The sequence below is a fragment of the Ruegeria sp. HKCCA0235A genome (assembly GCF_013033235.1).
Lineage (GTDB): Bacteria > Pseudomonadota > Alphaproteobacteria > Rhodobacterales > Rhodobacteraceae > Ruegeria.
Window position 1 is genome coordinate 1 of sequence record NZ_WQDQ01000011.1, and the last position, 113,278, is coordinate 113,278.

Annotated in this window: 107 protein-coding genes, 1 pseudogene and 1 riboswitch (1 of these 109 cut by a window edge); of the genes and pseudogenes, 52 read left to right on the plus strand and 56 right to left on the minus strand. The window is 58.7% G+C overall.

All coding sequences use genetic code 11. The features are described from left to right. Positions 1–163: 163 nt before the first annotated feature. Both GOW56_RS17245 and GOW56_RS17250 read right to left on the minus strand, forming a co-directional pair. Positions 164–2,107: a DUF3604 domain-containing protein gene (locus GOW56_RS17245; protein WP_171206644.1), complete on the minus strand. Its 1,944-nt coding sequence runs from the start codon at positions 2,105–2,107 to the stop codon at positions 164–166. A 350-nt stretch (positions 2,108–2,457) separates the two neighbouring features. Beyond that, positions 2,458–4,308, minus strand: coding sequence for a bifunctional 2',3'-cyclic-nucleotide 2'-phosphodiesterase/3'-nucleotidase (locus GOW56_RS17250; protein ID WP_254447251.1), 1,851 nt, complete (start codon positions 4,306–4,308; stop codon positions 2,458–2,460). A 19-nt stretch (positions 4,309–4,327) separates the two neighbouring features. Here GOW56_RS17250 and GOW56_RS21875 point away from each other — a divergent pair, with 19 nt between their 5' ends. Further along, positions 4,328–4,486, plus strand: coding sequence for a hypothetical protein (locus GOW56_RS21875; RefSeq protein WP_254447252.1), 159 nt, complete (start codon positions 4,328–4,330; stop codon positions 4,484–4,486). 465 nt (positions 4,487–4,951) lie between these two features. On the opposite strand, the gene GOW56_RS17255 is transcribed toward GOW56_RS21875, so the two are convergent. Together GOW56_RS17255 and GOW56_RS17260 are read right to left on the minus strand one after the other, a co-directional pair. After that, complete coding sequence (locus tag GOW56_RS17255; RefSeq protein WP_171206646.1) at positions 4,952–5,443, minus strand: ATP-binding protein; 492 nt, start codon at positions 5,441–5,443, stop codon at positions 4,952–4,954. Between the two features lie 16 nt (positions 5,444–5,459). Next, positions 5,460–6,359 carry a LysR family transcriptional regulator gene (locus GOW56_RS17260; protein WP_171206647.1) on the minus strand — a complete coding sequence of 300 codons (900 nt, stop codon included), beginning with the start codon at positions 6,357–6,359 and terminating at the stop codon, positions 5,460–5,462. Between the two features lie 96 nt (positions 6,360–6,455). On the opposite strand from GOW56_RS17260, the gene GOW56_RS17265 reads away from it, so the two are divergent. Next, entirely contained in the window at positions 6,456–7,103 is a 648-nt protein-coding gene (locus GOW56_RS17265; protein WP_171206752.1) for a class I SAM-dependent methyltransferase, read from the plus strand. 447 nt (positions 7,104–7,550) lie between these two features. Further along, on the plus strand, positions 7,551–9,098 hold the full coding sequence (locus GOW56_RS17270) for an arylsulfatase (RefSeq protein ID WP_171120885.1): 1,548 nt from the start codon (positions 7,551–7,553) through the stop codon (positions 9,096–9,098). Positions 9,099–9,281: 183 nt separating this feature from the next. Here the strand turns inward: GOW56_RS17270 and GOW56_RS17275 are convergent, their stop codons facing one another. The 10 genes from GOW56_RS17275 to GOW56_RS17320 form a co-directional block, all read right to left on the minus strand. After that, the gene (locus GOW56_RS17275; RefSeq protein WP_171206648.1) at positions 9,282–10,031 is read right to left on the minus strand and encodes a proteasome-type protease; all 750 of its coding nucleotides are present in this window, start codon (positions 10,029–10,031) and stop codon (positions 9,282–9,284) included. A gap of 11 nt (positions 10,032–10,042) precedes the next feature. Further along, the gene (locus GOW56_RS17280) at positions 10,043–10,840 is read right to left on the minus strand and encodes a transglutaminase family protein (RefSeq protein WP_171206649.1); all 798 of its coding nucleotides are present in this window, start codon (positions 10,838–10,840) and stop codon (positions 10,043–10,045) included. Between the two features lie 3 nt (positions 10,841–10,843). Continuing rightward, positions 10,844–11,785, minus strand: a complete 942-nt coding sequence (locus GOW56_RS17285; RefSeq protein WP_152459498.1) for an alpha-E domain-containing protein — start codon at positions 11,783–11,785, stop codon at positions 10,844–10,846. Between the two features lie 2 nt (positions 11,786–11,787). Then, positions 11,788–13,206: a circularly permuted type 2 ATP-grasp protein gene (locus GOW56_RS17290; protein WP_171172167.1), complete on the minus strand. Its 1,419-nt coding sequence runs from the start codon at positions 13,204–13,206 to the stop codon at positions 11,788–11,790. Between the two features lie 280 nt (positions 13,207–13,486). Then, the gene (locus tag GOW56_RS17295; protein WP_171206650.1) at positions 13,487–14,173 is read right to left on the minus strand and encodes a D-lyxose/D-mannose family sugar isomerase; all 687 of its coding nucleotides are present in this window, start codon (positions 14,171–14,173) and stop codon (positions 13,487–13,489) included. After that, the gene (locus tag GOW56_RS17300; RefSeq protein ID WP_171206651.1) at positions 14,170–15,447 is read right to left on the minus strand and encodes an amylo-alpha-1,6-glucosidase; all 1,278 of its coding nucleotides are present in this window, start codon (positions 15,445–15,447) and stop codon (positions 14,170–14,172) included. Before GOW56_RS17300 ends, GOW56_RS17295 begins: the two co-directional genes overlap by 4 nt. Positions 15,448–15,459: 12 nt before the next feature. Beyond that, positions 15,460–16,500 carry an ABC transporter ATP-binding protein gene (locus tag GOW56_RS17305; protein WP_171116994.1) on the minus strand — a complete coding sequence of 347 codons (1,041 nt, stop codon included), beginning with the start codon at positions 16,498–16,500 and terminating at the stop codon, positions 15,460–15,462. Between the two features lie 23 nt (positions 16,501–16,523). Next, the gene (locus tag GOW56_RS17310; protein ID WP_171206652.1) at positions 16,524–17,360 is read right to left on the minus strand and encodes a carbohydrate ABC transporter permease; all 837 of its coding nucleotides are present in this window, start codon (positions 17,358–17,360) and stop codon (positions 16,524–16,526) included. Next, the gene (locus GOW56_RS17315) at positions 17,357–18,202 is read right to left on the minus strand and encodes a carbohydrate ABC transporter permease (protein WP_152459492.1); all 846 of its coding nucleotides are present in this window, start codon (positions 18,200–18,202) and stop codon (positions 17,357–17,359) included. The genes GOW56_RS17310 and GOW56_RS17315 overlap by 4 nt, the downstream gene beginning before the upstream one ends. A gap of 75 nt (positions 18,203–18,277) precedes the next feature. Continuing rightward, complete coding sequence (locus GOW56_RS17320; protein ID WP_152459491.1) at positions 18,278–19,546, minus strand: ABC transporter substrate-binding protein; 1,269 nt, start codon at positions 19,544–19,546, stop codon at positions 18,278–18,280. 212 nt (positions 19,547–19,758) lie between these two features. On the opposite strand from GOW56_RS17320, the gene GOW56_RS17325 reads away from it, so the two are divergent. Beyond that, entirely contained in the window at positions 19,759–20,769 is a 1,011-nt protein-coding gene (locus GOW56_RS17325) for a LacI family DNA-binding transcriptional regulator (protein ID WP_152459490.1), read from the plus strand. A 37-nt stretch (positions 20,770–20,806) separates the two neighbouring features. On the opposite strand, the pseudogene GOW56_RS21880 reads toward GOW56_RS17325, so the two are convergent. From GOW56_RS21880 to GOW56_RS17335, 3 genes and pseudogenes are all read right to left on the minus strand, one after another. Then, positions 20,807–20,938, minus strand: a pseudogene (locus GOW56_RS21880) (integrase); the annotation flags it as partial. Positions 20,939–21,447: 509 nt separating this feature from the next. Next, on the minus strand, positions 21,448–22,530 hold the full coding sequence (locus tag GOW56_RS17330; protein WP_171206653.1) for a hybrid-cluster NAD(P)-dependent oxidoreductase: 1,083 nt from the start codon (positions 22,528–22,530) through the stop codon (positions 21,448–21,450). Positions 22,531–22,535: 5 nt separating this feature from the next. Next, positions 22,536–23,789 carry an aromatic ring-hydroxylating dioxygenase subunit alpha gene (locus GOW56_RS17335; RefSeq protein WP_171206654.1) on the minus strand — a complete coding sequence of 418 codons (1,254 nt, stop codon included), beginning with the start codon at positions 23,787–23,789 and terminating at the stop codon, positions 22,536–22,538. Between the two features lie 81 nt (positions 23,790–23,870). Next, a riboswitch (cobalamin riboswitch) is annotated at positions 23,871–24,075 on the minus strand. Between the two features lie 526 nt (positions 24,076–24,601). Here GOW56_RS17335 and GOW56_RS17345 point away from each other — a divergent pair. Continuing rightward, the gene (locus GOW56_RS17345; protein ID WP_171206656.1) at positions 24,602–24,826 is read left to right on the plus strand and encodes a hypothetical protein; all 225 of its coding nucleotides are present in this window, start codon (positions 24,602–24,604) and stop codon (positions 24,824–24,826) included. Positions 24,827–24,855: 29 nt separating this feature from the next. Here GOW56_RS17345 and GOW56_RS17350 read toward each other — a convergent pair whose 3' ends face one another. From GOW56_RS17350 to GOW56_RS17370, 5 genes are read right to left on the minus strand one after another with little or no spacing between them, the layout of a single operon-like run. Continuing rightward, positions 24,856–25,398 carry a DUF3833 family protein gene (locus GOW56_RS17350; protein WP_171206657.1) on the minus strand — a complete coding sequence of 181 codons (543 nt, stop codon included), beginning with the start codon at positions 25,396–25,398 and terminating at the stop codon, positions 24,856–24,858. Then, on the minus strand, positions 25,395–26,012 hold the full coding sequence (locus tag GOW56_RS17355) for a DUF3833 domain-containing protein (RefSeq protein WP_171206658.1): 618 nt from the start codon (positions 26,010–26,012) through the stop codon (positions 25,395–25,397). The genes GOW56_RS17350 and GOW56_RS17355 overlap by 4 nt, the downstream gene beginning before the upstream one ends. Next, complete coding sequence (locus GOW56_RS17360) at positions 26,009–27,232, minus strand: MFS transporter (protein WP_171206659.1); 1,224 nt, start codon at positions 27,230–27,232, stop codon at positions 26,009–26,011. The genes GOW56_RS17355 and GOW56_RS17360 overlap by 4 nt, the downstream gene beginning before the upstream one ends. After that, on the minus strand, positions 27,232–27,777 hold the full coding sequence (locus tag GOW56_RS17365; RefSeq protein ID WP_253282525.1) for a hypothetical protein: 546 nt from the start codon (positions 27,775–27,777) through the stop codon (positions 27,232–27,234). Before GOW56_RS17365 ends, GOW56_RS17360 begins: the two co-directional genes overlap by 1 nt. Continuing rightward, positions 27,731–29,062, minus strand: a complete 1,332-nt coding sequence (locus GOW56_RS17370; RefSeq protein WP_171206660.1) for an NAD(P)/FAD-dependent oxidoreductase — start codon at positions 29,060–29,062, stop codon at positions 27,731–27,733. The genes GOW56_RS17365 and GOW56_RS17370 overlap by 47 nt, the downstream gene beginning before the upstream one ends. Before the next feature lie 193 nt (positions 29,063–29,255). Between GOW56_RS17370 and GOW56_RS17375 the strand changes: the two genes are divergently transcribed. Continuing rightward, on the plus strand, positions 29,256–29,981 hold the full coding sequence (locus GOW56_RS17375; protein ID WP_171206661.1) for an SDR family oxidoreductase: 726 nt from the start codon (positions 29,256–29,258) through the stop codon (positions 29,979–29,981). A 3-nt stretch (positions 29,982–29,984) separates the two neighbouring features. On the opposite strand, the gene GOW56_RS17380 is transcribed toward GOW56_RS17375, so the two are convergent. Then, positions 29,985–31,637 carry a DNA polymerase Y family protein gene (locus GOW56_RS17380; RefSeq protein WP_171206662.1) on the minus strand — a complete coding sequence of 551 codons (1,653 nt, stop codon included), beginning with the start codon at positions 31,635–31,637 and terminating at the stop codon, positions 29,985–29,987. 62 nt (positions 31,638–31,699) lie between these two features. Next, positions 31,700–31,987 (minus strand): I78 family peptidase inhibitor, encoded by a 288-nt coding sequence (locus GOW56_RS17385; protein WP_152459479.1) that lies wholly within the window; start codon positions 31,985–31,987, stop codon positions 31,700–31,702. 130 nt (positions 31,988–32,117) lie between these two features. On the opposite strand from GOW56_RS17385, the gene GOW56_RS17390 reads away from it, so the two are divergent. After that, entirely contained in the window at positions 32,118–33,230 is a 1,113-nt protein-coding gene (locus GOW56_RS17390; RefSeq protein WP_171206663.1) for an S-(hydroxymethyl)glutathione dehydrogenase/class III alcohol dehydrogenase, read from the plus strand. Between the two features lie 53 nt (positions 33,231–33,283). On the opposite strand, the gene GOW56_RS17395 is transcribed toward GOW56_RS17390, so the two are convergent. The 3 genes from GOW56_RS17395 to GOW56_RS17405 form a co-directional block, all read right to left on the minus strand. Further along, entirely contained in the window at positions 33,284–34,222 is a 939-nt protein-coding gene (locus tag GOW56_RS17395) for a DMT family transporter (RefSeq protein WP_171206664.1), read from the minus strand. Between the two features lie 135 nt (positions 34,223–34,357). After that, positions 34,358–34,771: a group III truncated hemoglobin gene (locus tag GOW56_RS17400; RefSeq protein ID WP_171206665.1), complete on the minus strand. Its 414-nt coding sequence runs from the start codon at positions 34,769–34,771 to the stop codon at positions 34,358–34,360. 48 nt (positions 34,772–34,819) lie between these two features. Beyond that, positions 34,820–37,738 carry an error-prone DNA polymerase gene (locus tag GOW56_RS17405; protein WP_171206666.1) on the minus strand — a complete coding sequence of 973 codons (2,919 nt, stop codon included), beginning with the start codon at positions 37,736–37,738 and terminating at the stop codon, positions 34,820–34,822. Between the two features lie 110 nt (positions 37,739–37,848). Here GOW56_RS17405 and GOW56_RS17410 point away from each other — a divergent pair, with 110 nt between their 5' ends. Beyond that, positions 37,849–38,313, plus strand: coding sequence for a DUF1203 domain-containing protein (locus GOW56_RS17410; RefSeq protein WP_171206667.1), 465 nt, complete (start codon positions 37,849–37,851; stop codon positions 38,311–38,313). Here GOW56_RS17410 and GOW56_RS17415 read toward each other — a convergent pair. Next, complete coding sequence (locus GOW56_RS17415; RefSeq protein ID WP_171206754.1) at positions 38,310–39,302, minus strand: ABC transporter ATP-binding protein; 993 nt, start codon at positions 39,300–39,302, stop codon at positions 38,310–38,312. The genes GOW56_RS17410 and GOW56_RS17415 overlap by 4 nt on opposite strands. Positions 39,303–39,389: 87 nt before the next feature. Here GOW56_RS17415 and GOW56_RS17420 point away from each other — a divergent pair, with 87 nt between their 5' ends. From GOW56_RS17420 to polA, 3 genes are all read left to right on the plus strand, one after another. After that, a complete protein-coding gene (locus GOW56_RS17420; RefSeq protein ID WP_171206668.1) occupies positions 39,390–39,566 on the plus strand; it encodes a zinc-finger domain-containing protein in 177 nt (58 codons plus the stop codon). Between the two features lie 82 nt (positions 39,567–39,648). Beyond that, complete coding sequence (locus tag GOW56_RS17425) at positions 39,649–40,119, plus strand: hypothetical protein (RefSeq protein WP_217358831.1); 471 nt, start codon at positions 39,649–39,651, stop codon at positions 40,117–40,119. Positions 40,120–40,189: 70 nt separating this feature from the next. Beyond that, positions 40,190–42,988 (plus strand): DNA polymerase I, encoded by a 2,799-nt coding sequence (gene polA / locus GOW56_RS17430; protein WP_171206670.1) that lies wholly within the window; start codon positions 40,190–40,192, stop codon positions 42,986–42,988. 20 nt (positions 42,989–43,008) lie between these two features. On the opposite strand, the gene GOW56_RS17435 is transcribed toward polA, so the two are convergent. Next, a complete protein-coding gene (locus GOW56_RS17435; protein WP_171117031.1) occupies positions 43,009–43,239 on the minus strand; it encodes a DUF2798 domain-containing protein in 231 nt (76 codons plus the stop codon). Positions 43,240–43,313: 74 nt separating this feature from the next. Further along, on the minus strand, positions 43,314–44,069 hold the full coding sequence (locus tag GOW56_RS17440) for a hydroxypyruvate isomerase family protein (protein ID WP_171206671.1): 756 nt from the start codon (positions 44,067–44,069) through the stop codon (positions 43,314–43,316). A 158-nt stretch (positions 44,070–44,227) separates the two neighbouring features. Here GOW56_RS17440 and GOW56_RS17450 point away from each other — a divergent pair, with 158 nt between their 5' ends. Beyond that, entirely contained in the window at positions 44,228–45,196 is a 969-nt protein-coding gene (locus GOW56_RS17450) for a DMT family transporter (protein ID WP_171117036.1), read from the plus strand. Here the strand turns inward: GOW56_RS17450 and GOW56_RS17455 are convergent. Further along, positions 45,179–45,754 carry a DUF1285 domain-containing protein gene (locus tag GOW56_RS17455; protein ID WP_171206673.1) on the minus strand — a complete coding sequence of 192 codons (576 nt, stop codon included), beginning with the start codon at positions 45,752–45,754 and terminating at the stop codon, positions 45,179–45,181. The genes GOW56_RS17450 and GOW56_RS17455 overlap by 18 nt on opposite strands. A gap of 64 nt (positions 45,755–45,818) precedes the next feature. Here GOW56_RS17455 and GOW56_RS17460 point away from each other — a divergent pair, with 64 nt between their 5' ends. From GOW56_RS17460 to GOW56_RS17475, 4 genes are read left to right on the plus strand one after another with little or no spacing between them, the layout of a single operon-like run. Continuing rightward, positions 45,819–46,826, plus strand: coding sequence for a MoxR family ATPase (locus GOW56_RS17460; RefSeq protein WP_171206674.1), 1,008 nt, complete (start codon positions 45,819–45,821; stop codon positions 46,824–46,826). Beyond that, positions 46,823–47,698 (plus strand): DUF58 domain-containing protein, encoded by an 876-nt coding sequence (locus GOW56_RS17465; RefSeq protein ID WP_170346772.1) that lies wholly within the window; start codon positions 46,823–46,825, stop codon positions 47,696–47,698. The genes GOW56_RS17460 and GOW56_RS17465 overlap by 4 nt, the downstream gene beginning before the upstream one ends. Then, positions 47,695–50,457: a DUF4159 domain-containing protein gene (locus tag GOW56_RS17470; protein WP_171206675.1), complete on the plus strand. Its 2,763-nt coding sequence runs from the start codon at positions 47,695–47,697 to the stop codon at positions 50,455–50,457. The genes GOW56_RS17465 and GOW56_RS17470 overlap by 4 nt, the downstream gene beginning before the upstream one ends. Further along, positions 50,454–52,496 (plus strand): hypothetical protein, encoded by a 2,043-nt coding sequence (locus GOW56_RS17475; RefSeq protein ID WP_171206676.1) that lies wholly within the window; start codon positions 50,454–50,456, stop codon positions 52,494–52,496. Before GOW56_RS17470 ends, GOW56_RS17475 begins: the two co-directional genes overlap by 4 nt. Here GOW56_RS17475 and pbpC read toward each other — a convergent pair. Continuing rightward, positions 52,493–54,529 carry a penicillin-binding protein 1C gene (pbpC, locus tag GOW56_RS17480; RefSeq protein WP_171206677.1) on the minus strand — a complete coding sequence of 679 codons (2,037 nt, stop codon included), beginning with the start codon at positions 54,527–54,529 and terminating at the stop codon, positions 52,493–52,495. The genes GOW56_RS17475 and pbpC overlap by 4 nt on opposite strands. Positions 54,530–54,565: 36 nt before the next feature. After that, on the minus strand, positions 54,566–59,992 hold the full coding sequence (locus GOW56_RS17485; RefSeq protein ID WP_171206678.1) for an alpha-2-macroglobulin family protein: 5,427 nt from the start codon (positions 59,990–59,992) through the stop codon (positions 54,566–54,568). Between the two features lie 116 nt (positions 59,993–60,108). Between GOW56_RS17485 and GOW56_RS17490 the strand changes: the two genes are divergently transcribed. Further along, on the plus strand, positions 60,109–62,367 hold the full coding sequence (locus GOW56_RS17490; RefSeq protein ID WP_171206679.1) for a response regulator: 2,259 nt from the start codon (positions 60,109–60,111) through the stop codon (positions 62,365–62,367). Between the two features lie 90 nt (positions 62,368–62,457). On the opposite strand, the gene yaaA is transcribed toward GOW56_RS17490, so the two are convergent. From yaaA to GOW56_RS17505, 3 genes are all read right to left on the minus strand, one after another. After that, the gene (gene yaaA / locus GOW56_RS17495; protein WP_171117049.1) at positions 62,458–63,228 is read right to left on the minus strand and encodes a peroxide stress protein YaaA; all 771 of its coding nucleotides are present in this window, start codon (positions 63,226–63,228) and stop codon (positions 62,458–62,460) included. A gap of 33 nt (positions 63,229–63,261) precedes the next feature. Continuing rightward, entirely contained in the window at positions 63,262–65,301 is a 2,040-nt protein-coding gene (gene recQ / locus GOW56_RS17500; RefSeq protein WP_171206680.1) for a DNA helicase RecQ, read from the minus strand. Between the two features lie 76 nt (positions 65,302–65,377). Then, positions 65,378–65,665, minus strand: coding sequence for a YggT family protein (locus tag GOW56_RS17505; RefSeq protein WP_005980077.1), 288 nt, complete (start codon positions 65,663–65,665; stop codon positions 65,378–65,380). Between the two features lie 128 nt (positions 65,666–65,793). Between GOW56_RS17505 and GOW56_RS17510 the strand changes: the two genes are divergently transcribed. The 10 genes from GOW56_RS17510 to smpB all read left to right on the plus strand — a co-directional run bounded on the left by GOW56_RS17510 (position 65,794) and on the right by smpB (position 74,009). Further along, positions 65,794–67,161, plus strand: coding sequence for an MFS transporter (locus GOW56_RS17510; RefSeq protein WP_171117052.1), 1,368 nt, complete (start codon positions 65,794–65,796; stop codon positions 67,159–67,161). Next, on the plus strand, positions 67,158–68,021 hold the full coding sequence (gene mepA / locus GOW56_RS17515; protein WP_171117055.1) for a penicillin-insensitive murein endopeptidase: 864 nt from the start codon (positions 67,158–67,160) through the stop codon (positions 68,019–68,021). Before GOW56_RS17510 ends, mepA begins: the two co-directional genes overlap by 4 nt. Further along, positions 67,994–68,878, plus strand: coding sequence for an esterase-like activity of phytase family protein (locus tag GOW56_RS17520; RefSeq protein ID WP_171117057.1), 885 nt, complete (start codon positions 67,994–67,996; stop codon positions 68,876–68,878). Before mepA ends, GOW56_RS17520 begins: the two co-directional genes overlap by 28 nt. A gap of 91 nt (positions 68,879–68,969) precedes the next feature. Next, the gene (locus GOW56_RS17525) at positions 68,970–69,614 is read left to right on the plus strand and encodes a queuosine precursor transporter (protein WP_171117059.1); all 645 of its coding nucleotides are present in this window, start codon (positions 68,970–68,972) and stop codon (positions 69,612–69,614) included. A 263-nt stretch (positions 69,615–69,877) separates the two neighbouring features. Beyond that, on the plus strand, positions 69,878–70,297 hold the full coding sequence (gene arfB / locus GOW56_RS17530) for an alternative ribosome rescue aminoacyl-tRNA hydrolase ArfB (protein WP_152459452.1): 420 nt from the start codon (positions 69,878–69,880) through the stop codon (positions 70,295–70,297). Between the two features lie 60 nt (positions 70,298–70,357). Then, on the plus strand, positions 70,358–71,104 hold the full coding sequence (locus tag GOW56_RS17535; protein WP_171117063.1) for an SDR family oxidoreductase: 747 nt from the start codon (positions 70,358–70,360) through the stop codon (positions 71,102–71,104). Positions 71,105–71,186: 82 nt separating this feature from the next. Continuing rightward, positions 71,187–72,203, plus strand: coding sequence for a P1 family peptidase (locus tag GOW56_RS17540; protein WP_171206681.1), 1,017 nt, complete (start codon positions 71,187–71,189; stop codon positions 72,201–72,203). 113 nt (positions 72,204–72,316) lie between these two features. Next, entirely contained in the window at positions 72,317–72,730 is a 414-nt protein-coding gene (locus GOW56_RS17545; protein ID WP_171172089.1) for a cytochrome c family protein, read from the plus strand. A 201-nt stretch (positions 72,731–72,931) separates the two neighbouring features. Beyond that, positions 72,932–73,474, plus strand: coding sequence for an isopentenyl-diphosphate Delta-isomerase (idi, locus tag GOW56_RS17550; RefSeq protein WP_171172087.1), 543 nt, complete (start codon positions 72,932–72,934; stop codon positions 73,472–73,474). A 58-nt stretch (positions 73,475–73,532) separates the two neighbouring features. Further along, entirely contained in the window at positions 73,533–74,009 is a 477-nt protein-coding gene (gene smpB / locus GOW56_RS17555; RefSeq protein WP_152459447.1) for an SsrA-binding protein SmpB, read from the plus strand. On the opposite strand, the gene glpK is transcribed toward smpB, so the two are convergent. From glpK to panB, 3 genes are all read right to left on the minus strand, one after another. Then, positions 74,006–75,484, minus strand: a complete 1,479-nt coding sequence (glpK, locus tag GOW56_RS17560; protein WP_171206682.1) for a glycerol kinase GlpK — start codon at positions 75,482–75,484, stop codon at positions 74,006–74,008. The two genes, smpB and glpK, sit on opposite strands and share 4 nt — an antisense overlap. 69 nt (positions 75,485–75,553) lie before the next feature. Beyond that, entirely contained in the window at positions 75,554–76,405 is an 852-nt protein-coding gene (panC, locus tag GOW56_RS17565) for a pantoate--beta-alanine ligase (RefSeq protein WP_171206683.1), read from the minus strand. Next, the gene (gene panB, locus GOW56_RS17570) at positions 76,402–77,241 is read right to left on the minus strand and encodes a 3-methyl-2-oxobutanoate hydroxymethyltransferase (protein WP_171206684.1); all 840 of its coding nucleotides are present in this window, start codon (positions 77,239–77,241) and stop codon (positions 76,402–76,404) included. Before panB ends, panC begins: the two co-directional genes overlap by 4 nt. A 169-nt stretch (positions 77,242–77,410) precedes the next feature. On the opposite strand from panB, the gene GOW56_RS17575 reads away from it, so the two are divergent. The 6 genes from GOW56_RS17575 to GOW56_RS17600 all read left to right on the plus strand — a co-directional run bounded on the left by GOW56_RS17575 (position 77,411) and on the right by GOW56_RS17600 (position 84,912). After that, positions 77,411–78,898, plus strand: coding sequence for an ABC transporter substrate-binding protein (locus tag GOW56_RS17575; RefSeq protein WP_171206685.1), 1,488 nt, complete (start codon positions 77,411–77,413; stop codon positions 78,896–78,898). 161 nt (positions 78,899–79,059) lie between these two features. Continuing rightward, positions 79,060–80,031 carry a hypothetical protein gene (locus GOW56_RS17580; protein ID WP_254447253.1) on the plus strand — a complete coding sequence of 324 codons (972 nt, stop codon included), beginning with the start codon at positions 79,060–79,062 and terminating at the stop codon, positions 80,029–80,031. 40 nt (positions 80,032–80,071) lie between these two features. Then, positions 80,072–81,019: an ABC transporter permease gene (locus GOW56_RS17585; RefSeq protein ID WP_171206686.1), complete on the plus strand. Its 948-nt coding sequence runs from the start codon at positions 80,072–80,074 to the stop codon at positions 81,017–81,019. Beyond that, entirely contained in the window at positions 81,016–81,831 is an 816-nt protein-coding gene (locus GOW56_RS17590; RefSeq protein WP_171206687.1) for an ABC transporter permease, read from the plus strand. Before GOW56_RS17585 ends, GOW56_RS17590 begins: the two co-directional genes overlap by 4 nt. Then, positions 81,828–83,426, plus strand: coding sequence for an ABC transporter ATP-binding protein (locus GOW56_RS17595; protein WP_171206688.1), 1,599 nt, complete (start codon positions 81,828–81,830; stop codon positions 83,424–83,426). The genes GOW56_RS17590 and GOW56_RS17595 overlap by 4 nt, the downstream gene beginning before the upstream one ends. 34 nt (positions 83,427–83,460) lie before the next feature. Beyond that, complete coding sequence (locus GOW56_RS17600) at positions 83,461–84,912, plus strand: aldehyde dehydrogenase family protein (protein ID WP_171206689.1); 1,452 nt, start codon at positions 83,461–83,463, stop codon at positions 84,910–84,912. Between the two features lie 15 nt (positions 84,913–84,927). Here the strand turns inward: GOW56_RS17600 and GOW56_RS17605 are convergent, their stop codons facing one another. Together GOW56_RS17605 and pncB are read right to left on the minus strand one after the other, a co-directional pair. Beyond that, complete coding sequence (locus GOW56_RS17605) at positions 84,928–86,088, minus strand: hypothetical protein (RefSeq protein WP_171206690.1); 1,161 nt, start codon at positions 86,086–86,088, stop codon at positions 84,928–84,930. 87 nt (positions 86,089–86,175) lie between these two features. Then, on the minus strand, positions 86,176–87,468 hold the full coding sequence (gene pncB / locus GOW56_RS17610; RefSeq protein WP_152459437.1) for a nicotinate phosphoribosyltransferase: 1,293 nt from the start codon (positions 87,466–87,468) through the stop codon (positions 86,176–86,178). A gap of 164 nt (positions 87,469–87,632) precedes the next feature. Between pncB and GOW56_RS17615 the strand changes: the two genes are divergently transcribed. Beyond that, positions 87,633–88,163, plus strand: a complete 531-nt coding sequence (locus GOW56_RS17615; protein ID WP_171206691.1) for a hypothetical protein — start codon at positions 87,633–87,635, stop codon at positions 88,161–88,163. Here the strand turns inward: GOW56_RS17615 and pncA are convergent. After that, on the minus strand, positions 88,160–88,753 hold the full coding sequence (gene pncA / locus GOW56_RS17620; RefSeq protein WP_171206692.1) for a bifunctional nicotinamidase/pyrazinamidase: 594 nt from the start codon (positions 88,751–88,753) through the stop codon (positions 88,160–88,162). The two genes, GOW56_RS17615 and pncA, sit on opposite strands and share 4 nt — an antisense overlap. 96 nt (positions 88,754–88,849) lie before the next feature. On the opposite strand from pncA, the gene GOW56_RS17625 reads away from it, so the two are divergent. Both GOW56_RS17625 and GOW56_RS17630 read left to right on the plus strand, forming a co-directional pair. After that, positions 88,850–89,755, plus strand: a complete 906-nt coding sequence (locus GOW56_RS17625; RefSeq protein ID WP_171206693.1) for a rhodanese-related sulfurtransferase — start codon at positions 88,850–88,852, stop codon at positions 89,753–89,755. Between the two features lie 65 nt (positions 89,756–89,820). Continuing rightward, a complete protein-coding gene (locus GOW56_RS17630) occupies positions 89,821–90,330 on the plus strand; it encodes a potassium channel family protein (protein WP_171172063.1) in 510 nt (169 codons plus the stop codon). A 7-nt stretch (positions 90,331–90,337) separates the two neighbouring features. Here the strand turns inward: GOW56_RS17630 and GOW56_RS17635 are convergent, their stop codons facing one another. After that, positions 90,338–90,667, minus strand: a complete 330-nt coding sequence (locus GOW56_RS17635; protein WP_171206694.1) for a hypothetical protein — start codon at positions 90,665–90,667, stop codon at positions 90,338–90,340. 187 nt (positions 90,668–90,854) lie between these two features. On the opposite strand from GOW56_RS17635, the gene betB reads away from it, so the two are divergent. Continuing rightward, on the plus strand, positions 90,855–92,309 hold the full coding sequence (gene betB / locus GOW56_RS17640) for a betaine-aldehyde dehydrogenase (RefSeq protein WP_171206695.1): 1,455 nt from the start codon (positions 90,855–90,857) through the stop codon (positions 92,307–92,309). A gap of 589 nt (positions 92,310–92,898) precedes the next feature. Here the strand turns inward: betB and GOW56_RS17645 are convergent. Genes GOW56_RS17645 through fliL form a run of 5 tightly spaced genes read right to left on the minus strand, consistent with a single transcriptional unit; the run spans position 92,899 to position 97,512 of the window. Then, the gene (locus tag GOW56_RS17645) at positions 92,899–95,034 is read right to left on the minus strand and encodes a hypothetical protein (protein WP_171206696.1); all 2,136 of its coding nucleotides are present in this window, start codon (positions 95,032–95,034) and stop codon (positions 92,899–92,901) included. After that, positions 95,031–95,900, minus strand: coding sequence for a flagellar motor stator protein MotA (gene motA, locus GOW56_RS17650; protein ID WP_152459429.1), 870 nt, complete (start codon positions 95,898–95,900; stop codon positions 95,031–95,033). The genes GOW56_RS17645 and motA overlap by 4 nt, the downstream gene beginning before the upstream one ends. A gap of 47 nt (positions 95,901–95,947) precedes the next feature. Continuing rightward, positions 95,948–96,532: a MotE family protein gene (locus GOW56_RS17655; RefSeq protein WP_171172053.1), complete on the minus strand. Its 585-nt coding sequence runs from the start codon at positions 96,530–96,532 to the stop codon at positions 95,948–95,950. Beyond that, positions 96,529–97,005 carry a hypothetical protein gene (locus GOW56_RS17660; protein WP_171117105.1) on the minus strand — a complete coding sequence of 159 codons (477 nt, stop codon included), beginning with the start codon at positions 97,003–97,005 and terminating at the stop codon, positions 96,529–96,531. Before GOW56_RS17660 ends, GOW56_RS17655 begins: the two co-directional genes overlap by 4 nt. A gap of 9 nt (positions 97,006–97,014) precedes the next feature. Then, positions 97,015–97,512, minus strand: coding sequence for a flagellar basal body-associated protein FliL (gene fliL, locus GOW56_RS17665; protein WP_171206697.1), 498 nt, complete (start codon positions 97,510–97,512; stop codon positions 97,015–97,017). Between the two features lie 119 nt (positions 97,513–97,631). Between fliL and fliF the strand changes: the two genes are divergently transcribed. The 4 genes from fliF to fliP are packed head-to-tail and all read left to right on the plus strand — an operon-like array spanning position 97,632 to position 100,819. Next, on the plus strand, positions 97,632–99,215 hold the full coding sequence (fliF, locus tag GOW56_RS17670; protein ID WP_171206698.1) for a flagellar basal-body MS-ring/collar protein FliF: 1,584 nt from the start codon (positions 97,632–97,634) through the stop codon (positions 99,213–99,215). Next, entirely contained in the window at positions 99,215–99,811 is a 597-nt protein-coding gene (locus GOW56_RS17675) for an ABC transporter ATP-binding protein (protein WP_171206699.1), read from the plus strand. Before fliF ends, GOW56_RS17675 begins: the two co-directional genes overlap by 1 nt. Continuing rightward, positions 99,804–100,091, plus strand: a complete 288-nt coding sequence (locus GOW56_RS17680) for a FliM/FliN family flagellar motor C-terminal domain-containing protein (RefSeq protein ID WP_152459423.1) — start codon at positions 99,804–99,806, stop codon at positions 100,089–100,091. The genes GOW56_RS17675 and GOW56_RS17680 overlap by 8 nt, the downstream gene beginning before the upstream one ends. Continuing rightward, the gene (gene fliP, locus GOW56_RS17685) at positions 100,091–100,819 is read left to right on the plus strand and encodes a flagellar type III secretion system pore protein FliP (RefSeq protein WP_171117115.1); all 729 of its coding nucleotides are present in this window, start codon (positions 100,091–100,093) and stop codon (positions 100,817–100,819) included. Before GOW56_RS17680 ends, fliP begins: the two co-directional genes overlap by 1 nt. A gap of 103 nt (positions 100,820–100,922) precedes the next feature. Here fliP and GOW56_RS17690 read toward each other — a convergent pair whose 3' ends face one another. Next, positions 100,923–101,522 carry a phospholipid-binding protein MlaC gene (locus tag GOW56_RS17690; protein ID WP_171117117.1) on the minus strand — a complete coding sequence of 200 codons (600 nt, stop codon included), beginning with the start codon at positions 101,520–101,522 and terminating at the stop codon, positions 100,923–100,925. Next, on the minus strand, positions 101,512–102,282 hold the full coding sequence (locus GOW56_RS17695) for a VacJ family lipoprotein (protein WP_171117280.1): 771 nt from the start codon (positions 102,280–102,282) through the stop codon (positions 101,512–101,514). The genes GOW56_RS17690 and GOW56_RS17695 overlap by 11 nt, the downstream gene beginning before the upstream one ends. Before the next feature lie 345 nt (positions 102,283–102,627). Here GOW56_RS17695 and GOW56_RS17700 point away from each other — a divergent pair, with 345 nt between their 5' ends. Genes GOW56_RS17700 through GOW56_RS17715 form a run of 4 tightly spaced genes read left to right on the plus strand, consistent with a single transcriptional unit; the run spans position 102,628 to position 105,370 of the window. Beyond that, entirely contained in the window at positions 102,628–103,083 is a 456-nt protein-coding gene (locus GOW56_RS17700; protein ID WP_171172046.1) for a RidA family protein, read from the plus strand. Next, positions 103,080–103,847: a glycerophosphodiester phosphodiesterase family protein gene (locus tag GOW56_RS17705; protein ID WP_171206700.1), complete on the plus strand. Its 768-nt coding sequence runs from the start codon at positions 103,080–103,082 to the stop codon at positions 103,845–103,847. Before GOW56_RS17700 ends, GOW56_RS17705 begins: the two co-directional genes overlap by 4 nt. Positions 103,848–103,892: 45 nt before the next feature. Then, positions 103,893–105,080, plus strand: coding sequence for a GNAT family N-acetyltransferase (locus tag GOW56_RS17710; protein WP_171117122.1), 1,188 nt, complete (start codon positions 103,893–103,895; stop codon positions 105,078–105,080). Continuing rightward, positions 105,077–105,370, plus strand: a complete 294-nt coding sequence (locus GOW56_RS17715) for a 4a-hydroxytetrahydrobiopterin dehydratase (RefSeq protein WP_152459417.1) — start codon at positions 105,077–105,079, stop codon at positions 105,368–105,370. The genes GOW56_RS17710 and GOW56_RS17715 overlap by 4 nt, the downstream gene beginning before the upstream one ends. On the opposite strand, the gene GOW56_RS17720 is transcribed toward GOW56_RS17715, so the two are convergent. The 4 genes from GOW56_RS17720 to GOW56_RS17735 form a co-directional block, all read right to left on the minus strand. After that, positions 105,367–105,675, minus strand: coding sequence for a hypothetical protein (locus GOW56_RS17720; protein WP_171172040.1), 309 nt, complete (start codon positions 105,673–105,675; stop codon positions 105,367–105,369). The genes GOW56_RS17715 and GOW56_RS17720 overlap by 4 nt on opposite strands. 21 nt (positions 105,676–105,696) lie before the next feature. Next, complete coding sequence (locus GOW56_RS17725) at positions 105,697–106,044, minus strand: hypothetical protein (RefSeq protein WP_171206701.1); 348 nt, start codon at positions 106,042–106,044, stop codon at positions 105,697–105,699. Positions 106,045–106,055: 11 nt separating this feature from the next. Continuing rightward, positions 106,056–106,301: a glycine zipper 2TM domain-containing protein gene (locus GOW56_RS17730; protein WP_152459414.1), complete on the minus strand. Its 246-nt coding sequence runs from the start codon at positions 106,299–106,301 to the stop codon at positions 106,056–106,058. A 102-nt stretch (positions 106,302–106,403) separates the two neighbouring features. Continuing rightward, positions 106,404–106,889, minus strand: a complete 486-nt coding sequence (locus tag GOW56_RS17735) for a peroxiredoxin (RefSeq protein WP_152459413.1) — start codon at positions 106,887–106,889, stop codon at positions 106,404–106,406. 99 nt (positions 106,890–106,988) lie between these two features. Between GOW56_RS17735 and GOW56_RS17740 the strand changes: the two genes are divergently transcribed. From GOW56_RS17740 to GOW56_RS17755, 4 genes are all read left to right on the plus strand, one after another. Beyond that, a complete protein-coding gene (locus GOW56_RS17740; protein ID WP_171206702.1) occupies positions 106,989–108,200 on the plus strand; it encodes an NAD(P)/FAD-dependent oxidoreductase in 1,212 nt (403 codons plus the stop codon). After that, a complete protein-coding gene (rsmD, locus tag GOW56_RS17745) occupies positions 108,197–108,754 on the plus strand; it encodes a 16S rRNA (guanine(966)-N(2))-methyltransferase RsmD (RefSeq protein ID WP_171206703.1) in 558 nt (185 codons plus the stop codon). The genes GOW56_RS17740 and rsmD overlap by 4 nt, the downstream gene beginning before the upstream one ends. An 89-nt stretch (positions 108,755–108,843) precedes the next feature. After that, a complete protein-coding gene (locus GOW56_RS17750; protein ID WP_171117131.1) occupies positions 108,844–109,479 on the plus strand; it encodes an HAD family phosphatase in 636 nt (211 codons plus the stop codon). A gap of 25 nt (positions 109,480–109,504) precedes the next feature. Beyond that, positions 109,505–109,684 (plus strand): hypothetical protein, encoded by a 180-nt coding sequence (locus GOW56_RS17755; RefSeq protein WP_171206704.1) that lies wholly within the window; start codon positions 109,505–109,507, stop codon positions 109,682–109,684. Here the strand turns inward: GOW56_RS17755 and map are convergent. Further along, the gene (gene map, locus GOW56_RS17760; protein WP_171206705.1) at positions 109,672–110,484 is read right to left on the minus strand and encodes a type I methionyl aminopeptidase; all 813 of its coding nucleotides are present in this window, start codon (positions 110,482–110,484) and stop codon (positions 109,672–109,674) included. The genes GOW56_RS17755 and map overlap by 13 nt on opposite strands. Before the next feature lie 269 nt (positions 110,485–110,753). Here map and GOW56_RS17765 point away from each other — a divergent pair, with 269 nt between their 5' ends. Then, positions 110,754–111,149, plus strand: coding sequence for a RidA family protein (locus GOW56_RS17765; protein ID WP_253283520.1), 396 nt, complete (start codon positions 110,754–110,756; stop codon positions 111,147–111,149). A gap of 1 nt (position 111,150) precedes the next feature. Here GOW56_RS17765 and sfsA read toward each other — a convergent pair whose 3' ends face one another. Next, on the minus strand, positions 111,151–111,858 hold the full coding sequence (sfsA, locus tag GOW56_RS17770) for a DNA/RNA nuclease SfsA (protein ID WP_171206706.1): 708 nt from the start codon (positions 111,856–111,858) through the stop codon (positions 111,151–111,153). A 50-nt stretch (positions 111,859–111,908) separates the two neighbouring features. On the opposite strand from sfsA, the gene GOW56_RS17775 reads away from it, so the two are divergent. Next, a complete protein-coding gene (locus GOW56_RS17775; RefSeq protein ID WP_171206707.1) occupies positions 111,909–112,631 on the plus strand; it encodes a molybdopterin-binding protein in 723 nt (240 codons plus the stop codon). Continuing rightward, on the plus strand, positions 112,628–113,278 hold the 5' portion of the coding sequence (locus GOW56_RS17780) for a GNAT family N-acetyltransferase (protein ID WP_171206708.1). Its footprint extends 60 nt past the window's final position; 651 of the gene's 711 nt are visible here — the first part of the coding sequence; its start codon is at positions 112,628–112,630; the stop codon falls past the right edge of the window. Before GOW56_RS17775 ends, GOW56_RS17780 begins: the two co-directional genes overlap by 4 nt.

Sequence of the window (113,278 nt, forward strand, 5' to 3'; positions counted from 1 at the left end):
TCAAATTTAGGAATCACACACGCCGACCATCGTTGTTGGGCCTTTACAAACGGACCCAGCGGACGTCCGCTTTGTCCGAATAGCGATCGCTCGCGATATTCGGGCGAACGACTACAACGAACCCATATTAGCCATGAAACATGAGCGCGTTTTTGGTGAAGTGCTATCCCTCCGGAGTGTACCAAATGGGCGAAGTATAAGCCCGTTCTTGTGTGGATGTCGGTACTTCTTCAGGTAGTTCGTCACCGAACCGAATAGCTTCGTAAACCGTCCATCGCGGCGTGGGGATTTCCAGCACGCGCGCGTAGTAAAAAGCCTTTTGTTCCGGATCAAATTCGGGATCAGACCAGACGGTTATCAATTCTGGCGATCCGATTGAGTTCGTGAACGTACCGGTTTCGACGTTCACGGTATTGCCGACAGGCGGCAGCTTGCCTTCCGCGCCGAGATCCCGATCGCCGGACCAGACGACATCAAAAACCTTTTCTTGTGTCTCACCGTCTTCTGTTACCCAGCCCTTGACTATCTGAATACGATCCAGATTACCCGAGTACGGATCCTTGAGTGCAGCGACGAGAAAATTTGGCGCTAAGGCATCACCGGGCGCTTCCGGTAGATCTGCCCCCATGGGTACGCCTTTGTCATAACCAATCTTCGCAGGAAGCCGCGATTGAGCGTCGTTTTCTTCGAAATCCCATCCCCCGAAGAAACGTACCGTGATCCGACTGCCTGTTGTCCCATATACTTCCTTACGTTCCATCGCGTCGAAAATAGATGCTCGTGTATTTTCCTCGGCCCAAACCGCCGCATAACCAGAGGCAGCCATCTGCCAGCCCAGAATTTTGGTCGCTTCAAACTCGCCGACAACATGCTGCCAACGCCCAGGCTCAGGTTCCACGCCCGAGTGCTTACCAAAAAAGTTATCTTCCTGGGCTGTCGCCAAAGCCGTGTGACTGTCTGTGGATCCCACGACGCCGAACTTGTAAGGGTTGGTCCCAAGTTGCGCCTCAAGCTTCAGGCCATTTTTTAAAGCCTCGCGAGCATACTCGTACTGCAACATCCAGTCTTCTTTTGGGACAGGGCCAAGGTTTGCGACGTCCCATGTTTCGTAATCTGCAAACTCGTCATTTGGGCTCAGAAACGGGTGGGCCTCGCCGTCGCCTTTGATTTGAGTGATCTCATAAAGTGGCTCCCATTTGGCGCGTCTTTCCGCGTAATCTCCTGTGAGCGGTTCGCCGGTATCGGGGTTTGTCTCGACAGGAAACATCAAACCATTAGAAACATTTCCGTTGTGCGCCAATGCAAGGACGCGCCCGCCTGTCGTTTCTTCGTATCTTTCCATCCAATCCCACAGATCTTCCGGATTGAATGTCTCGGCAGTCGTAAACGGCAACATTTGCCGCGCCCGAATCCTGTCGTCCCTATAGATGACATTGCGGTGCAAGTTGTTGCCACCTTGCGTCGAGGTCCATTCGTAGCCGATAAACGCGGTAAACGATCCCGGTTGATCATAAGCATCTGCAGTTTCCGTAAAGTCATCCCAAACTGACTGTACGAAACGACGGTCAGCAATCGCCTCCGGCAAAGCTTCACCGGTAATTCCAGCGAAAGTCTCGATAACCTCCATTGTCGCTCCAAGGGCAACATTCCCTCCTTGGTTCAACCTGTCGTTCCAGTCACGTAACGTTGGGTCGCCCATCAAAGTTGCGTTCCCCGCGACGATCTCGTTCATCGCGCCCATCGCGTCTGAATGGTCTGAAACAACGAGCCAATCCAGCGGGCGAGACAGCTTCGCCCGTAGGCCGTGAGAAGTAGTTACTTCTTCTCCACGCGCAAACCGAAACGCGTCTGAAGGCGAAAGAAGTACACCAAACGCACGCGCGTCGAGTGAGAGCGATGTATGCAAGTGGGTGTCGCCCCAAAGAGGTCTAGTTGGAAAGTCGCGTCCTGCATAAGGCGAAAACGCATCTGATGCAGGGGCATGCATGTCGGCCCCCGAGATGGTCATTTCACCAACTTGTCCACCCTCGGCGGTTTCCTGTGCCCAAGCATAGGTCGAGGACAAACAGAGACAAAAGAATAAGGTCGCACTGAAAGGAACATTCATGGCTATATTCCCAGCTAATCAGATTATAACTCATGCGACCATTCTCATATGCTTGCTGTCAACCTCGTTTTTGTTTCCGCGAAGAGCGTCTGTACTTGGTTGAATTGGTGTGTAACTACCCAAATCCCTCGCCGCGTCTTAGTCTCGTTTACGGCGGAACCAAACAGCGGCTTTGTCCGCAGAGCATTCACTGATGCACTGCGCAACGAGGACTGCTCCGAGCCCAGATCAAACGTTCATTTCTAACCGCTTATAGCCTTTGAAAGTCGCATGCGGGCGTTCAGCGTAAGCCTGATGGTAGCTGCTTTCGTTGACTTCCGACTTCCTCAAAGTACGCACATGCGATTGCACTAGAGCTTGATGCGGAATGCCGCGAAGCCATCTGCACCATCTCCGGCATCTTCGATTAAAACGCCTTTGACATCGGCGATGTAGTCTCGGGCCTTTGGGCCGGTCTCGAATAGCACGGTTGTGTTCTCTAAAGGAGCAAATGACCAGTTGCCATCCGCTTTTGGGTTGATCGTTCCCTGTTCGACAATATAGCGCACGATGACGTCGCGATTAGTGTCCGGGGCTTCGAACACGATTGTATCACCCAATGCGCCGGGGAATGAACCGCCACCCGATGCACGATAATTGTTTGTGGCGATGATGAACTCCATGTCATCGGTGACCGGTTCGCCTTGGAAGGACAAGTTCACAATTCGAGCCGCATCGGGATTCACCTCTTCCCCCTTTGGCCCAAAGCGCGACGGCTGCGACAGGTCGATCTGGTATATTACGCCATCCATCACATCGAAATTGTAGGATGGAAACTCTGGATTCAGAAGAACCGCATCCTCTGAGCCTCGCTCGATCTGGTTGAACATACCGGCCGAACGCTCCAGCCAACCACGCAGTTGAACACCGTTCACTCGCACCGCGCGCACTGTGTTGGGATAGAGATACAGATCAGCCACATTTTTTATAGCAACATCCCCGACCGGGACGTCGGTGTAATAGTCCGGGCCCCCGCGACCACCCGCCTTGAACGGCGCCGCCGCTGACAGGATCGGCAATCCTTCGTGCTCGGTGCCTTTCAGCATTTCTTCGACATACCATTTCTGTGCGATCGAAACGATCTGTACAGACGGATCATCAGCAACCAATGCAAAATAGCTGTGCAACGGGGCAGATGTTTTGCCAACGGCTCGACGGACATAGGCGAGCGTTTCGTCGTGATCCTTCGCAACCGAGTCGAGAACCTTCTGATCGTCTCCGACCAAAGCGGTGATTGAGCGGTCTTCATTGCGTTTGGAAATCGCGCGGGCCTCGGACGTGGTGGTAACCACGCGCCACTCATTTCCTTCCCGTTCCAGCAGCAGGTCCAACAACCCAAGATGTGAGCCCCAGAAGCCGCCCATAACAGCAGGTTTACCCATCAGGGTGCCCTTTTCGACGTCAATGCCGGGTCGGTCCGCAAATGTCGGCGAGGGAAAGACAAGGTGATTGTGCCCCGTGACCAGAGCGTCGATTCCGTCAACACCCGCCAAAACGACTGAGGCGTTTTCCATACCGTCCACATGATTGGCGTCGCCGATCCCAGAATGTGAAAGGGCGATGATTAGGTCACATCCTTGTTCCTTCATCTCTGGCACGTATGCCCGCGCGGTTTCGACGATATCGCGGGCCTGAACATTGCCTTCCAGATGCTTTCGGTCCCAGTTCATGATCTGCGGCGGCGTAAAACCTATGACACCGATTTTGATTGAGTGCTTGGTCCTATCACCCATTTCGATTTCACGGTCGATGATTGTGTAAGGTTTTATCAGCGTTTTGTCGTCACGCGGAGTTGCGCCTTGTGTCTTTGAAACATTGGCCAAAACGACCGGGAACTCTGCGCCCGCGAGTGATTTTTCCAGGAAATCCAGCCCGTAGTTGAATTCGTGATTGCCCAGAGTTGCAGCATCATAGCCAACAGTGTTGAACGCGGTGATGATGGGGTGCGCATCCCCTTCTTTCATGCCACGCTCATAGGCGATGTAGTCGCCCATTGGGTTCCCTTGAAGAAAGTCACCGTTGTCGACCAAGATCGAATTTGTCGCCTCAGCGCGAATTTCGTTGATGATTGAGGCCGTACGGGACAAGCCCACTGTGTCACGGGGTTTGTCGGCATAGTAGTCATAGGGGAACACATGAACATGGATGTCCGTTGTTTCCATGATGCGCAGATGCGCTTGATTGTTGGATGCCAAAATTGAAAAAGGATGCAAGGTGATGGCCGCTGCACCAGCTGTTGTTGCAAGAAATTGGCGACGCGAAATTGACGAGCGGTTGGAAAAAGACATGGGTCACCTTTCGAGTTGGCTGGCAATGAGAATAGTTGCCGGTATTGCATAACGATCTTATGACAGTGTCTTCTAACACATTTTACAGACTTATTTCAGGGGATATGGACGATCCCATGCACCAGATCCATGAAGTCGCTAAATGATTGGATCAGGTGAAACCAAGCCGGGACTGGTTTGACAACGTATGTGAAGAATAATCAGTGCCTTTTCCCATCACCCGTGCTGTATTGTCGGCGCAAAACTATTCTGGAGATGGTTGTTGGAGCCGGCATTTGCCGATGTGTTGCCCATGCCTGCCAGCGACGTACACTACCGATAATCGACGTGAACGACGCTGCCCGCGTTGCCGTTGCCATGACTTAAGAAGGACGCACCGGGATACATCTTTTGTTGTCACGCAATCTCCGTACCTGAGGCCCAGTGAAAGCTGACTGTAAACATTTGGCCAATCGTCGACTCAGAGCAGGCGGCCGAAAAACATTTAGCTCCGCCGCGACATTTCGAAAGTCTGGTGCTACTGACGGTGAGTTATGATGCTAAAACCCTCTTCGGGTGATGGTGGCACGAAATACCGCGCAATACGCCGATATTGATCTTCCGTCGCTGCAAATGCATGCGCGCCTTCTCTGTTGCGCTTGTGCAGCCGGTGCAGACAAACCTCATCTGACGCATCCAAAAAGTGAAGGTGGTGCTTCGCAGCAGTGTCTTCCAGCAGGTCGCGCATCCAGGCCCTGTTTTCAATTGTGTTCGCTGGAAAATCGAGAACGACCGAAACGCCAGCCTTCAGCAGAGCAGCCACGTGAGGACCCATGACCAGTCGCAGTTTCAAAGCGCAGTCTACATAATCCTGCAAGGACTTCATTTGATCCCCAAACAGCGCGCTAAGCCATTCATCTTCTGAAATGAGCACGGCCCCGTCACTTTTCGCAAGTCTCGCTGCCAGAGTTGATTTTCCTGAAGCAATTTTGCCGCATAACAAGTGGAGCGTTGGAATAGCCTGTAACATAGAGCGAACTCCCGGATTACCTGATGGTCCCTGCGCTAAGTTGGTCCGCCAGTTGATCAAACACCAACCTGATCCTTCGTGCGGTATGTAGCTCGGAGTGCGTCGCCAGCCAAATCGGGAACTTAAACGGCTCACGGTCGGGGAGCACGCGCTCGACGCCGGGTGTTAGGGCAGCCACGTCATCCGACATTACACATATGCCAAACCCTTGGCGCACCAACTCCCAGGATACAATCCCGCTTTGTGAGCCGACCCGGAAGCTTTTTCGGGTGACCTTAATGCCCGCCGGATCAAGAAAACCGATCATCGTGTCAATGTCACCAAATCCGACAAAGTCCAACTTAGCGAGTTCGCCTTCATTTTTTGGCCGTCCAACCTGATCAAGGTACGAAGGTGCCGCGTAGAAATGTGCCGTGGCCTCGGCGACAAGCTTTGCCGTCAGATCCGGCTGCGTCGGACGTACATGTCGGATGGCGATATCAGCCTCACGTCGCTGTATGTCTCGTATGTCATTTGCAGCAACGATGTCTATCTCCAGTCGCGGTGCTGCAAGTCGGATCTTTTTCAGTATAGGCGGTAGCTGATAGGCAGACATCACATCGGACGCAGTGATCCTGACTTGACCTTCAACAGCTTGCGACTGACTTGTCGCAGTAAGTGAAATCCTGTTCGCCACATCCGCCATTTCTCTGACATGCAACAAAAGCTCGGCGCCAGCAGTCGTCAAATTAAGCGACTTGCCGACTCTTTCGAACAGGGTGATGCCAAGTGCCATTTCCAGCGCGGCAACTTGCCGGCCGACAGTGGGTTGAGTTTGCTCAAGAACGCGCGCCGCTGCGGAAAACGAGCCCTCTTCGGCTGTCGCGAGAAAGGACCGCACCTGATTCCAGTCGAAATTAATGGCTTTCCAGTTCATGCATTTATGCATAACACTTCTGCGAATTGGGGCAATTCCATAAATGAATGTTTGGTATTACAGGATACGGCGACAACCTTGTTAGAGAGTATTGAAATGGCTGCTTTGTCTAAGGATGCCGCGTTCTGGAGCAAAATCTCGCGAAAATATGCGGCAGACCCAATCCGCAACATGGAAGGGTACCTGAAAACACTGGAACGTACCAAGTCGTACCTGAAAGCGGAGGACAGCGTACTCGAAATCGGGTGCGGGACAGGTTCAACTGCGCTGCTGCTTGCGCCGCATGTCGCCCATGTCACTGCCACGGATCTCGCTCCGGGCATGATCGAAATTGCCGATGAGAAGCTTGATAAAGAAGGGCTGGAGAATGTCACTTTCAAGGTGGCCGACGTTCTTGAGCACAGTCTTGACGAAGGCTCTTACGATGCCGTCTTGGCGCATAACTTGCTTCATCTTCTGCCCGATTTGGACCAAGCGCTCGAGCACATTGCTGCGCTGACAAAACCGGGTGGGCTTTTCATATCCAAAACCGTCTGCGCGCCTGAGAGCGGTGGTTTCCAGTTTGCGATGATCAGTCGGATCGCAATCCCAATCATGCAGGCTTTTGGGAAAGCCCCATTTGTGAACTTCGTGTCTGGATCGGCACTTGAGAGGAAAATTGCGTCCGCAGGCTTTGAAGTTCTTTATACTTCTGATCAAGCCTCGATGCTCCAGAGTCGTTATATTGTCGCGCAAAAAACATGAAGCTCCAGTTCGTACAGCTTCGTCCTTTGAAATGATCTTTGCATCACAGTGTTTTATATAAACTGTTCACAAGTGATCGGATGTTACAAAGGTCTGTTTCCGATTTAATAATGCGACTGCGAGTGGCAGCATTAGTCCGCATAGCGATCGCTCGCGATATTCAGGCGAATGTCAGCATCGATTCCGAAGCAGAAGAAAAAGTGCTCCAGCAAACGCTTTGGCGTGGTTCCGAAATGCGGCGAATTCAGTCGTGACCAATTACGTGTTTGAAGCGCTGGAAAAAGGTATCGGTCAGTTCGTTTAGTAAAGCCATTTAAGTCGACAGGATTTTTTTAATTAACTTGCGCATTTCCGCCTGAAATCCTGGAAACCACAAGGGTCCCAACAAAAAACTTCGAATTTGTGGTAGGTTATTCGGTGTTAACAAGAAATTTTGGGAGGACGAATATGAAGTACAAAACAAAATCCACCATAGTAGCGGCATTATTTGCCGCAACCGCTACGGCCGTTTACGCACAAGATGAACCTCCTATGAACTTCCTGATTATTTGGGGAGATGACATTGGGTTTTGGAATATTAGTGCCTACAACCATGGCATGATGGGTTATCAGACACCCAACATCGACCGTATAGCCAAAGAAGGCGCGCTATTTACTGACTGGTACGGAGAGCAGTCCTGTACTGCAGGACGAGCGGCTTTCATAACTGGACAATCTCCCATTCGTACGGGTTTGACGAAGGTCGGCCTTCCTGGCGCACCTGAGGGCATGCCCGTGGAAGACCCCACCATCGCTGGACTACTCAAAAACCACGGGTATATGACAGGCCAGTTTGGCAAAAACCATTTGGGTGACCGTGACGAGCACCTCCCCACCAATCACGGTTTCGATGAATTTTTCGGGAACCTCTACCACCTCAACGCAGAAGAAGAGCCTGAAAATCCAGATTATCCCAAGGATGAAACCTTTAGGGAGAATTTCGGCCCGCGCGGGGTGATCAAATCGACCGCAGATGGCTCGATCGAGGACACCGGGCCGCTTACGAAAAAACGCATGGAAACCGTTGACGAAGAAGTCACGGCAAGTGCGTTGGACTTCATGGATAGAGCTGTTGAACAGGACAAGCCTTTCTTCCTTTGGTGGAATTCCACTCGCATGCACATTTTTACGCATCTTAAGGAAGACTCCGACGGAGTGACGGGACTTGGTGTTTATCCTGACGGCATGGTCGAGCATGATGGGCACGTCGGTGTACTACTTGATAAACTTGAGGAGCTTGGGATCGCCGAAAACACTGTCGTAATGTATTCAACAGACAACGGAGCCGAGACCTTCACGTGGCCGGACGGTGGTACTACACCTTTCCGCGGCGAGAAAAACACGCAATGGGAAGGTGGCTATCGTGTCCCGACGGTCATCAAGTGGCCGGGCGTCATCGAGCCGGGATCGAAGATCAATGGCGTAGCTTCACATGCGGACATGTTGCCAACCATTATGGCTTCTGTCGGCGAGCCAGACATCAAAGAAAGGCTACTTGATGGTGGCGTTGAAGCGATCGGTCGCCAATACAAGGCACATCTGGACGGCTACAATCTACTTCCGTCGCTCTCAGGTGAAACTGATGATTGGCCACGCAGTGAATTCATTTATTGGACTGACGATGGCAGCGTAGCCGCCTTGCGCTATGAACAGTACAAGGTGACATTCCTAAAACAGAACGCACATGGACTTGATGTTTGGCTCTCACCTTTCGAGGTGTTGCGCGCACCGATGCTTTCAAACTTACGGAGTGATCCGTTCGAGAGAGCCGAGGAAGAGAACGCTATGGGATACCAGCGCTGGTTCCTCGAGCATATGTTCGCGATAGCTCCGGCCTCCGCCTACGTTGGGCAATGGCTTCAAAGCTTCGAGGAATTTCCGCCAAGGCAAAAACCCGGCAGCTTTAACCTCGACAACGTTATGGAGGAACTCACCAGCCGTGCCGGCAATCAATAGCTCTGACGAAAGCCAGTGATCTTGAATTTAAAGACAACGTTCTGTCGAATTTAAACGCGCAAATCATCCCCTTGGACTGAAAATTGGCGCAGTCCAAGGGAGAGAATGAACGGCGGCTTTGTCCGCAATTCGGACATCGGTCGATTTTCTCCAAATAACCGCTCTGCGGATTAAAGCGGACGCTCAATCGCTTGGCTTTCGCTCTGGTTTGTATTCTGGAAGCTTGGACAAGGCCGATTTCAACGCGTCGCCCCACACCTCGGAAATGGTGCGAAAGTACTGATCGTCGGGTTCGAATCTGGACCGTGTGCCGCCTTCAAGACTGTCTTCATCGTAAAGAAGAAGGTCAAGCGGAGCTCCGACAGAAAGATTGGCCTTGATCGTGGAGTCGAAGCTGACAAGCAGGAGTTTCACAGTTTCCGCAAAGCTCATCTCCGGATCATAGGCGCGCACCAGAATTGGACGACCGTATTTCGTCTCTCCAATCTGAAAGAACGGAGTATCAGCGCCAGCCTCGATAAAGTTGCCTTCGGGGTAGATCAGAAACAGGCGAGACGGGCCGCCTTTGATCTGGCCACCTAAAATGAGTGTCGCATGAAAGGCGCTGTCGGCTTGCTGACCGGATTGGGAATGCTCCTGTATGACGTCATTCAACGTAGCCGCGACCAGTTGCGCGACTTGGAACATTGTCGGTGCTTCCAGTATGGACGGCGAGCGATCTTCTGGCGCTTTGGTCCGCTCTTCCAGAAGGCTTATGGTGGCCTGAGTAGTCGCAAGGTTTCCTGCCGTTAGGATAGTGATCGACCGATCGCCATCAACTGTCCAATTGAACATCTTGTTGAAGGTCGAAACATTATCGACGCCTGCATTCGTGCGGGTGTCGGACATGAACACCAACCCGCGCTTCAGCCGCATACCCACAGCATAGGTCATCAAATTCTCCGTTATTGCTGTGCGACCTGCAACTGCACTGTCAATTGCTCACCCGCTGCCCCAATTCTGTTCCCTATTACTGGGGCAGCTTGGGAATAGTCCAGACCGGTCGCGACGCGTACGTATCGATCGTCAGGTGAAATCCCGTTTGAAACGTCGAACCCAACCCACCCAAGCCCGTCCAAGTGCACCTCGGCCCAGGCATGGGTCGCGTCCTGTAGTTCCGTTTCGTTCATCATCAGGTAACCCGATACATAGCGTGCAGGAACTCCAATCTGTCGCGCGCAGGCAATGAAAATATGCGCGTGGTCCTGACACACGCCGCACCCGGATTCGAGCGCGTCTTCTGCGCTCCAGCTCGGGTGCGAACTTCCAATCTCGTACGCGACCTGAGTGCGAATGCTTTCGGAAAGGGCATGCATCTTTTCCAGCGGTTCGCCTTTGGGCAACGCGCCTATTACTTCGGCAACCCCTTTCCCCGGCGTTGTCTGAGGGGTGCTCCTTTTGAATAGCCACAATGGAGTCGACCCTTCGTGACGCCCGAGGACGCCATGTGTGTCTTCCACTTCTACAACGCCTTCTGAAATCAACGAGATGCTTTGGGTGTTTACGTCGAAACTGATCAATTCCACGGTGTTGCGGTGGTAGTCTTCAAAAGTCAGTTCTTTGCGCCCGCCAGTGATTTGGGTGCTCCAACTTACAATGTTCTGATTGCGGAATGACTTTGGTGTCTTTCTCAGCTGTTGCAGCCCGAAGGGAACGGGTGCATCGAAATCGTATCGTGTCTCGTGTCGAATGTGCAGTTTCATTGGCTACTCGTAGAACCTGTAATCAACCTCGATCTGTCGACTTAAGCTGCCGAGATCTGTCAGAAAATCCTGAATGTACTCATGCAGACCGATTTCGAAGATATCAGAGATTTTTTGATCCAGGTATTTCTCGTAGAGGCCATTCGAGGCCTCGCAGGAAGGCCCGGCAAAGCCATAGTCTTTCTTTAGGTAAGAAAGGTTTTCTTGAATTTTTCTGCAGCAAAAGTGAAGGCTGCGCGGCATTCGCTGATCCAAGATCAAAAACTGTGCGATATCAGACGGTTGGGTTTTCTCACCGTGGGTCATTCGATATCCTCCGCCAGCGCCGACGGAACGGAGAATGCTTTCCCATTGGATGTTGTCCAGTGATGAGCCAACTGAGAAAGCTGTGGGCAGAAGAACGTAGTATTTCACATCCAGAATGCGCCCGGTATTGTCGGCTCGTTCGACGAAGGTACCAATGCGGGTGAAGTCGAAAATGTCATTGCGTAGCATCGTGCCCAATGTAGCGCCACGAACCAGGGCCGCCTGTTGGCGAATAAGCTCCAGCGTCGCAGGCAGGTCCCGCTCATTCACGCGGCGCTTCATGACATCATCAATCTGCATCCAGGTAGAGTTTACTGCGCTCCAAACATCGTGTGTCAGTGCGGTTCGGACAAGGCGCGCATTGTCTCTTGCCTGCTTGATGACTGACTTGATCGAGGATGGATTATCCGCATCACGCAGCATCCAATCCACCGCGTTGTCTTTCGAAACATCATCGTATTTGGCGTGGTACCCATCCAGAACGCCGGCCGTTTTCAGAACTGAACCCCATTCTTCGGTCGAATTCTTGGTGCGGGTCAACGCCATCCGCTGACCTGTTTCAAGCAGCCTGGCCGTGTTTTCCGCTCGTTCCAGGTAGCGGGACATCCAGAACAACCCACCAGCAGTTTTTCCCAGCATGGTCAGTCCTCCAGAACCCAGGTGTCTTTGGTTCCACCGCCCTGGCTCGAGTTGACGACCAATGACCCCTTTTTAAGTGCCACGCGGGTCAGGCCGCCGGGAGTGATCTTGATCCCCTCGGGCGACACTAAAACGAAAGGCCGCAGATCGACATGCCTGGGGGCCAGCCCCGAACGCGCGAAGATCGGAACGGTTGAAAGCGACAGTGTCGGCTGAGCAATATAGTTCGCTGGCCGCGCTTTGAGCTTGTCGCGGAAAGCTGAAATCTCTTTCTTGCTGGCGGTCGGGCCGATCAACATCCCGTAGCCGCCAGAACCGTGCACTTCTTTCACAACAAGGTCGGACAGATTGTCCAGTACGTAGGACAGAGATTCAGGATCGCTGCAACGCCACGTGGGAACATTTTGAAGCAGGGGCTTTTCACCCGTGTAGAATTCAACGATTTCAGGCATGTATGAATAGATCGCCTTGTCATCGGCTATGCCTGTTCCCGGGGCGTTCGCAATCGTGATACCGCCAGCGCGATAAACGTCCAGAATACCCGGCACGCCTAATGCGCTGTCGGGGTTGAAATTCAACGGGTCCAGAAAGTCGTCATCCACTCTGCGATAGAGAACGTCGATGGGTTTATAACCTCTGGTGGTGCGCATGCAGACACGCCCGTTTACAACCCGCAAGTCGTGACCTTCGACCAATTCCACGGCCATCTGATCTGCCAAGAAGGCGTGCTCGTAGTAGGCTGAATTGTAGATGCCAGGCGTCAACACGGCGACAGTGGGTTCTCCCTCGGCGCAAGCTGGCGCGCATGCAGCCAGGGACCGTCTTAAACTACGCGGGTAATCGGAAACATTCCGGACATTTGTGGCGCTAAACAGTTCCGGGAACATTTTGAGCATGGTTTCCCGGTTCTCGAGCATATAGCTCACACCGGACGGCGTACGCGCATTGTCTTCCAGCACAAAAAACTCGTCCGGCCCGGTTCGCACCAAATCAACGCCGACTATGTGCGTATAGACCTTACCAGGTGGCGTGATGCCCAACATCTGCGGCAGGAACGCTTCGTTTGCGGCGATCATCTCAGCTGGCACACGGCCAGCGCGAACAATTTCCTGACGGTGGTATATGTCATGAAGAAACGCGTTGATTGCCCGAACTCGCTGTTCGATACCTCGTTCCAGCCGCTGCCACTCTCGTGCCGAAATGACACGCGGCACGATATCAAACGGTATCAGTCGTTCTTCTGCCTCTGCTTTGCCGTAAACATTAAAGGTGATGCCCGTCAGCCTAAAAACTTCTTCGGCTTCACGCTGTTTCGCCCTCAGCCGTGATACGTCTTCAGCATTGAACCAGCGGCCGATCTCTTCATATGGACCTCTGAGTGATCCATCGCCGTTGAACATTTCATCAAAATACTCACTCATGTGTTAAGTTTCACGCTCAAATCAGAATTTTCAAGTCGTTCAGGCTCGATTTGATACTGTCGTCGTAAGTAACGTCTAATTTTCAGGCGAATTGAATATCGTGGTGATCCTAAAACCGTGGCGTTGTTCGCGTTTCCAGCTGTTGAAGCACAACGCAGCGAACGGGCAAATGAAGCCTATAGATATTGCCAATTTTCTGTGAAGGATGACCGCCCAAACTCGGATAGAGAGCGTTAAGTTCGCGCCAAGACGCCACGAACTCCTCCAATGGCTTCATCAATCAGCCTAGCCATTTTGAGTAGTCGCTGACCAGAAGATGTGTCGGCGCGACGTCCTCCTGAACCTCGGCAAATCGGCCAATTGGGTCGCGAAAAACATTGTCGGTCTCGTCGTCATTGACGGTCGAGACCTCGCCGATCAGCACATCGCCACCTTCGCCCCAAAACGCGTGCCAATCACCAGGGCGAAGGGTGACGCTTTCACCGGGGGCCAGGCGCAGTTTCTCGCCCGGGCCGTAATCGCGGCGGATACCATCCAGCCAGACTACGCCGCCGCGATCCTCTGCAAAACCTCCGGCATCATCCGAGCCGAAAAGCTCGACCACTAGGGTCGCGCCACCACGGTTGATGATATCTTCTGCCTTCAGAACATGCGTGTGCATCGGCGAAAGCTGATCCTGCCGTGAAATCAACAGCTTCTCAGCGTAACACATGCCACCGCCTTTCGCTAAGTCGTTCTGCAGACCGTTGCGCAGGGTGAAAAGAAACAGGCCCATCCGATCAAAATCACCGTCGCCGTAATCAGTGATATCCCAACCGCAACGCGCGTCAATCACGTGACGGGCATCGCTTTCACGAGCCTTAAATTCTTCTGGCGTCCAATAGGCAAACGGCGGCAATGTGAAACCGTGAGAGCGAATTAGCTCATTTGCTTGCGCCATAATCTCGTTGATGCGCGAACGTTTCATGCGGGCACTTTTTGAATCTTGATAATTTCAATCACCATTGCAGCTGTCCAAGTGAAATCTCCACCCCCACACGGTTCACCGCTGATGGGATCATAGTATTCCGCAAAGCCGCTTTTCTCAATGAGGCGCAAGCTACCAGCAAGGATACGTTGTGCCATTGCTTCCTGTCCTGATTGGATCAGCCCTTCGGCAATCATATAGTTCACGACCAGCCATGTCGGTCCACGCCAATAGCGTTTACTGTCAAAGGCGTCATCCGCCGGGTCGTGGCTTGGCACCAGATAATCGCATCGCTCGGACAGCAAGGCGATCCTTCGCACCAGGGCTTGGGCGCGCTCGGGAGGCACCTGAGCAATTGCCGCAAGTAACCCGCCGACCGTTGGCGTGTCTTGCAGAATCCCGGCGGCGCGGTTGTAACACGTGTATTGTCCAAGATTTGCATTCCATAAGCTTTCCAACGCTTCACGGCCCTTGGTGGCCATTTCGCGCGCTTCAGAGGCCATGGCAGGAATACCCAAAATCTCCGCTAATTCCGCAACATCGTCACAAGACCGAATAAGGATGGCATTGAACCCCGGGTCAACCAATCGGAAAGGCGAGGCGTCATGTAGTTTTGTGTTGTCCCATCGCAATCCGCGGAAGTGTTCCACCAACCAGATATACCTTTGGTACTGATCATCTGTCGGGCGATGATCGGGATTGGCATGTGTTGTATCGCGTCGCGTGAACGGTGCTATGCCCTCAGTCGGTACAGCATCCAGCCCTTCGTCCCAGTCCACCGAGTTGTCTCGCCCGGATTCCCACGGGTGAATGATTGCCACCAGCCCGGTGTTTTCTGGATCGCGGTTGCGGTAGAACCACTGATGCCATGCGTGGACCTTGGGCAGAAGTTCAGCAAGCCGCGTCCGGGTGGCGGCTTTGTCTTCGGCCCGATTATAGAGTTTGCGCAGGGCAAGTCCCGCAACCGCCGGCTGGGTGATACCGGTCGTCGGTACAGATTGGCCGGTTTGCCAGACGTCAGGACCGGGGAAATAGCCGTCATCGGGTTCGTGAAAAACGATATGGGGCACCATACCGTCTTCCCACTGATGGGCCATTAGGGTCTCGACCTCGACCCAAGCCCTGTCCATGTCAAAATGCGAAAAGCCTAGCGCAGACAATGCGCTATCCCAGTTCCACTGAAAGGGATAGAGACCGTGGGTAGGCACGGTATAACTGCCACGGTCGTTGCCTTCCATTACTTTGCAGGCCTGATCGATCAGCGCTTGGCTCATCGTGGTTCTCCTTTACGCAACGGCCAGAGTTGTTTTGGGGTCAAACCAGCGTCCGCGACCCTCTTGCGGCGCCAAGGTGAGTACGTCACCTGGTTTCACGTCGAGCTCACTATCCAGCACAGCGCGGAATTGGTGTCCGTCCACATCGCAAGTCACCAGCAAATGCGCGCCCAGAGGCTCCACAACTTTGGCCCGCGCTCCGAAACCCTGATCTGCAATGCGCAGATCTTCCGGTCGAATCGCCCATTTCAGCTCTTTGCCGTTTGCCGGCCCGTCAAGGTTTTGCCCTGCCACATTCCAGCGCCCGGAACCCGCTGCTTCGGCAGGAAGGAAGTTCATTGGCGGATTGCCGATAAAGCTGGCCACAAACTCGGCCGCGGGATCCCGGTACACCTCGATAGGCGAGGCGGCCTGAACTATTTTGCCCTGATGCATGACGCTGATCCGGTCAGCCATGGACATAGCTTCGACCTGATCGTGGGTCACGTAGATTGCTGTGGTTTTACTTTCAGCCAGAACACCCTTCAGCTCGGCCCGCATCTCCATCCGCAACAATGCGTCAAGGTTAGACAGCGGCTCGTCCATCAGGATCACATCCGGTTCCATCGCCAATGCACGGGCAACGGCGACCCGTTGGCGCTGACCACCCGACAGCTCGCCCGAATAGCGCTTCAGAAGCTGCTCGATATGCATCAATCCAGCGGTGCGTTCGACCCGACGTTTGACTTCCGCATCGGGCAGTTTCTGCATCCGCAGACCAAAGCCGATATTTTCGAACACCGTCAGATGCGGGAACACCGCGTAATTCTGGAACACCATCGAGATACCGCGATCCTTTGGCGACAGGTGATCCACCCGGCGACCACCGATCCAGACCTCGCCGGTGGTCGCTGTCTCGAGCCCGGCAATGATACGCAAAAGCGTGGACTTGCCGCAGCCCGAAGCACCTAAAAGCACCATGAATTCCTGATCCGAGATGGTCAGGTTGATGTCGTGCAGAGCCTGGTAGGACCCAAAGTTCTTGGCGATGTTTTTGATCTGTATTTCAGCCATAACAGTTTCCTTTCAGCCACCGCTCAGCGGTTGGCAATACCCCACATGGCAAAGAGATATTTGCGCACGGCGAAGATGAAAATCAGTGCAGGCACCACGAGAATGAACCCGCCTGCAAATTTCAGATGCAGCGGTGCTTCGCCCAGGGTCTGCAACAGGAACGCGGGAAGCGTCCGGTTTTCGATGGTCAGAACGGCGGCTGCGAAAACCTCGTTCCACGAGATCACGAAGGCAAAGATAGCCGAGGCCGTGATCCCCGGGAGGACCAACGGCAGGATCACCTTGGTAAAGGCGGTCAGCCGCGTGCAGCCCAATGTCCAGGCCGCTTCTTCCAGCTCAAGCGGAATGCCTGAGAATAGCGAAAAGGTTATGAGCACCGCAAAGGGGATTGCCAGTGTGGTGTGGACAAGGGCCAGACCGAAGGCTGTGTCATCCAGACCCGTGCGGATAAAGAGAACCGCCAGAGGCAACGCCAGCAGTGGCAGTGGGAAAGCCCGTGTCAGCAGGATCAAAAGGCGGAACAGTTCCTTCCCCCGGAAGTCGAACCGTGACAGGGCGTACCCAGCCGGGGCTCCGATCGCGATGGACATCACCATCGTCATCAATGCAACCACAACTGAATTCCACAGTGCCGTCAGCATTCCCTGGAACCCCGCAAAGAATTCCAAGGATCCCATGTCAAATTCCGGGAGGAAGCTCTTGGGGAAGCTGTTCACAGTATCCGGTGAGGACATCGTGTTCACAAACAATAGGTAGAGCGGGACGATCACCCAGGCGCACAGCAGGATAACCCCGGCCCGGTAAAGCCCCTTCCCCGCCTTACGTGCGTCGGGGGCAACTACGTCTGCAACAGCCGTCATATCGTGGCTCCTTTCGGGACGCGCAAGGCGCGCATAATGATCAGAGTGAAGACGATCGAGATAATCAGAACGATGATCGCGAGTGCTGCTGCCGCACCGCCATTTTGCAGATCAAACTGATAGGCGTAGATCTCGCCCATAAGCACTGGGAAAATCGTGCCCCCAAGGGCTGCGACCACAGCAAAAACCTCAAAGGCAAGGATGACGCGCAGGACCAGTGCCGTTTGCAGGGACGGGCGCAAAAGGGGCAGGGTGATCCGCGTGAATTGCTTCCAGCGCGAGGCTCCAAACACGTCTGCGGCCTCGTAGTACTCCTTGGGTATCAAGCCGATGCCTGCGACAAGGATCACAAGCATAATCGCGGTTGCGCGCCAAATCTCGGCCAGCATAATCGCAAGGAATACAATCCAGGGGGTCTGATAGCTCAGCAAACTCACAGGTTGGTCAGTGACACCCAATCCCACCATCATCGAATTCAGGAAGCCTGACTGCTCGAAGATAGCCAACCAGATGATACCAGCTGCAAGGTCCGAAATGCCCAGCGGGATGGTCCAAATGTACAGAACCAGATCGCGTCCCCTTTGCATCTTCGTGACCATTGTGGCCATCAGAAGCGAAAGGGCCAACTGGATCGGCACCACAGCCGCTGCCAGAAGAAAAGTGTTCTTCATTGAAATCGGGAACTTCCAGTAGTTCACAACCTCGCGAAAATTATCCAGTGAGAAACCGCTCTCGGTTCCAAAAGCCTGCTGCGCCACCAACGCAAACGGGTAAAGAAAGAACAGGCAGAGAAACAGAGTCACCGGGAGGATCAGAAGGTATGGCAATAGCCGCGCTTCCATCGGACCGCTCCTTCAAGTTGGGAAAATGCTGGGGAGCCGGGCCGCTATTTCAGCGGCCCGACCGTTGGAAAGGTCTTACTCAACCGGGCACGCGCCTTCCGAAGGCGCATCAGGTGCCCAGCAGGGCGCGCCGGTTTCAGTCATGATTTTTTCAAGCTGTTTCTTCTGATCATCCAGTACCTGCTCGATGGGCTGGCCAGCCAGAACAATGCGTTCAAATGTATCTACGTAGACACGATTGAAATCACCGCCCATGCTGCCCAGACCTGCGGGCAACAATCCAGGATTGGCATCTGCCGAACCGCTCATCTTGGCAACGGCTTCACCGGCAGCTTTTACCGAAGGCGGCAAATCGTCTGGCAACTCGACGTCAACTACAGGGAAGAAGTTAGTGGCTCTCAGAGTTGCGATCTGCGTCTCTGGCTGCATCAGATAAGTTACCAGAGCTTTGGCACCTTCTGCATCCGGCGCGGTGCGCGGAATGGCTACACCTGCCAGAACAGGCATGAAGCCACGGCCGGTCGGACCTGCGGGTGCCGGGAAGGCGACGAAATCATCGGGGCGTTCATTGAATGCCTGCGCCAGGCGCGAGGTGTGATCGAAGACGATCCACGCATCTCCGTTCAATAGCTGTTCCTGCATAAACGAGAAGTTGGTTGATGCAGGGTTTGTATGGCTCCAAAGCTCTTTGAACTTCTCCCATGCGGTCACAGCCTCGGGCGAAGCAAACGTTCGCACGACACCGTTAGTGTAGGACGGGTAAAGATAGCCTTGGAAAAAACGGTGTTTCAGCCCTTTGGGCCCAGCCGGAAAACCGAATTTCTTCTGACCAGTCGCTTGTTCGACATTGGCTGTCCATGCGATCAACTGGTCATAGGTCAGCGCGTTAACGTCTGCACCTTCTGGCAGGTATTGCAGCGCTTCCTTGTTGGCGGCCATGATATAGCTCGCTTGCATCCACGGCATGTATTGCAGGCTGTCCGTTCCCAGCTTAGCCAGATCGTTGAAAGTGTCCGACGCCGACATCACACCCAGATCGCTGAGATCCATCAGATCATCGGGGTTCATTGCCGAGAAGTTGCCGTGCAAAGAGCCCAGCAGATCAATACTACCCGAGCCCGCCTGCAACTCGGCTTGGAGCCGGGTCAACCAAGGGCCATCTTCGTTTGGCTGGTAATCAACTTCGCCATCAAATCCACCAAGCACCTCGGCCCGCATGGCTTGCGCCTCTTCAGCAGGACGGGCTTGGGTCGACCAGAACAGAGTTTCGGCCTGTACGGCAGCTGCGCCAACAAGAATAGCCAAACCTGATACGGCACCCGCAAGTTTCGATTGAATGGACATGTTTTCCTCCGTTTGTCTGGGGCTGGCCAAAATCTGGCAACCTCCCTCCCTCGCCGACAATCTTGGATCAGTCTATGGCGAATGTTGGCACTATGATATATCGTTTTATCATGAGTCAAGTCGGATAGCCCGTTCATGTTTCCATATTTTACTTGAAGTATTCGATTTCGACTGCAAAATAGACAAAACGTTATACCTACAAAAACTCATCCATGGCGAAGAAACCCACCCTTTCCAGCGTTGCCAAAGAAGCTGGCGTGTCAGTACCAACTGTTAGTCAGGTCTTGCGCGACACAGGTCGAATTTCAGAAAAAACGCGTCAAAAAGTTTTGAGCGCGGCTAAGCGGCTTCGATACGTCCCAAATCACGCTGCGGCCACAATGCGATCGGGCGACAATCGCGAAATCGGCTTTATCCTTAACAAGTTGGCAAACCCGTTCAACGCAGAGGTCGTTAGCGGCGCTGTTAACCTGCTGGAGGCCGAGGGCTTTATGGTTTCGGTCCTCGATGCTCAAGGAGACCTTCAGCGCCAGGACCGCCTTCTGGAAGCCTGCATCAGATTTGGTCGACGTGGTCTGATCTGGGTTCCGGCACTCAACACCAGCGGGGACGCCATGGGGCTTCTGGATGCTCACGGTGTTCCTGCTGTCACATTCATGCGAAAGGTGTCTCAGTCTCTGGATCACGTTGGTGTTCTAAACAAAGAGGCCCTCGTGCAGGCCACACAACACTTGATTGATTTGGGGCACAGGCACATCGCCTACTTAGGCGGAACCGAACAAACGTCTGTGCGCGAAGAGCGCATCGCCGGTTATCTGAGTGCCTTGGAGAAATTGGGCGGCGTGCATCCGGTTATCTGGCCATGCGAAGAAACAAAACGCTCTGGTGTTGAAGCAATCACCGCACTTCGTCAGCGACACCCTGAGGTAACAGGCGTTGTTTGCAATGGCGATGTTGTTGCACTTGGGGCATGCTTTGGCTTGATCCAATCCAATTTGAAACCCGGGCGTGACTTTTCAGTAGTAGGCTTCGACGACATCGAAGATGCCGCCGTCTCGACGCCTGGCCTCACAACAATGGCGATCAACCCAAAAAAATTGGGTACGCGATTGGCCGAGATCCTTCTGGACCGCATGCGAACACCTGAAATGCCAGTTCGCCATTTCGAGTATTCTGCAACCCTGACAATTCGAGGAACATCAGGGGCAGCCTCTGACCAATAAAATGAACGTCTTGGCTGCTGTTGCGCGTCCATTCCGGGTAACGCACTGTACTGTCCGTCTTGCTATGGCCAAGCAACAGTTGGACAACACGCAAAGTACCCGTTTTCTGATAGATCAACTGAACCAACGCCGCTTTGGTGCGTCTGGGTGAATGGGTTCTCTGGCCTGATGACACTCATCCAATCGCTTACACCTACTCTCGGACAAGCTTAGCGTATTGGCTCCGGGCCCAAGCTTCGACACTGCGCCGACGAACACATTATCCACTGCCATGATTGATCAACCGGTCTGCGGACGATGAAGTCGTCAGCTTGAGCTGATTGCCGCAAGGGGTCGTCTGCGAGGCGCGTGCCTGTGATCATGTTTTCGTTGGTTTTCCAGATGTGCGGTCATTTGACTGACCGCCAGAACCTCTTCAAACCATTGTAAGGGTGCTCAGGATCGGCCGCAGGGAACAGCCAAGGGCATTGTGGGGCTCTCTCTTCTCGCGTTTTCTACAATAGCGTGATGGCCGGCGAAGACAAAGGCAGATGCTTGCGCCGCGTCTGTGAGATGGCGGGAAAGCGCCGGACGTCCGGCGACCCAATCCGGCCCGTGTTCTGCAACGGGCAGAAAAACCGCGCCGAAAACCGCAGCGGGTGTCAGCCACGCTGCGGCTTTGATCGTGATGCGAAGCGCCTAAACCTCGACTTCGACCTTGCCGATCGGGTTCGAGCAGCAGGCCAGAATGTACCCCGCGTCGATGTCGTCTTCCGAGATCCCTCCGTTGTGGACCATATGGACCTCTCCGGCAGTTTTCTTGACCTTGCAGGTACCGCACACGCCGAAGGTACAGCCTGACGGTATGTTCAGGCCAACCGAGCGGGCGGCGGCAAGCACCGTGTCGGTCTCGGCAACCTTGGCCGTCACGCCCGAGGTCGCGAACAGGATCTCGGCACTGCTGTCGTCGTCCAGAACAACGTCATCCAACTCGGGCTGATCCGCCTCGGTTTCCACAGGCGCGCCGAAGCTTTCCTGATGGTAGTTGTTCATATCAAAACAAAGACCGGCCAGCGCGTCGCGCACCGCTTGCATGAAGGGCTCAGGACCGCAGCAATAGACTTCGCGCTCAAGGTAATCCGGCGCCATCAGGCCCAGCATCAATTGGTTGAACTGACCCTGATATCCCGTCCATGGGCTGTAGCGGTCCGGCTCTTCCACCACGAATTTCAGGTCCAAACCATCCGTGCGGCTGGCCATCTGTTCCAAGCGCTGGCGGAAGATGATCTCGGATGGCCTTTTGGCGCAGTTGATGAAGACAACGTCCAGATCGCGGCCTTCGTCCCACATGCAGGTGGTCATCGACATCATCGGCGTGATGCCCGAGCCAGCCGAGATAAACAGGAACTTGCGCGCATCGCTCAATGCGTTGGTGAACAGGCCCGCAGGCCCAATGGCCTTGATCCGCATGCCGGGTTGAAGATTGTCCAGCATCCAGCGCGTGCCGATACTGTCGGGTTGCGCTTTGGCGGTGATGGTGATCGACCGCGGCCGCGACGGCGACGATGAGATCGTGTAGGTGCGATGCACAACGCCTCCGGGCTGGCCGGGCGCCGGAATCTCGAGCGTCAGGAACTGACCGGGGTGATAGGCGAACTGCGCCTCCGAGGGGGCACGGAACGAAAAGCTGGCAGTGTTCGGCATCTCGGGCACGACCGAGACACATTCCAGCATCTCTCCATCCTGCCAGACGGCTGATGAAAGCGTGTTCAGGTCTTTCATCAGACTTACTCCGCCGCCATGGAGTCAGGGGCCAGGCGGGCCGACACTGTGTTGCAATACCAATCCACGAATTGCAGCACACCGGATTCCTGAATGGCTGAATATGGGCCGGGCACATAGGCCGGGCTGTTGATGCCCTGCTGGTTGTCCTCGACCACCTGTCGATCTTCGTCATTCGTGGCGACCCAGACTTCGGTCAGGCGTTTCACGTCATAGTCAACGCCTTCAACCGCATCCTTGTTGACCAGCCATTTGGTCGTGACCTCGGTCTCTGTCGGGCTGATCGGCGTGACGCGGAAAACAATCGAGTGATCGGCAAGAAAGTGGTTCCACGTGGTCGGATAGTGGAACTTCAAAAGCGATCCCGCATCCGCAAAGGGCGACCGGCCCAACCAGCTGCGCACGGCGGATTTCCCGTCCATCGTATAGCTCTCGGCGCCTTCTTTCAGCGGCATCCGCGCCAGACGGTATTGGCCGTCCTCGTGCAGATAGAACTGCGATGGCATGCCGGCAGCCTGGCACCTGTCGAAATGGGCTTGCATATAGGCTGGGGCTTCACCGCCTTCGATCCCCGTCACGCCCGGATCATCAGGGAAGGTCCGGCACAGCGCAGGGTGGTTGCCGCCGCAGTGATAGCACTCGCGATTGTTTTCCCAGACCAGCTTCCAGTTGCCGTTCTCGATGATCGTGCTTTCGAAGGCGACCTTGGCATTCGCAAGATCATGCGGCTCAAGATACGGGCGCGCGATATTGGCGAACGTGTCAAAATCCGGGGCGACATCCGCCAGACAGATGTAAACCAACCCGGCAAGCTCGCGGCAATGAACCGTCTTCAAACCATGCTGTCTGGGATCAAACTCCGGCCCCATGTCGCGGGCCCACAGCAATGAGCCGTCAAGTTCGTAGGTCCATTGATGATACGGGCAAACCAGCTTCGGCGCGTTGCCTTTTGCCGCCTTGCATATGATCGAGCCGCGATGGCGGCAGGTGTTGTGAAACGCCCGGATCTGGTTGTCGGCGCCGCGCACGATGATCACGCGATAGGCACCCACGTTGTATGTTACATAGTCGCCGGCTTTCACCAGTTCGCAGGCAGGAATGGCAAAGAGCCATTCGCGATAGTGGATGGTTTCCAGGTCGGTCTGAAAGATCTCGGGGTCGGTGTAAAAGGCCCGTTCCAGAGCATAGCCCGGGATTCGACGCGCCAACAGGTTTTGGACATTGTTCACTTCTGGCTCTCCTGCCGCGCCCCGCGGCATTGCTTGGGCAGATGACAGGGAGGAACCGTCCGGAGGCGCGCGAGGACCACGTCCGAAACCCGTGCCCCCACCGCCACCCGCGGTTTGACATATCTGCAAGGTTGGTTTCCGGACTTGAAAGGGGCTTGCACCCGGTTGCGACACCTTCCCGGGAACCTCGTCCCAGTGGTTGATTGTCGAACCTGACCTTCCTTACCGTTGCGGGGGCAGTGCCGGAATTCCACCGGCTTCCCAATTCTCCGCTGTCTGAGAATCAAGCAGCGGCACCTCACGATGGCAGCCTACTTTTTACCCGCTTGGGCGCTGAAATGCTTGCGACATTTCCGGTTTCAAAACAGACATGGAAATTTTCCGGCAGCGTGGACGGCGCCGGGATCACAGTCCTTGGCACAGGGGCGTGGCAGGCCCGCCAGCATGGCGTTTTGCGGTGGCCGATGGCCTTGCGATGGATGCGGCCACGTCTGACATCGGCGCCGCCTAATTGTCCCCCAACCGCGACGGCGAAGGCCCGGCTGCTCGGATCAGAAACGAAACGCTGCACGTCGCCTGAGCATGGCTGGAAAAGAGAGTGTCAGGCCAAATGAAGGAGGTTTGCAGCAAACCCTTTTAGGTGAAGTTGATCCGTTCGGGATAGTGCTGGCTTTCAATGGGGCAGGTGAAAAAGGCCAATATCCGTCATGCGAGAGTTGTCAGTCCATCCTATCAACGGCTGGTAGAAAACCTCGTTTTGTCCATAAAAAATTGTCTTTTTCGGGAAAAACCATTACGTTTTCCGAAAATGGTGGAAAACACCGGAGGCAGTAAGAGAGCAGATGCCAAAACCGAAAACAGGTGTTTTGCGGACAACAGTTCCTTCGCGCCTCATAGGAAAACGGGATGGCCTGTTTTTCCTCTGGGGGCAGATAGAACGCGCGCGCTTGAAGGTCGACGGCGGCGAACGCGCCGAGGGTGCAGCCCCGGACGGGCCAAGGGCGAACACGGCTGGTGAGGTCAAGGGATCGACGACAGCATTGGTGGACGAGTTTATTTTCTACTGACTTTTGTGATGAAACCGGGCCTGGCGGCCCTATTTCTTCTCGAAGAATAGGATGACTTCACCCAGACGGACGCCATAGCGTGAGACATACGCGCGGTTCAGCAGACGGTCGTCATCCAGCAGCCACATCCAGTCGTCGAATTTGACACGCATGGTCCCGTCCTTGATCGGCAGGTCGATCTTGTATTTCCAGTTGAACGTATCCCCGCGTTCAATCCCGCTGGCGGTGCCCAGCACGCCAGGAGCCGTACCGGTCCACGTATCCTCTCCGGTTTTGGTCAATGTCCAAATGCGCTGTTCCGTCGCGCCATCGTCGTACACGAAGTCTTCGACCAGTGTCAGGGTTTCGCCGTCCCATGTCCCGTCGATATCAACTGTGAATCTGCGGGGGATATTTCCCAAAACATCCTGAAACTGACCGTAGGCCACTGTTTTGCCTTCGAAAAATTCCTCGAGGTTCAACTGTCGGTCCGACAGAAACGTTTTTGGTACCTTCGGTTTGCTGGAGCAGGCCGCCAAAATTGCAAGGCTTGCGATGGCAATGCAGGCGATGAAAGAGCGAAAGGTGATCATTGCAACGGCTTCCCTTCCGAAGTCGCGTCATACCCGTTTGACCCACTTGGATGAATCGGTTTCGAACTGGGGCTTGGACGCATTGTGGCGATCAGTTCCGCGACCTTGACGCCAAACTTGCGCATTTCGGACCGGTTCATGATGACGCCGGTTTCTGTCAGATACATCCAATCGGTGACATCCAGCGTATGTCCACCAGCGTCATCTGGCAGAATGATGCGATAGTTCAGTTTTACCGTGGACCCCGAGATGATGCCCCGACCTTCGCCCACGATATCATCCGCCATTGCCGTGAACGTGTTGCCGGTTCCCAGCGTCAGGTACCATTTGCGCGTCATCTGTTTTCCGTTGGAATAGGTGAAGTATTCGGTCAGAGTGCCCGAGTTGCCTTGCCATTCGCCGAACATGCGCGCGACAAAACTGTTCGACATTTTGCCATTGGGGCCATAGATCAGGCCCTCGGACAAGATCTCTCCGTTCAGGTGTTTTTTCAGCGAAAAATTTGGCCCGGTGCCACTGTAATCGGACGGCGATTGCGCGCGAAAGCTCAGCAGCCTTGCGCGGATGAAGACAGCGGTCAGAAGGACCAGAAGGATGATGGTGAAAGCGTTCATTTGCTTGTGACCTCGGTGGGCAGGGTCAACACCATCCCGAACGCTCCGACTTTCAGGATACAGGGCAGCACCGCATAGGCAAGATTGAGTGTATCCAGCGCCTGTGCGGAATTGGTTTGACCGGGGGTGAAACCGCTGCGTTCCAGCAGCGGCAGAGTGAAAAAGGCAGCCAGGGCGAGGCCCAGTTTGCCAGCGAAGGACCAGACGCCAAACGCGGCTGATGCGTTCAGCCCGGCCCGGGTAAGGACGATCGAGAACATGGCCGGCAACACGACCATATCTGCGCCCAGCGCCGCGCCCGAGGCGAGACAGATCATTGCAAAACCCGCAAGATTTCCTGCACTCAGTGTGGCAGCGCCGATAAAGCCGGCAATCGAGAGCGGCATGGCGATGATCAGAGTCTGTTTCGGGCCAATTCTGTTGCTGAGCTTTGCCCAGAGCGGGACGCTCGCGCCTGCGCTCAGGAAAAACAGGATCAACAAAGGACCCGCCTTGCCCGGCAGTTGCAGCCGGTCTTCCACAAAAAACAGAAACAGGGTGGAGGTTATGGCAACCGGGAGGCTGTTGACCAAAGCCAGCGCAAGAAGGCGCAAGCCACCGGCCTGACCCAGACCTGCAAAGGACAGGCCTGATCCGGTGATCGGTCTGCGTCGCCAGATCGGGATCGTCAGTATCAAGGTCAGAACGGACAGCAGCCCCAGAAACGCTCCGAATGCGGGGTAGCCTTGGGAGTGTGCCCCGAAAGCGACCAACAGGGCCGGAGCGCTGGCTGCGATGACCACCCCGGTCAACTGCCCGCCTTCACGATAGGCGGCCAGTGTCATCAGCTCTTGCGGATCGGTTCGCTTCGCCAGAGTTGCGCTGCGACCATACAGAAGAATGGTTCCCAGGCTGTACGCCGAGAACAGCAAGATCAGGATCGCGACCAGTTCCGGCACGCTGGCACCCTGCGGCAGATTGAAAAGCAGGGGAAACCCGATTGCCAGCCCCAAAGCCGCCATCGCCGCAAATGCAAGCTGGCCGCCGGGCCATCGGTCGATTGCCCAACCGATCAGCGGATCCTGCACCAGATCCACCAAACGGATCACCAGCAGCACCGTACCAATGACCCCAAGGCCAATACCCAGGTTCACGGCTGCAAAGCGCGGCAAGTGGATATAAAGCGGGATACCCGCCGCAGCGAGCATCAACGCATAGAGACTGACCCGGGGATAGAGCATCACCGCCCCTGTAGCCTGCGCGTGAAGGACGCGGACCGCGTGTTGTCTCCCAGGAACACGGACATGAAACTGCGCTTGATGCCCGGATACGCCATGGTGCAGGTCTTTTGCCCGTTCAGCCAGAAACTGACCTTGTCGGGACCATCAGAAACCGCCAGATAGCTGTCCCCTTTTGCCACGGCATTGAAACACCGGTTCAGTTGGTCGCGAACGGGTGCTGACCGGCCGATGCGGTCCATCTCGTCCAGGGTCGAGTTGACCAGCGCTTTCTTCTTGATGTTCTTGCGATAGGTCAGTTGCAGGGCGATATCTTCGCTCCAACTGAACGGCGCACCTTTGGGCGTATAGAGTTTGGCGTCATAGATCGGCAAACCCAGATACCGGAACGTCGCGGTTCCGCGCAGTTGGGCATCGTTCAGTTCTTCCGTGACCGGCGACGCGACCAGCCCATTGGGGATCAGCAAGGAAAGTGCAAGAAACGCTGTGCGCCATATCGCCTTATTCAGCGGCAACAGATAGGGCCGGGTCTTTCCCAGGAATGCCATTGTCAGCTCCGATGGTTTGCGGGGCGCCATTTATTCGAGCAACGACATGCATCGCGCTGGCTATCCCGTCTTCGTGAAATCCGTGCCGGTTGTAAGCACCGGCAAACCAAGTTCGGTTCTGTCCCTGCATCTCGCGGATTTGCCCTTGCGCCTTCAGGGCGGCCTTGTCGAAGACCGGATGGGCAAATTCAACCTGGTCATAGATCTTTTCCGCGGGAATTTCTGATGAAGCGTTCAGCGTTACAAACAGCGGGTCACTGTCCGGAATGTTCTGAAGCCGGTTCATCCAGTAGGTTACCCCCACATCTCCGGCTTGCGAACGATAGGTCCAGCTTGACCAGCAGGCGCGCCGCTTTGGCATCTGACCTGGGTCACAATGCAATGTGGCCGTATTGGGCTGGTAGCGGATTGCGCCCAATGCAGCGGCTTCCGCGGGGGTCGCGCCATCACCCAAAATGGCAAGCGACTGGTCCGAATGGGTGGCCAGGATGATTTCATCGAACTGATCCACGGCGCCCTGGCTGTGGATGGTGACGCCCATCTCGTCACGGGATACATTCTGAACAGGGCTGGCCAGACGTATTTCTGCCCCCCGCGCACGAAGGGCCGCGTCGATCCGGCGGACATACTCTATGCTGCCGCCTTTGACCGTGTACCATTGATGCTGGTTTGCGCGACCACTTGCCAGCAAAGCGTGATTGCGGAAAAACTGCACCAAAGAGCGTGCGGGGAACTGATCCACGAACTCGACCGGCGTAGACCAGATGGCACCGCACATCGGCATCAGATAATTGTGCCGGAACCAGTGACCCAGCCGCAGCTGGTCCACCAATTCGCCAATCGTGGTGTCATCGTCCTTGGCGGCTTCTGGGGCTTCTTTGCCAAACCGCAGAATATCAGCGATCATCTTATAGTAAGCCGGACGCGCCAGATTGCGCTTTTGAGCGGTCAGTGTGCGCAGATTGTTCAACCCGTATTCAATGCGGCCATTGTCGATTGTCGCGCCAAAGCTCATCTCGCTTTCGATCACGGGCACGCCCAGCTCATCAAACAGCCGGGTCAGGTAGGGATATGTCGCATAGTTGAAGACGATGAAGCCCGTATCGACCGGTTGATCCCCGTTCTTTCCGGCCATCACCGTGCGGGCATGGCCACCAAGCCGAGGTTCGGCCTCATAGACTGTCACGTCGTTGTTTTCTGAAAGATAGTAAGCGGCGGAAAGTCCCGAAATACCTGCACCTACAATCGCGATTTTCTTCCGTACACCCCGGGGTTCGTCGAACATTCCAGCCTCTTTATGTGACAGTTTACAAAAAGATACGCAGGGTAGGCACAAGTGGATCAATCCGATTAGAAGTTTTTAACAGATGCACTACCTTTTGGCTTCTGGTTTGAGCTTCCGTGACCTGCGCTACCGTTTTGATCCGAAGCGGATGCGAGGCCGTATTATGGTGAAACACAACTGAATCGGCCCACACATGAGCAGCTTTGACGGCAAAACCATTTGGATCATCGGCGCAAGCGAAGGGCTGGGTCGCGCTTTGGCGCATGCGCTTGGCCAACAGGGTGCTTCCCTGATCCTGTCTGCGCGCAATCTTGAGCGGTTGTCCGAACTGTGTTCTGAACTGCCGGATGCGCGCGCGATCCGGTGCGATGTGACCGAGTTAGACTCTGTTCGTTCGGCTGTTGCCGAGGCGGGGCATGTCGACGGGCTGGTTTACAATGCAGGTGCGTATGACCCCATGCGTTCGGCCGAATGGGACACCGAGGCGTCGCTCAGGATGAGCGATGTGAACTATCTGGGTGCGCTACGGGTTCTGGGTGAAACCGTTCCGGGTTTTGTCCGGGCAGGCCAGGGAGAGGTTACTTTGATCGGGTCACTGGCCGGGTATCACGGGCTGCCCGCCGCAATCGGGTACGGAGCCAGCAAGGCCGCGCTGATTTCTCTGGCCGAGACGATGCGACACGACCTGGCGGGTACGGGCGTGACGGTGCGTATCGTCAATCCGGGCTTCATCAAAACCCGCCTGACCGAAAAGAACGGTTTCAAGATGCCGATGTTGATGACGCCCGAGGATGCGGCGGATCGCGTGGTCAAGGCAATGTCTCGCCGCCGTTTCCGTACGGATTTTCCGGCACCGTTTTCCTGGTTCATTCGTCTGATTGACTACCTGCCGGACCTGCTGGTTTATCGTGGGAAATAGACTCTAACAAAACTGTCCCTGACAGAACCAGCCGGCGGACATCGTGCCTCCGTGCCCATAGAACAACCACAGGCGCTCCCCTTGTTCTGTCACCACCACCCAGTAATCGCGTACACCGCTGCGCCAGTTGGGGTCATCCAGCCACCATTCCGGCGCGATGCGTTCCGGGCCGGTGGCCTGTGCCAGTTGCCAGTCTCGTCCACGCCAGCGAAAGGTGCAGGGCACATTCGGGGTTTCCGGGGCCATCACGGGTTCGGGCTGCCACATCAGCAAGGGGCGGGGGCGCGGCGGGGCAGGCCAGTCGCGCGCGGGTTCCGACCAGGCCGCCGCCAGCGTTTGCGCCGTTTTCTCGGGGATATGAGAGGCCGCAGGATGCCGCCGGGTGATCGCGTCCAGCCCGACCCGCGCGCCCAGCTTGGCCGTAAGGTCATCCACGGCTGTATTGCCCTCAAGCCGGTTGCAGGCCACGCGGCGCGCTTCGGCATGACCGGCGATGGTGCGGGCGTGGATGGGTTCTGTCTGGATCGCTTCAAGCCGCAGCAAGTCGATGCCATAGCCTGCGTCGATCTTGTCAACTTTCATCTCTAACAAAGGGCGAATGCGGTTTTTGTCATAGGTCGGACGGGCCAGGCCGATCTCGATGATTTCAGCGGCCTGATCCGCACGGTGGGCTTCCAGCCGCAGCGTGCGGGCCCCGCGCCCCTTCTCTTCCAGTTTGGTGCAGAGCGTTGGCAGAATCCGATCGACAGCGGCCATCACGTCTTCGACCAGGCCAATCGGGTTGGGCAGAGTCATCCGCACCGCAAAGTGATGTGGCGGACGGGCGGGCGAGACCGGCTCGGGCGCGCTGCCCATGGCCTGATCCAGACGCAACACCAGCCCGCGGCCGAACCGCCGTGCCAAACTGGCACGCGGCTGGCCCAGCAGATCACCGATCCGGCGCAGGCCCAGGCGGTTCAGTTGCGCCACGGTCTGATCGTCCAGCCGCAGCGCCGCGATGGGCAGGGGGCTGAGCGCGCCATAGGCCTGCCCCGGCGCGGCAATCCGCGCGCCACCGCCCAGCGCCATCACCTGTGGCGCGGCCCCGCCCCTGGTCCAGTGCCGCCGCTTGCTTGCCCGGGCGCGGGTGGCGCGGGCCTCTTGGTTGATGGCGTCGCCGTTGCGGTCAGACGTGGCCTCTTGCCCGGCATAGCGGGCCAGCGCCCAGGCCGCGCCCAGCGTGTCGGCGATACCCATCTGCACGCTCAGGCCCATGTCGGCGCAGTCGGTCTCAAGCACGCTCAGCAAGGTCTCTTCACCGCCGAACAGATGGGCACAGCCTGACAGGTCAACGATCAGGCCATCGGGGGCCTCTTCGGCCACCCATGGGCTGAACTTGCCCGCCCAGCGGCGCAGCGCGGTCAGAAACGCAGCCTCGGCCGGGGCGTTGCGAGGGCGGGTGATCAAGCTGGCGCACATGGCATGGGCATCGCGTACCGGCTGACCCACGCGCAATCCGGCGGCCTGTGCCTCGGCATTCAACGACGTGACGATCTGCATGTTCGACTGTTCGGCCACAACGGCCAAAGGCCCGGCATGCAGGCCCCGCGCGGCGCGGACCAGCCGTTCGGCCCCCAGACGGGGAAACCACAGCGAAAGAATTCGGCGTTTGGGCATCGGCAGGCATCATTGATGTTCTTATTTTGTTCTTAATTCAGAATCACCTGCCGAGTCCACGCTTACCCGCAGGTCAGACGCTGAATAACACCGGTGTCGTTCACATAGACGTTCAGCCTGTCGATACGGTAATCCTGTGTGGCGATGTCATCCGGGCCCAAAACACGAGACCGTTCGGGAAGATCGGCCTGAATCGTCGACACGGGCTGACCGACCGTTTCGGCAAAGGGCTCGCCCTTGCAAAATGCCAGATCAACAGGCGCGTCTTCTGAGGTGGTGGCGACATCCTGCGGAACGCTTGTGTCTGCGCAGGCCGCCAGAAAGATAAAGATCGGTAAAAAACGGTGCATTGGCGTTCCTCATTCTGGCAATGTCGTTTCTGCAATATCAAACAATTAGCCAACCTGCCAAGAAAGCACAGTTGAAAACACCCTGTATTTGACGCAGGGTCGGGGCAAAAGTGACAGGGAGATAAGTACCATGCGTACCCGTGCTGCCGTCGCCGTACAGGCGGGCAAACCTTTGGAAGTGATGGATGTGAACCTTGAAGGCCCAAAGGCGGGCGAGGTTCTGGTTGAAATCAAGGCCACTGGCATCTGTCATACGGATGAATTCACCCTGTCGGGCGCCGACCCCGAAGGCCTGTTCCCGGCCATTCTGGGGCACGAGGGCGCCGGCGTGGTGGTCGAGGTCGGACCGGGTGTGACCAGCCTGAAGCCAGGCGATCACGTGATCCCGCTCTACACCCCCGAATGTCGCGAGTGCGAATACTGTCTGCATCCCAAGACCAACCTGTGCCAGGCCATCCGCGAGACGCAGGGCCAGGGGCTGATGCCCGACGGCACCTCGCGCTTTTCGACGCTGGATGGCGATCCGATCCTGCATTACATGGGCTGCTCGACCTTCTCGAACCATACGGTCCTGCCGGAAATCGCGCTGGCCAAGGTGCGCGAGGACGCGCCGTTCGACAAGATCTGCTATATCGGCTGCGGCGTGACCACGGGCATCGGCGCGGTGATCAACACTGCCAAAGTTGAAATCGGCAGCCGCGCCATCGTGTTCGGTCTGGGCGGGATCGGTCTGAACGTGATTCAGGGCCTGCGTCTGGCCGGGGCCGATCAGATCGTCGGCGTCGACCTGAACCCCGCCAAGGTCGAGATGGCCACCAAGTTCGGCATGACCGATTTCGTCAACCCGTCCGAGGTCGAGGGCGATCTGGTGCCCTATCTGGTGAACCTGACCAAGGGCGGCGCGGATTACACCTTTGATGCAACAGGCAATGTCGGCGTGATGCGCGCGGCGCTGGAATCGGCGCATAAAGGCTGGGGTGAGTCGATCATCATCGGCGTGGCGCCCGCGGGGGCCGAAATCTCGACCCGTCCGTTCCAGCTGGTCACCGGCCGGTCGTGGCGCGGTACAGCTTTCGGCGGCGCACGTGGGCGCACGGACGTGCCCAAGATCGTCGACTGGTACATGGAAGGGAAGATCGAGATCGACCCGATGATCACCCACACCATGGGTCTGGACGACATCAACAAGGGATTTGACCTGATGCACAAGGGCGAAAGCATCCGGTCGGTGGTGATTTACTAAGGGTCTAAACAGGGTATTTTTTTGGAATGGCGCACTGAATGTTGTGCCGTTTTTCATTCCCCAGGCCGCGACGCCCCCGTATCCGAACGCGGTGAGCGCACCCGCAAAACCGGGGTGTTGGTTGAGGTGGTGTTCGACCGGCTCTCGCGCCAGACAACGAACACACCGGACGCGATGATGATGCTGGCCCCGACTGCGACCCACATGTCGGGCGTTTCGCCAAAGAACATCATGCCGAATATCGTGGCCCAGATGATCTGGCTGTACTGGCTGGGCGCGACCACGCCGGCGGGTGCAGCGCGATAGGCCAGGATGATCAGGTGCTGGGCGATCACGGAAAACACGCCGACCAGCGCCATCATGGCCAGATGCAACAGGGACGGCGGCTGATAAACGGCCGGTTGGGCCAGGCTCATGACCACGATCGCCAGCAGCATCGGATACAGGATCAGTACGGCCGAGCGTTCCTCGTTTCCGATCTTGCGCACCAGCACCGATGCGAAGGCGCTGCAGAATGCGGCCATCAGGGCGGCCAGATGGCCGAGCGTGATATCCGTTGCGCCGGGGCGCAGAACGATCAGCACCCCGATCAGACCCACGCCAACCGCAGCCCAGCGCTGGGCCCGGACGACTTCGCCCAGTATCGGAATCGACAGGACCGTGACGATCAGCGGGAAAGAAAACAGCAACGAATAGACCTCGGCCAGGGGCAGGACCGAAAAGGCATAGAACGCGCAGGACATGGCTGTGACCATCAGACCTGAGCGCAGCAACACCAACCAGGGGTGATGCGGCCGAAAGTTGCCCGTGGTCCGGTCCGTCAAGATCGTCACGGCCATCGGGACAAAGGAAAACAGCGTGGCAAAAAAGATGATCTGCATCACCGAGTAGGTCCCGCCCAGCGTCTTGATCAGCGCGTCATGGGTGGCAAAGACCGCAAAGCCCGCGAATGCATAGCCAAGACCCCGGAGGGTGGTGTTCTGAGTGCTCATGGGTCGGCCTCGGGTGATGTGTCGATGTGAAGGGGCAGCGCAAAAGGGGCTGTCTTGTCTCTGACTAACCCTATTTCCTCGACCCGCATAGCCCCTATTTTACCGCTAACATCGCAAGGCAGCCATGACGTGGGCTCAACGCAGGATCGGTGGCGCGTCCTTGGGCTGGCGGGCCGATTGCACCCCGGCCTTCATCCCAACACCGATGCGGCGCGCCAGAGCGACCCATGGTGTGGCGGTTTCCGGGGGCAGGGTCTGGGTGGCGACCTCTTCGAACAGGTCCAGCCAATGGGCGAACATCTCGGGCTTTACGTCCGGTCGTTCGATATGCACCCGCTGCGGGTTGCCGTCATAGCTGCGCTCGAACAGGATGGCGTTGCGCCAGAAGGATGCGATCTTTTCCTCATGCGCGGGCCAGTCGGTGACATGGTTGGCGAATACCGGGCCAAGTACCGCGTCCTGCCGCACTCGGGCGTAAAAGGCGCGAACCTGTGCGTTGATCTGCTCGGGCGTCGCGGGAAAGCGCGGCGGAAGGGTTGGTCTGGTCATGGTGGCCTGTTTTCGCCTCTGTTTTTTGGCAGATAGGCGGTTCCGGCGTTATGTGACAGAGGTGGTATTGTCGCGCTGCCCTGGCGTCAGCAGGTGCCGCAGCAGAGCCACGGGATGCGCCCGCAGGCTCAGGCGGGTGGCGACGTAATCCTCGACCACCTGTTCGCCCAGCGACATCCGGGGCAGATGGGCGGCGGGCTCGTCCAGCGCCTCGCCTTCCAGATCCTGCGCGAACAGCGGCAGGGGCCTGGCGGTGGCGATCGCCTTGGCCTGCCACAGCGCCTCGCGCCGGGTCAGGCCGCAGGCGGCAAAGGCATCGGCCTCGGCCAGACGCTCGATCACCGAGGGGCCAAGGCCCGCACGGCGCCAGACGTCGTCAATCTGATGATAGCCATTGCCGCGCGCGGCGGTCAGCCAGCTGGCGTCCTCCTCGCTCAGGCCTTTGATCTGGCGAAAGCCCAGCCGCAGGGCCAGCCCGCCATGGCCGTCGGGCTCCATCACGTTATCCCAGAAGCTGGCATTGATGCAGACCGGGCGCACCTGCACGCCATGTTCGCGCGCATCGCGCACGATCTGGGCGGGGGCGTAGAAGCCCATCGGCTGCGAATTCAGCAGCGCACAGGCGAAAATCCCCGGGTGGTGGCACTTGATCCAGGCGCTGGCATAGACCAGCAGCGCAAAGCTGGCCGCGTGGCTTTCGGGGAATCCGTAGGAGCCGAACCCCTCGATCTGCGAAAAACACCGCTCGGCAAATTCGGCGTCATAGCCGTTGCGCTGCATCCCGCGCAGGAACAGGGTGCGGAATTCGCTGACATTGCCATGCTTCTTGAAGGTCGCCAGCGACCGCCGCAGCCGGTCGGCCTGTTCCGGCGTGAAGCCCGCGCCGACGATGGCAATCTGCATCGCCTGTTCCTGAAACAGCGGCACGCCCAGCGTCTTGCCCAGCACCTCGCCCAGTGCGTCCGAGGGGAAGCTGACCTCCTCCTCTCCGTTCCGGCGGCGGATATAGGGATGCACCATGTCGCCCTGGATGGGGCCGGGGCGGATGATGGCGACCTCGATCACCAGATCATAGAAATTGCGCGGCCGCATCCGGGGGAGGAAGTTCATCTGCGCACGTGATTCCACCTGGAACACGCCCACCGAGTCTGCCTTGCACAGCATGTCATAGACCGCCGGGTCCTCGGGCGGCAGGGTGGCGAGCGTATAGCTGGTCTGATGATGCTGGCCGATCAGGTCGAAGGCCTTGCGGATGCAGGTCAGCATCCCCAGGCTCAGAACATCGACCTTGAGGATGCCCAAGGAATCGATGTCATCCTTGTCCCAGCAGATGACGGTGCGGTCCTCCATGGTGGCGTTCTCGATGGGCACCAGCTCGTCCAGACGGCCCTCGGTGATGATGAACCCGCCCACATGCTGGGATAGGTGGCGAGGGAACCCGTTGATCTGATGCACCAATGTTAGAGTCTGTTTCAGGCGGTGATCCTCGGGGTCGAGGCCGATTTCGCGCATCCGCTCGGCCTCGAGCCCCGAGGCCGAGAAGAACCCCCACAGCTGCGAGGACAGGGCGGAAATCGTGTCCTCGGTCAGGCCCATGGCGCGGCCCACCTCGCGGATGGCGCGCTTGCCGCGATAGTGGATCACCGTGGCGCACAGCCCCGCGCGGTGGCGGCCATAGCGTTCATAGATGTGCTGGATCACCTCTTCGCGGCGTTCATGTTCGAAATCCACGTCGATGTCGGGCGGCTCGTCCCGCGCCTCGGAGACGAAACGTTCGAACACCATGGTGCCCATCTCGGGGCTGACCTCGGTGATGCCGAGACAGAAACAGACGACAGAGTTCGCCGCCGAGCCGCGCCCCTGGCACAGGATCCCGCGGCCGCGGGCGAAATGGACGATGTCGCGGACGGTCAGGAAATAGGGTTCGTATTTCAGCTTGCCGATCAGCGTCAGTTCATGCGCCAGCATCTTTTGGGCTTTCTCGGACGCCCCGGCGGGATAGCGCCATTTCAACCCTTCATGCGCCAGCCGATGCAGGCGCTGGGTCGGGGTTTCCTTGTCGCTGCCCTCGCTGGGATATTCATAGCGCAGCTCGTCCAGCGAGAATGTGAGTTCCTGGCTGAGCGCATAAGCGCGGGCCACGGCGTCCTCAAAGCCCTTGAAGATGCGCAGCATCTCGGGTTCCGAGCGCAGGCGCTGTTCGCCATTGGCCAGCGCGTGGCGGCCCAGATCGTCCACCTTGCGGCGCAGGCGGATCGCGGTCAGCACATCACCCAGCTTGCGGCGCGACCCGTGATGCATCATCGGTGCGGCGCTGGCGATTGTGGGCAGGCCCAGATGATATGATTCAGTCTCTAACAAATGGAAAAATGCCGCATCCGCCCCGTCATAGCGGGGATGCATCAGCAGATGCATGCGCCCGGCAAAGCGGCGCGTCAGCTGTTGCGTCTGTGTTCGCCACCCGCTCGCGCCGCCGCTCGGACGGCCCGCCTGTGGCCAGAGTAGCAGGTGCAGACCGTCGGAAAATTCCAGCAGGTCGGACAGGTGCAGGATGCACTCGCCCTTGGCCGCGCGCAGCCGTCCGGTGGACAGGAGGCGGCACAGGCTGGCCCAGCCCTGCCGGTTGATGGGCAGGGCGGTGACGGGCGGGGCATCGGTAAAAATCAGCCGCGCCGCCGGGATCAGGCGCGGCACTGCATGCACCGGGAACGAGGGTGGTTTCGGGATGTGATCGGGGCAGGGCGGGCCGATGGGCGTGTTCTGCTCCTCCCACGCGCGGCGCTCGCGCACCTTGCGGGCGATCTCGCGCGCCTGGGTATGGGCGCGGACGATGCCGGCCACCGAGTTGTCATCGGCGATGGCGATGGCGGGCAGGCCCAGGGTGACGGCGCGCTCCATGTACTCCTCGGGGTGCGAAGCCCCGGTGAGGAAGGTGAAGTTCGACGTGATCGATAGCTCGGCATACATGGCGATTCCACATTATATTCACGTTTTGTTCTTTTTCGAGTCCTTTGCGCAGGAAACGGGTCGCCTGGACCAGGCCAGGCGCGCATGGTTGCAGAAAAAGGAGACCTGATATGTTCAAGATCACCGCTCTGCCCACTGACGAAGTCCGCGCCCTTCAGGCAGGTCAACCTGATGCATATGGCGCCGCGCCCGAGCGCGCCGTTTCGTCGGGGGCTGGCAATCCCTGTCGCCACTGCCTGAAGAACATTCCCGAAGGCGCAAAGATGCTGATATTGGCGCATCGCCCTTTTTTAGAGCCACATCCATACGCTGAAACAGGGCCGATCTTTCTGTGCGCAACGCCTTGCGAGCGCTATGAAGGCGACGCCCTGCCCGAGATCTTGACCACTGCACCCGACTATCTGATCAAGGGGTATGGACCAGATGACCGGATCGTCTATGGCACCGGGGCAATCACGCCCAAAGATCAGATCGGCGCAAAAGTCAGCGATATTTTTGCCCGCCTGGATGTGGCCTATATCCACGTCAGATCGGCGCGGAACAACTGCTACCAAGCACGGATCGACCGGGTTTAGAGCTTGACCCGGTGCAGGCCCCGGCGCGGCTGGTCCTGATCGTCGGCCGGAGCATCGTCGGTGCGCGAGGAGGTCAGGGCCAGGAACACATCCTCGAGATCGGCCTCTTCGGTACGCACGTCGCGGATGCGGATGCCCGCCGCCCGGACGGATTCCAGAACCTGCTCGGCGCTGGTCCGGGCGCTGCGATATTGCAGTATAAGGCTGCCGTCTTCACGTAAGCTGGCCTCGACGCCTTCGGTCACCGGCAGGTCGACCACCGGGGTGTCCGGCACAATGACCATGGTCCGGCTGTCCATGCGGCCCAGCAGGTTGGCGGTACTGTCCTGAGCGATCTTTTCACCGTGGTTGATGATGGCGATTTCGTCGCACATCTCCTGCGCTTCTTCCAGATAGTGGGTGGTCAGGATGATGGTCACGCCCTGCTGGTTCAGCTTGCGCACATTGGCCCACAGCATCTGGCGCAGTTCGATATCGACGCCCGCCGTGGGTTCGTCCAACACTAGGATTTTCGGGTGATGCACCAGCGCCTTGGCCAGCAGCAGCCGCCGCCGCATCCCGCCCGACAGCGTGCGGGCATAGGCCTCGGCCTTGTCGCTGAGGCCGACCAGTTCAAGGATTTCATCGCTGCGACGTTCGGATTTCGGTACGCCGTACAGGCCTGCCTGTACTTCCAAGGCGCCCCGCGGGGTGAAAAACGGGTCAAGGTTCAGTTCTTGCGGCATCACACCAATCGCGGCGCGGGACTGCCGCGGATTCTGATTCTGATCGAAACCCCAGATCGACACACGGCCCGAGGACTTCACCACCAACCCGGCCAGAATATTGATCAGGGTCGATTTCCCGGCGCCGTTCGGGCCCAGCAGCCCGAAAACCGAGCCCCTGGGAACAGTCAAATCAATGCCTTTCAACGCGTGTTTCTCAGGCTGACCCTTGCCGCCACGATAGGTCTTGCGCAGACCTTCGATCCTGATTGCCGCATCGCTCATGTGGCTCTTGCCCCCGGATTGCTCATCGCTCATAAACGCACCTAATACATGCCCGCGAGGCCGACAACCGAAGAAGGATCGCCAGCCGTGACCATCGAAGCGCCGGAAACCAAGATCGTCGAAACCGCCCGTGTCGCCTGTGACGGCGGCGAAGGCGCATTGGGCCATCCGCGCGTCTGGCTGCAAATCCCCGAGGATACAGGCTGGGTCGAATGCCCGTATTGCGACTGCAAATATATGCTGAAGGGCCGTGAACAGGGCTGATTGCCCGACCAGCCGGGTTTTGCCCAAATCTTGCCTCGGTTTTCATGTTAGTGCTTTGGCGCAACCAAAGCAGGGATACGTGATGACCGGAATTTCGGCCACTGACAATGTTAACCCGGTTTTCGGCTGGGTTGGGTTCTGCATCGCGTCTTTGGCGTTGTTTGTTGCGTTGTTCGTATTCTGGGCGGGGCCCTTTGCACCTCAGCAGACTGCGGGTGTGTCGCTGGGCGAACTGGCGGCCGAGATCGGCAAATCGACCCTGAGGGCCGCCGCGGGGATGGAACAGCCTGAGCCCGTTGCCCGCGCCCGCGATCTGGATGATTTCCTGCGGATCGGTGTCGCCATGCTTGGCGGGCTTGCGATCGTCATCTCGGCCGTTGGCATCCTGCGTCACGAAAAGCGGCGCCCTGCCATCGCCGGAATGGTTATCGGTACGGGGGCAATCCTGTTCCAGTTCTTTGCCTTTGCGTTTTTTGCGTTGCTGGGGGTGTTGGTGATCATGGCTTTGCTGAACAGTTTCTCTGACGTCTTCTCGGGATTGTTTGGCGGTTAGGCTGCGTTCTTGGCTGGTCACCCGCGTGACCCTGTGGCAGAACCATCCCTGACCGACAGGGAGCGCGCGCATGAGCAATTTCGGAAAAGGATGTCACCTGCATCTGATCGACGGATCGGCCTTTATTTTCAGGGCCTATCACGCGCTGCCTCCGCTGACGCGCAAGTCGGATGGTCTGCCGATTGGGGCGGTGTCCGGGTTCTGCAACATGCTTCAGAAATATGTCGAAGGGAACACCGGGCCGGATGCGCCAACCCATGTGGCGGTGATTTTCGACAAGGGGTCGCACACATTCCGGAATGATCTGTACGACCTGTACAAGGCCAATCGCGAAGCGATGCCCGAGGACCTGCGCCCGCAAATTCCACTGACCCGCGAGGCGACAAAGGCGTTCAATATCGCCTGCAAGGAACTCGAAGGGTATGAGGCCGACGACATCATCGCCACCCTGACCGTGCAGGCGCGCGAGGCTGGGGGCCACGTCACAATCGTAAGTTCCGACAAGGATCTGATGCAGTTGGTCGGTGACGGTGTCGAGATGCTGGATGCGATGAAGAACAAGCGTATCGACCGGGACGGGGTGATCGAGAAGTTTGGAGTTGGCCCCGAGCGCGTAGTGGATGTTCAGGCACTGGCCGGGGATTCCGTTGACAATGTGCCGGGCGCTCCGGGAATCGGGGTCAAGACGGCGGCGCTGTTGATCAACGAATACGGTGATCTGGAAACACTGCTGGACCGGGCCGAGGAAATCAAACAGCCCAAGCGCCGGCAGACTCTGATCGAAAAGCGCGATCAGATCGAACTGTCGAAGAAACTGGTGCAGCTGGACGAGAACACACCGCTGGATTTCACGCTGGATGACCTTGAAGTGAGAGAGCCCGATGCAGAGACCCTGCTGGGTTTTCTGGCGGATATGGAATTCCGCACACTGACCAAACGGATCGCCGACAAGCTGGGGGCCGAAGCACCGGCCATCGCCGACGCTCCGACGCCTGCGGCCAAGGAAGTTGAGGCCGAGACGATCCCGTTTGACGCGGCAAAGTATGAATGTGTCCGTGATGCAGCGGCTTTGCAAAAGTGGATCGACCAGGCCCAAGAGCGAGGCTGGATCGCTGTTGATACCGAAACCACCGGTCTGAATGAAATGATCGCCGATCTGGTCGGTATTTCGCTGTGTGTCGAGGCCGGCGAAGCCTGTTACATCCCGCTGACCCACCGTGATGGTGCGGCGGATGATCTGTTCGGGTCGGACGCGCTGGCTGAAGGTCAAATGCCTCTGGATGAGGCGCTGACGCTGCTGAAGCCGGTGCTTGAGGACCCCTCGATCATCAAAATCGGGCAGAACATGAAATACGATGCCAAGATTTTCCGGCGTCACGGTATCGATGTGGCACCGATCGATGATACGATGCTGATGTCCTATGCCATGCATGGCGGTGAGCACGGGCACGGTATGGATACGCTCTCGGAACGGTATCTCAGCCACACGCCGATCCCGATAAAGCCGCTGCTGGGGTCAGGCAAGTCTGCGATCACCTTCGACAAGGTGCCGATCGACGAGGCCACCGCCTATGCCGCCGAGGATGCGGATATAACGCTGCGCCTGTGGCAACTGTTCAAACCGCAGCTCCACCGGGTGCAGGTGACGACTGTCTACGAGACGCTCGAACGACCACTTGTGCCGGTTCTGGCCGAGATGGAGATGCATGGCATCAAGGTCGACCGCGACGTGCTGAGCCGCATGTCGAACGCCTTTGCCCAGAAAATGGCCGGTTTAGAGGCTGAAATCCACGAGCTGGCGGGTGAGAATTTCAATGTCGGCTCACCCGCGCAGTTGGGTGAGATCCTGTTCGACAAGATGGGCCTGGAAGGCGGCAAGAAGGGCAAGACCGGCAAGTACTCGACCGGGGCCGATATTTTGGAAGATCTGGCGACCGAGCATGAACTGCCGCGCAGGGTGCTGGATTGGCGCCAGTTGTCCAAGCTGAAATCAACCTATACCGACGCGCTTCAGACCCATATCAACCCCGACACGGGCCGGGTGCACACGTCTTATGCCATTACCGGGGCGAATACTGGGCGTCTGGCCTCGACCGACCCCAATTTGCAGAATATCCCCGTGCGCACCGAGGAGGGCCGCCGCATCCGCGAGGCTTTTGTTGCCGAGGCGGGCAATGTTCTGGTCAGCCTCGACTACAGCCAGATCGAGCTGCGCATCCTGGCGCATATCGCCGACATTCCGACCCTGAAACAGGCGTTTGCCGATGGGCTGGACATTCACGCGATGACGGCATCCGAGATGTTCGACGTGCCGCTGGATGAGATGACGCCGGATATCCGTCGTCAGGCCAAGGCGATCAACTTTGGCGTGATCTATGGCATCTCGGGCTTCGGCCTGGCGCGCAACCTGCGCATCCCGCGGGCCGAGGCACAGGGTTTCATTGACCGCTATTTCGAACGCTTTCCGGGCATTCGCCAGTACATGGATGACACGGTGGCATTTGCCAAAGAGCACGGCTATGTCCAAACTCTGTTCGGGCGCAAGATCCACACGCCCGAGATCAACGCCAAGGGGCCGCATGCAGGATTCTCGCGCCGGGCGGCGATCAACGCGCCGATTCAGGGCACTGCGGCGGATGTGATCCGACGCGCGATGGTGCGGATGCCGGGTGCGATCAACGGGCTGCCCGCCAAGATGCTGTTGCAGGTCCATGACGAATTGTTGTTCGAAGTCGCCGAGGATTCCGTGGATCCGCTGATCGACGTGGCGCGCGAGGTGATGGAGGGTGCCTCGGACCCGGCGGTGAAACTGGATGTGAAGCTGAGCGTGGATGCTGGCCAGGGTGCGAACTGGGCCGAGGCGCACTAGCACCAGGTCAGCCTTCCGGGTCAGCCCTGTGGCCTGACCCACCCTTCGACCATACGTTTCACCGAAGGTCCTAGGACCAGGATCACCGTGAACGCGATGGGCCAGCAAAAGGCCCAGGACGCCATCCAGTCGCCCAGCGTTTCAGGATGGAACCCCACTGCCTTGACCGTAGCGATCCCGGTGACGATGCACGACATCAGCCCTGACATGATCAGTCCAAAGATGGCATGGGCAAAGCGGGCAGGAATCATATCGGGCATCCTCGAAAACGGCTTGCCCGATATGTGCGCCTTTCGGGCAGCGAATTCCAGACCAATGAACGTCGTTAACGTCGCATCCAAGCCAGGGTCGCATCCGTTCGAGCCGTCGAAGGCGCGTATTCGGCGCCGACCCAACCGCTGTAACCAGCATCATCCATTGCCGCGAAAAGCTGCGCGAAATCCGTAGGCCCGCGTCCCGGTTCAGAACGTTCGGGGGCGGCCCCAATCTGGGCGTGGACAACACTGGGGTGAAAACGCTCCCAGACGGCCAGCGCGTCGCCGTGGATCATATGTGCGTGAAAACTGTCATATTGCAGACCGACATTCGGGCGATCCACGCGGCCCAGTACCTCGGTCGCCAGATTATAGTCGTTCAGGAAATAGCCGGGTTGGGACATCGGATTGAGGGGTTCGATCGTAAATGTCTGCTGCGGTGCGAAATCGGCGGCCCACTGCAAGTTTTGCACGAAGCAGTCCAACGCATCCGTCCCGGCTGCGTATCCGGACATGATATGAATGAAGCCCGGCCGCAGCACCTGAGCGTAGCGCAGAACGCGGCGGATATCAGACTGAAACCGGGACGCACCGCCGGGGATGGCGGCATAACCCGGTACGCCACCGGTATAATTCGGTGGGGGCGCGTTGATCAGAACCAGTTCGAGCCCGTTGGCCAGCAAGGCACGCCGGGTTTCTTTTGCAGCAAGTTCGTACGGAAACAGGATCTCGACCGCCTGGAACCCGGCATCTGCCGCTGCCTGAAACCGATCCAGATACGGAAGTTCGGCAAAGAGCAATGAGATATTCGCGGCGAATTTTGGCATAGGCGGCCCATGGATTTCTGGTGGCCCGACCTTATCCGCGCGTTGATTTCTGTGAAAGTGACAGAAAACGACAGTTTGTCGAAATTCGACCAGATCGACCCGATGAAATCGGAAACGCTTCCTGCATTGCGGCGAATCAATTCTCTGACGCCGTGCCAATGGAAGGTTTGAAAACGATGGCGATGAGCCCAGACCCCGTCCGCGGGAACAGCCTTTCTGCGCCGGCGGGACAGCATTCTGCCTTGTCGGGTAACGGGTTAGCCGTGGCTTCGATGCTGACATGGGCGGCGGGGTTTCCGGCGGCCGAGGTGCTGTTGCAAACATGGCCGCCCGTCGCCCTGTTGGCCGCGCGACTGGCGCTGGCCGTGTTGGTGATGGTGCCGGTCTGGGTGATTCTGGACGGGCCGCGCCGGGTTGTTTCAGCCCGCTGGGGTCATGCAATGACCGTCGGCGGCCTTGGAATCGGGTTGGGAATGTTCCTGTTGATCTTGGCGCAAAAGCTAACCGACCCGGTAACGGTGGCAATCATCGTCTCTTGCGCACCTTTGGTGGCCACATTGCTTGAATTGGCTGCTGGCACACGCCGGCTGAAGTGGAATTTTGCGCTGGGCGTGGCTGTATCGATTGTCGGCGGGTTGATCGCCACCAGCGCCTTGGCCCCGGCCCAGTTGGGTCTGGGCGCGGCCTGTGCGGTTGGATCAACGGTGCTATTTTGCTGGGCCAGCATGGCAACCGCCCGGGATTTCGCCGAACTGAGCCAGACCGGACGCACGACGATCACCTTTGTCGGAGGGCTGGCCATGGCATCGCTGCTGGTTTTTGGATCGGCGCAGTTTGGTCTGGACGTGATGCCTGCAACTGCGTTCGACATGCAGCAGGCAGGCATGCTGATGATCTATGCGCTTATCTCCATGGGTCTCAGCCAGGTATTTTTCATCACCTCCGTCGGCAAGCTGGGCGTGGCGCTGGCCTCTTTTCACATCAATGTTGCCCCGTTCTACGTGATGCTGATCATGCTGATGCTGGGGGACGAATGGAACTGGACCCGGGCATTGGGTGCGAGCATTGTTGCAATGGCTGTCGTGCTGGCACAGGATCGCGCGCCACGGTCAGCTCAGGTCGGCTGAGGGGATCAGGCCAAAGAACTGCCCGCCTGACCAAACACCGAACCAGCCGTCATGGTGCCTTCCGATCTCGACGAGGCGGTAAAAGCTTTTGCGGTCTATGCGGGCTTCGAGGTTGTCGCGGATCAATATGTAGGGTGAGGGTTCGTCTGTTTCAGGGTCTATAACAATTCGGATCGGATGATCAGCTCCGGCCACAGCCCTGTCGCCAACATGGGTTGTGAAGGTCAAGGACTGGTCCTTTCCATCCCCGTCCCGGTCGAAATCCACAGCGACAAACGGCGCGTCTTCGACAGTGATTCCCACCTTTTCGACCGGGGTGACGAGGAAGTACTTGCCGTCTTCCTTCTTAAGAATTGAGGAAAAAAGCTTCACAAGCTCGAAACGGTTGATGGGTGAGCCTAAATAACTCCATGTGCCATCTTTTGCGATCTTGATGTCCAGATCGCCGCAAAACGGAGGATTCCAGAGGTGAACGGGCGGTAAACCGTTGGTTTTGGCCGCTTTGACCGATGCCGCCAGACCATCTGGCGACGGTTTCACAGGTTTTTGTCCGCTCATTGCTTTTGCCATTTCCTCTCAGCGCGATACACTTCAATCATAATAGTCCACGGAAGGGAAAGTCATGACCGAACCTGCCGACCTCGTAGCCGAGATCGAAGCGCTGGAAAACAAGCTGCAAGAGGCCAAGGCCTCGATCACCCGCCGCTTCATCGGGCAGGAGAGGGTCGTGGACCTGACGCTGACCGCACTTTTGTGCGGCGGCCATGCCCTGTTGATCGGTCTGCCGGGTTTGGGCAAGACACGCTTGGTCGAGACTCTGTCGACGGTGATGGGCCTGCATGGCAGCCGCATTCAGTTCACGCCCGATCTGATGCCCGCCGATATTCTTGGTTCCGAGGTTCTGGACACTGCCGACGATGGCAGCCGCCATTTCCGGTTCATTCCCGGCCCGATCTTCTGTCAGTTGTTGATGGCGGATGAAATCAACCGGGCAAGCCCGCGGACACAATCGGCGCTGTTGCAGGCGATGCAGGAACGCACCGTTACCGTGGCAGGCGAGGACCGTTCATTGGGTACGCCCTTCCATGTGCTGGCAACGCAAAACCCGATTGAACAGGAAGGCACCTATCCGCTGCCCGAAGCGCAGCTTGACCGGTTCCTGGTACAGATCGATGTCGAATACCCCGACCGTCAGACCGAGCGGGATATTCTGCTGGCCACGACAGGGGTTGAAGAAGAGGACGCGCATCAGATTTTCAGCAAGGAAGAGTTGCTGGCCGCGCAGGTCCTGTTGCGTAGGATGCCGGTCGGAGAATCCGTCGTTGAGCTGATCCTTGATCTGGTGCGGGCCTTCCGCCCCGAAGAATCCGGTGTGTCCGAACGGGTTGCCGAAACCGTGGCCTGGGGCCCGGGCCCTCGTGCAGCGCAGGCGCTGATGATGACGGTGCGGGCGCGTGCCATGTTGCAGGGACGTCTGGCGCCAAATGCCGAGGATGTTCTGGACATGGCGCGCCCGGTGCTCAGCCATCGGATGGCACTGAACTTTGCGGCACGGGCGCGTGGCGACAGCCTTGCTGATCTGATCGACTCGACCGCTGTCGGGCTGATCCGGACCGAGGCCGCGGCGTGAATGCCGCGCTGACCCTTCGCGAAAGATCCGAAGCCGAGGCATCACGGCTGCCGCCCCTGTTGGCGCGGGCCGAGCATTTGGCAGGTACCGTTCTGCTGGGCGACCACGGTCGACGGCGGTCCGGCATGGGGGATGATTTCTGGCAATACCGTCCGGCCCAGATCGGCGACAGCCGTCGCATGATCGATCACCGCCGCTCGGCGCGGGGGGATCAGCAGTTTGTACGTGAGCGGGAATGGCAGATCGCGCAATCCGTGATGCTGTGGGTCGATCAGGGGGCTTCAATGCGGTTTGCATCCGACAAGACCCTGCCGACCAAAGCGGATCGCGCCCGGCTGTTGGGGCTGGCGACATCCATCCTTCTGGTGCGCGGTGGTGAACGTGTCGGCCTGACCGGCACCACCTTGCCGCCCCGGCGCGGCAATGCGCAGATCATCCGGCTGGCGCAGGCCTGGTCCGAGGATGATCAAGCGGATTACGCCCCGCCCGAACACCGCGCCATGATCCCTCATGCCCGCGCCGTGTTCATCTCGGATTTTCTGGGCCCCATGGATGAGGTTGAACTGGCCCTGACCAAAGCCGCCGACCGTGGCGTGCGCGGCGTGGTTCTGCAAGTACTGGATCCGGGTGAAGAGTCGTTTCCCTATCGCGGGCGCACCATCTTCGAAAGCGTCGGAGGGTCCGTCCGACACGAAACGCTCAAGGCTGCTGAGTTGCGGGATCGTTATCTGGAACGCCTCGCACGCCGCAAGGACGCGCTGACGCAGTTATGCCGAGCGACGGGCTGGCAACTGGGCCTGCATCACACGGGCGACAGCGCGCAAGCGGCTCTGTTGTGGCTTTATCGGGCCTTGGACGGGGGAACGCGATGACGGTTCTGGCGGGCATCGGCTTTACCGCGCCCTGGGTGTTGCTGGGTCTTCTGACCCTGCCGATCCTGTGGCTGATCCTGCGCGCTGTTCCGCCCGCACCGATCCGCCGCTTGTTCCCGGCGGTCACGCTGCTGCTGGGCCTGAAGGATGACGAAAGCGTATCCGACCGCACCCCGTGGTGGCTGCTGCTGCTGCGGATGCTGGCGGCGGCTGCGATCATCATCGGGCTGGCAGGGCCGGTTCTGAACCCGTCACGGGATGAAACCGGAACCGGGCCGCTGCTGCTGGTGCTGGATGCCAGTTGGGCCGGTGCCGCGCGCTGGCCGGCGACACTTGACCAAATCGACACCCAGCTGTCCGAAGCCGGGCGCGCGGGCCGCACGGTTGCGATTTTGCGCCTGACAGAGCCGGAAACACCTGTATTTCAGGCTGCGGAAGCGTGGCGCGGGCGTTTGCCGGGGCTGACCCCGAACCCCTGGCAGCCGAATGCGGATCAGATTGCTCAGACCATTGCCGCGTTGAACGCCGTTGACGGCAGGTTTGATACCCATTGGTTCAGTGACCGGCTGGGCTATGCAGACCACGCTGAGCTGGTGTCCAGCCTTCAGGCGCGCGGTGATGTGACGGTCTATCAGGCGGCGTCTCGGCCCGTTGCGATCCGGCCTGCGGCCTATCAGGACGGGCTGATCCAATTGACCGTTCAGCGCGCGGGCCCCGGCCCGGAAGACCGCGTGACGGTATTGGCGCAAGGCCGTGATCCGGCGGGCACGGCCCGGGTGCTGCATTCCGTTGAGCTGACCCTTGAAGCCGGCGAAACCACGGCGCAGGCCGATCTGGCACTGCCGTCGGAATTGCGCGCCCGGATCACGCGGTTTGAAATACAGGGCCAAAGGTCCGCCGGGGCCGTGACTTTGACCGATGACAGTCTGCGCCGGCGCGAGGTTGCGCTGATTGCCGGAACCCGCAACCGTGAAGGGCTGGAGCTGTTGTCACCCCTGCATTACCTGACGCAGGTCCTGGTCCCGACCGCGGATTTTGTCGATGGCGGCCTGCTTGAGGTTCTGCCCGCCAACCCGGATGTGATCGTCCTGTCGGACGTGGCGCAGATGTCGGAGCCGGAAGAGGCCGCTTTGATCGAATGGGTCGAACAGGGCGGGCTTCTGCTGCGTTTTGCCGGTCCGCGCATGGCGGCCAGCGATCTGGGCAGGGACACCGAAGACACCCTGTTGCCGGCGCGGCTGCGCAGCGGTGGACGATCCGTCGGCGGTGCGATGAGCTGGGGCGAAGCCAAGACGCTGGCTCCATTCCCCGAGAGCTCTCCGTTTTTTGGCCTGGATATCCCAAAGGACGTGGTTGTTTCGACCCAAGTCATGGCGCAACCAGACCCTAACTTGGCGGATCGCGTGATTGCTTCGCTGTCCGACGGAACTCCGTTGGTGACACGCAAGGCTTTGGGGCTTGGGCAGGTGGTGCTGTTTCACGTCACTGCGGATGCCGAATGGTCCAGCCTGCCGTTGTCGGGCCTGTTCGTCGAGATGCTAGATCGTTTGGCCGTGGCTTCGGCAGCCAAGTCGCGGCAAGAATCGCAACTGCAAGGCACCACGTGGGAGCCGGTTCAGATTATGGACGGGTTTGGCGCCCTGTCAGATGCCGGAACCCTGGCCGGTGTGGATGGCGTTCAGCTGATCTCGGGCCGGATCGGGCCAGATTTGCGTCCGGGTCTCTATGAAAGCGGAAAGCAGAAGCTGGCATTGAACGTGGTCTCGGAAGAAACCGAGCTGCGCCCGGTGACCTGGCCCGCCAATGTGCCGATCAAAGGGCAGGAGGTCAGCACGGAAACCCCGCTTGGTGGCCTGTTGCTCAGCCTCGCACTGATCTTGCTGACGGTTGACGTGATTGCCTCGCTGGCCTTGTCGGGCAGGCTGGGTCTGGCGCGAACGGCGGCTGCCGCGATGGCCGCTTTTCTGCTGGTGCCGGACGTACAGGCGCAGACGCCCGAAGATACCGAATTTGCCCTTGCCGCAACGCACGAGCTTGTGCTGGCGCATGTGCTGACCGGTGAGGCGCAGGTGGACGATATTGCCGAGGCCGGATTGCGGGGCTTGGCGCAAACCCTGTTCTTTCGCACCTCTGTCGAACCGGCGGACCCAATCGGCGTTGATCTGGAACGAGACGAACTGGCATTCTTTCCGCTTCTCTATTGGCCCATTACGCCGAACCAGCCGCAACCTTCGGCCGAGGCGTATATCAAACTGAACGCTTATTTGCGTTCGGGTGGGATGATCCTGTTTGATACGCGCGATGCGGATATTGCCGGTTTCGGCGCATCCAGTCCGAATGGCCGCAAGTTGCAGCAACTGGCCGGACCGCTGAATATCCCTGCATTAGAGCCGATTCCCCGCGATCACGTCCTGACCAGAACATTCTATTTGCTCCAGGATTTCCCGGGCCGCTATTCCGGCGCAGAAGTCTGGGTCGAAGCTGCACCCGGGGATGCAGAACAGATCGAAGGGATGCCTTTCCGAAACCTCAATGACAACGTGACACCGGTGGTAATCGGCGGCAATGACTGGGCCGGGGCCTGGGCCGTGGATCGCAACGGCCAGGCCCTTTTGCCTGTCGGTCGTGGGTATGCCGGGGAACGGCAACGCGAACTGGCCAATCGTTTTGGCGTCAATCTGGTGATGCACGTGCTGACCGGGAATTACAAATCCGATCAGGTCCACGTGCCCGCCCTTTTGGACAGGTTGGGACAATGACCGGAACCGTCATATTCGACCCTCTGATCCCGTGGCCGCTTTTGGCTGCTGTGGGGGCGATTGCCACTGTCGGAGTAGCTCTGGCCTTGTGGCGCGGTTTGTCGGGCTGGGCCTTGCGGGGATTGGCGGCCCTGGTTGTCATCGCGGCACTGTCCGGTCCGGTCTATCAAGTCGAGGACCGCGCGCCGCTGACGGATATCGTTTTGATGATCGAGGATGAAAGCGCCAGCCAGTCACTTTCGGACCGGGCCGAACAAACGGTGCAGGCCGCCGAAGATCTGGCCGCCGAGATCGAGGCGCGGGACAATACGGAACTGCGCCGCATTCGGGTCGGCGACGGTGACGGGGATGAGGGCACGCAGGTCATGGCCGCCCTGAATGAGGCCCTGGCCGAAGAACCGCGTGCGCGCATCGCAGGCATTCTGGTGGTATCGGACGGGATCGTGCACGATGCCGATCAGGCCCCGGAATTGCCGGCGCCGATGCATCTGCTGCAAACCGGGCGTGCGGACGACTGGGATCGCCGGCTTATCGTCCGAAATGCGCCTGCTTTTGCCATCATCGGTGAATCGGTGACTTTGACCCTGCGCGTTGAAGACAGCGGAGCAGCCCCTGCGGGTGCCGCGACAGCGCCGTTGGAGATTTCCGTGGATGGTGGTGAGCCTCAGCAACTGAGTATTCCAATCGGTCGGGATGTCGAACTGCCTGTCACCCTGCCTCATGGCGGGCGCAACGTGATCCAGTTTTCCGTGCCCCTGGCCGAAGGCGAGTTGACCGACCGCAACAACACCGCGCTGATCCAGATGAACGGCGTTCGGGATCGCCTGCGCGTTCTGCTGGTCTCGGGTGAACCTCATCCGGGTGGGCGCACATGGCGCAACCTGCTGAAATCCGACAGCTCGGTCGATCTGGTGCATTTCACCATCCTGCGCCCGCCCGAGAAGCAAGACGGCGTGCCGGTGGACGAATTGTCTTTGATCGCCTTCCCGACCCGCGAGTTGTTTCTGGAAAAGATCAACGATTTCGATCTGATCATATTCGACCGCTACAAGCGGCGCGGCATCCTGCCTGCGATCTATCTGGACAACGTCACCAGTTATATCAATGACGGCGGCGCGGTTCTGATTGCGGCCGGTCCCGATTTCGCCGGAGCTGACAGCATTTTCCGGTCGCCGCTGGCACCGATCCTGCCGGCTCAACCCTCTGCGCGTGTCTTCGAGGAACGCTATGTTCCGAAGGTCAGCGACTTGGGTCAGCGCCATCCGGTGACAACAAATCTTGGCGATTCCGAGGATTGGGGGGCCTGGTTGCGCCAGATCGATGTGAACCATCGCTCGGGCGAGGTTCTGATGACAGGCATTGACGAACGCCCCCTGCTGGTTCTGGACCGAGTTGGAGAAGGGCGTGTTGCAATGCTGGCTTCGGACCACGCCTGGCTGTGGAGCCGTGGCTTTGAAGGCGGCGGCCCGCAACTGGAGCTTTTGCGCAGGTTGGCCCATTGGATGATGAAGGAACCCGAACTCGAGGAAGAGGCGCTGTGGGCCGAAGCCAACGGCCAATCCATGCGCATCATTCGACAGACGCTTGGGGATGATGTGGGTCCGGTGACTGTGACGCGCCCGAACGGCGAAACGCTGGAAATCACCTTGCAAGAGGTCTCTCCGGGGCGGTTCGAAGCGCAATACTATGGGCCCGAAATTGGTCTTTACCGTTTGCAGGAAGGTGACCACATGGCCGTGATCGGGCTTGGTCCCGCCGCGCCGAAGGAGTTTGAACGCACCATCGCAACGGGGGATGTTCTTGAACCGGTTCTGGCCGGCATGCGGGGCGGCGTGATCCGGGTGGAAGATGGGTTGCCGTCGATCCGCAACGTGCGCGCCGGGCGCCCGGCGGCTGGTCGGGGCTGGATCGGTCTGACCCCGCGCGATGCCTACGAGACTCGGGATGTTACCCAGGCGGGTCTGCTGCCACCTTGGCTGGTATTGCTGTTGGCAGGAGGTTTCCTGTTGGGCGGTTGGCTGCGCGAGGGTCGGCGCTAATCGATCCTGATTGACGCCCTGTCGGATTGACCTTGCGCATCCACCACGACAAGTGAGGTGAAGCCGGTCCCCGGATTGGGGATTTCGAACTCTCGTCGCCGCTGCCCGGTCAGCACCGGCACGCCATCCGCCAGTACGGAAAACGGCCCGACGCCGCCACGCAGTTTGACCGTCAGAGGTGCTCCTGACGTCTCTAACACGGCGTTATCGGGCGGGAACAGCAGGTCCGGCGCGGAAGGATCATCCTTGAAAGCTGTCGTGCGGGGGCGAAATCGCTGCAACGGTTGAGGCAATTGGGCCGCGCCGACAAGCAAGGTCGAAGGCGGCGGTGGGCGCAGGGGCGTGAGGTCGGGTTTAAACAGGTTGAAAGCCTCGGCCAACAGGGGTGCGGCAAGGTCGCCCCCGAATGCACCGGGAACAGGCGTTCCATCGGCGCGGCCCAGCCAGACCCCTATGACGTGCTGCCCGTCAAAGCCGATGGCCCAGGCATCGCGGTGGCCATAAGACGTGCCAGTCTTGTAGGCCAGCGACCCTGTTGCACCGCCTGCCGGTGGCGCAAGCCCGGCCAGAATGTCCGAAACCTGCCATGCCGAGGTTTCCGACAGAACGCGCCGGGTGCGCTGGGCGTCTGCCAGAACGTCATGATGCAGGATCGGGCCTGTACCGCCAGCTGCCAGAGTGGTGTAAACCTGTACCAGATCGTGCAGGCTCAACCCCACGCCACCCAAAGAAATCGCCAATCCGGGTGTTGCGCCATTCAGACGTGGCTCTGACCCGGCCAACCGCAAAGCCGTCATCAACCGAGCGGGCCCCAGCTCATTCGTCAGGCGCACTACGGGGATGTTCAGCGACAGCTGTAGGGCGTCCCGCACCCGGACATCGCCACGGAAGGCGCCGTCGAAATTGCGCGGTGCGTATCGGCTAAACATCACGGGGCTGTCGCTGATCAGGGTCTCGGGATGGGCCAGCCCCTGATCGAAGGCCAGCCCGTAGACCAGAGGTTTCAGGGTCGATCCGGGCGACCTTACGGCTCGGGTCATATCCACGAACCCCTGACGGGCATCTTGGTACCCGGCAGATCCAACCGATGCCAGAACCTCGCCGCTGCGATGGTCGGCCACGATCAGAGCCCCGGAAACGCGTGGTCCGACGCGGTTGGCGGTCTGTGCCACCAAGGTTTCCAACCGGGCCTGCAATCCGGCATCCAGTGTCAGATCGAAGGCCTGGATTGCGGGTGCTTGCCGCCTCACGCGGTCAGTCAGATGGGGTGCAAAGCGCGGAAACGGATTCATCCGATCCGGAAGGGGGTCGGTCATGGCCGCACGCGCTTGGGCATCGGTCAGGACGGTGTGGCGCACCAGCCTGTTCAGAACCCGGTCGCGGGCCTGTCGGGCAGCCTCGGGCTTGCGATCCGGGCGCCGGGCCTCGGGGGATTGCGGCAACGCAACCAACAGGGCGCTTTGCGCGGGGGTCAGCCGCGTGGCGTCCTTTCCAAACCACGCGCGGGCGCCGGCACGGAGCCCTTCCAGATTGCCACCATAGGGGGCATGGGTCAGATAAAGGTTCAGGATTTGCTGTTTGCTCAGACGCCGCTCCAACGCCAATGCGACTCTGATCTGGCGAAATTTTCCGCTCCAGCGCCCGGTTGGGCCATCTTCGATCAACCGCGCCACCTGCATGGTCAGGGTGGACCCGCCCGACACGTTACGCCCGTTCCACAGGCTTTGCCCGGCAGCCCGCAGCATCGCGATGAGGTCCACTCCGGCGTGGGTCCAGAACCGTTTATCCTCGTACCGGATCAGCATCGCGATGAAATCCGGGTCAACTGCGCCGGGCCGCAGCCTCCAGATGCCATCCTCGACTGGAAACGCCCGCAAAAGCTCGCCATTCCGGCCCCGCATCTCGACCGAAGTTTCAGCCAGAACGGAAGGCAGCGTCGTGGCATCGACCCAGCGGTCAACACCATCCCGTGCCAGTGCCGTCAGATAGAGTGCTCCGGCCAGCGCAAACAAGAGCTTCGTCCGCCTAGGCATGTCGACCGCCCAAACAAGGGTATGGCGCAAGGCCGGTCACTGGATCTCGACCTGTCCGGTAGATGTCCGCGCCCGGTTCCGCGGGCGGTACATGTCCTCGACCGAGGCCGCCGGATGATGGAAGACGCCAGGTTTCACGGCGCGCGCCACGTAGGCCAGCGTCACGGTTTCACGACCGGATAAATCAACGGCGGCCAGGAATCGGTCCGAGCGGAACTCGGTATGGGTGGCGTCGGACAGATCCAGCCAGTCCAGCGATCGGACATCGCCCGAGCGCAGCAGGCTTGGGTTATCAATCTCGATCCCGGCGGCCAGTGGATCGTTCACCATCAGCCGCGCGCCGCCGTTTTCGAACGGTGTTATTTGCAATACGGTGACGAACCGATCACCCACGGCAAAGCTGTCTGAATCGATCAGATCACCATCCATCGAGTAATACCGCCGTTCGATTGCATAGCCGGTGCCGCCTGCCTCGGGAGGAACCTCAGGGATGCCTGTGACCGTCAAGGTGATATCCGTCGCCTGATCGTCGGCGGCCGTGACGTTGATCTCGTCCGCCTGTCCGGATTGCAGAACTTTCACGAACGGACCGGAAACCGGCGCCCCGTTGACCATCAAGCCCGATCCCGTTGGGTCAGACACAAGCGCGTGCGCCGCCAGCAATGACCACGTGGCCTCCTGAGTGGACAGCGGCGTGCGGCCCGTGCTCACCCATTGGATCAAAGCATCGCGGTCAATCGCCTCGCTGCCCGCGTCCACTGCAAGGCTCAACAAGCCCGCTGCATCCCGCAGGTGGGTGCCGTAGTCAGCGCGCCAGACGTTCTGTTGCTGGTTCTGTTGCCGATCCAGCATCCGCGCGGCACGGTTGAACATCGCATCCGCGCGGGTCTGGTCGCCGTAAGAGGCCAGAGCTGCGCCCAGTTGCGCCGCCGCCAGAGGGGTGTCGAAGGCATCCCCTTTGACATCCGCGTAATAGCGCAGATCGCCCATCGAGGCCGCGCCTTCCCGCGCAAGAACCATCAGGGCATAGGCGATGTCCTGACCGCCTTCGTCGAAATCAGGCGCGTAATTGACCCTGTTCCGAAGATTATCCATCGCCTGAGCAAACGCCCGGTCCGGCACGGGATGCCCCTGAATGCGGGCACGGGACAGGAAATCGGTCACATAGGCGTCCAGCCAGAAATCCCCGCTGTCTGCGCGCCACAGGCCAAAGGCGCCGTTTGCGGCCTGACGGGTCAGGATACTGCGGATCGAATCGGCGATGCGTTGATCCACAACCGGGCCATCCCCCAGCCCCGTGGCTTGCGCAACGGATGACAGGTACAGCAACGGCAGCGCTTTGCTGGTGATCTGTTCGGTGCAGCCATAGGGGTAATGGTTCAGCTGATCCAGCAGACCGGGCGTGTCGAATTTGGCCAACGCTCCGGTGGACAGGATGGCCTTGGCTGAACCCGGCTGGAACCCGTCAAACACATCCTGCGAAAACAGGAAGCTATCGCCTGCGCCCAAGGCAAAACGCCGCGTCTGTGCAATCACCGGATCATTGGCCCGCACCGGCATTCGCAGGGTTTGCGACAGGTCCCGTCCATCAGGTGTGGTGATCGATACGCTGATTTCAGGATCGCCGATGGCGCTGGCCGTGATCGGGATCTCGAAAACTGCCTTGCCACCGTCCTCCAGCACAAAGCTGGCCGGTGCCGCGCTCAGTTCCAAACCATCGGAGGCGGTCAGGCCAAGTGCCATTTCTCCGGATGTGCCATCCGCATGGACGATCTCAAGACGCATCCGGCTTTGATCGCCCGGGGCAAGGAAGCGCGGAAGGCTGGCGGTGACGACAACCGGGTCGCGGACGATGATTTCAGCTTCGGCCTGGCCGACGGCTTTGTGCGACCACGCGACGGCCATCAGGCGGACGGTTCCGTTGAAAGCGGGAAGGGGAATGTCGATCTCAACCTCACCATCCGCGCCGATCTCGACCGGGCCACTGAACACGGCCATCAGGTCTTGCGTCGGCGGCGGAGACTGGCGACGCATCCCGCTGTCATTGTCGCCGCCCGAGCGCACGGTGCCCATGGCTCCGGTCATGCCGTCGATCAGTCGCCCGTAGACATCCCGCAGATCAACGCCCAGACGGCGCTGCCCGAAATAGTATCCTTGCGGGTCCGGGCTTTCGAACCCTGTGAGGTTCAGAATGCCCACGTCGACAGCGGCCAGCGTCAGCCAGACCGGTTCGTCGTCCACGGTGTTTTCGACCCTGATACGGGCTTTTTGCGTCTGACGTGGTGCGGTGACCTCGGGCACATCGACAGTTACGGAGAGTTTGTGTTCCTCTGGATCGATGCTGGCATGGGCCACACCCATTGCCCGCGCCGGGTTCTGACCGGCTGCAACATCCATTGGGCGGATCACGGTTGCGGTGACATAAGCCCCGGCGCCCCAATCCTGGGTCACCTCAATCGGGATCAGAGTTTCCCCTTCGGGCACCCCCACGATCTGGCGGTGGATCAGACGGTTCGAAAGGACTTCGATCTGAGCGACACCGGCCATGCGGGGCACGATCCGCAACTGCGCCGTATCCCCGATGTGATAGCTGCCGCGATCCAACGACATTTCAAGCCGGTCCGGCGTGGTCGATGCATCGGCGGCCTGATACCAGCCCGCATAGAAATCGACGGCGGTTTCGGAATATGTTCCGTCAACTCGCTGCACCACCAGTTCATAGCGCCCCCATTCCACCGGTTGGGTCAGCATCAGAGGGTCAGAGGAGACGTCTACCTCGCCGGTGGCGACACGGCTGCGGCGCGTTGTCGGTTCCCAGTTCCAGTCGCCGTGAAGCTGGTACCACTGATAGCGCGTTTCTATCTTGTTCAGCGTCCAGCGGAGACGCATAGGAATGGGCGTCAGCTCAGGAGACAGGCCAACGATCTCGAACGCAGCCTCGGTGCCTTCCGGGATGACTTCGTCGAACAGGGGTTTGACACCAATAACAGGGTGCGGCGGCAGGACGGGCGCGGTCAGGCGACGCTCGACCGGGCGGCCCGAGCCATCCGCCAGCCGGGCGACGATTTCGGCCTCGATTGGCTTTCCTTCAGTCTCTAACACGGGGATTTTGACCGCCATGGTCGCGTGCCCGGTTGCGTCTGTGCGCGTGTCTCCGAAATATGTGCTCTTGATCGAGGTTTCTGCATCATAGCGGCCAAAGCGATACCCGTCGTAGCCCGGGACCGTGTCCGCCGGGCGGGCGATGACCTGCCCGTCAATGCTCAGGTCCGACCCCGGCGCTCCAAACAGATAGCGCGCGTCGATCGCGAGCGGTGGACTGTCGCCGGGGCGCAAGGGTGCGTCGGGCAGGGTCAGTTCGAAATCGATACGCTCGGGCAGGAAATCCTCGACAAGAACGGTCTGACGCGCCAGCGCATCGCCCTTGGGATCGGATATGATTTCAATCTTCCATGCGCCGCGCGGTACGTCTGCGGCCACGGGCAGGGCAAAGACATGGCCCCCGGCAACACCGCCATCCGAGACAGACCGGCGGTATTCCACCCCGTCCGGGCGATACAGGATCGCCGTCAGAGGCAGGCCCTCGATGGCCTGCGCCTTGCCATCGCGGGACAGGGCGGTGACATGGATCACTTCGCCGGCCCTATAGGCACCTCGGTCGGTGGTCAGGAAGACATCGACCGGCCCCGCCGGTGCGCGCCCTTCAACGCTGCGATCCGACAGGTCAAAGGCAGGATCGGTCAGCGAGAGAAAGCTGAAATCCCTATCATCGATTGCCGCCGTCACCAGAGCAGGCGCGTTGGCCCCTTTGCCGCGTGTCAGGCCCGGATCGAACCTAACATAGCCGGTTTCATCGGTCTGTGCCGATGCGATGACAGCATTCGCCCCAGTGACCAGCGAAACTTCGACACCTTCGCGCGGTGTCGCGTCGCTTAGCCCGCGCACGGTCACGTGCAGCCCGTCAGTGCCCAGGGCGGTGCTGATCCCCAGATCAGAAAGCACAAACCATTGCGTTGCGCCGGGATCGTCATAGGGATCGGCCCCCGGAACGCGGGCGGTCAATGCATAGATACCCGCAGGTTGATCCGAGATCGCTTCGGCCATGGGAAGACGTGCCGTCATGGTCTGGTTCAACTGGTTTGAAACCTCGGCAGTACCCGTCCAGATGTCCTGGGCAATCTGGTCCGAGAATTCTTCCTCCTGCCATTCGCTGAGCGGGCGGCCGAAAAAGTCCTGTTGCACGGCCCGCAACAGGTTCCGGTCGCTGACCCGCCGCAGTGTCAGGTCAAGTTCGGTGACATTGACAGTTTCGACGGGCAAGGCCGCGTCGGCAGATTTCGGAAGGACATAGCTGCGCCCGGGAAACCGAACCGAAGGCGTCCGGTCGCGTACATAATGGATCAGTTCGATGCTGCGATTCAGTGCTTCGCCCGAGGCGGCAGGCAAGCCTTCGCGCAATGTCAGGCGATAACGCTGGCCATGCGCGACCCCATCGATGCAAAGCTGGCTGTCCTCGGCCTGCACGACCAGCCCGTCGGCGTCACGTTGAACGAAGGGATCATAGTCGACCCCGGCCTTGACCAGCGATTCCGAGAATTCGAAACAGATCCTGGGGGCTGCCGCATCGCTTTCGACCGAGCTGTCGACCACGCGGAAACCGTATTTGCCGATGGCTTTGTCCAATGCGGTCAGCACGTCTTCACGCGGCTGCACCTGCTCGGCCAGTTGAAGAACGGGAATCATGTCGCGCCCGCGCTCAACCTCTTCCAGGGCGTCCGCAAGGGTCATCAGGGCAGCGATCTGGGTGCCGGGGGTTTCGGCGCGCAGATAGCCATTGATCGCCGCATTCAGCGCGCGGTTGCGCAGGTCGCGCCGCTCGTTCCAACCCGAAGGGTTCATGGCCAGCAGCAGGCGCGCATATTCCACCCAAAGATCCGCGCTGTCGCTGAGCGATACGGCCACACCGGTCCACTGCATCGCTTGTGCGACACTGCCCGTGTCGCGCGCCGCATCCAGAACGGCCTGAAGGTCATACCCCCCTGCCGGGTGCAGGAATCCCAGATCGCGGGCTTGTTTTCTTGCGTGCACCAGATCGTCAGAACTCAGGACGCTCAGTGCTTTTGCGCGCGTTTTTCCCAAGGTTAGGGTCTGTTCGCTGCTTGGCACCTTTTGCGCGGACAATGCGCCTTGATACGCCTCTTGTCGGTTCACGCCACTTTTGGGAAAGCAGGCATCGGATCGGGTGTTGTAGGTGAACGCCGTACATTGCGCGTTGGCCGAGCAGGCCTGAATACAGGACTTCAGATCGGTGTCGAACAACGGATCCAGATCCGACCCGTAAAAATCCGTATCCCGAGAGGTGACATAGCGGAACTCGGGCACCGCACTCTGCGCCAGAACGGCAGCGGGAAGGATCAGAAGGAAAACTAAGTAAGTTATTGAAATAAAAACAAAGCGGTGCATCGTGCTCTCCTCTTTGCGCTCAACCTTGCATGGCGCGCGCCTGTAGCGCAACGGCTTAAAGAGTTTTTCATTCCCTGTCGCGATGCTGAGATCCGAACGTCCCGGAATCGATCAAAATGAGTCTTGCAAACAAACTGGCACAGGAACGGCGTGCGCGTCTGGCAGCCGAACGAATGCTTGCCTTGAAACAGGCCGAACTTTCGGCCGCCAATCGCAAACTGGGCCAACACGCCATGGCGTTGACCAGGCGCATTGGTGAAACTCAGGCCGAAGTCGAAACCGTTCGTGGCGAAAACGAAAAGGTCAAATCCGATCTCACCGTCGCTCATGCCAAGATCGAGATTGCCGAACGCCGCCTTTGGCATTCGATCCAGACGATTCAGGACGGGTTTGCATTCTTTGACGGCGACAGCAGGCTCATCAGCGCAAACGCTGCGTATCTCAGCGTGTTTGAAGGGCTGGATGAGGTGGCGCCAGGGATTTCCTACCAGCGCATTCTGCAATTGCTGACCACCGAAGGAATTGTCGATACCGGTGACGAAACTGCCGAGGAATGGCAGGCCAGAATGCAGGCACGCTGGAATCGGGCCAATCCACCTCCGATCGTCATGCAATTGTGGAACGGTCACTACATCCGCCTGATCGATCAGCGTGGCAGCGGCGGTGACGTGGTCAGCCTGGCGCTCAACATCACCGCGTCGGTCCGGCACGAAACAGAACTGAAGGCTGCCCGCGAACGGGCGGAAGCAGCCAACAGGGCCAAATCAGCATTTCTCGCCAATATGAGCCACGAAATCCGCACGCCGATGAATGGTATCGTGGGTATGGCCGAACTGCTTGATGAATCTCCGCTGGACGAAGAACAGCGGCTCTATGTCAACACCATCCGCAATTCGGGTGAGGCATTGTTGGTTATCATCAACGACGTGCTTGATTACTCCAAGATCGAGGCGGACAAATTGGTTTTGCACCCTGAACCCTTCGATCTGGAGCGCTGCATTCTTGAAGTCGCAATGCTGTTGCAGCCAAGCGTGCGCGACAAGGGGCTCACGTTGCTTGTGGATTACGACCTGTTCCTGCCCACCCTTTTCGTGGGCGATCCGGGCCGAATACGGCAGGTTCTGACCAATCTGGTCGGCAACGCAGTCAAATTCACCACGGAAGGGCATGTCCTGGTCCGTGTGACAGGCGTTCCGCATGCTCAGGCTCAGACATGCGACATCCATGTTGCCATCGAAGATACCGGCATCGGTATCGATGCGGACAAGATCAACCACGTTTTTGGTGAGTTCAATCAGGTCGAAGATGAACGCAATCGTCAATTTGAAGGTACCGGGTTGGGTCTTGCGATCACCAGGCGCCTGATCACCATGATGGGCGGTTCAGTCTGGGTCGAAAGCGAACCGGGTCGGGGATCCTGTTTCGGGTTCAGGGTGTCGCTGCCCACGGCAGAAGGCCCACAGCCCGAGCCTCCGAAACTGGCGGATTGCGTGAAACACGTCATGGTGGTCGAGGATCTGGCCGTAAACCGGGCCATTCTGGCGAAACAACTTGGCCGTTTGGGGGCCGAAGTGACGGTTTGCGCATCAGGGGCCGAGGCGCTGGCAGAAATGCATGACGCGATTGAACTTGTCCTGTGCGATCATGATCTGCCGGATATGGATGGCTTGGATCTTGCCGTCACCCTCAAAGACCGTGGGTGGGGCGACGCCTCGGTCATCGTGATGTCTGCAAATCCATCTCTGATCCACACGCACCCAGCCCGTGAACTGATCGACGGTGTGTTGCAAAAACCGATCCCCAGGGCCGAGTTGTATTCCAGGCTCTTGGCTCTCAAGGACATCCCGCCGCCAGAACGTCGTTCGACGCAGCGAAAACCCGTCTCTGACGGCCGAGAAACCAAGGTCTTGGAAACAAGGCGCATGAAGGTACTTGCGGCCGAGGACAATCTTACCAACCAGCTGATCCTTAAAAAGATGGTCAAAGACCTGCATATAGATCTGCGATTTGCGCCCAATGGAATAGAAGCCGTCGAGATCTTTCAGGAATTTGACCCGGACTTGATCTTCATGGACATATCGATGCCAAAAATGGACGGCAAACAGGCCACTGCTGAAATCCGCAGGCTTGAGGTCGAAACAGGGCGTCATGTCCCGATCGTCGCCTTGACGGCTCATGCAATGGCCGGTGACGATCAGGGCATCCTGTCCGCGGGGTTGGATCACTACATGACGAAACCGCTGCGCAAAAACCACATTCATCAAATGATCCTGCAACACCAACCGGATGGCGTAAGCGAAGTCATGGACAATCACCTCGCCCAGAAGCATGCACCCATGTGTGACCGCAAACAGGATCCCACTTCATCTGGCTGAAAATATCCCGGGGAGCGCGAGGGGCTGGCCCCTCGCCCGGACCCACGGCCCAAAACCGTGGAAGGAAGTATCGATCAGGCTGTCAGGGTCTCAGGCCGAATAAGGTCGAACAAAGACAGGTTTATCCTTTTCCGACAGGTCAGCACGATACGCGTAACCGCCCGTATCGAAATCCAGCAAGGCATCGGGGTCGGTCAGGCGGTGGTGAATGACATATCGCGCCATTGCACCACGCGCCTTTTTGGCAAAGAAACTCACGATTTTCGGAGTGCCGTTTTTGTCTTCCATGAACACTGGCGAGATGACGCGCAATTTCAGCGCGTTCGGGTCCACGGCGCCGAAATACTCCTGACTGGCGCAGTTGATCAGAACGTCGCTGCCGATCATGTTGCCTTGTGCGTTCAGAGCTTTGCTCAGCTGGTCGCGCCAAAACTCATAAAGGTTTTTGCCGCGCCGTGTTTTCAGCTTGCTGCCCATCTCCAGCCTGTAGGGCTGTATCGCATCGAGTGGCCGCAAGACACCATAGAGACCTGAGAGGATGCGCAGATGATCCTGTGCCCATGCCAGTTCGTCAGGATCGAGCGAAGCTGCTTCCAGACCCTGATAGGTGTCCCCCGCAAAGGCCAGCGCGGCAGGGCGCGTTGCATCAGCGTCTGGCATGTCGGAAAAAGCACGATAGCGATCGCGGTTCAGGCGCGCCAGATCATCGCTCAGACCCATCAGCTTTTTCAGATCGCCAAGGGTCAGATTGCGTGCGGTTTTGGATAGTCTGATCGCATCATCCTGAAAATCGGGTTGTGTGACTTCAACATCCCGCTCTGTCCAGTCCAGCCGTTTGGCCGGGGAAATCACCACCAGCATACCTGCCCTCTTTCCTTACCTGTCCCGGTGTATCTAGCCCGCCTCACGCAGCACGTCCAGAAAGGCGGTGCCAAACCTTTCGTGACGCCGGTCGCCCAGCACCTGTTCAAGCCCGCGCAGGTCATCCGGGCGCATCTGTGCCACCTTTGCCAGTTGCGAGGCCGAGCAGGTCAGAGGCTTGTCTATCCCGTCGGGACCGCGGGACAATTGGGACTGTACTTCCAGCAAGCGGTCATAGATGTCGCCCTGATCGCGACCGGCCAGCTTGCGCCGCGCCGGGTGCAACGCCCGGGCCTCGCCCGCGATCACTTCAAGGAAGGTGTCGCCATACCGTTCCAGCTTCTTGGCGCCGACGCCGCCGATCCGGGCCATCTCGTCCAGCGTCATGGGGCGTTTTTCCGCCATTTCGATCAGGGTGCGATCCGGAAAAATGACATAGGCAGGGACCCGGGCGGATTCTGCCAAAGCGCGTCTTTTGGCCTTGAGAGCCGACAGCAAAGGCGCATCTTCATCGGACACCATGGCTTTCACGGCGGGGCGACGGGTTGCCTTGCGCAGGGCGTCCTTGCGCAGGTTGATCTTTGCCTCGCCCTTGAGAATAGGTTTGGCGGCCTCGGTCATACGCAAGGCCCCGTGGCGTTCGGGGTCGGGGCGCACCAGATCGTGCCCCATCATCTGGCGGAATATCGCCTGCCATTGCACGCGCGACCAGTCCTTGCCGATGCCCCAGGTGGACAGGCCATCATGACGACGGGCGCGGATCTTGTCGGTCTCGTTCCCCAGAAGGATGTCGATCAGATGACCGCTGCCAAACCATTCCTCGGTGCGAAGAATCGCGGACAAGGCCATTCGGACGGGTGTTGTGCCATCAAATACTTCGGGCGGTGTATCGCACAGGTCGCATTTGCCGCAGGGTGCGGCCTGTTCCCCGAAATAGCCCAGCAGGGTCTGGCGGCGGCAGTGCAGCGCCTCGGCCAACCCCAGCAGCGCGTTCAACCGCGCATGATCCGCCATGCGGCGTTCGGGTGGCGCCAGCCCCTCGTCAATCTGGGATCGCCGCAAACGTATATCGTCGGGGCCGAACAGAGTCAGGGTCTCAGCCGGCCCGCCGTCGCGCCCGGCGCGGCCGATTTCCTGGTAATAGGCCTCGATGGATTTCGGCAGGTCCGCATGGGCGACCCAGCGAATGTCGGGCTTGTCGATGCCCATGCCGAAGGCCACGGTGGCCACCACGATCAGCCCGTCCTCGCGCGCGAAGCGGGTTTCGACGATGCGGCGGTCCTCGGCCTCCATCCCGCCGTGATAGTGGCAGGCGCTGTGGCCCTGTTCGCGCAGCGCCTGCGCCAGAATTTCGGTCTTGTTGCGGGTGCCGCAATAGATGATGCCCGACTGGCCCCGGCGGGCGTCGGCGAAATCCAGGATCTGCCTGCGCGGGCCGTCCTTGGCGGCAAAGGCCAGGTGGATGTTCGGCCGGTCGAAGCCACGCAGGAACTTGCGCGGCGGCGTGCCGTCGAACAGTTTCTCGACGATTTCGTCCTGGGTTTCCGCATCCGCCGTGGCAGTGAAGGCGGCCAAGGGCAGGTTCAGCGCGCGCCGCAGCTCTCCGATCCGTAAATAATCAGGGCGGAAATCATGGCCCCACTGGCTGACGCAATGGGCCTCGTCCACCGCGATCAGGCTGACATTGATCCGCCGCAACATGCCCAGCGCCGACCCGGCGGCCAGCCGTTCAGGCGCCATGTAAAGCAGTTTCAGCCGCCCGTCCTCGAGAGCCTCCCACACGGCATCTGTTTCCTCGGGGGTGTTGCCCGAGGTCAGCGCACCGGCCTCGACCCCGGCTTCTTGCAGCCCCCGCACCTGATCGCGCATCAGGGCGATCAGCGGCGAGATCACCACTGTCACCCCGTCGCGCAGCAGGGCAGGCAGTTGATAACACAGGGATTTGCCGCCGCCCGTGGGCATGATGGCCAGCACGTTCTGGCCGGCGGTTACGGCATCGACGATCTCTTCCTGCCCGGGGCGGAATTCATCGAATCCAAAGACATCTCGCAGCAGAGGCGCGGCGTCGAACATGTGCGGGGGTGCCCTGTTTCAAGATTTGACTGCTCTTGAACGGACAATCACACAGTCGGAATCGGGGAACAAGAGGTCAGTAGAAATAGACCGCGTTGTTGATCAGGATGATCCGCAGCGCATAGACCCCGATCAGCACCACCAGCGGCGTCAGGTCCAGACCGCCCATGTTGGGCAGGATACGCCGGATCGGGCCATAAATAGGCTCTAACAGGCGGTTCAGCCCGTACCAGATTTGCGCGACCAGCTGTTGGTGCAGGTTGAGCACCTGAAAGTTGATCAGCCAGCTCATGATCACATGGGCCAGGATGATGAACCAGACAATGTCCAGGATCAGCAGCAGGATTTGGATCAGCGACAGCATGGGTTCTCCGTATTCTAGTTGGCCGAGACCTAAGCACCATAGCGACAAAGAGCAAGTGTCTGGCACTCAACGCTTGCGATTTGAATTAAAGCCCAGTCATATAATCGCAACGATAAACAGGGGCAGAGATGGCAGAAATATCCAAGCGCAGGCGCATCTGGGGCTGGTGGTTCTTTGACTGGGCCAGCCAGCCCTATCATACCCTTCTGGTCACCTTTGTCTTTGGCCCCTACTTCGCAGGCGTCGCCGCCGGGTATTTCACTAATGAAGGGCTGGATGCGCAGGCGGCTGCGGCGCGCGCGCAGACTGTTTGGGCGAACTGTCTGACGATCACCGGGTTGATCATCGCTTTTGGCGCGCCGCTGCTGGGGGCGATGGCGGATGTTTCGGGGCGGCGTATCCCGTGGATATTTGCCTTTTCGGTCATGTATGCGGTCGGGTCTGCGGCGCTTTGGTATACGATGCCCGATGGCTCGAACATGTGGTTAATGCTGTCGGCTTTTGGTTTCGGCTTCGTAGGTGCGGAATATGCGCTGATCTTCATCAACTCGCAGCTACCCGATCTGGGCGATGACAGCGAAGTGGGCGAGATCTCGGGCTCTGGCTTTGCCTTTGGCTATTTTGGAGGGCTGATTTCGCTGGCGATCATGCTGGCGCTGTTTGTGGAACAGCCAAACGGCAAAACCCTGATCGGGATGGTGCCCGCCTTTGGTCTGGATGCCGCCACCCGGGAAGGCACGCGTTTTGTCGGCCCATTTACGGCAATCTGGTTCATTCTGTTCATGGTGCCGTACTTCCTTTGGGTCCGCGAAGATGCGGCGACAGACAGGAAAGGAAGCGTGGGTGAGGCGCTGCGCCTGTTGTCGAAATCAGTGTCTAACTTGCGCTATCGCGTCAGTCTGGCCAGTTACCTCGGTTCGTCCATGTTCTATCGCGACGCACTTAACGGGCTGTACAGTTTTGGTGGTGTCTATGCGCGGCTGGTGTTGGAATGGGATCTGATCAAGATCGGAGTATTCGGGATCGTCAGCGTTCTCGCTTCGGCCGTTTTTGCGTGGATCGGGGGGAAGGCAGACAAGAAATACGGCCCGAAACCAGTGATATTGGTGGCGATCTGGGTATTGATTTTTGTCTGCGTCACAGTGGTGTCGATGGACCGGACGCAGATCTACGGCATCGGCCTGCCTGACGGATCCAACCTGCCTGACCTGGTCTTCTTTGGCTGTGGTGTGCTGATCGGTGGCATGGGAGGCATTCTGCAATCGGCCAGCCGTTCGATGATGGTGCGCCACACCGACCCCGAAACCCCGGTCGAAAGCTTTGGTCTTTATGGTCTGTCGGGGCGCGCGACCGCTTTTGCGGCCCCGTTGTTGATCGGGATTGCAACAACCGCAACCGGCAGTGCGCGTCTAGGGGTGTCACCAATCATTCTGTTGTTTATTCTGGGTCTATTCCTGATGCGCTGGGTCAGACCTGAAGGGGATCAGAGCAGATGATTTTACTACGTTTTTTGGCACTATTGGTAATAACCGCGCTGGCGAATACGGCATCAGCGCAGCCCTTGGCAAAGCAGTTGTTCGGGGCACAGAAGGTAAGCTCGCAACAAAAAGCAGCGGCGTTCGGCAGTTATTCGCGCGGATGTGCGGCCGGATCGGTTCAATTGCCCGAGACCGGGCCCACGTGGCAGGCAATGCGGCTGTCGCGCAATCGCAACTGGGGGCACCCCGAAGCGATCGATTACGTGCAGGACCTCAGCCGGTTTGCAGCGAAACAGCCGGGTTGGAACGGTCTCTATATCGGGGATATCAGCCAGCCGCGGGGCGGGCCAATGACTTCGGGCCACCGCTCGCACCAGCTGGGGTTGGATATCGATATCTGGATGCTTCCGGGTGACAACATGCGCCTGTCGCGCAAGGCGCGCGAGAATATTTCGTCCATATCGCTGCGCCGCTCGAACGGTGCCTATGTCAACAGCAACTGGACCAAACAGCACCACGCGGTACTGCGCGAAGCCGCCAAGGACAAGCGCGTGGCACGTATCTTCGTTTTCCCCGGGGCTAAGGTTCAGATGTGCAACGATGAAAAAGGCAACCGGGCCTACCTGCGCAAGATCAGGCCCTGGTGGGGGCATCACTACCACTTTCACGTACGCCTGAAATGCCCAAGAGGATCAAAGGGATGCGTCAACCAGGATGCACCACCCAAGGGCGATGGCTGTGCCGAGGCGCAACAATGGGTGCGTAACATCCTGAACCCGCCGCCGCCCGATCCGAACGCGCCGCCGCCCAAGAAACGCCGGGAATATGTGCTGGCCGATTTGCCGAAACAATGCGCCTCAGTCTTGCAATCCAAGTAGGTGCGGCACTGTTTCTGGCCACGGCGGCCCCTGGAGTGGATGTAAAAACCGCCACACATCAAAGCAGTTTTGCATGGCGTGACAAGGCGGATTGGTTCGGTGGATTCTCGGCGCTGCTCATTTCGGACAATGGGCAGCAGATGATGGCGCTGAGCGACCGGGCACGGTTGGTGACGGCGCGCATTGACCGTCTTGATGGCGAGATCACCGGCATTCGCATTCTGGGGCAATGGCCGGTTCTGTCCAGCAACGGGCATCTTATGTCCGGCGGCGTTGGCGATTCCGAGGGGATTGCGGCGGCTCCTGACGGTGGATTCTATATCTCATTCGAAGGGGTGCACCGCGTCGCCCATTACCCCGCACCGGGCACGAAGGCGCGTGTATTGCCACGCCCGCAGGCATTTCAGCATCTCGCCGACAACGGGTCCTTTGAAGGTCTGGCCATCGACAGGCGCGGGCGGCTGTATACGCTGCCGGAAACGAACCGCACCTCGGACGGAGATATTCCCGTCTATCGCTGGAATGGCCAAACCTGGTCGACCCCATTTGTTCTGCCCCAGCGTGGTTGGTTCAAACCGGTTGCCGCTGATTTCGGTCCTGATGGGCGGTTCTACGTGTTGGAGCGAAACCTCACGGCAATCGGATTTCGCTCGCGCCTGCGGCGATGGGATCTGACAGGCGACGTGCCAAACGCCGAGGAAACCCTGTTCGAAACCGGAACCGGCGCGCATGACAACCTCGAAGGCTTGTCGATCTGGCGGGATGATCGGGGACGTTTGCGGGCCACGATGATCTCGGATGACAACTTTCTGGCACTGCAACGGACCGAGTTGGTCGAGTATCTGCTGCCCGATTGACACGCGGCAGATGAAGGTCTAAACGCACAGCCTGCCTTGGGACGGTCCCTTGGCCAAGTCGCCGCTACCTTGTCAAAACGGGCATCAAAAAATGCAACGCAACTTTATTCCCGGCATTCTTGCCATGGCCGCCATCGTCGTGGCCTCGAACATCCTGGTCCAGTTCCTGATCTTTGACGGGCTGTTGACCTGGGGTGCCTTCACCTATCCGCTGGCCTTTCTGGTCACCGACATCATGAACCGCGTCTATGGCGTGGGCCCGGCCCGCAAGGTCGTGTTCGCCGGCTTCGTAACCGGCGTGATCTGCTCGCTGATCGGCAGCCAGATCATGCTGCAGGGCGACGGCTTCACCTACGCCGCCGTGCCGTTGCGCATCGCCGTGGCTTCGGGAACCGCGTTCCTGATCGCGCAGCTGACCGACGTCACCGTGTTCAACGCCATGCGTGAAGGCCGCTGGTGGCGCGCGCCGCTGGTGTCCACACTGGTCGGGTCGGCGCTGGATACAGCGATCTTCTTCACAATCGCGTTCTCGGCTTCGGTGACCGTCTTCGGCGCCGATGCGGATGCGGCCATCAACTGGGCGTGGGAGCCCGTGCCCTTCATGCTGTCAGGCCCCGAGGCGCCCCTGTGGGTGACGCTGGCCTTTGCCGACTGGCTGGTGAAGCTGTCGCTGGCCCTGGTCGCGCTGATCCCCTTCAAGGTGATCGTCGCGCGCCTGACCGCACGGCCCGCGTAAAAAAACGCTTTGAGAGTGGCACAAGTTGTGTCACCATCCTTTTCAACCGCAACAGATAGAAAAGGAGGTGATCCAGTGTCGAGAAAGAGATTGGAGAGAGGTGTCGGAACAACCGGGGGGACCGCCTGCTAGGGCAGCCCTTGGCCGAGCGTATGCTCCGGCTGGTCGATTGATCTAACCGACCCGACCTCCTGAACTTTCGAAGGGCCGTCCCACCGGGGCGGCCCTTTCTGTTTTTAACCGCTCCAGCTATGGTCTTGCCCATGTTGCGCATCTCTGACGAAATCACTCTGCAAGACTGGGAAATGACCGAGAGCTTCATGCGTTCCTCCGGTCCAGGTGGGCAGAATGTGAACAAGGTCTCGACCGCCGTTGAACTGCGCTTCGAAGCCGCGCGCTCACCCTCGCTGCCCGATCCGGTCAAGGCGCGGCTGAAACGGCTGGCCGGGCGCCGATGGACCAAGGATGGCGCGATCATCATTCAATGCGAAGAAACACGTTCCCAAGCCCGCAACAGGGAAATTGCGCGAACAAGGCTGGCCGAGCTGATCGGCAAGGCGCTGGTCAAACCCAAGCGGCGCATCGCGACGAAACCCACCTATGGTTCGGTCAAACGCAGGCTTGCGGCGAAAAAGGCGCGGGGCGACGTCAAGGCGCTGCGCGGCAAGGTGTCCGAAGATTGATCTGGCATCTCGTCCGGGCGTTGATAGTCTGGCCTGCAAAAGGTGCAGGAGAGTAACACCATGAGGCTGGAGGGAAAAACCGCAATCGTCACTGGCGGTGCATCCGGGTTTGGTGCTGGGATCGTAAGGAAGTTCCTGGCCGAAGGCGCGCGTGTCATGATCGCTGACATCAATGGCGATGCTGCGCATGAACTCGCAACCCGGCTTGGGTCCGAGGCGGTTGCCCAGCAGGTCGATGTAGGCGAGGGCGCTTCGGTTCAAAAGATGGCGGATGCGGCTTTCTCAACCTTCGGCCATCTGGACATCCTTGTGAACAACGCCGGTGTGACCCACCTGCCAACGCCGCTGGAGGAGGTCAGCGAAGCGGATTTCGACCGCGTTTTCAACGTGAACATGAAATCCGTCTATCTGACCGCCCGCGCATTGGTTCCACCCATGAAGGCGCGCGGGGCGGGTTCAATACTGAATGTTGCTTCAACCGCGGGCCTGTCACCGCGCCCGAACCTGAACTGGTACAACGCTTCCAAGGGCTGGATGATCACCGCAACCAAAACGATGGCGGTCGAGCTCGCCCCGTCCGGCGTGCGGGTGAACGCGATCTGCCCGGTTGCCGGGGAAACGCCGCTATTGAAATCCTTCATGGGCGAGGATACGCCCGAAATCCGTGCCAAATTCCTGTCGACCATCCCGTTGGGCCGCTTCTCAACCCCCGAAGATATGGCCAATGCCGCCTGTTTCCTGTGTTCGGACGAGGCCAGCATGATCACCGGCGCCGCGCTCGAGGTGGACGGAGGCCGATGCATCTGACCCGCTCTTCATCTGGCCAAAAATATCCCCGCCGGAGGCAGCGCGCGCCAGCGCGCTTTCCCGCTCAACCGCCGAGCCTTGCATGATCCCCGGACCCAGAAACCTGATCACGGATGTCCCCGGCCTGAAGGTCGGCAACGCACAGAACGCAACTTTGAAATCAGGCGTCACCGTCCTGACCGGCGCGCAACCACTCCGAGCCTCGGTGCATGTGATGGGTGGCGCTCCCGGCACGCGCGAGACAGATTTGCTGGCCGCCGACAAGACCGTTGAAAAGGTGGATGCGATCGTGCTTTCGGGCGGGTCGGCCTTCGGGCTGGATGCCTGTTCGGGTGTCATGGACGCGCTGCATGCCCAAGGCCGCGGGTTTCAGGTGGGTTCCGCCGTGGTGCCGATCGTGCCCGGGGCGATCCTGTTCGACCTGCTGAATGGCGGCGACAAGGCGTGGCACGAGAATCCCTATCGCGCATTGGGCCGCGCGGCGTTCGAATCCGCGTCGGACCGGTTCGAACTCGGAACTGCAGGTGCAGGAACCGGGGCTTTGACCGCGATGCACAAAGGCGGGTTGGGTTCGGCCTCGGTTGTTTTGGACAGTGGTGTTACCGTTGGCGCATTGGTCGCGGTCAATCCGCTGGGCAGTGTCACCACGCCGGGTGACAGGCATTTCTGGGCAGCCCCCTTTGAAGTGGGCGGCGAATTTGGCGGGTTTGGGCCTGATTCCAATGCCGGACTTGGCCAACCAACGGTCAGTCGCAAGGCGCAGGTGATGCAGTCCGCGAACCCGGACAAGGCCAATACCACGATTGCCATCGTTGCGACGGATGCGGCCCTGACCAAACCGCAATGTCAGAGACTGGCCGTTGCCGCCCATGACGGTATTGCCCGCGCCATTGTACCCGCCCACACGCCGGGGGATGGTGATCTGGTATTCGGGGTCAGCACGGGCGCGCGGGGTGTCGCCACCGACACCGAACCAGGTGTCATCGGGCATGCGGCCTCGCTGTGCCTGGCGCGAGCTATTGCGCGCGCCGTGTATCTTGCGACTCCGGCCGCGGGCGATCTGTTGCCTTGCTGGTCCGAGGTACATGACAAAAGTTAAGGACATCCTATTTGTCGCAGTGGCACATTAAGCGCGCGCGGCAATCTGCGCGTTGACTCTTTTTTGCGCCGACGGTCCATTCGGTGCAGCCAATTTCTATCGGAGCAAAAGCTATGAATCGCATCCTCGCTACCGCAATCGTCGGCCTTCTGGCCCTTCCTGCTTATGCTGAAGGCGACGCTGAGGCGGGCAAGAAAACCTTCAACAAATGCAAGTCCTGCCACATGATCGCCGACCCGGCAGGCGAAGTGATCGTCAAAGGTGGCAAGACCGGCCCCAACCTCTATGGAATCGCGGGCCGCACCGCTGGCACCGTTGAGGGTTTCAAATACGGAGACAGCATCGTTGCCGCCGGTGAGAAGGGTCTGGTCTGGGACGAAACTACTTTTGTCGAGTATGCTCAGGACCCCAAGGCATTTTTGAAAACCTATCTGGATGACACATCCGCCAAATCGAAAATGACCTTCAAGCTGAAAAAGGGCGCCGAAGACGTCTATGCCTATATCGCAAGCGTGTCGGGTGAATAACACCTGATACTGTGCACCACTGCACAAGGACCAAAGGCCGCAGCCCCTGCGGCCTTTGGTGCGATTGATAACAATGTGGAACAGCCGCACTTTGAAGTCAGACGGCGGATTGCCAAGCAACGCCGCAAAGCCAAGCCGATCCGGCAACAGCAATAATCAAAATCAGGGCTCGTCAGGCGGATTGGCAGCAGGAGAGGACAGATGGGTATCATGATCCCAGCTTGGGTCGATGGTGAGTTGACCCCTGTAGACAAGCTTGAAGTTCACGAGAAGGGGCTCAAGCACAAGGCTGTGTCGGTTTTTGTCGTACGGGGGACCGAGATCCTGTTACAGCGTCGCGCATTGGGCAAGTACCACACGCCCGGCCTTTGGGCGAACACCTGCTGCACGCATCCCGATTGGGACGAAAGCTCGTCCACCTGTGCCGTGCGCCGCCTGCGTGAAGAGCTTGGGATCACAGGTCTGTATCCCGAATACCGACACCGGCTGGAATATCACGCCGATGTCGGCAACAGCATGGTGGAAAACGAGGTTGTCGACGTCTTTCTGGCCCATGTCCGCGGCCCGCTGAAAATCGCGCCCAACCCGGATGAAGTCATGGATATCCGTTGGATCGACTATCACGATCTGTTGGCCGAGGTGAAACGCCACCCGGACCGGTTTACGCCCTGGTTGAAGATATATCTTCACAACCACGCGGACACGATTTTTGGCCCGGATCTGATCATTTCTGCCAAATCATGACCTCGGCTGGAAATCCGTGCCTTGCAAGGGCGGCGCAAGCCGCCTAAATCAACGCGTCATGGCCAAGCAGAAGACAGACCCGAATTACAAAGTGATCGCCGAAAACCGGCGCGCCCGCTTCGATTATGCCATCGAGGACGACATCGAATGCGGTATCGTTCTGCAAGGATCCGAGGTCAAATCCCTGCGCGCGGGTGGCTCCAACATCGCGGAAAGCTATGCCACCGTCGATGATGGCGAGCTGTGGCTGGTCAACAGCTATATCGCGCCATACGAGCAGGCCAAAGTGTTCAAGCACGAAGAACGCCGCCGTCGCAAGCTGCTGGTGTCCCGCAAACAGATGTCCGATTTGTGGAATGCAACCCAGCGCAAGGGCATGACGCTGGTGCCGCTGGTTTTGTATTTCAACCACAAGGGGTTGGCCAAGATCAAGATCGGCATCGCCAAGGGTAAGAAAACCCATGACAAGCGCGAAACCCAGGCCAAGCGGGATTGGTCACGGCAGAAACAGCGTTTGTTGAAAGACCACAGCTAGAACGCCATCGCTGCCTGTACCGCACGTTGCCAACGCTCATAAGCCGCATCGCGTTCGGCTTGTTCCTGCGTTGGTTCGAACCGGCGATCCAGCGCCCATGTTTCCGCAAACCCGGCCTGATCCGGATAAATTCCGGCTTTCATGCCTGCCAGCCATGCGGCGCCCAGGGCTGTCGTCTCTTGCATGACAGGGCGGTCCACAGGCGCGCCAAGACAGTTCGACAGGCCTTGCATGGTCCAGTCAGACGCGGCCATCCCGCCATCGACGCGCAGGATGACATCGGCATCGGCGCCCCAGTCGCCCTGCATGGCATGCCACAGGTCGCGGGTCTGGAAGGCGATGCTTTCCAGCGTGGCGCGGGCAATCTCGGCCCGGCCGGAATTGCGCGTCAGCCCGAACAGCGCTCCGCGACAGTCAGGTTTCCAATAAGGCGCCCCGAGGCCGGTGAAGGCGGGCACAAGCACCACATGCTGGTTCGGATCGGCCTGAGCCGCCAGTTCGCCGCTTTGTGGCGCCGCATCAATGATCTGCAACGCGTCGCGCAGCCATTGCACTGCGGCCCCCGCGATAAAGATCGAACCCTCCAGCGCATAAGTTCGTCGGCCGTCCAGTTGATACGCGATCGTCGTCAGCAGGCGGTTATTCGACTGAACCGGCTGCGCGCCGGTGTTCAGCAGCGCAAAGCAACCCGTGCCATAGGTTGATTTCATCATACCGGGCTGGAAACAGGCCTGCCCGATGGTGGCGGCTTGCTGGTCGCCAGCAACGCCCAGAATGGGAATGTCGCCCCCGAGCAAAGTGGTGGTTCCGAAATCCGCGGCGCAATCCTTCACTTCGGGCAAAAGGTTCAGGGGCACATCCAGCAGGTCGCAAATCTCGGCGCTCCACGTGCCCGAGTGAATATCGAACAGCAGGGTACGGGCGGCGTTGGTGGCATCGGTTGCATGAACACGGCCTTCGGTCAGCCGCCAGATCAAGAAACTGTCGATCGTGCCGAACAGCAGGTCTCTGGCTTCTGCCCGCGCGCGGGCACCCGAAACGGTATCCAGCAGCCATTTGACCTTGGTGCCCGAGAAATAAGGATCCAGCAGCAGACCGGTCTGAGCGGTAACGTCATCCTCGCACCCGGCCTGTTTGTAGCGCGCGCAGATATCGGCGGTGCGGCGGTCCTGCCAGACGATGGCATTGTGGATGGCCTTGCCGGTCTGTTTGTCCCAGACAACCGTCGTTTCGCGCTGGTTGGTGATGCCGATACCGGCAATCTGATCCGCTGAAACGCCGGTGGTTTCCATCACCTCACGGCACACGTGCAGAACGCTGGACCAGATATCCTCGGGGTCGTGTTCAACCCAGCCTTCCTGCGGGAAGTGCTGGGGAAATTCCTGCTGGGCAGTGCCGACAGGCCGCATCTGCGCGTCAAACAGAATGGCGCGCGAAGACGTAGTGCCTTGATCGATTGCCAGAATATGGGTCATTTCCGCTCTCCCCCGGTATCGTTTTGCCGGACTTTAGCGCAAACAATGGCGAAGGGGCCAGTGCAGAAATCAGGCCGGATTGACAGGGATATTGTCGATCAGGCGGACACCGTCGGCCCAGGCTGTGACGAACAGGCGGGCGGGTCGACTTGCGCTGGACAGGCTTTCCAGCGTCTCGGCACAGCGCAGGTCGACATACTCGACTTCGGTGAACCCGACCTTCAGCAGGGTTTTCTTGGCATCCTGCGCCAGTTTGGCAAAGCCTGCTCCCTTAGCCAGATCGTCGGCCACCTGTTGCATGACGCCGTTCATTTGTTCTGCAACCTTCAACCCTTGGGGGGCAAGAAGAAGATTGCGCGACGACATCGCCAGGCCCGAAGGTTCTCGGACAGTCGGGCAGCCGATCACCTCGATTGGGATGTTCAGATCACGCGCCATCCGGCGGACAACCAGCAGCTGTTGATAGTCTTTTTCCCCGAAATAGGCTCGATCCGCCTGTGTTTGCAGGAACAGCTTGGCGACCACCGTGGCGACACCTTCGAAATGTCCGGGGCGGAAGGGGCCTTCCATCACGTCGGTCAGACCGGCAACCGATACCGTCGTCGAAAACCCTTCCGGATAGATTTCCTGCGGGTCTGGCACATAGATCGCATCCACACCATAAGGGGCCAGCTTTTGGGCGTCTTCATGCTCGGTGCGGGGGTAATTTGCCAGGTCTTCGGGATTGTTGAACTGCTTGGGGTTCACAAAAATCGTCACGATCACCCGGTCGCAGCCCTGTTTCGCCGCCTGTGCCAGTGACAAATGCCCCTCGTGCAGCGCACCCATGGTCGGAACCACGCCGATGGTCTCACCGTTTCGATGCCAAGTGGTGGTTTTGGCACGCAGCTCGGCCAGAGAGCGCAGAATCGGTGCGGTCATGTCTTTTGTCCTTTGGCCGGAGCCTGATCGGCAAAGACATGTTCATCCGCCGGGAAGGTCCGCGCGCGGACTTCGGCCGCGTATTCCGCGATGGCCGCTTCGGCCAACGGACCAAGCTCGGCATAGCGTTTGACGAATTTGGGTTTGAAGGCGGTGAAAAAGCCCACCATGTCGTCCACGACCAAAATCTGCCCGTCACAGCCCGCAGATGCACCGATGCCGATGGTCGGGATTGCAATCTCTTCGGTGATCTGGTTCGCCAGACCTTGGGGCACTTTCTCCAGAACGACCGAGAACGCGCCAGCCTCGGTCACGGCGCGGGCATCCGCCATGACGGCTTCAGCCTGCTCGTCCCGGCCCTGCACCTTGTAGCCGCCCAGCGTATTGATCGACTGCGGCGTCAGTCCGATATGAGCCATCACCGGAATGCCTCGTTTCACCAGAAAGCGGATGGTTTCAGCCATTTCCACCCCGCCTTCCAGTTTGACCGCGCCTGCATTTGTGTACGCCATCAGGCGTGCGGCGTTACGAAAGGCTTGCGCCGGGCTTTCTTCATAACTTCCGAAAGGCATGTCGATGACCATCATCGCACTTTTCAGGCCGCGTGATACGGCCTGACCATGCAGGATCATCATCTCCATCGTGACCCCCAGCGTGGATTCCAGCCCGTGCAGCACCATGCCGACGCTGTCACCGACCAGCACGAAATCGCAATGGGCGTCCATCAGGCGCGCCATTGGCGTGGTATAGGCGGTCAAAGAGACCAGAGGTTCGCCGCCTTTTCGGGCGCGAATGTCCTCGGCGTTCGGGGCTTTCTTGCGGGCGGTGGCGCTCATGGATCGCTCCTGCAGTATTATGTTGCAGTGCGGCATAGCAGATCGGGAGGGGCCGAAGAAACCCCGGTTGCGCGAACATTCCCTTGATTGACCTGAGGTTTACAGGAAGACTGTCAGTAAAATGGCCCTGAAAACAAGGGCACAACCCATTTCAGTAGGGAGAATTCACATGACAAAATTCCTGTTCCGGACATTTGCATCGACCCTGGCCGTAGGGGCCAGCCTGCTTGCCACGCAGGCTTTGGCCAAGTCGGACATCACCATTGCGATGCAGCTTGAGCCTCCGCATCTGGACCCGACAAGCGCCGCGGCGCAAGCCATCGACTCGGTGGTTTACACCAATATCTTCGAAGGCCTGACACGTTTCATGGGCGACGGCTCGGTCGTGCCCGGATTGGCGGAAAGCTGGGAGATTTCCGAAGACGGGACGGTCTATACCTTTAACCTGCATGACGGGGTGACCTTCCATGATGGCACCACCATGGACGCCGAGGATGTCAAATTCAGCCTTGACCGCGCAACCGCGGAAGACAGCGCCAACGCGCAGAAGGCCCTGTTTGCCGGTATCGAAACCGTCGAGGTCGTCGACCCGTTGACCGTGAAAGTCACCCTGTCAGAGCCGAACGGAAATTTCCTGTTCAACTTGGCCTGGGGGGATGCGGTCATCGTCGCGCCGGAAAGCATAGACAACATCAAGACCAACCCGGTTGGTACCGGTGCCTATACCTTTGGAAACTGGGTGCAGGGCGACAGTATCACGCTGAACCGAAACCCCGATTACTGGGGCGAACAGCCCGCATTAGAGACTGCAACGTTCAAGTTCATCTCGGACCCGACCGCCGCTTTTGCCGCCATGATGGCCGAGGATGTCGACGTGTTTGACAACTTCCCGGCGCCGGAAAACCTGCCCCAGTTCGAGGCCGACCCGCGCTTTCAGGTCCTTGTGGGGTCGACCGAAGGTGAGACGATCCTGTCCACCAACAACAAGCAGCCTCCGTTTGATGATATCCTTGTTCGTCAGGCATTGGCCCATGCCATTGACCGGCAGGCGATCATCGACGGCGCAATGTTTGGTTATGGCACGCCGATCGGAACCCACTTTGCGCCGCACAATCCGGCTTACGTCGATCTGACCGCGCAATCCGCTTACGACCCCGAAAAAGCCAGAGAGTTGCTGGCAGAGGCGGGATTCGAAAATGGGTTCGAGACGACATTGCATTTGCCTCCGCCGTCTTACGCCCGTCGTGGGGGCGAAATCATAGCGGCGCAGCTGGCCGAGGTCGGCATCACGGCCGAGATCATCAATGTGGAATGGGCCCAATGGCTGGAATCCGTGTTCAAGGGCAAGGAATTCGGTCTGACCATCGTCAGCCATACCGAGCCTATGGATATCGGTATTTATGCGCGGCCTGATTATTACTTTCAGTATGACAGCACGGATTTTCAGGCGCTGATGGACACTCTGAACACCACCACCGACCCCGAAGAACGCACCCGTTTGCTGGGTGAGGCGCAGCGCCTGATCGCAAGCGACTATGTCAATGGCTACCTGTTCCAGTTGGCCAAACTGGGCGTTGCGAAAGTCGGCGTTCAGGGCCTTTGGGAGAACGCGCCCACCGCCGCAATCGATCTGACTCAGATCAGCTGGTCCGAGTAATGTTACAGCCCGGGCCGCGCCGGGCGGCCCGGGCCTTCCATTGTGTCAGGGTGTTCTCACGTATGTTCTTGCTCCGTGCCATTCCCGTCTTGGTTTTAGGTTTTTTTCTGGTGCTCGGTTCCTCTGTCGCGGCCACGGCGCAGAATGTGTTGGGGGGTCGGATGGATGCCCCGCCCGGAACGCCCGAGAACCCGTTGAACGTTGGGATCGGCATTCGCATCGACCAGATCACCGGTGTTGATCAAAAGGCCGAAAACTATGGCGCGGTTGTGGTCTTGCGGGTGGAATGGACCGATCCGGCGCTGGCGTTTGATCCCGAGGAACTGGGGAGGGATGTCCGGGTCTTCAACCCGCCCGACCTTGCCAATCACGCGGCAAGTATCGGGTCCGTTCTGCCGGCTTTTGTCATTCACAATCAGCAGTCCAACAAGTGGATCCACGAATCCGCCGCATCCCTGCGTTACGACGGACGGGTGCTGTATGTCGAAAAATCGTCTCTTACACTCCAGGCGCCTCATTTCGATTTCCGAAAATACCCGTTCGACACGCAGGAGTTTCATTTCGAGGTCGTTTCGGTCTTTCCCTCTGAATACGTAAATTACCATCCGTTGAACGAATTCTCTGGCCTCGGAGATCAGTTGGGCGAAGAAGAATGGATTCTGAACAATGCACGGTTGGAAACATCCAGGGTCTTGGGTCTATCCGGCAAAGAAAGCGATCAGGTCGCGCTTGTTTTTGAGGGCAATCGACACCTGACCTATTACGTCATTCGGGTTTTCCTGCCGATGCTTGTCTTGATATCGGTCGGCTGGGCGCTGTTTTTTCTGGATGAATACCGCCGGAGGATCGAGATTGCGGGCGGCAACCTGTTGGTCTTCGTCGCGTTCAACTGGGCAATATCCGCAGATCTGCCCAAGCTGGGTTATCTGACTTTTCTGGATTTTGTCCTTCAGTGCATGTTCCTGATGACCGGGGCGCTGATCGTGTTCAACGTCGCGCTGCGACGATTGAAAGTGTCCGGCAAGGAGGGGGCGGCGCGCACTTTGGACAATTATGCGATCAAGTGGATCTATCCACTGGGCTATGCCGCGATCGTTGCCTATGCGGTTTCCGCTTTCCTTCTGGTGCCTTAGACGCTGGACCCGTGCCTGATGTGACCCTAACGTGGTGCCAATGCTCCGCTACGTCCTCAAACGACTGATTTCCTTGCTTGTCAGCCTGGCCGTCGCCTCGGTGGTCATCTTCGCCGTGATCGAGGTTGCCCCGGGTGATCCGGCTTCGTTCATGCTGGGCGTCAATGCGCAGGAGGACACGCTGGCGGCGCTGCGGGCCGAGTTGGGCTTGGATGGGTCCAGGATACAGCGCTATTTCCACTGGGTTGGCGGCATGCTGGTGGGCGATTTCGGCACGTCATACACCTATCGCACACCGGTGTCGCAGATGATCGCTGAGCGGCTGTGGGTGTCGTTGCCCCTGGCGCTTTACGCGCTGACGCTGTCCACGTTGATCGCCTTTCCCGCCGGAATCTATGCCGCTGCGCGTCGGGGCAAACCGGGGGACCTTGCAGTGATGGGGGCGACGCAGCTTGGCATCGCAGTCCCGAACTTCTGGTTCGCGATGATGCTTGTGCTGATCTTTGCCATCAATCTGCGCTGGTTCAATGCGGGCGGGTTTGCCGGTTGGAACGACGGTCTGTGGGTCGGCCTGCATTCCCTGACCCTGCCTGCCGTGGCTCTTGCCTTGCCACAAGCGGCGATTCTGGCGCGCGTCATGCGGTCGGCCTTGCTGGACATTCTGGGTGAGGATTTCATGCGTACGGCTCGGGCCAAGGGTCTGTCCCGTCGTCAGGCCCTTTGGCGGCATGGGGTGCGAAATGCGCTGATTCCGGTGCTGACCATCATCGGCTTGCAGTTTTCCTTTCTGCTGGCGGGATCGATCATCATCGAACAGGTGTTCTATCTGCCGGGCCTCGGGCGGCTGGTGTTTCAGGCCATTTCTGCCCGAGACCTCATCGTCGTGGAATCGGTCGTGATGCTGCTGGTCTTTGCTGTGATAACGGTCAATTTCCTTGTCGATCTTGCTTATGCGGCCGTGGACCCACGACTGAGGAGCAGGACATGAACCGGAACCTGATCCTTGGGGCCTTGTTGTCGTCGCTGGTGGTTCTGGCCGCGTTGGTCTCGTTCATCTGGACCCCCTACGACCATGCCGCGCTGGACATTCCCAATAAATTGCAGCCACCAAACGGGCAGCATTGGTTTGGGACCGATCATTTCGGCCGCGACATGTTCTCGATGATCATGGTCGGTGCGCGTACGTCAATTGCGGTGGCGCTGGTGGCCGTCGGCATCGGCATGGCAATCGGCGTTCCTCTTGGACTGGCGGCGGCCGCGCGCAAAGGCTCATGGCTGGATGAGGTCATCATGCGTGGCAACGATCTGGTCTTCGCTTTCCCTTCGCTGGTGATCGCCATCCTGATCACGGCCGTCTATGGCGCCGGAGCGATCAACGCCATTGTTGCGATCGGCATTTTCAACATCCCCGTCTTTGCCCGTATCACCCGCGGGGCTGCTTTGTCGCTTTGGGAGAGAGAGTTCATCCTCGCCGCCCGTGTGTCGGGCAAAGGGGCCGCGCGGATATCGGCTGAACATATTCTGCCCAACGTGGCCAATCTGCTGATCGTGCAGGGGACCATCCAGTTCAGCCTTGGCATTCTGGCCGAAGCGGGCCTGTCATATGTAGGTTTGGGCGCTCAACCTCCGACGCCCAGCTGGGGCCGGATGCTGGCAGACGCACAGACGATGGTCAGTTTTGCCCCGCATTTGGCTCTGATTCCGGGTCTGTCGATCATCGTCACGGTGCTGGGTCTGAACCTGTTGGGCGACGGAATGCGGGACTGGCTGGATCCCCGGATCAGGGTGGCGCGGGCATGAGTTTGTTGCAGATTGAAAACCTGTCGCTGACGATCCACGGGATACCGATTCTGAAACAGGTCAGCTTGTCGATCGACCCCGGCCAGATCGTGGCGGTGACGGGTGAAAGCGGCTCGGGCAAATCGATGACCGCATTGGCGGTGATGCAACTGCTGCCGCATGGGACCAGTACGGAAGGTGCGATCTGGCTGGACGGTCAGGATCTGTTGACACGGTCAGAGCTCGATTTATGCGCCTTGCGCGGCGCGTCTTTGGGGATGGTGTTTCAGGAACCGATGACAGCGCTCAATCCGGTGAAAACCATCGGTGACCAGGTGATGGAGACGATCCTGATCCACAAGGCGATGCCCCCGACTCAGGCCCGAACACGCGCCAAAGAGGTGCTGACCCGCGTCGGCCTGCCGCCTGATCGGTTCCCCCTTTCCCGCTATCCGCACGAACTGTCCGGTGGGCAACGGCAACGCGTGGTCATTGCCATGGCCATCGCTCTGCGCCCCAGGCTGCTGATCGCGGACGAGCCGACGACAGCGCTGGACGTCACGACACAGGCGCAGATTCTCGACCTGCTCCAGGGGCTGGTGCGCGAATACGACATGGGGCTGCTGATGATCACCCATGATCTGGCTGTTGTCTCTGATATGGCCGACCAGATCATCGTGATGCGCCACGGAGAAGTGGTTGAAAGCGGGGCCACACAGCACCTGCTGCGTCACATGCAACACCCTTATACCCGAATGCTGTTCGAGGCGTCTGGTCATCAGGTCACTTTGCCGGAACCCGCGCAACCGCACACGTTGCTGGAGGTAACCCAGGTTGTCCGGGACTACCGATTGCCCCGAAAAGGCCTGTTGGACGCGCCGCGCCATCACCGGGCGGTGGATGGTGTCAGCTTCTGCCTCAACCGAGGCGAGCGGTTGGGGCTGGTCGGGGAATCCGGATGTGGAAAATCGACCCTGACACGGGCAATTTTGGGCTTGGAGGAGGTTCAGTCCGGTCAAATCCGTCTGGGTGGTCAGCCGGTTTTCACTGGGCACAAACCCAACCTTGCCGTGCGCCGGAAGATGCAGGTGGTGTTTCAGGACCCATATGGCAGCTTCAACCCCCGTCATCGTGTCGCGCGCCTGATCACCGAGCCTTTCCATTTGCTGGACGACCCGCCCACCGGATCAGACCGGCGGGATCGGATCTCGGAAATACTGACGGCCGTCGGCCTCAGCCCCGGCGACGCGGGCAAGTACATCCACGAATTCTCGGGTGGGCAACGACAACGGATCGCTATTGCACGCGCCCTGATCATACGGCCCGAACTGATCCTGTTCGACGAGGCGGTTTCGGCGCTTGACGTTTCGGTCCGTGCTCAGATCCTCGATCTGCTCGCTGAACTGTGCGACGCCTATGACCTGACCTATCTGTTCATCAGCCATGACCTGAGCGTTGTCCGCACGATCACGGACCGTGTGCTTGTGATGCAGTCCGGGCGGATCGTCGAACAGGGTCAGACCAAGCAGGTGTTCGAAGATCCGCAACATCCCTATACGCAAACCCTGATTGCCGCTGCGCCCCGGTTGCCCGAGATAAGGCCACTGATGGCATAAAGTTCCCTGTTAGAGCCTGATTGGAGGCCCCAAAATGACCCAGAAGATTTGGTTTGATCCCACCTTGTGCCTGATCGGCGGGCGCTGGAGCCAGGCGGCTGCGGGCGGAAGTCTGCCCTTGATCAACCCTTCGGACGGGACCGAGATCTGCCGGATCGCCCGAGGGTCCGAGGCGGATATCGACGCGGCGGTACAAGCCGCCCGTTCTGCGTTGAATGGTGATTGGGGGCGAAAGACGGCGTTGGAACGCGGCCGCATCCTGACCCGGCTGGGCCAGCTGGTGCTGGAACGGGTGGACGACCTGGCGCGGCTTGAGGCGATGGATGTCGGCAAACCGCTGACACAGGCCCGGGCAGACGCGGTCGCCCTGGCGCGCTATTGCGAGTTCTACGGCGGCGCGGCGGATAAGGTGATGGGTGAGACCATTCCCTATCTCGATGGCTACACCGTCTATACCCTGCGCGAACCACATGGGGTGACGGGCCATATCGTGCCGTGGAACTATCCGATGCAGATTATCGGGCGTTCGGTCGGGGCGGCGTTGGCCATGGGCAACGCCTGTGTTCTGAAACCGGCGGAAGAGGCCTGTCTGACCGCGTTGGCCTTTGCCCATCTTGCGCAACAGGCCGGGCTGCCGGCCGGTGCTTTGAATGTCGTGCCCGGTCTGGGGGCCGAGGCGGGTGCGGCGTTGTCCGGACATTCGGGTGTAAACCACATCTCGTTCACCGGTTCTGTTGCCACAGGGGCCCTTGTGCAGCAGGCGGCGGGGCGCAACGTGGTGCCCGTGACGCTGGAACTGGGCGGGAAATCCCCGCAATTGGTTTTCGACGATGCCGATCTGGATGCGGCGCTGCCGTTTCTGGTGAATGCGGGTATCCAAAATGCGGGCCAGACCTGTTCGGCCTCGTCCCGGATCCTGGTGCAGCGGGGCGTTTATGAGCAGGTCAGATCGCGCATGTCTCAGGCCTATGAAGAACTGACCGTCGGCCCGGCGATGCGGGATCTGCGGGTTGGGCCGTTGATCTCGGAGCGGCAGAGACAGATTGTCAGGGGCTTCCTGAAAACCGCCACGGACCTGACGATCGCTGCGCAGGGACAGATTGTCGAAGACGCGCCAGAGACCGGAGCCTATGTCCGGCCCACTTTGTTCGCAGACGTGCCGCCAGATCATCAGTTGGCACAGGACGAAATTTTCGGCCCGGTTCAGGTTCTGATCCCTTTCGACACCGAAGAACAGGCTCTGACCATAGCGAATAGTACAGAGTACGGCCTGGTCGCCAGCGTCTGGACGCGGGATGGCGCGCGGCAGATGCGGTTGGCGAAAGCGCTGCACTCGGGTCAGGTTTTCATCAACAACTACGGCGCAGGCGGTGGTGTTGAACTGCCGTTTGGCGGGGTGGGAAAATCCGGCCATGGCCGCGAAAAAGGGTTCGAAGCTTTGTACGGCTTTTCACAGTTGAAGACAGTTGCCGCGTTTCACGGATAACATTTCCCAGGCAATTCAGATCAGCTTTGCTTCCAATGTATGATTGTCCCAAATCTGTGATGTCCGCGTGGCAGAATGCCCACTGAACCAACCTCCGACGACCTCGTCGGCAACGTTGGCACTGGCGGGGAACTTTTGTCTTCCGCCATCTGCCAGGATCACCAGGTCAAACCAGACCCGAACAGAATACGGCACATTGATCCGGCCTGAATTCAGGTTGTATTTGTGCCAGTGTACCGGGCAGCTCAAGAAAACGACCTTGTTGAAATGTGCCCCCATCTCGGCGGCTTTCATGACGACATTGCAGCCGTGGCTGTGGGCAACCACATCGCAGCCGTGATAAGCCTCAAGATCTATCCAGTTTTTCAAGTGTTTGGCAGCAATATGTCGGCCGCGGTCGGACCACCGGCCCTCCCATTCATAGTAGTTTTGCCCTGAATAGATGTCGTTGCGATGCGGCCTGATGTAATTGTGCAGATCTCCGACATGGGGATAGTACCATGTAGGGTCGGGATTGACTTCGAAGTGAGTGCCATGAACCAGAAGCAACCCCGGCGCACCGGCTTTCTGTTGCGCGGGCGCCGGTGGAACCTTCGAACCCGGCGGGTCTGAAATCAGAGCGGACGACAGCACTGTAAGCAAATCTTGCGAGAGCGGCTCCAACTGCGCCCAACGTGCCATAAACACACCAAGCCAAAGACGTGGCGGAAAAGATTCCGGCGAATACAGTTTGAGGCACGAACTCAGTGCGGCAAGAGCAACAATTGAATCAGGGGCCGCCAGCCCAAGCTTCAAAGCAGCGTCAATATGTTCGACGCTCGGCTGTTCTTCTGCTGCTCTGATCGCCTCGAACAAACGTTGGTAATACCCCTCAGGCTCTGGCGAAGTAAGCAGGTCAACGGGCCTTAGATCACCGGGGTCATCAAAGAAACGCATGTATTCGTGGGCGGATGTTTGGCGGTCGTCAATTGGCCGGAATCCGAGCATAACAAGCTGTTTGGACAGAACGGCATCGTCGGTTTCTTCCCAATCGCGGCCCAACAGTAAAAGGTCGCTGTCATCGCCTTCGGCTTGCAGAAACTGCGCGCGGGATATCAGGTATGCGGCGTAGGAAAAAAGTGAAAGCTCATCCCGGGATCCGCCGGTATCGTAGAAGTTCTTTGGTTCAAAAATCATTTTATCTCAACCTTAATGCTCAATGGGAATGCCTTCCAAAATAGCATCAGGTGAGGTGCCGATAAATGATGAATGCACCGCCGTGGTTCAGACGATCACCTCGATCGCCTTTTGCGCTCCGACTCCAAACACCCGCTTGTAGCGTTCGATCTGGTCCTCCGGACCCATAGCCTTTTCCGGGTTGTCCGACAGTTTGACCGTCGGGCGGCCATTGGCGGATACCGCTTTGCAGACCAATGAGAACGGCGCCAGCGCGTCATTGGGGACGAGTCCGCGAAAATCGTTGGTCAGCAAGGTTCCCCAACCGAAGGAAATATTGGCGCGGCCCGCGAACTGGGCATGCAATTCCTGAATTTTCTCGACATCCAGACCATCAGAGAAGATGATCCGTTTCCCTGTCGGGTCTTCGCCGCGTGCGTTCCACCAGTCTATTGCGACCTCGGCCGCTGCTGCCGGGTCTCCGCTGTCGATGCGAATGCCGGTCCATCCCGCCAGCCAGTCAGGAGCATTGTCCAGAAACCCCTTGGTGCCATAGGTGTCGGGCAGGATGATGCGGAGGTTGCCGTCATGCTCGTCATGCCAGTCGCTGAGCACGTCATAAGGCGCCTGCGCCAACGCTTCATCCGTATCGGCCAGCGCGGAATAGACCATGGGCAGTTCATGCGCATTGGTGCCGATGGCCTCGACCTCGCGTCGCATGGCGATCAGGCAGTTTGAAGTTCCGGTAAAGGATGCGCCCAGCCCTTCGATCATCGCCTGCACGCACCAATCCTGCCACAGAAAGGAATGCCGCCGTCTGGTGCCGAAATCCGCGATCCCAAGCCCGTTTATCGAGCTCAACTTTTCGATCTTTTCCCAAACCCGGGTCATCGCGCGGGCGTAAAGCACCTGCAATTCGAACCGGCGCATGTCGTTCAGCACCGCGCGCGAGCGCAGCTCCATCAACACCGCCAGCGCGGGGATTTCCCACAACATGACCTCGTGCCACTTGCCTTCAAAGGTCAGTTCAAATTGGTCACCTTTGCGTTCAAGGTGATAGGGCGGCAGTCGCAAATTCTCGAACCACTCCATGAAGTCAGAGCGGAACATCTGCCGTTTTCCATAGAACATGTTGCCGCGCAGCCAGGTGCTTTCCCCACGGCTGAGGCTGAGAGAGCGGATGTGATCTAGCTGTTCCCGCAGCTCGCCTTCATCGATCAAACGCGCCAGAGGTACGTGATTCGACCGGTTGATCAACGAAAAAACGACATCTGTTTGAGGCTTGTTTCGAAACACTGACTGGCACATCAGCAGTTTGTAGAAATCAGTATCGATCAAAGACCGTACAATCGGGTCAATCTTCCATTTGTGATTGTAGACGCGGGTCGCGATGTCGACCATGGGGAACTCCTGCGATTTCCGTAGTTAGATCAATCGACTCTGGAAATAGCAAGAGTCACTGATTTGGTGACAATGCCAGTTTGACGTCACAATACCGGCATATTGTGCATTGTTTTTACCGGTTAGTGAGAAGAGGGGATGGAAAGTCGAAACTGAGTTTGTGAATGGGTATCGAGTACGATTTTGATATTGTTAACGTAGCGCTGGAAGATCTGGACCCCGAAAAGCTGGGGTCTGCCTCTGATAGGGAACGCCAGGTATGTGCGGTGTTCCGCGATATCAGAGCCGCGGACGCGTTGCGTGGAACATCGCCGAAAATCCGCAAGATTTTCATGGATGCCGGATTCAGCCTCGAGTCGCGCAACAGCGGCATCGTGCCAGGTGTTTTTCCGGCCGAGGATCATGCGGATCGGGTGCGAATTCTGCGGTCGCTGTTTGACAACATCAGGACGCGTGGAATTCGGGGTGAATATTGCGGCGATTTCAACCTTTGGGATTTCCTGCATTATGTGCGAACCGCGCAACCCATGGCTGGGATCGTACGCAGCCGACCGATGCGCGTTCCGCCACCTCCGTCAAACCAAACCAACCCGGAACGTCGCACGATACCAGGGCGCATTGGGTTCGCGCTGGGTCTGGCGGTTGTTCTGTTCGTGATGATCAAGCTTTTGGCTGCCGCAGGGGCCACACCTTAGGTCAAAGCGACTCCGGCGTCCCGCATCGCCTGCTCGGCGGCTGCCAGCGAACCGTCCATATCAATCGCGCGGCACGCGCCCATGCGGACCGTGACATCGAAACCCAACCTGGCGGCATCTACCGCAGAATAACGCACGCAGTAATCGGTGGCCAATCCCACAAGGGTCAAACGGTTGATACCGCGTGTATCCAAATAGCCTTTAAGGCCTGTCGGTGTCTGGTGGTCATTCTCGAAGAATGCGGAATAGCTGTCGATGGCACTGCGGAACCCCTTGCGAAGGATCAGGTCGCCATCCGTGCGCAATTCGGGATGAAACCCGGCGCCGCGCGTGCCCTGCACGCAGTGGTCGGGCCACAGAACCTGTGGGCCATAGGGCATTTCGACCAGGTCGAACGGGTTTTTGCCATCGTGGGAACTGGCAAACGAAGAATGCCCCGCCGGATGCCAATCCTGAGTCAGGATCACGGCATCGAATTCATCCATCATGGCGTTTATCGGTGCGACGATCTCGTCCCCTTCTGCCACGGCCAGTGCCCCACCTGGGCAGAAGTCGTTCTGGACATCAATCACGAGCAGCGCATGGGTCATGGCGGCCTCCTTTTACCGCTCTATCGGTAGGCGGCGGCGCGCGGGGTGTCAATGCAATCCCTTGCGACTCTGGGTCTGCAAAGGTAGATCGCGCGTATGTACACAATCGCTGCCCTCTATCACTTTACACGTTTCGCGGACCCGGCCGCGTTGCGCGACCCCTTGCTGGACCTGTGCCGCGCGCAGTCTGTCACAGGTACGCTGCTGCTTGCCCAGGAAGGGATCAACGGCACGATCGCCGGCCCGCGGGCCGGAATTGACGCCGTGCTGTCACATGTCCGATCCTTGCCCGGTTGCGCTGATCTGGAGTGGAAAGAAGCGACCTCGGACCACCCGCCTTTCGGCAAGATGAAGGTGCGGTTGAAGAAAGAGATCGTGACCATGGGCCAGCCCGACGTGGACCCGCGCGCCCGTGTCGGCAACTATGTCGACCCGCAGGAGTGGAATGACCTGATCCGCTCTGACGATGTGGTTTTGATCGACACGCGAAACGATTACGAAGTGGCAATCGGGACGTTTGAAGGCGCAATAGACCCTGAAACGGCCAGTTTCCGCGATTTCCCGGCATGGTGGGAACAGAACAAGGACCGCTTTCACAACAAGCGGGTCGCCATGTTCTGCACGGGCGGTATCCGTTGCGAGAAATCCACCAACTACTTGTTGGGGCAGGGGGTCGAAGATGTCTATCACCTCAAAGGCGGTATCCTGCGGTATCTGGAGGAAATCCCCGCCGAAGACAGTTCCTGGCAGGGTGAATGCTTTGTTTTCGACAATCGCGTTTCGGTTGGCCACGGTCTTGTTGAAGGGCCGCACAAGCTTTGTCATGGCTGCCGGCGTCCAATCCTGCCCGAGGATATGAAGCGCCCGGAATACGAGCATGGCGTTTCATGCCATCAATGCATCAATGAGACGTCCGATGCTGACAAAATGCGCTTTCGCGAGCGGCAAAAGCAGATCCTGCTGGCGCGGGAACGGGATGAGGCGCATTTGCGGCAGGATTGAATTCGGGTTGCGGGCGATGCCTTTAGGTCGGATGATTGCCCGAAATCCGGATTGAGGGGGCGTTCATGCATCGCAAACCCACGACATTGGACGAATGGAAATCGACCCTGATTGCGGCACTGGGGCTGGTCCTTGCTAGCTTCCTGGCTTGGTATGGCCTGTCCCGCCTGAGCGAGGCGGCTGCGGGCGATACGATTGGCACAGTCGCCTCAATCGGGCTGTTGATCTGGCTGGTGTCACAGTCCTGGTATTACATGACACAGGTGAAATCGCCCCGCAGGCTTTTGTTTCTGATGGGTGTTTCGTTCATACAGGTTGTTCCATTCCTGTTCGCCGCAGTTTACGGGGCCTTTGGGTATAACGACCACTGTGTCATCGGTGCGCAGGGTCCGGGGGATATCCTGTATTTTTCCTATGTCACCTTCACCACAGTCGGATATGGCGACATGTCCCCGACCGGTCTGTGCCGTGGGCTCGCTGTGTCCGAGGCCGTAACGGGCTATATCCTGCTGGGGATGTTTGTTGCCGCAGCAGTTTCGCTTTATGCCCGCAACCACGATCCGGATAGACCCTAATTAGGGGCTATTTGTTGTGATCGATCCATCGCGACATCATTTTCTTGTCGCGGAAACACTCGGATGGGATCGGGCGGCGCTTGCTGCGTGAAATCCGCTCGGCAAACGCGACTTGTTTTCCCGTCGGGTAATTGTCGAACTGTGAGGTCCCGTGTGGTTTGTGGGCTGAAATCCAGTCAGACAAAAGCCGCCGGTCACGCTGTGCCTCAACCGGAATCTCAAGGGCTGACTTCTCGGCAATCGCACGCGCATACCGCATCTGCCGATCGGTGACCGGAAGCAGGTGATAGTCGTTGTTCGGCCCGTTCAGGGCTGTGGGACGTGTTTGCTGGGTCATCGGTTTGTCCTCTGACTATGTAGAACATAAATAGAACATTAACCAAAAATTTCAAGGTTTGCGGGGTTTGACAGGCGTGAAACCGCCCCTTTGATGATTTTATTGACTGGTCAATCAATAACCGATAGGCCGATTTTCGACTGACCATTTGTCCCGTCCTGACGGGTGCGAAAGAAAAGGACACGGTATGAAGTTTCAGCCCCGGGCCAGCCATTTCATTGACGGCGAATATGTCGAAGATACAAACGGCGCGGCCATCGAAGTGATCTATCCCGCTACAGGCGAAGTGATTGCACGGTTGCATTCAGCGACGCCGGCGATCGTGGAACAGGCTCTAAACAGTGCAAAAAACGCTCAGGCAGCATGGGCGGCCCTGTCCGGGACGGAACGTGGCCGCATCCTGCGCCGCGCCTCTGATATCATGCGCGAACGCAATTACGACCTGTCCGTTCTGGAAACCCATGATACCGGCAAGCCGATTCAGGAAACCACAGTGGCCGATGCCACCTCGGGGGCCGATGCGCTGGAGTATTTTGGTGGATTGGCAGCCTCTCTGACTGGCGAGCATATTCCGCTGGGCGGGGGGGATTTCGTCTATACCATCCGCGAGGCGCTGGGCGTGTGCGTCGGGATCGGCGCCTGGAATTACCCCACGCAGATCGCCTGCTGGAAAGGTGCACCTGCACTGGCTTGCGGCAACACGATGGTATTCAAACCTTCGGAAACCACGCCCCTTTCGGCATTGAAAGTGGCCGAAATTCTTGTCGAGGCCGGCGCACCCAAGGGTGTCTACAACGTGATCCAGGGTTACGGTGATGTCGGTGCTTCGCTGGTCTCTGATCCGCGCGTGGCCAAGGTCTCTTTGACAGGTTCTGTGCCGACGGGCCGCAAGGTCTATGCTGCTGCGGCGGATGGCATGAAGCATGTGACCATGGAACTTGGCGGCAAATCCCCGATGATCGTCTTTGACGATGCCGACATCGAAAACGCTGTTTCAGGTGCGATCCTGGGCAATTTCTACTCTTCGGGCCAGGTTTGTTCCAACGGCACCCGCGTCTTCGTTCAGAAAGGTATCAAAGAGGCATTCCTGAAACGTCTGTCGGAACGTCTGGCGCACGCGAAAATCGGCGATCCAATGGACGAGGACGTCAGCTTTGGCCCGATGGTCAGCGAGAACCAGATGAACATCGCCCTGGGCTATATCGAAAAGGGCAAAGCCGAAGGCGCAAGACTGGTTTATGGCGGTGAACGGATCGAAAGAGACGGCTATTTTGTGCAACCCACGGTTTTTGCTGACGTCACGGACAACATGACCATCGCGCGCGAGGAAATCTTTGGCCCCGTCATGTCGGTGCTGGATTTCGAGACCGAGGAAGAGGTGATGGCCCGCGCCAATGACACCGAGTTCGGTCTGGCCGCAGGTGTCTTCACGAATGATCTGACCAGGGCGCATCGAATCGTGGCCGGATTCGAAGCTGGCACTTGCTATATCAACACCTACAACCTTGCCCCGGTCGAAGCGCCGTTTGGTGGATCGAAGATGTCCGGTGTCGGGCGCGAGAACTCGAAACTCGCGATCAATCACTTCTCGGAAATGAAAACCGTCTATGTCTCGATGAATGATGTTGAGGCTCCGTACTGAATCAAGGACGGTTGTCCGCTGTTTTTGACGTCTCAGCTCCCGGTGTCCGGCACCGGGAGCTGAGGAAGCGCCAGCCAGTGGCGTGCAGTACTGCACTGGCAATACCGATGCCTGTCAGCGTGTCGGAAAAGGCGGGCTTGCAGAATTTGTGTCCAAAGACGTTGCCATCCCAAACCGGTTGGCCAGGTTTGATGAGGAGACACGTCCGCGATTTCTCTGACCACGGAACTCATTGAAGGCGTGGAACTTTTACCGCCGTCCTTCGGATGTGGCGTCTCGTTTTCACGCATCTGCCGTCAATGCCACAGCACCGGTTGCTTCACGGGCGGTCAGCCGTCGTGACCTTTTTGGTTGGGGAACGTGGCCTGAAATTCGGCGGCCTGTTTTTCTGTGTCATGTCTGGAACACAACATCCTTGAAAGAAGTTGGAGCCATGTTTGCATCCCCGCCTGATCGGGCGTTCTGATTGGACCCGCTTTGAAGCAACGGCGCCGGGCTCCCAACGCTGCCAGCGGTTGAAACGCATCGCAGGGTATACCGGGACCGGCGTTCACTTTGCCGGGTGCGGCCGGAACAGTCGCGATATACGTCATTTTACCCCAACTGCGTTCAACATCTCGTCGATCCGCTGGCGGGCCGACTGGCTGTCCTTCAACAGGTTTTCCGCATCCGCCAGCGGTTTTTCTGCCGACCGTTCCGGCAGGTCAGACAAGGCTTGGGTCATTTGATTCAATGCCGCGTATTTCCCGCCCGCAGGTTCCAACCTTTTATCCGATACTCCGGCCAGCCAGAAGTACCGGTTTGCCGCTTCGTTTTGTTCGAGATCTCGGAGCATTTCGCCGGCGGCTGCAAAATCTTCTGTTGAAACCATCGCCTGCGCGCGCAAGGCAATCGCCTCCGCGGAATTGTCATCAGCCAGCTCCAGCAGGGCTTGATGAGGGCGCCCCGACAGCAAAGCGGCCCGAGCCCGCAACCGAGCCCGATCCGAGCGCCGAGACTGATCTTCCGGTTTGTTCGCCAGCGCGAATGTCTGCTGAGCAAAGCCCAGATCAGCAAGACGGCTTGCCAATGCAATTGCAGTATCGGTTGTCAGCACTGCCGTCATGTCTGGCTGCATTACCTCCATCGTCTGGCGTAGAAAGGTTGCGTCATCCGATCTTTCAGCAAGCAATTGCAGATGCCGATTGATCGCGCCGTCACTATCGGGTCCGGGTGGCTGCGCTTTGATCACGTCAAATGCACGGTCGAATTCCTGGCTCAGGCTCAGAGCGATCGCATAGGTGCGGTTCATCATCGGGCCCAGCTCCGATCGCCTGAACTCGACCGCATAAGATGCCGCCAGATCAAGCTCTTGAGAAGAAACAGCTTTGCGTTCAGACCAACGTTTTTCCACCAGGCGCGCCAAAGCCAGCGGAGATTCAGTGGCGGCGTCGGTAGAGGTTATAACCTCGGTCAACAACTCTTCTTCACGGTCACTGTCCCCTTCCGCCTTGGCAACGCTGGCTTTGGCCTGAGCGACACTGGATATCGTTTCCGGTTCAATCCGGTCAACCGAACGAAGGATTCTGCGGGCAGCCTCCAGTTGTTGTGCGCTCACCAGTAATTCTGATAACCGCGGCCCCAGCTGGCGGCGAAGATGATCTGGCAGTCTTGAATACGCGTTTTCGATTGCTTCCACGTTTGCGTCAGGTGCCAGTTCCCCTTCGGACAACACAGCCCAAAGCGCGGCATCGCTGTCACATCGTTGCAGGTCGTTGAATGGATTCCTGGGCAGCGGCGGCCGGTTATCTACAACCCGCGCAATTGCCGCAACGGGTTCGAAGCCCTCTGGCGGCGTCTCCAAAAGCCTAAAGACACTCAACGCTTCGGCTCCGAAACCGAAAGAGGCGTAGAGCCTGGCCAGGTTCATGGCCTTTTCGCCGTCAAGTTTGTCAAACTCTTTGTACAGCCCAGAGCGGAGAGCTGATACCTGGTCCAGAAAAGGCGTGTCCCCTGACCAGGACGCAAAATTCATCTCAGCAGTCGAGATGCAGGCCGGTCTGTGGTCAATTGGTTGCAGTTCTGCGTTCAATACATTCTGCAAATCGTCCAGAACCGTGGTCAGACGTACGTTCGAACGCAATCGGGGCGGCACAACGCTTGTACCGGACGGGGCGGTATTGCGTGGCCCGACAGGAGCAAGCTTCAAATCCAGCAACTTGCGATCGGTCCCTTGCAGAAGACGAGTGGACAGCTGGTCTTTTATCCCCTGCTCAGTCATGGTGAGGAGCGGAAGATGCAACCCTGTCCCAACCGATGGCGGTTTGCCTTCGGCCGTTTTTCCGATCAAGGGTGGCGGTACATTCTCAAGAAGCGGCGGCAACAATTCCCCTGGCGCGATGTCCAGTACGATCATCGAGTTTCTGTACAGAAACGCCGACGCCACGCAGTCGCACCCGAACTCCAGCTCCAAAGCGCTGCCGGGGTTTTCCTGCGACAATGAGGCCAGGCGGTTCGTGGTCAAACGCCCAAAAACCGAGCTGGTTTTGAATGTGACATCGTCCAGGGCAATGGTAAGGCTGGCGCCGTTCTTCCGTTGCGCCAGCACCCAGCGGGTGTCCGGTGGCACGTCGAAAACCAGACGTGTGAATCCGTCATGCTCACCGGATCGCACCACCACGTCCTGTGCAGTCACGGCAGATGCAGCCATGACCAAAACCGCAATCAGAAACCCGATGCGCTTCATGCCGCAGCCTGCTTGAGCTCTTTCAATGCGTCTTCCAGCTCGGAAAAGCCCGGGCGGTTATGGGTTGGGGTGTTCTGGCGTCCGACTTCAATGCACATGGCGGCATTGTGGTTGTGCAGGTTGGCCACCAGTACTTCTTTGATCAGCTGATAAAAGTGGTTGTCTTCTTCAACCACGGCTTTCAGTTTGCCTGCGAAGGGGCCGACCAGACCATAGGCCAGAAAAACGCCCAGGAACGTGCCTACCAGGGCACCCCCAATCAGCTTCCCCAGCACTTCGGGCGGCTGATCGATTGATCCCATCGTCTTGATCACGCCCAGAACCGCAGCAACGATCCCCAGCGCGGGCAGGCCGTCTGCTACTGTTTGAAGCGCATGGCTTGAGTGCATGGCGTGATGAAAATTCGCCTCCATGCGCTTCTCCAGAACCTCTTCAACCTGATGCGGATCGTCATAATTCATCGCCGCCGACCGCATGGTGTCACAAATCAGGTCGACGGCCTCCTTGTCTGATTGGATCTTGGGGTATGCGGAAAACAAGCTGGAGTTTTCGGGGTCTTCTATATGCTGCTCGACCTCAACAGGGTTGGCGCGGGCAATGCGGATCAACGAAAACAGAAGGCACAGAAGGTCACGATAGTCTTCGGGCTTCCATTTCGGGCCCTTGAAAACCTTGGCCATGTCTTTGATCGTATGTTTCACGCCGCCCATGTCATTGCTGATCAGAAAGGCTCCTACGGCGGCACCACCGATCATCATCATTTCGAAGGGAAGAGATTTCATGATGATGGTCATCTTGCCACCTGCCGCGAGATAGCCGCCGAAGACCATTACGAAGATGACAACAATTCCAACAATTCCAATCATTTGAGATCTCCAGATGAGTTCTGTGCGATACCGGGCAACACGGGCGACTACTCCTGTGGGGCCGAGGCGTTGCGTCCGGCCATGACAACGCTGATCGTATAGGCCGCTTCGGGGCTCAGGCCCGCCAGTACGCCAGCCGCTGCGTCTGCCGGCATGCGGGACAGGAACCCTGCGGCAAAGGTCGGGTCCATAGTTTCAAACAACGCGGCTGCGTCCTTGGGTTTCATGTTCTGGTAAACATCCGTCAGGCGCGCCAGATCGTTCTCTGCCGCCTTGTCCGCAACCGCCAACGTGGCACGCAGGGCATCTTCTGCTTCCTTCAGGGCCGTCAGACGCGTTTCAACGGCCTGGGTTGCGATCTCCAGTGCTTTTTCCTGATCGCGCAATTCAGCCTCTCGCTGTTTGACGCGTTCCTCCCGGCGCAAAAGTTCTGCTAGCACAACCTGAACATCGCGTGTTTCGGACGCGGCGGGCTTGTTTTCCACGGCTTCGGGTGTCGCCGGTTTGGCGAGCGCGGGTCCTGCCTCCAAGCCAACGCGAATGGCTGCCGAGCCGATCATCAGCAATGAGATGACAGCAAGCACACCGCCGCGCGGACGTGTATCGTGTTTGGCGTTGCGCGCAAGGCTCATGCCTGCGCCCCGTTCTGTTTGCGGTCATGGCGGAAGAACATCAGGCCCTCTGGCGCCTTGGGTTGCTCTTCACGCGCACCAGTTTCGGCCGGTTCCGCTGCTTTCTCGTGCTTGGTGCCCTGTTCCTCTTCAGGCTGGGGCTCGTCTTGGACAGGCTTTGCCGTTTCCGGGGCGGCAGTTTCTTCTTCGGGGATGACATCATGCAGAGATGCCATCATCAGCTCCAGGTGCTGAGCCACGGTCTCAGCCCTTTGCGTCAGCGCCTTCAGCTGATCCCCCGATTGATCCGAGGCATTTCGCGCGCTGTCCAGGGATTTCTTCAGCTCTTCTGCCTGGGTCGACAACACGGCCACCGCGCCACCGACGCCTTTTTCAAGATCGGTGAACCGCCTGAGGCGGCGCGACAGCACAAAACAATAAAGACCCGCGCCCAACGCACCGGCGACCAGCAAAATATCCGCAATCAGCTCCAATTCCGCCTCCTAATTCAGTACAAATTCCATCACCAGCACATCGCGAACGCGCCCTTCGCCAACAACAATTCCAATGCGTCGCAGCAGGTGACCTCGGATGCGCGTCAATGCCAGCGAATCCTCCAGGTCCTTCAATTCAACGGCTCGCAGGTATCCGTTCAGGACATCCATGATTCGTGGCTGCATTTTTTTCACATCAGCTATGTACGGCGCGTTAACTTCGAGCTGAGCGTGGAACTTCAAATGTCGCGAATTGCCGGAATTCACCGATACAACAACCGGCGGCAGATCAATGAACCCCACATCCGCCAGCGCTTTGGCAGGTTCCTCTTTCGCCTCGTCCTTGCTGGCCTCAACCGCGGCCTTGCCACCCAGCGGAATCAATCCGGATGACGTCAGGAAATACCCGCCCGCAGCGCCGGCGATGGCAAGAAGCATCCCGATCAGCATTCCCTTTTTCCCTTTTTTCCCGGTGGGTTCCGCCAGTTCGTCGGTTGCGTCGGTCATGACGTCCTCATTCATCAGTTCCGACCCCGTCATAACCGCGCAGGGACTAACCGATTGTTAAGAGCAATCGTCCAAACAGAGGGTGCGTCGGGCAGAATGCCGGCGAGTCGGAGGTGAGCGTGCAGCAGATTGGAACTGTCTGGGCTAATTTGGACAGGCGTAAACAAATCATCGTCGCCGGTGCGGTTGCGCTGGTGTTTCTGGGAATCCTTGGCATGTCGCGCCTCGTGACGGCTCCGTCCATGACGCTGCTTTATGCGGGTCTGGAAAGCGGTGCCGCCGGGGAAATAGTACGCGCGCTGGACCAGCGCGGCGTCACATATGAAATCCGGGGCGGATCGATCTACGTATCCGGCGCGCAGCGCGACGAGCTGCGAATGACCCTGGCCAGCGAAGGCCTGCCCGCAAACGGCAACAAAGGGTACGAACTGCTTGATTCGCTAAGCGGGTTTGGCACCACCTCTCAGATGTTCGATGCTGCCTATTGGCGCGCGAAAGAGGGTGAACTGGCGCGGACGATTGTCGGAAGCCCGCATATAAGTCAGGCGCGCGTCCATATTGCCAACGGGACGGCAAACCCGTTTCAGCGCAGCGTGTCGCCAACGGCTTCGGTTTACCTCGTGCCATCCGGGACCGAAATTACCGGGGATCAGGCCAAGGCCATCCGGTTCCTTGTTGCCTCGGCCGTCAGCGGCCTGACGCCCGAGAACGTTACGGTGGTTGATTCGCACGGGGCCGTGATTGGCGGGCAGGATACCGCAGCGCCTGCGGACACTGCGGACGACAAGTCGCGCCAGTTGCGGGAACGTGTTCTGCGTCTGGTCGAGGCGCGTGTCGGTACAGGCAATGCCGTGGTCGAGGTCAGTGTGGACACCGAAACCAAGACGGAATCCATTCGCGAGCGGCGCTTTGACCCCAAAGGCCGCGTGGCGATCAGCACGGATGTCGAAGAACGTTCGGACAGCGCCCGAAACCAGTCATCGGATGTCACCGTGGCGTCGAACCTGCCGGATGGCGATGCGGCGGGCGGGGACGAATCGAACTCGACGGCTACCCAGACTCGTGAGCGGGTGAACTACGAAGTCTCCGAGACTGAGTTGGAAGTTCATAAGGCTCCCGGCGCGATCAAGCGCCTGACGGTTGCAGTTCTGGTCAATGGGAAAAGATCAGTGGACGCCTCTGGTGCCGAAGTCTTCACGCCCTTGCCCCAGGAAGAGCTGGCCGCTCTGGAAGAGCTCGTGGCGTCGGCAGTCGGGTACGATGCGGCGCGCGGGGACGTTATCACACTGAAATCCATGGATCTGCCGTCGGTCGAACCACAGGGCACCCTGGTTTCGTCGTCGCTCTGGCAGAACATTCATCTGGACGTCATGTCCTTGATACAGATGGCTGTGCTGGCTTTGGTTTCGCTCGTGCTGGCCCTGTTCGTGATCCGCCCGATCCTGACGAATGCAACACCGACACCGGCGCTGCTGGCGGCGGCAGGAGGGGCGGATTCGGATACCCTGGCACTGACAGGTGAAATCGCTCCGGAGGAACCGGCAGAGCTCTCGACCCTGCCGGCAGAGCGTGGTGTTCCGGCTCTCGGCTCGAACGCCACGGAGGATCCTGTCGACCGGCTGCGCGCCATGATCGGTGAAAAGCAGGAAGAAACTGTCGAGATCCTGCGCAGTTGGCTTGAAGAAGGTGAGGAGCGGGTGTGATGTCGATTGCCCATCTTCTTGAGGATTTCACCACCCAGACCGGTACGGGGCCTGTTCTGATCTTGAATGAGGACACGCTGGAAGAACAACGACTCGCTGCCTTCGAAGACGGGTATGGGGCTGGTTGGGAAGATGCCTCGCGGGCGCAGGAGCAAAGCCGCGGCCAGATTTCGGCTGAATTGGCAAGGTCGCTTGAGGATATGTCTTTCACCTATCACGAAGCCATCGCCCGCATGACCCTGTCGTTGGAGCCCATGTTCACCAGCCTGGTTCAGACCGTACTGCCTGAGATGGCCGAGCGCGGCCTTGCAGCCCGCATCGTGGAGCAACTCTGTAAAATGGCGCGTTCGCGGATAGAGCAGCCGATGCAGATTTTGGTGCCGCCGGGTTGTGCCGAGAGTGTCGCAGCGCTGTTGCCGCAAGATCTGCATTCCACTCCTCAGGTGATCGAACACTCTGAACTGGAGCCGGGTCAGGCCCGCCTTCAGGTCGGCACGAGCCGACGTGAGGTTGATTGCACCGCTTTGCTCGCCGCCATCGAACAGACCTTTGACGCTTATGTCTTTGAGACAAGAGAGGCTTTGTCCAATGAATGACACCCAGATCCCGAAATCTGAAAAACCCAACCCCTTCGACTCGGTCCCGATTGAAGTGACCGTTTCCGTTGGTCGTGCGCGCCCATTGATCAAGGACCTGTTGAACATGGGAGAGAATGCCGTGCTGACTCTGGACAAACGGATCGAAGACCCGGTTGACCTCTATGTTGGGGATCAGTTGGTGGCGCGCGGGCTGTTGGAAGAAATGGAAGGCGATCAGGCAGGGCAGCTTGCAGTGCGCTTGACCGAGATTGCGGATTTGCACAACGGAATCGGTTGATGCGCTATGTAATCTGCCTGGCTTTGGTGGCCGTGTTGACGCCCTCACTGGCCGCTGCCCAGGATTTGACCTTGTCCTTGGGCGAGGGCGGGTCGATTTCCGCCCGGACGATCCAGCTGATTCTGCTGATCACAGTACTGAGCATCGCTCCGGGGCTGGCGATCATGATCACCTGCTTTCCCTTCCTGATCACCGTTCTGTCGATCCTGCGGCAAGGGATTGGCCTGCAACAATCTCCGCCCAATATGCTGTTGGTCAGCCTGGCGTTGTTCCTGACCTATTTCATCATGGACCCGGTGTTTTCAGAAGCGTGGGCGACAGGGATACGACCGATGATGGAAGAGACGATGGAAGTGGAACCAGCGCTGGAGCGCGCGTTGGAGCCGTTCCGGGCCTTCATGGCGGCCCGACTGGATGCGGACACGTTCTATGCCATGGCGGCTTTGCGCCCCGGTGGTGAGGCTATGGAGTTGTCCGCACAAGCGCCATTGTCGGTCTTGATGCCGTCCTTCATGCTGTCGGAAATCGCACGGGCGTTTCAGATCGGGTTTCTGATTTTCCTGCCATTTCTGATCATCGATCTTGTCGTGGCTGCTGTATTGATGTCGATGGGCATGATGATGGTGCCTCCGGCCATCGTATCCTTGCCATTCAAGCTGGCGTTTTTTGTGATTGCCGACGGGTGGGCTCTGATTGCGGGCGCATTGGTGCGCAGTTACATGCCGTGAGCTCGACATGTAGCCGCGGCGCGCTGAAAAAACAGGCGGTCAGGCGCCTCTGCCCCACTGTTGTCAAAGGCGTAATTCAATGCGTGGCCGCAAGTGAAACGGATCAACCCGTATTTTTCAGGTCCTTGATCAACTGGTCCAGGTTGCCTTTGCGGGCATCCAGCATCGCGCCGATTTCGGTGCGTTCGGTCAGCAACAAATTAACGCCTTCGATGAACATGTTGTAGAATTTTTCACGCCCAGACTTGTCCGAAACGAGGAACGTTACATCAAACGGCGCCGAGCCGCGCAGCTTGACCATTGTGCGTACTTCATATCCGGCCTTGATCTTGCGGGCATTGCGCACGTTGACCTCACCGCCAATGAACTCGCGGAAGCGGCGACCATATTTGCGGGAAATATAGCCCTGAAACGCCTTGGTGAATTGCTTCAACTGGGATGGGGTGGCCGTGCGGGCATCGGCACCGAGGGCATAACGCGCCATGATCGGGACGTCGGCATATTGCACAAAGATCTTCTCGAAATCACGCAGCATCGCATTCTCTGACTTGCCCGATGCGATAACCCTGTTGATGTCGTTGACCACACTGTTGACCAGTGCCTTGGCTGATGCCTCGGTCTGGGCAAATGCGGATTTGGGCAGGACCGCCAAGGCCAGACCAGCTGCGACAAAGCTACGGCGGTTCAACTCGTTATTCAGCATAGGGGTCCTCGTATGGGTCTAAATAGGGGTCCCTGACCGGGTCTGTACCGGTTTCGGCATAGGGGTCGGAATACAAATCCAGATAAGCGTCTTCGTCATCTCTTGCCAGTTCGAAGCGGCGGTTTTGCAGATAGATCAGGCGGGCCTGCGCGTAACTGTCTGCGCTTTCATACAGAATCGAGTCCACGGTATCCGAGAACCGCCCACGATCGCCCATGCGGCGAACGACTTCGGCATAGACGCCCAGATTGTCAGCGGGCCGGACCGGGGTAAAATTGATCGGATTCGAGAACAGGTTGATCACGACCCCGATGGCATCCCTTTGGGTCGACGGGCCATAGAAAGGCAGTTCAACATAAGCCCCTTCACCGACCCCCCAGACATGCAGGGTCTCACCGAAATCAGTATCGACGGGCGGCAGGTTCAGCTCATCTGCGGGCGCGGACAGGCCAAAGCCGCCCACGGTCATGTTGATCACAAAGCGCAGCAGCGCATTGCCCATCTGTTTCGGGTTGCCCTGAAGCAGGTAGTCGACCGCTTGTCCGGGCAGCGAGATGTTTTCGGCGAATGTGCTGAAACTGGTGACCATGGGATCAGGAACGATCTTCACGTACCCTTTCGACGCAGGTCGAAACAGAAACCGGTCAACGCCCAGATTGAACTTGTGAATTCCCCGGTTCGTGTTTTCGTAAGGGTCAAACACGTCGCTGCGTGAGGCGCCCTCGGGCGGTGTCGTTGCACAGGCGGACAGAATGGCCATGAGCGACAGGACAACCAGGTGTTTCAGGCGAAATCTGCTCGACACGATCTTTGCTTCTCCCAAATGCCCGGCATACGTTCTGTCGGGCAAACAATCACAATTCACCAATACTTACTCGCCGGTATGGCACAAGTTCTTGTCACATAGTCGTTTCAGGTCTCAAATGAAACACCTAGCGTGTAACCTGTCCGTCAGGTCCGGGTAAAGCAATTGAGCATCTGCAAGTCATAATAAGTAAAGATATGCTCAGATCGCATGCAAGCCGGAATTTGCCGCATTCCGTCTTTCCACGGCTGTGCTTCCCGGTTAGCGTCCGGCAGAGTCAATCAGGGAAGGACCCTTTCAATGAGCATCGCTGCAAAATTGGAAAGCCTCGGTGTCACGCTGGGCGACGCACCCGCTCCAGCGGCAAATTATGTGCCGTATGTACGTGTGGGCAATATCGTGTACGTCTCCGGCCAGATATCGAAAACGGATGAGTTGATCACCGGCAAGCTGGGCGATGACATGGATGTCGAAGCCGGAGCCGCAGCGGCGCGGGTCTGCGCGATCAATCTGCTGGCACAGGTCAAGGCGGCCTGTGGCGGAGATATCGACAAACTGGTGCGTGTCATCAAGCTGACCGGTTTCGTGAACTCGACCGCAGATTTCACTGCGCAGCCGCAAGTGATCAACGGTGCATCCGACTTCCTGGTCGAAGCGCTGGGCGACGCCGGTCGCCACTCGCGTTCTGCCGTAAGTGCTGCGTCGCTGCCTTTGGGCGTGGCGGTCGAGATCGAAGGCATTTTCGAGATCGAATGATACCGCCCCTGCCAGTTGCGTTTTTGCAGGCCCCGATTGCTCATCGGGCGCTGCATGACGTCTCGAACAACCGCCCGGAAAACAGCCGGGCGGCCATTCGTGCCGCCATTGATGCCGGATACGGGATCGAGATCGACCTTCAGCTGACATCTGATGATCGTGCCGTCGTATTCCATGATTACGACATGGGGCGTCTGACCGGCCAGCCCGGGCCGATCCGGCAGGTGTCGGCGGCGGCGGCGTCCGAATTGACCCTTCTGTATGGTGATGACGGCATTCCAACGCTGGATGAAGTGCTGGATATGGTCGCAGGCCGGGTGCCGCTTCTAATCGAGCTGAAGGATCAGGACGGCATTATGGGTATGAATATCGGTGCCCTCGAGCACGACACCGTGCGCGCATTGCAGGGCTATGACGGCCCGGTGGCCCTGATGTCCTTCAATCCAAACTCGGTTGCGGAACTGGCGCGGCTGGCCCCGCACCTGCCGCGCGGCATCACGACTTGCGCCTATGAGCCCAGTGTCGAGCTTCTGCCGCAAGACGTCTGCGACACCCTGCGCGACATTCCTGATTTTGAACGTGTCGGGGCCGGTTTCATCAGCCACGAGGCGGAAGATCTTTCCCGCCCGCGTGTGGCCGAACTGAAGGCGCAGGGCGTGCCGATCCTGTGCTGGACCGTCCGAACGCCCGAACAAGAGGCAGAGGCCCGCATGGTTGCCGACAATGTGACCTTCGAAGGGTATCTGGCTGCGCATTCAGCTTGAACCTTGCCGCTTCGGTCACAGATAAAGGGCTGGTGCGGAGGAAACATGGATCAGGCCCAAATCGAAGTTCAGGTCATTGGGTCTCTGTCGCGGATTTCAGCGGCCGAGTGGGATGCCTGCGCCTGCCCCGAGGCCGCCGATGGTGGGCGGCCCCTTGATCCCTTCACCACGCATCGCTTTTTGCTGGCGCTTGAAGAAAGCGGCTCGGTCGGGCGCGGTACGGGTTGGCAGCCGCAATACCTGACGGCCTTTCTTGACGGGATCCTGATCGCAGCGGCCCCGATGTATGCCAAATCGCACAGCCAGGGCGAATACATCTTTGACCACAGCTGGGCCCATGCCTATGAAAGCGCAGGCGGGCGGTATTATCCCAAGCTGCAAATTGCGGTGCCGTTCACACCCGCCACCGGGCGGCGGTTTCTGGTGCGCCCGGGCTATGACAGGATCGGAATGTCGGCTTTGGTGCAGGGTGCCGTTCAACTGGCGGCCGACAATCAGGTTTCTTCGGTTCACGTGACCTTCTGTACAGAAGCCGAGGCATTGGCCGGTGAGCAGATGGGGCTAATGCTTCGCAGCTCGCAACAGTTTCACTGGCTGAATGATGGCTACGCCGAATTCGATGACTTCCTTGCGGCCTTGTCCTCACGCAAGCGCAAGAACATCCGCAAGGAACGGGCGCAGGCCAATGGCTTTGGCGGTGAAATCCGCACATTGACGGGCGATGACCTGCGCCCGGAACATTGGGATGCGTTTTGGCGGTTCTATCAGGACACCGGGGCGCGAAAATGGGGCTCACCCTATCTGACGCGCCGGTTTTTTGACATCGCACAAGAGACGATGGCGAATGACATGGCCCTGTTTTTGGCTGAACGGGATGGTCATGCCATTGCGGGTGCGCTGAACTTCATAGGCCGCGAAACGCTTTTTGGGCGGTATTGGGGCTGCATCGAACATCATGCCTGCCTGCATTTCGAACTGTGCTACTATAGGGCGATAGACTTTGCCATTGCCCACGGTCTGGCCCGGGTGGAAGCGGGCGCTCAGGGCGAACACAAGCTGGCGCGGGGCTATTTGCCGACGCGCACGCATAGCTTGCACTGGGTCGGCGATCCGGGTTTTGCCGATGCCGTCAAAAAATATCTGGACGCCGAAGGCCGCGCAGTGGGAGAAGAGATCGAGATTCTGACGGATTACGGCCCGTTCAGGAAATCGAACCCGGAGGAACAGCAATGACTGAACTTTTGTCCGCCGAGACCCGTGGCCCGCTGCTGGATCCGCTGTTCAAAAACGGCTGGACCATGGTCGAAGGCCGCGACGCGATCACCAAGACCTTCATTTTCGACAACTTCGTGCACGCATTTGGCTGGATGACGCAAGTGGCGATCTGGGCCGAGAAATGGAACCATCATCCAGAATGGTCCAACGTCTACCGCACGGTCGAGGTGGTCCTGTCCACCCATGACGTAGGCGGCCTGTCGTCACTGGACGCCAAACTGGCCCGAAAGATGGACAGTCTGTGCTAGCGGTCGTTGCCTGACCCCTGGCCACCGGCAAGCGACGCAGCCGTGCCCATCTGCTTGAATTCCGCAGGTGTGACGGTGCCATCGCTGACATCGATGGACCTTGGGATACCAGTGGTCTTGTTCCCGATCTGGCGCACGCTGCGCGCCGCTGGGTTGATATCCAGACACCGGTTTTCATAGCAGGTCAAGCCAGACGGATTGATCTGGATGCGGGCCTGTCCGTCAGGCCCCGTCACCACGGGAGCTTGCGGAACGTCACAGGCCGCGGCCAGTGCCAAAGCACCCATTCCGATCCATTTCTTCATAGCAAGCTCCTTCAAGCGGGCTTAGTCCAGTTGACCATTACCATTCTGATCTGCCGCGCCGAAATCTTCATTCATCTGTGCATCATATTCAGATCTTGAGATAAAGCTGTCCTTGTTGCGGTCAACATTCTGGAACTGCTTTATGTCCAGAAACGGCTTGGCCTCGGCCTGACCCAGTGTGCCGTTCTTGTCTTCGTCCATGGCCTGAAACGCATAGTCCGAAAAAGCGTCGAACTCGTCTTTGGACAGGAACCCGTCATTGTTTGCGTCGATGGCATTCAATTCTTTTTCATGCAGCTCGGCCAAGGTTTCGGCATTGGTCGCCGAGGCCAGGAATGCAGCTGTGAATACAAAAATCGCCCGTTTCATGTCCAATCTCCTCAGCATGCAAATCTTTGGCCTTCAATGCCACCGGCGGCAGCGCCGGCTGCGGTCAGGATCGTCTTGCCCGATCCGCCGCCGAACTGGTTGCCGATTGCACCGCCGATCAAGGCGCCGCCCAATGTGCCGCTGAGGCAGGCAATCTCGTGCTGTCGTGCGGCTTGCTGTTGCGGGGTTGGGGCCGGACCGCAGGCTGCCAAAAGCGCTGCGCCGGTCAGGATGGATGAAAATACCTTAAGTTTCATAAAAATCTCCCCAATTTTGTGCGACGAGTATTCGCGCATTGAGGCAGTGCTTCAAGTTAAATTGGGTTCACGCGGCCCCGGACAGACCGGGGCCGGCCAAATTCAGATCACCTCCAGCAGGCCTTCACCCGCCGAGATCCCGCAGGCACCGGGGTTTTCTTCCAGGTTCAGGGCCGTGATCTTGCCGTCCTCGACCAGCATCGCATACCGTTTCGAGCGCGCGAACAGGCCAACGGGCGGGGCGTCGAAATCCATGCCGATGGCTTTGGTGAATTCTGAGGCCGCGTCTGAAACCATGGTCAGTCCGGCCGCGGTCGCGCCGGTGGATTCACCCCAGGCCTGCATGACGAACGGGTCGTTGACCGACAGGCACATGATCTCGTCCACGCCCTTGTCGTCGAACTGCTTTTTGGTGCGAATGAAGCTTGGCACATGTGCGGTGGTGCATGTGCCGGTATAGGCGCCGGGCACAGCGAAGATGACAACCTTGCGCCCTTTGGTCTTGTCTGAAATCCGAACTTCCTCCGGCCCGTCGGCCCCCATCTGGATCAGTGTGGCTTCGGGCAGAGTGTCTCCTGTTGAAATCATTTTTCAGCTCCTGTCGTTTGGATTTGCAGAATTGGGCTAAGCCGCAATATAGGTGGTCAAATCAGAGAGACCACGGGAAAACTGCAGGGTGGGCAAAGCATGAGCCATATTGTCGTGATTGGCGCGGGTCAGGCAGGAGCGTCCTTGGTGGCGCGGCTGCGCAAGGACGGGTTCGACGGAGAGATTACTCTGATCGGGGCCGAGCCGCATCTGCCGTATCAGCGCCCGCCTTTGTCCAAGGCCTATCTTCTTGGAGAGATGGAGCTGGAGCGCCTGTTCCTGCGACCCGAAAGCTTCTATGCCGAAAACAACATCACTCTGCGGCTTGGCCAGCGCGTGACCGGCATCGACCCCAAGGCCAAAACGGTCACTGTTGGGGACGAAGTCATCCCGTATGACGAACTGGCGTTGACCACCGGGTCAGATCCGCGCCGCCTGCCTGCCGCCATCGGAGGCGATCTGGACGGCGTGCACGTGGTGCGCGACCTGGCCCATATTGATGAGATGGAACCCAAAGTGACCGAAGGCGCCCGCGCGTTGATCGTGGGCGGCGGTTACATCGGGCTCGAGGCCGCCGCCGTCTGCGCGAAACGCGGCGTCAAGGTCACCTTGGTCGAGATGGCCGACCGCATCCTGCAACGGGTCGCTGCGCCAGAAACCAGCGCGTATTTCCGCGCGCTGCACAGCGAATACGGTGCCGACGTCCGCGAAGGTGTCGGGCTGGATCGTCTGATCGGCGAAAATGGCAGGGTTGTGGGGGCCGTGTTGACGGACGGCACGACGCTGGACGTTGATTTCGTCGTGGTCGGTGTGGGCATCACCCCCTCTACCCAACTGGCCGAGATGGCAGGGCTCGAACTGGATAACGGCATCAAAACCGATGCCCATGGTCGCACGTCTGATCCGTCGATCTGGGCGGCCGGCGATTGCGCCTCTTTCCCCCATGGCGAAGGGCGTATCCGTCTGGAAAGCGTCCCCAACGCCATCGACCAGGCCGAAATCGTGGCGCAGAACATGCTGGGTGCGGCCCAGGATTATGTGGCGACCCCATGGTTCTGGTCGGACCAGTACGACGTCAAGCTTCAGATCGCGGGCCTGAACACCGGATATGACCGCGTGGTGACCCGCAAGGGCGAGGGTCAGACCGTCTCCTTCTGGTATTACAAAGGCGACAGGCTGATTGCTGTGGACGCGATGAATGACCCGCGGGCATACATGGTCGGCAAGCGATTGATCGAAATGGGCAAAACCGCTGATCCCGAAGTCGTGGCAGACCCGAACGCGGACCTAAAACCGCTGCTCAAGGCGTGAGGATCATAGCCGGAGAATTCCGGGGCCGCGCCCTCGCCTCGGTCGGCAAGGGTGATGCGGGCGCGCATCTGCGCCCCACCACCGACCGCGTGCGGGAAAGCCTGTTCAATGTACTCAACCACCAGATCGATTTTGACGGTTTGCGGGTGCTGGATCTGTTCGCGGGAACCGGTGCGCTGGGGCTCGAGGCGCTGTCGCGGGGGGCGTCGCATGTCACCTTCGTCGATGACGGGCGGGTGGCTCAGGGGTTGATACGCAAGAATATCGACCTGACCCGCAGCGCCGACCGTACCGACTTGGTCTGCCGCGATGCGACCCGGTTGGGCGACAACCCCGGCGCGCCATACGATCTGGTTTTTCTGGACCCGCCTTACGGGAAATCCATGGGGCAGAAGGCCGTCGCCGCCTTGGCCAATGGCTGGATCGCGGATGATGCATTGTTGGTTTGGGAAGAAAACGCCCCGATGCAGGCGCCGGCCGGGTTCACATTGCAAGACAGTCGCAAATATGGCGACACGCATATTTCCTTGATGTGGAAAGGTGTGCCAGGCTGAGACGATCCGCGCGGTTTGGCCGGCGGCCTGTGTTTGCAATGACGGGACAGCTTGGATAGGCCGAGCGCGAGGCACAGCAGGAATCCCATATGCACGATCTTGTCATTTTCGATTGCGACGGCGTTCTGGTGGACAGCGAGGTGATCTCGAACCAGGTGCTGGTGGACAATCTGGCGCATCATGGCCTGCATCTGGCACTGCGTGAATGCATGTCCTTGTTCGTGGGCGGAACCATGGTGGGGGTGCGGGACAAGGCCCGCGCGATGGGTGCCGTTCTGCCCGAAGACTGGATAGATCAGATCTATGCCGAAACCTATGACCGCCTGCGCGCAGGTGTGCCATTGGTCCCCGGTATCGCAGACCTGCTTGCGGGGCTGGATCAAAAGGGTATCCCCTGTTGCGTCGCGTCGAATGGCAGCCCGGACAAGATGAAGATCACTCTGGGTCAGAACGGGCTTTGGGACCGTTTCAAAGACGTGATGTTCTCGGCCCATGTGCTTGGCACCGGAAAGCCGGACCCAAAGATGTTCCGCCTGGCCGCCGAGCATTTTGGCGCGACGGCTCCGGTGGTGATCGAAGACAGTCACAGCGGTGTCACGGCGGCGATCCGCGCCGGCATGCGTTGCCTTGCTTATGCGCCTCATGGCGGCGGCGAAAAGCTGGCGGATCTGGGGGCCGAGGTGATCACGGACATGTCACAGGCGCATGGGGTGTTGGGACTTTGACTCGCGGTTGTGTTAATGTGCCCGCATGGACCGCACCCTGACACCTTTTGCCTGGACCTTTTCCAGTGACACCGAAGCCTCAACTGGCCCCGAGCGCAAACCCATGCGCGCGCCGGTCTTCATCCACGACGCGGTCACGCCGTGGGCGGACGAAACGATGCTGCTGAAACTTCTACGTGAGCAGGCCGCTGATCAGGACGAATAAGTCGGGTGAAATTTGCCAGCGGGTGACAGGGTAAAGATATCGACCCCATCCGAGGTGACGCCCACCGAATGTTCGAACTGTGCCGACAGCGATTTGTCGCGGGTCACGGCTGTCCAGTCATCGGCCAGAGTCTTGGTTTCGGGACGACCCAGATTGACCATGGGTTCGATGGTAAAGAACATACCCTCTTCCAGCACGGCACCGGTGCCCGGGCGACCATAGTGCAACACGTTCGGTGGCGCGTGAAACACACGACCCAGACCATGACCGCAGAAATCACGCACGACGCTCATCCGATGTGCTTCGACAAAGGACTGGATGGCATGGCCGATGTCGCCAAAGGTATTGCCCGGCTTGACCATCTCGATGCCCTTGAACAGTGCGTCATGGGTCACCTGGATCAGCCGTTCCGCCTTGCGCGGCAGCTTGCCCGCCACATACATGCGTGAGGTGTCGCCAAACCAGCCATCGACGATGACGGTGACGTCGATATTCAGAATATCGCCGTCCTTCAGCTTTTTCTCACCGGGAATACCGTGGCAGACCACGTGGTTCACGCTTATGCAGCTGGCGTGCTGATAGCCTTTATAACCGATGGTGGCCGAGGTCGCACCGGCGTCTTCGACCATCTGCGTGATCAATCCGTCAAGTGCGCCGGTGGTTTGACCGGGAAACACATGTTCTGCAATATCATCCAGAATCCGCGCAGCCAGCGCCCCTGCCGCGTGCATCCCGGCAAAGTCACCTTGTTCATAGATGCGAATGCCATCCTTGGTCAGGCGGCCACGATGCTCTTTCATCGACGCTAAGCTCCAAATGTTGCGCGCAGCATTCTTTTTACGCTGCTTGTGCAGAAAGTACCAGAGGGTGCGCGTTCAGACTGCGTAAACCATGCGGGAAACTTGGTTCCGTTGGCTCAGGATTCAAGAGCAGGGGCTGCATTGCAGCATCTCGGACCCCACCGCCTCGACCGCAATCCGTACGGCTACTGGCTTGGACACTTTTCACGGCAGGCGGATCAGTATCTAATGATTGCACTTTTTCTTGAGAAAATCAGGGAACCGGATGCATGTCACAGAAACGAGAATTGATCTCTAACGGAAACCCCATGGAAAGCATCGTTGGGTTCAGCCGAGCGGTTCGGGTCGGGAACTTCATCGCGGTCGGGGGAACCGCACCAGTCGATGCTGAGGGCAACACTGTGGGTGTCGGTGATGTCTATCTGCAAACCAGACAATGTTTCGAAATCATCAAAGATGCGCTTGAGCGTGCCGGGTCAGGGCTGCACGATATTGTCAGAACGCGTGTCATCCTGACCGAAATCGAAAACTGGAAACAGGCGATCGAAGCCCGAAAGCTGTATTGTCTCGATGCTCGCCCTGTAGATACTATCATGGCCATCGAACGATTTGTGAATCCCGAGTGGCTGGTCGAGATTGAGGTTGATGCTGTCGTTGCGGACTGACTCAGCCGGCCAAAATCCTCATTTCAGTCTGCACCCAAACCCCCGACGGCGTTATCCGCGTCCCGCAAACGATCCGTTCCACCCCTTGCGCCTGCGCCGCCTCAAACGCCGCCGCATAGGCCGGATCAATATCGGCCGCCAAAGCAAACCGGTCGCAATCGGTTCGCTGAACCAGATACAGCATGATCGCCCGGTGCCCTTGCGCGGCCATCGCGGCCAACTCGCCCAGATGCTTGGTGCCACGGGCTGTGACGCTGTCGGGAAACTCGGCCAGTCCGGGCTGGCGTGACAGTGTCACGCTTTTCACCTCGACATAGGCATCCGGCAGGCCCGGCCCCGTCAGCAGGAAGTCGATGCGGCTGTTGTCGCCGTATTTCACCTCGGGCCGGACGGTGTCATAGGCGGCCAGTTCGGGAATCTCACCGGCTTCCAAAGCAGTGCGCAGCGCCCGGTTCGGGACCGAGGTATCGACCCCGGTAAAATGCCCGTTCTCGTGGTCCACCAGCCGCCATCCGAATTTCAGCTTTTTCTTCGGATCGTCGTTGGGTTCCAGCCAGATCTTTTCGCCGGGCTCGGCCAGCCCCATCATCGACCCCGGATTGGCGCAATGGGCCGTTACCTCACTCCCGTCCTCAAGCCTGCAATCGGCCAGAAAGCGTTTGTAGCGGCGGATCAGCCGGGCGGGGACAAGAGGGGTTTCAAATCGCATGGTTCAGGGCCTATACCTGCCCCTGAGGACGATCAAGAGGGGACAGTGCCATGGCCAATCCAACCGCAGCGATGCTGGTGATCGGGGATGAAATCCTGTCGGGTCGCACCCGCGATGCGAATATGCATTTTCTGGCGCAGGAACTGACCAAACACGGCATCGACCTGAAAGAGGTCCGCATTGTCAGCGATGACGCCCCTGCCATCGAAGCGGCCGTCAAAGCGCTGTCCGACGCTTATGACAATGTCTTCACCAGCGGCGGCATCGGCCCGACCCATGATGATATCACGGCCGATTGCATTGCCCGCGCTTTCGATACACCCATTGATGTGCGCGATGATGCGCGCGCGCTGTTGCAGTCTCATTACGACAAATCCGGGCTGGAACTGAATGCCGCCCGCCTGCGCATGGCGCGTATTCCGGACGGTGCGACGCTGATCGAAAATCCGGTTTCGACGGCGCCCGGGTTCACGCTTGCAAATGTGCATGTCATGGCAGGTGTGCCGTCGGTTTTCCAAGCGATGGTGGCGAGCGTTTTGCCAACATTGACCGGAGGCCGCCCTTTGCTGTCGCAAACTCTGCGTGTGGACCGCGGAGAAGGTGATATCGCCGCAACCCTGGCGGCCTTGGCCGAAGATTTCAGCGACCTGTCCATCGGGTGCTATCCGTTTCAGATCAACGGTGCCTTCGGGGCCAATGTGGTTGTGCGCGGCACCGACGGAGGCCGGATCGACGCGGCCACCACTCGCCTGGCGAAAGAGCTTGAGCTTTGAGCGATAACTGGGCGGAAATAGTCGACGGAACATGGCCCGCCGCACGCTATCAGCGGCTTGGCCCGTTTCTGCTGCGTGAGGGGCAGGGCGGAGGGTCGCGCGTGTCTGCGGCCAGTGCATTGGGCCCGGCCAATGAAGACGATATCGACGCCGCCGAGGCCGCGATGCTGGCCATGGGGCAAAACCGCATCTTCTGCCTGCGGCCCGGGGATGAAGCCCTGGATGCAATGCTGGCCCAGCGGGGATACGACATTCTTGACCCGGTCAACATATATGTCTGCCCCGTCTCTCGGCTGATCGATCAGCCGATCCCACCGGTCATGGTGTTTTCAATCTGGGAACCGCTTGAGATCATGCGCGAAATCTGGGCCTCGGGCGGGATCGGACCCGAGCGGATCGCGGTGATGGAACGTGCCAAGGGCCCCAAGACAGGATTTTTGCTGCGTCACAACGACAAACCCAGCGGCGTGGCTTTTGTGGCGATGCATGCAGACACTGCGATGGTCCACGCGCTGGAAGTGTTGCCCGAACACCGTCGTCAGGGATTGGGCCACTGGACCATGCGCGCGGCGGCATTCTGGGCGCGTGATCACGGTGCGCAGAACCTCAGCGTGATCTGCACCAAGGCCAATGAGGGCGCCAACGGT

Bases quoted from the DNA above. Each gene is read 5' to 3' on its own strand.
- arfB (WP_152459452.1), top strand. From the start codon at position 69,878: ATGTTGCGCATCTCTGACGAAATCACTCTGCAAGACTGGGAAATGACC.
- mepA (WP_171117055.1), top strand. From the start codon at position 67,158: ATGATTTTACTACGTTTTTTGGCACTATTGGTAATAACCGCGCTGGCG.
- GOW56_RS17725 (WP_171206701.1), bottom strand. From the start codon at position 106,044: ATGAAACGGGCGATTTTTGTATTCACAGCTGCATTCCTGGCCTCGGCG.
- fliP (WP_171117115.1), top strand. From the start codon at position 100,091: ATGCGCTATGTAATCTGCCTGGCTTTGGTGGCCGTGTTGACGCCCTCA.
- GOW56_RS17615 (WP_171206691.1), top strand. From the start codon at position 87,633: ATGGGTATCGAGTACGATTTTGATATTGTTAACGTAGCGCTGGAAGAT.
- GOW56_RS17765 (WP_253283520.1), top strand. From the start codon at position 110,754: ATGTCACAGAAACGAGAATTGATCTCTAACGGAAACCCCATGGAAAGC.
- GOW56_RS17425 (WP_217358831.1), top strand. From the start codon at position 39,649: ATGACCGGAATTTCGGCCACTGACAATGTTAACCCGGTTTTCGGCTGG.
- GOW56_RS17245 (WP_171206644.1), bottom strand. From the start codon at position 2,107: ATGAATGTTCCTTTCAGTGCGACCTTATTCTTTTGTCTCTGTTTGTCC.
- panB (WP_171206684.1), bottom strand. From the start codon at position 77,241: ATGAGCGCCACCGCCCGCAAGAAAGCCCCGAACGCCGAGGACATTCGC.
- GOW56_RS17730 (WP_152459414.1), bottom strand. From the start codon at position 106,301: ATGAAACTTAAGGTATTTTCATCCATCCTGACCGGCGCAGCGCTTTTG.
- idi (WP_171172087.1), top strand. From the start codon at position 72,932: ATGGGTATCATGATCCCAGCTTGGGTCGATGGTGAGTTGACCCCTGTA.
- GOW56_RS17435 (WP_171117031.1), bottom strand. From the start codon at position 43,239: ATGATTCCTGCCCGCTTTGCCCATGCCATCTTTGGACTGATCATGTCA.
- GOW56_RS17590 (WP_171206687.1), top strand. From the start codon at position 81,016: ATGAACCGGAACCTGATCCTTGGGGCCTTGTTGTCGTCGCTGGTGGTT.
- glpK (WP_171206682.1), bottom strand. From the start codon at position 75,484: ATGACCCATATTCTGGCAATCGATCAAGGCACTACGTCTTCGCGCGCC.
- fliL (WP_171206697.1), bottom strand. From the start codon at position 97,512: ATGACCGACGCAACCGACGAACTGGCGGAACCCACCGGGAAAAAAGGG.
- GOW56_RS17305 (WP_171116994.1), bottom strand. From the start codon at position 16,500: ATGGCTGAAATACAGATCAAAAACATCGCCAAGAACTTTGGGTCCTAC.
- GOW56_RS17475 (WP_171206676.1), top strand. From the start codon at position 50,454: ATGACCGGAACCGTCATATTCGACCCTCTGATCCCGTGGCCGCTTTTG.
- GOW56_RS17580 (WP_254447253.1), top strand. From the start codon at position 79,060: ATGGATGCCCCGCCCGGAACGCCCGAGAACCCGTTGAACGTTGGGATC.
- GOW56_RS17455 (WP_171206673.1), bottom strand. From the start codon at position 45,754: ATGAGCGGACAAAAACCTGTGAAACCGTCGCCAGATGGTCTGGCGGCA.
- GOW56_RS17740 (WP_171206702.1), top strand. From the start codon at position 106,989: ATGAGCCATATTGTCGTGATTGGCGCGGGTCAGGCAGGAGCGTCCTTG.
- GOW56_RS17575 (WP_171206685.1), top strand. From the start codon at position 77,411: ATGACAAAATTCCTGTTCCGGACATTTGCATCGACCCTGGCCGTAGGG.
- GOW56_RS17605 (WP_171206690.1), bottom strand. From the start codon at position 86,088: ATGATTTTTGAACCAAAGAACTTCTACGATACCGGCGGATCCCGGGAT.
- GOW56_RS17270 (WP_171120885.1), top strand. From the start codon at position 7,551: ATGAAGTACAAAACAAAATCCACCATAGTAGCGGCATTATTTGCCGCA.
- GOW56_RS17255 (WP_171206646.1), bottom strand. From the start codon at position 5,443: ATGTTACAGGCTATTCCAACGCTCCACTTGTTATGCGGCAAAATTGCT.
- GOW56_RS17355 (WP_171206658.1), bottom strand. From the start codon at position 26,012: ATGAACGCTTTCACCATCATCCTTCTGGTCCTTCTGACCGCTGTCTTC.
- GOW56_RS17680 (WP_152459423.1), top strand. From the start codon at position 99,804: ATGAATGACACCCAGATCCCGAAATCTGAAAAACCCAACCCCTTCGAC.
- GOW56_RS17510 (WP_171117052.1), top strand. From the start codon at position 65,794: ATGGCAGAAATATCCAAGCGCAGGCGCATCTGGGGCTGGTGGTTCTTT.
- GOW56_RS17450 (WP_171117036.1), top strand. From the start codon at position 44,228: ATGGAAGGTTTGAAAACGATGGCGATGAGCCCAGACCCCGTCCGCGGG.
- motA (WP_152459429.1), bottom strand. From the start codon at position 95,900: ATGATTGGAATTGTTGGAATTGTTGTCATCTTCGTAATGGTCTTCGGC.
- GOW56_RS17280 (WP_171206649.1), bottom strand. From the start codon at position 10,840: ATGAAACTGCACATTCGACACGAGACACGATACGATTTCGATGCACCC.
- GOW56_RS17390 (WP_171206663.1), top strand. From the start codon at position 32,118: ATGCGTACCCGTGCTGCCGTCGCCGTACAGGCGGGCAAACCTTTGGAA.
- GOW56_RS17380 (WP_171206662.1), bottom strand. From the start codon at position 31,637: ATGCCCAAACGCCGAATTCTTTCGCTGTGGTTTCCCCGTCTGGGGGCC.
- GOW56_RS17365 (WP_253282525.1), bottom strand. From the start codon at position 27,777: ATGGCATTCCTGGGAAAGACCCGGCCCTATCTGTTGCCGCTGAATAAG.
- GOW56_RS17695 (WP_171117280.1), bottom strand. From the start codon at position 102,282: ATGGCCATTCTGTCCGCCTGTGCAACGACACCGCCCGAGGGCGCCTCA.
- GOW56_RS17525 (WP_171117059.1), top strand. From the start codon at position 68,970: ATGCAACGCAACTTTATTCCCGGCATTCTTGCCATGGCCGCCATCGTC.
- GOW56_RS17600 (WP_171206689.1), top strand. From the start codon at position 83,461: ATGACCCAGAAGATTTGGTTTGATCCCACCTTGTGCCTGATCGGCGGG.
- GOW56_RS17345 (WP_171206656.1), top strand. From the start codon at position 24,602: ATGCCAAAACCGAAAACAGGTGTTTTGCGGACAACAGTTCCTTCGCGC.
- GOW56_RS17250 (WP_254447251.1), bottom strand. From the start codon at position 4,308: ATGGAAACAACGGACATCCATGTTCATGTGTTCCCCTATGACTACTAT.
- GOW56_RS17400 (WP_171206665.1), bottom strand. From the start codon at position 34,771: ATGACCAGACCAACCCTTCCGCCGCGCTTTCCCGCGACGCCCGAGCAG.
- GOW56_RS17755 (WP_171206704.1), top strand. From the start codon at position 109,505: ATGGACCGCACCCTGACACCTTTTGCCTGGACCTTTTCCAGTGACACC.
- GOW56_RS17775 (WP_171206707.1), top strand. From the start codon at position 111,909: ATGGCCAATCCAACCGCAGCGATGCTGGTGATCGGGGATGAAATCCTG.
- GOW56_RS17585 (WP_171206686.1), top strand. From the start codon at position 80,072: ATGCTCCGCTACGTCCTCAAACGACTGATTTCCTTGCTTGTCAGCCTG.
- GOW56_RS17335 (WP_171206654.1), bottom strand. From the start codon at position 23,789: ATGCCGCGGGGCGCGGCAGGAGAGCCAGAAGTGAACAATGTCCAAAAC.
- pbpC (WP_171206677.1), bottom strand. From the start codon at position 54,529: ATGCCTAGGCGGACGAAGCTCTTGTTTGCGCTGGCCGGAGCACTCTAT.
- panC (WP_171206683.1), bottom strand. From the start codon at position 76,405: ATGACCGCACCGATTCTGCGCTCTCTGGCCGAGCTGCGTGCCAAAACC.
- GOW56_RS17285 (WP_152459498.1), bottom strand. From the start codon at position 11,785: ATGCTGGGAAAAACTGCTGGTGGGTTGTTCTGGATGTCCCGCTACCTG.
- GOW56_RS17385 (WP_152459479.1), bottom strand. From the start codon at position 31,987: ATGCACCGTTTTTTACCGATCTTTATCTTTCTGGCGGCCTGCGCAGAC.
- GOW56_RS17735 (WP_152459413.1), bottom strand. From the start codon at position 106,889: ATGATTTCAACAGGAGACACTCTGCCCGAAGCCACACTGATCCAGATG.
- GOW56_RS17700 (WP_171172046.1), top strand. From the start codon at position 102,628: ATGAGCATCGCTGCAAAATTGGAAAGCCTCGGTGTCACGCTGGGCGAC.
- recQ (WP_171206680.1), bottom strand. From the start codon at position 65,301: ATGTTCGACGCCGCGCCTCTGCTGCGAGATGTCTTTGGATTCGATGAA.
- GOW56_RS17310 (WP_171206652.1), bottom strand. From the start codon at position 17,360: ATGACGGCTGTTGCAGACGTAGTTGCCCCCGACGCACGTAAGGCGGGG.
- GOW56_RS17545 (WP_171172089.1), top strand. From the start codon at position 72,317: ATGAATCGCATCCTCGCTACCGCAATCGTCGGCCTTCTGGCCCTTCCT.
- GOW56_RS17360 (WP_171206659.1), bottom strand. From the start codon at position 27,232: ATGCTCTATCCCCGGGTCAGTCTCTATGCGTTGATGCTCGCTGCGGCG.
- GOW56_RS17440 (WP_171206671.1), bottom strand. From the start codon at position 44,069: ATGCCAAAATTCGCCGCGAATATCTCATTGCTCTTTGCCGAACTTCCG.
- GOW56_RS17325 (WP_152459490.1), top strand. From the start codon at position 19,759: ATGGCGAAGAAACCCACCCTTTCCAGCGTTGCCAAAGAAGCTGGCGTG.
- GOW56_RS17630 (WP_171172063.1), top strand. From the start codon at position 89,821: ATGCATCGCAAACCCACGACATTGGACGAATGGAAATCGACCCTGATT.
- GOW56_RS17275 (WP_171206648.1), bottom strand. From the start codon at position 10,031: ATGACCTATGCTGTGGGTATGCGGCTGAAGCGCGGGTTGGTGTTCATG.
- GOW56_RS17460 (WP_171206674.1), top strand. From the start codon at position 45,819: ATGACCGAACCTGCCGACCTCGTAGCCGAGATCGAAGCGCTGGAAAAC.
- GOW56_RS17535 (WP_171117063.1), top strand. From the start codon at position 70,358: ATGAGGCTGGAGGGAAAAACCGCAATCGTCACTGGCGGTGCATCCGGG.
- GOW56_RS17320 (WP_152459491.1), bottom strand. From the start codon at position 19,546: ATGTCCATTCAATCGAAACTTGCGGGTGCCGTATCAGGTTTGGCTATT.
- GOW56_RS17485 (WP_171206678.1), bottom strand. From the start codon at position 59,992: ATGCACCGCTTTGTTTTTATTTCAATAACTTACTTAGTTTTCCTTCTG.
- polA (WP_171206670.1), top strand. From the start codon at position 40,190: ATGAGCAATTTCGGAAAAGGATGTCACCTGCATCTGATCGACGGATCG.
- GOW56_RS17595 (WP_171206688.1), top strand. From the start codon at position 81,828: ATGAGTTTGTTGCAGATTGAAAACCTGTCGCTGACGATCCACGGGATA.
- GOW56_RS17265 (WP_171206752.1), top strand. From the start codon at position 6,456: ATGGCTGCTTTGTCTAAGGATGCCGCGTTCTGGAGCAAAATCTCGCGA.
- GOW56_RS17690 (WP_171117117.1), bottom strand. From the start codon at position 101,522: ATGCTGAATAACGAGTTGAACCGCCGTAGCTTTGTCGCAGCTGGTCTG.
- GOW56_RS17720 (WP_171172040.1), bottom strand. From the start codon at position 105,675: ATGAAGAAATGGATCGGAATGGGTGCTTTGGCACTGGCCGCGGCCTGT.
- GOW56_RS17705 (WP_171206700.1), top strand. From the start codon at position 103,080: ATGATACCGCCCCTGCCAGTTGCGTTTTTGCAGGCCCCGATTGCTCAT.
- GOW56_RS17350 (WP_171206657.1), bottom strand. From the start codon at position 25,398: ATGATCACCTTTCGCTCTTTCATCGCCTGCATTGCCATCGCAAGCCTT.
- map (WP_171206705.1), bottom strand. From the start codon at position 110,484: ATGAAAGAGCATCGTGGCCGCCTGACCAAGGATGGCATTCGCATCTAT.
- GOW56_RS17370 (WP_171206660.1), bottom strand. From the start codon at position 29,062: ATGTTCGACGAACCCCGGGGTGTACGGAAGAAAATCGCGATTGTAGGT.
- yaaA (WP_171117049.1), bottom strand. From the start codon at position 63,228: ATGCTGGTGGTGATTTCCCCGGCCAAACGGCTGGACTGGACAGAGCGG.
- sfsA (WP_171206706.1), bottom strand. From the start codon at position 111,858: ATGCGATTTGAAACCCCTCTTGTCCCCGCCCGGCTGATCCGCCGCTAC.
- GOW56_RS17410 (WP_171206667.1), top strand. From the start codon at position 37,849: ATGTTCAAGATCACCGCTCTGCCCACTGACGAAGTCCGCGCCCTTCAG.
- GOW56_RS17290 (WP_171172167.1), bottom strand. From the start codon at position 13,206: ATGAGTGAGTATTTTGATGAAATGTTCAACGGCGATGGATCACTCAGA.
- GOW56_RS17375 (WP_171206661.1), top strand. From the start codon at position 29,256: ATGAGCAGCTTTGACGGCAAAACCATTTGGATCATCGGCGCAAGCGAA.
- smpB (WP_152459447.1), top strand. From the start codon at position 73,533: ATGGCCAAGCAGAAGACAGACCCGAATTACAAAGTGATCGCCGAAAAC.
- GOW56_RS17295 (WP_171206650.1), bottom strand. From the start codon at position 14,173: ATGAAACGTTCGCGCATCAACGAGATTATGGCGCAAGCAAATGAGCTA.
- GOW56_RS17710 (WP_171117122.1), top strand. From the start codon at position 103,893: ATGGATCAGGCCCAAATCGAAGTTCAGGTCATTGGGTCTCTGTCGCGG.
- pncA (WP_171206692.1), bottom strand. From the start codon at position 88,753: ATGACCCATGCGCTGCTCGTGATTGATGTCCAGAACGACTTCTGCCCA.
- GOW56_RS17635 (WP_171206694.1), bottom strand. From the start codon at position 90,667: ATGACCCAGCAAACACGTCCCACAGCCCTGAACGGGCCGAACAACGAC.
- GOW56_RS17260 (WP_171206647.1), bottom strand. From the start codon at position 6,359: ATGAACTGGAAAGCCATTAATTTCGACTGGAATCAGGTGCGGTCCTTT.
- GOW56_RS17315 (WP_152459492.1), bottom strand. From the start codon at position 18,202: ATGGAAGCGCGGCTATTGCCATACCTTCTGATCCTCCCGGTGACTCTG.
- GOW56_RS17675 (WP_171206699.1), top strand. From the start codon at position 99,215: ATGTCGATTGCCCATCTTCTTGAGGATTTCACCACCCAGACCGGTACG.
- GOW56_RS17490 (WP_171206679.1), top strand. From the start codon at position 60,109: ATGAGTCTTGCAAACAAACTGGCACAGGAACGGCGTGCGCGTCTGGCA.
- GOW56_RS17300 (WP_171206651.1), bottom strand. From the start codon at position 15,447: ATGAGCCAAGCGCTGATCGATCAGGCCTGCAAAGTAATGGAAGGCAAC.
- GOW56_RS17750 (WP_171117131.1), top strand. From the start codon at position 108,844: ATGCACGATCTTGTCATTTTCGATTGCGACGGCGTTCTGGTGGACAGC.
- pncB (WP_152459437.1), bottom strand. From the start codon at position 87,468: ATGGTCGACATCGCGACCCGCGTCTACAATCACAAATGGAAGATTGAC.
- GOW56_RS17540 (WP_171206681.1), top strand. From the start codon at position 71,187: ATGATCCCCGGACCCAGAAACCTGATCACGGATGTCCCCGGCCTGAAG.
- GOW56_RS17470 (WP_171206675.1), top strand. From the start codon at position 47,695: ATGACGGTTCTGGCGGGCATCGGCTTTACCGCGCCCTGGGTGTTGCTG.
- GOW56_RS17395 (WP_171206664.1), bottom strand. From the start codon at position 34,222: ATGAGCACTCAGAACACCACCCTCCGGGGTCTTGGCTATGCATTCGCG.
- GOW56_RS17520 (WP_171117057.1), top strand. From the start codon at position 67,994: ATGCGCCTCAGTCTTGCAATCCAAGTAGGTGCGGCACTGTTTCTGGCC.
- GOW56_RS17645 (WP_171206696.1), bottom strand. From the start codon at position 95,034: ATGAAGCGCATCGGGTTTCTGATTGCGGTTTTGGTCATGGCTGCATCT.
- betB (WP_171206695.1), top strand. From the start codon at position 90,855: ATGAAGTTTCAGCCCCGGGCCAGCCATTTCATTGACGGCGAATATGTC.
- GOW56_RS17405 (WP_171206666.1), bottom strand. From the start codon at position 37,738: ATGTATGCCGAGCTATCGATCACGTCGAACTTCACCTTCCTCACCGGG.
- GOW56_RS17715 (WP_152459417.1), top strand. From the start codon at position 105,077: ATGACTGAACTTTTGTCCGCCGAGACCCGTGGCCCGCTGCTGGATCCG.
- GOW56_RS17655 (WP_171172053.1), bottom strand. From the start codon at position 96,532: ATGAGCCTTGCGCGCAACGCCAAACACGATACACGTCCGCGCGGCGGT.
- GOW56_RS17505 (WP_005980077.1), bottom strand. From the start codon at position 65,665: ATGCTGTCGCTGATCCAAATCCTGCTGCTGATCCTGGACATTGTCTGG.
- GOW56_RS17330 (WP_171206653.1), bottom strand. From the start codon at position 22,530: ATGAAAGACCTGAACACGCTTTCATCAGCCGTCTGGCAGGATGGAGAG.
- GOW56_RS17625 (WP_171206693.1), top strand. From the start codon at position 88,850: ATGTACACAATCGCTGCCCTCTATCACTTTACACGTTTCGCGGACCCG.
- GOW56_RS17415 (WP_171206754.1), bottom strand. From the start codon at position 39,302: ATGAGCGATGCGGCAATCAGGATCGAAGGTCTGCGCAAGACCTATCGT.